General features: G+C 62.2%; 100 protein-coding genes, 4 pseudogenes and 1 riboswitch. Of the genes and pseudogenes, 59 read left to right on the forward strand and 45 right to left on the reverse strand.

The window, feature by feature from the left end; all coding sequences use genetic code 11:
• On the forward strand, nucleotides 1–237 hold a 237-nt coding region (locus tag NKI24_RS20300), incomplete at its 5' end, for a hypothetical protein (protein ID WP_352747814.1).
• Nucleotides 238–525: 288 nt separating this feature from the next.
• Here the strand turns inward: NKI24_RS20300 and NKI24_RS20305 are convergent.
• Nucleotides 526–1,032 (reverse strand): alpha/beta fold hydrolase, encoded by a 507-nt coding sequence (locus NKI24_RS20305; RefSeq protein WP_502901477.1) that lies wholly within the window; start codon nucleotides 1,030–1,032, stop codon nucleotides 526–528.
• 862 nt (nucleotides 1,033–1,894) lie between these two features.
• Between NKI24_RS20305 and NKI24_RS20310 the strand changes: the two genes are divergently transcribed.
• Nucleotides 1,895–2,824 carry a hypothetical protein gene (locus NKI24_RS20310; protein WP_352747817.1) on the forward strand — a complete coding sequence of 310 codons (930 nt, stop codon included), beginning with the start codon at nucleotides 1,895–1,897 and terminating at the stop codon, nucleotides 2,822–2,824.
• An 847-nt stretch (nucleotides 2,825–3,671) separates the two neighbouring features.
• On the opposite strand, the gene NKI24_RS20315 is transcribed toward NKI24_RS20310, so the two are convergent.
• Complete coding sequence (locus NKI24_RS20315) at nucleotides 3,672–4,199, reverse strand: DUF5996 family protein (protein WP_352747820.1); 528 nt, start codon at nucleotides 4,197–4,199, stop codon at nucleotides 3,672–3,674.
• A gap of 27 nt (nucleotides 4,200–4,226) precedes the next feature.
• Between NKI24_RS20315 and NKI24_RS20320 the strand changes: the two genes are divergently transcribed.
• Entirely contained in the window at nucleotides 4,227–5,102 is an 876-nt protein-coding gene (locus tag NKI24_RS20320; protein ID WP_352449995.1) for a MurR/RpiR family transcriptional regulator, read from the forward strand.
• Between the two features lie 73 nt (nucleotides 5,103–5,175).
• Here the strand turns inward: NKI24_RS20320 and NKI24_RS20325 are convergent, their stop codons facing one another.
• The 3 genes from NKI24_RS20325 to iolD all read right to left on the reverse strand — a co-directional run bounded on the left by NKI24_RS20325 (nucleotide 5,176) and on the right by iolD (nucleotide 8,867).
• Nucleotides 5,176–5,991, reverse strand: a complete 816-nt coding sequence (locus NKI24_RS20325) for an SDR family oxidoreductase (RefSeq protein ID WP_352449994.1) — start codon at nucleotides 5,989–5,991, stop codon at nucleotides 5,176–5,178.
• Nucleotides 5,992–5,995: 4 nt separating this feature from the next.
• Nucleotides 5,996–6,895 (reverse strand): myo-inosose-2 dehydratase, encoded by a 900-nt coding sequence (iolE, locus tag NKI24_RS20330; protein ID WP_352708317.1) that lies wholly within the window; start codon nucleotides 6,893–6,895, stop codon nucleotides 5,996–5,998.
• Between the two features lie 124 nt (nucleotides 6,896–7,019).
• Nucleotides 7,020–8,867 carry a 3D-(3,5/4)-trihydroxycyclohexane-1,2-dione acylhydrolase (decyclizing) gene (iolD, locus tag NKI24_RS20335; protein WP_352449992.1) on the reverse strand — a complete coding sequence of 616 codons (1,848 nt, stop codon included), beginning with the start codon at nucleotides 8,865–8,867 and terminating at the stop codon, nucleotides 7,020–7,022.
• A 107-nt stretch (nucleotides 8,868–8,974) separates the two neighbouring features.
• On the opposite strand from iolD, the gene iolG reads away from it, so the two are divergent.
• The 11 genes and pseudogenes from iolG to NKI24_RS20400 all read left to right on the forward strand — a co-directional run bounded on the left by iolG (nucleotide 8,975) and on the right by NKI24_RS20400 (nucleotide 20,409).
• Nucleotides 8,975–9,982: an inositol 2-dehydrogenase gene (gene iolG / locus NKI24_RS20340; RefSeq protein WP_352449991.1), complete on the forward strand. Its 1,008-nt coding sequence runs from the start codon at nucleotides 8,975–8,977 to the stop codon at nucleotides 9,980–9,982.
• Between the two features lie 3 nt (nucleotides 9,983–9,985).
• A complete protein-coding gene (locus tag NKI24_RS20345; RefSeq protein WP_352449990.1) occupies nucleotides 9,986–11,422 on the forward strand; it encodes an NAD-dependent succinate-semialdehyde dehydrogenase in 1,437 nt (478 codons plus the stop codon).
• A 10-nt stretch (nucleotides 11,423–11,432) separates the two neighbouring features.
• A complete protein-coding gene (locus NKI24_RS20350) occupies nucleotides 11,433–12,248 on the forward strand; it encodes an HpcH/HpaI aldolase family protein (RefSeq protein WP_352449989.1) in 816 nt (271 codons plus the stop codon).
• The gene (locus tag NKI24_RS20355) at nucleotides 12,248–13,213 is read left to right on the forward strand and encodes a hydroxyacid dehydrogenase (protein WP_352449988.1); all 966 of its coding nucleotides are present in this window, start codon (nucleotides 12,248–12,250) and stop codon (nucleotides 13,211–13,213) included. The genes NKI24_RS20350 and NKI24_RS20355 overlap by 1 nt, the downstream gene beginning before the upstream one ends.
• Nucleotides 13,203–14,327 carry a Gfo/Idh/MocA family protein gene (locus tag NKI24_RS20360; protein ID WP_352449987.1) on the forward strand — a complete coding sequence of 375 codons (1,125 nt, stop codon included), beginning with the start codon at nucleotides 13,203–13,205 and terminating at the stop codon, nucleotides 14,325–14,327. The genes NKI24_RS20355 and NKI24_RS20360 overlap by 11 nt, the downstream gene beginning before the upstream one ends.
• A gap of 137 nt (nucleotides 14,328–14,464) precedes the next feature.
• Nucleotides 14,465–15,205 (forward strand): ATP-binding cassette domain-containing protein, encoded by a 741-nt coding sequence (locus NKI24_RS20365; protein WP_352449986.1) that lies wholly within the window; start codon nucleotides 14,465–14,467, stop codon nucleotides 15,203–15,205.
• Nucleotides 15,198–16,298, forward strand: a complete 1,101-nt coding sequence (locus NKI24_RS20370; RefSeq protein WP_156937342.1) for an ABC transporter permease — start codon at nucleotides 15,198–15,200, stop codon at nucleotides 16,296–16,298. Before NKI24_RS20365 ends, NKI24_RS20370 begins: the two co-directional genes overlap by 8 nt.
• Nucleotides 16,299–16,356: 58 nt before the next feature.
• Nucleotides 16,357–17,361: a substrate-binding domain-containing protein gene (locus NKI24_RS20375; RefSeq protein ID WP_023676588.1), complete on the forward strand. Its 1,005-nt coding sequence runs from the start codon at nucleotides 16,357–16,359 to the stop codon at nucleotides 17,359–17,361.
• A 208-nt stretch (nucleotides 17,362–17,569) separates the two neighbouring features.
• A complete protein-coding gene (locus NKI24_RS20380; RefSeq protein ID WP_352449985.1) occupies nucleotides 17,570–18,619 on the forward strand; it encodes a Gfo/Idh/MocA family protein in 1,050 nt (349 codons plus the stop codon).
• 306 nt (nucleotides 18,620–18,925) lie between these two features.
• Nucleotides 18,926–19,418 (forward strand): annotated as a pseudogene (locus tag NKI24_RS35975) (IS66 family transposase); the annotation flags it as partial.
• Nucleotides 19,419–20,181: 763 nt separating this feature from the next.
• Nucleotides 20,182–20,409, forward strand: coding sequence for a transposase domain-containing protein (locus tag NKI24_RS20400; RefSeq protein WP_502901478.1), 228 nt, complete (start codon nucleotides 20,182–20,184; stop codon nucleotides 20,407–20,409).
• 684 nt (nucleotides 20,410–21,093) lie between these two features.
• On the opposite strand, the gene NKI24_RS20405 is transcribed toward NKI24_RS20400, so the two are convergent.
• The 6 genes and pseudogenes from NKI24_RS20405 to NKI24_RS20430 all read right to left on the reverse strand — a co-directional run bounded on the left by NKI24_RS20405 (nucleotide 21,094) and on the right by NKI24_RS20430 (nucleotide 27,472).
• Nucleotides 21,094–21,354 carry a pyocin activator PrtN family protein gene (locus NKI24_RS20405; protein ID WP_352449984.1) on the reverse strand — a complete coding sequence of 87 codons (261 nt, stop codon included), beginning with the start codon at nucleotides 21,352–21,354 and terminating at the stop codon, nucleotides 21,094–21,096.
• Between the two features lie 1,025 nt (nucleotides 21,355–22,379).
• Nucleotides 22,380–23,435, reverse strand: a complete 1,056-nt coding sequence (locus NKI24_RS20410; RefSeq protein WP_352568983.1) for a lipocalin-like domain-containing protein — start codon at nucleotides 23,433–23,435, stop codon at nucleotides 22,380–22,382.
• Nucleotides 23,425–25,834 (reverse strand): annotated as a pseudogene (locus tag NKI24_RS20415) (ABC transporter permease). Before NKI24_RS20415 ends, NKI24_RS20410 begins: the two are co-directional and overlap by 11 nt.
• On the reverse strand, nucleotides 25,834–26,490 hold the full coding sequence (locus tag NKI24_RS20420; RefSeq protein ID WP_031211739.1) for an ABC transporter ATP-binding protein: 657 nt from the start codon (nucleotides 26,488–26,490) through the stop codon (nucleotides 25,834–25,836). Before NKI24_RS20420 ends, NKI24_RS20415 begins: the two are co-directional and overlap by 1 nt.
• 371 nt (nucleotides 26,491–26,861) lie before the next feature.
• Nucleotides 26,862–27,047, reverse strand: a complete 186-nt coding sequence (locus NKI24_RS20425; RefSeq protein WP_023676578.1) for a DUF3606 domain-containing protein — start codon at nucleotides 27,045–27,047, stop codon at nucleotides 26,862–26,864.
• Nucleotides 27,048–27,097: 50 nt separating this feature from the next.
• Complete coding sequence (locus NKI24_RS20430) at nucleotides 27,098–27,472, reverse strand: DUF1488 family protein (RefSeq protein WP_023676577.1); 375 nt, start codon at nucleotides 27,470–27,472, stop codon at nucleotides 27,098–27,100.
• Between the two features lie 411 nt (nucleotides 27,473–27,883).
• On the opposite strand from NKI24_RS20430, the gene NKI24_RS20435 reads away from it, so the two are divergent.
• The 10 genes and pseudogenes from NKI24_RS20435 to NKI24_RS20480 all read left to right on the forward strand — a co-directional run bounded on the left by NKI24_RS20435 (nucleotide 27,884) and on the right by NKI24_RS20480 (nucleotide 35,734).
• A complete protein-coding gene (locus NKI24_RS20435; protein WP_352449982.1) occupies nucleotides 27,884–28,321 on the forward strand; it encodes a hypothetical protein in 438 nt (145 codons plus the stop codon).
• A 629-nt stretch (nucleotides 28,322–28,950) separates the two neighbouring features.
• Nucleotides 28,951–29,265 carry a co-chaperone GroES gene (locus NKI24_RS20440; RefSeq protein WP_352747833.1) on the forward strand — a complete coding sequence of 105 codons (315 nt, stop codon included), beginning with the start codon at nucleotides 28,951–28,953 and terminating at the stop codon, nucleotides 29,263–29,265.
• 50 nt (nucleotides 29,266–29,315) lie between these two features.
• Complete coding sequence (gene groL / locus NKI24_RS20445; RefSeq protein WP_352708304.1) at nucleotides 29,316–30,959, forward strand: chaperonin GroEL; 1,644 nt, start codon at nucleotides 29,316–29,318, stop codon at nucleotides 30,957–30,959.
• Between the two features lie 42 nt (nucleotides 30,960–31,001).
• A pseudogene (locus NKI24_RS20450) lies at nucleotides 31,002–31,076 on the forward strand (NADH-quinone oxidoreductase subunit D-related protein); the annotation flags it as partial.
• Between the two features lie 49 nt (nucleotides 31,077–31,125).
• Nucleotides 31,126–31,518: a 4a-hydroxytetrahydrobiopterin dehydratase gene (locus NKI24_RS20455; protein ID WP_352747835.1), complete on the forward strand. Its 393-nt coding sequence runs from the start codon at nucleotides 31,126–31,128 to the stop codon at nucleotides 31,516–31,518.
• 8 nt (nucleotides 31,519–31,526) lie between these two features.
• Complete coding sequence (locus NKI24_RS20460) at nucleotides 31,527–31,853, forward strand: antibiotic biosynthesis monooxygenase family protein (RefSeq protein ID WP_352747838.1); 327 nt, start codon at nucleotides 31,527–31,529, stop codon at nucleotides 31,851–31,853.
• Nucleotides 31,854–32,211: 358 nt separating this feature from the next.
• Nucleotides 32,212–32,340, forward strand: a pseudogene (locus NKI24_RS20465) (DUF736 family protein); the annotation flags it as partial.
• A 368-nt stretch (nucleotides 32,341–32,708) separates the two neighbouring features.
• On the forward strand, nucleotides 32,709–32,843 hold the full coding sequence (locus tag NKI24_RS20470) for a hypothetical protein (RefSeq protein ID WP_352747914.1): 135 nt from the start codon (nucleotides 32,709–32,711) through the stop codon (nucleotides 32,841–32,843).
• A 1,132-nt stretch (nucleotides 32,844–33,975) separates the two neighbouring features.
• A complete protein-coding gene (locus NKI24_RS20475; RefSeq protein ID WP_352747840.1) occupies nucleotides 33,976–34,554 on the forward strand; it encodes a hypothetical protein in 579 nt (192 codons plus the stop codon).
• A 112-nt stretch (nucleotides 34,555–34,666) separates the two neighbouring features.
• Nucleotides 34,667–35,734: a cyclic nucleotide-gated potassium channel gene (locus NKI24_RS20480; RefSeq protein ID WP_352747841.1), complete on the forward strand. Its 1,068-nt coding sequence runs from the start codon at nucleotides 34,667–34,669 to the stop codon at nucleotides 35,732–35,734.
• 347 nt (nucleotides 35,735–36,081) lie between these two features.
• Here NKI24_RS20480 and NKI24_RS20485 read toward each other — a convergent pair whose 3' ends face one another.
• Complete coding sequence (locus NKI24_RS20485; protein ID WP_352747917.1) at nucleotides 36,082–36,993, reverse strand: phosphatase PAP2 family protein; 912 nt, start codon at nucleotides 36,991–36,993, stop codon at nucleotides 36,082–36,084.
• Nucleotides 36,994–37,332: 339 nt separating this feature from the next.
• Between NKI24_RS20485 and NKI24_RS20490 the strand changes: the two genes are divergently transcribed.
• The 4 genes from NKI24_RS20490 (at nucleotide 37,333) to NKI24_RS20505 (ending at nucleotide 40,395) form a co-directional block, all read left to right on the forward strand.
• Nucleotides 37,333–37,650 (forward strand): ArsR/SmtB family transcription factor, encoded by a 318-nt coding sequence (locus NKI24_RS20490; RefSeq protein ID WP_352747844.1) that lies wholly within the window; start codon nucleotides 37,333–37,335, stop codon nucleotides 37,648–37,650.
• The gene (locus NKI24_RS20495; RefSeq protein ID WP_352747847.1) at nucleotides 37,647–38,129 is read left to right on the forward strand and encodes an SRPBCC family protein; all 483 of its coding nucleotides are present in this window, start codon (nucleotides 37,647–37,649) and stop codon (nucleotides 38,127–38,129) included. The genes NKI24_RS20490 and NKI24_RS20495 overlap by 4 nt, the downstream gene beginning before the upstream one ends.
• A 351-nt stretch (nucleotides 38,130–38,480) precedes the next feature.
• Nucleotides 38,481–39,878: a magnesium transporter gene (gene mgtE, locus NKI24_RS20500; protein ID WP_502894205.1), complete on the forward strand. Its 1,398-nt coding sequence runs from the start codon at nucleotides 38,481–38,483 to the stop codon at nucleotides 39,876–39,878.
• A gap of 130 nt (nucleotides 39,879–40,008) precedes the next feature.
• Nucleotides 40,009–40,395, forward strand: a complete 387-nt coding sequence (locus tag NKI24_RS20505; RefSeq protein ID WP_023676566.1) for a MerR family transcriptional regulator — start codon at nucleotides 40,009–40,011, stop codon at nucleotides 40,393–40,395.
• A gap of 19 nt (nucleotides 40,396–40,414) precedes the next feature.
• Here NKI24_RS20505 and NKI24_RS20510 read toward each other — a convergent pair whose 3' ends face one another.
• From NKI24_RS20510 to NKI24_RS20520, 3 genes are all read right to left on the reverse strand, one after another.
• Nucleotides 40,415–40,921 (reverse strand): methyltransferase family protein, encoded by a 507-nt coding sequence (locus tag NKI24_RS20510; RefSeq protein WP_352617525.1) that lies wholly within the window; start codon nucleotides 40,919–40,921, stop codon nucleotides 40,415–40,417.
• 16 nt (nucleotides 40,922–40,937) lie between these two features.
• The gene (locus NKI24_RS20515) at nucleotides 40,938–41,936 is read right to left on the reverse strand and encodes a heparan-alpha-glucosaminide N-acetyltransferase (RefSeq protein ID WP_352747851.1); all 999 of its coding nucleotides are present in this window, start codon (nucleotides 41,934–41,936) and stop codon (nucleotides 40,938–40,940) included.
• A 218-nt stretch (nucleotides 41,937–42,154) separates the two neighbouring features.
• Complete coding sequence (locus NKI24_RS20520; protein ID WP_352569001.1) at nucleotides 42,155–42,322, reverse strand: SRPBCC family protein; 168 nt, start codon at nucleotides 42,320–42,322, stop codon at nucleotides 42,155–42,157.
• Between the two features lie 349 nt (nucleotides 42,323–42,671).
• Nucleotides 42,672–42,868: riboswitch (cobalamin riboswitch) on the forward strand.
• Nucleotides 42,869–42,904: 36 nt separating this feature from the next.
• On the opposite strand from NKI24_RS20520, the gene NKI24_RS20525 reads away from it, so the two are divergent.
• From NKI24_RS20525 to cobO, 4 genes are read left to right on the forward strand one after another with little or no spacing between them, the layout of a single operon-like run.
• Entirely contained in the window at nucleotides 42,905–43,084 is a 180-nt protein-coding gene (locus NKI24_RS20525; protein ID WP_023676561.1) for a CbtB domain-containing protein, read from the forward strand.
• 15 nt (nucleotides 43,085–43,099) lie between these two features.
• Nucleotides 43,100–43,882: a CbtA family protein gene (locus tag NKI24_RS20530; protein WP_352747854.1), complete on the forward strand. Its 783-nt coding sequence runs from the start codon at nucleotides 43,100–43,102 to the stop codon at nucleotides 43,880–43,882.
• The gene (cobU, locus tag NKI24_RS20535; RefSeq protein ID WP_352747857.1) at nucleotides 43,875–44,396 is read left to right on the forward strand and encodes a bifunctional adenosylcobinamide kinase/adenosylcobinamide-phosphate guanylyltransferase; all 522 of its coding nucleotides are present in this window, start codon (nucleotides 43,875–43,877) and stop codon (nucleotides 44,394–44,396) included. The genes NKI24_RS20530 and cobU overlap by 8 nt, the downstream gene beginning before the upstream one ends.
• A gap of 1 nt (nucleotide 44,397) precedes the next feature.
• The gene (gene cobO, locus NKI24_RS20540; protein ID WP_352747859.1) at nucleotides 44,398–45,015 is read left to right on the forward strand and encodes a cob(I)yrinic acid a,c-diamide adenosyltransferase; all 618 of its coding nucleotides are present in this window, start codon (nucleotides 44,398–44,400) and stop codon (nucleotides 45,013–45,015) included.
• A 345-nt stretch (nucleotides 45,016–45,360) separates the two neighbouring features.
• On the opposite strand, the gene cbiB is transcribed toward cobO, so the two are convergent.
• On the reverse strand, nucleotides 45,361–46,332 hold the full coding sequence (cbiB, locus tag NKI24_RS20545; protein ID WP_352747862.1) for an adenosylcobinamide-phosphate synthase CbiB: 972 nt from the start codon (nucleotides 46,330–46,332) through the stop codon (nucleotides 45,361–45,363).
• Here cbiB and cobD point away from each other — a divergent pair.
• From cobD to NKI24_RS20560, 3 genes are all read left to right on the forward strand, one after another.
• Nucleotides 46,331–47,389, forward strand: a complete 1,059-nt coding sequence (gene cobD, locus NKI24_RS20550) for a threonine-phosphate decarboxylase CobD (protein WP_352747865.1) — start codon at nucleotides 46,331–46,333, stop codon at nucleotides 47,387–47,389. The two genes, cbiB and cobD, sit on opposite strands and share 2 nt — an antisense overlap.
• Nucleotides 47,386–47,889 (forward strand): tyrosine phosphatase family protein, encoded by a 504-nt coding sequence (locus NKI24_RS20555; RefSeq protein ID WP_352742316.1) that lies wholly within the window; start codon nucleotides 47,386–47,388, stop codon nucleotides 47,887–47,889. Before cobD ends, NKI24_RS20555 begins: the two co-directional genes overlap by 4 nt.
• A gap of 131 nt (nucleotides 47,890–48,020) precedes the next feature.
• A complete protein-coding gene (locus NKI24_RS20560; protein WP_051406128.1) occupies nucleotides 48,021–49,163 on the forward strand; it encodes a serine hydrolase domain-containing protein in 1,143 nt (380 codons plus the stop codon).
• 64 nt (nucleotides 49,164–49,227) lie between these two features.
• Here NKI24_RS20560 and NKI24_RS20565 read toward each other — a convergent pair whose 3' ends face one another.
• Both NKI24_RS20565 and NKI24_RS20570 read right to left on the reverse strand, forming a co-directional pair.
• Nucleotides 49,228–50,031 (reverse strand): creatininase family protein, encoded by an 804-nt coding sequence (locus tag NKI24_RS20565; RefSeq protein WP_352747869.1) that lies wholly within the window; start codon nucleotides 50,029–50,031, stop codon nucleotides 49,228–49,230.
• 56 nt (nucleotides 50,032–50,087) lie between these two features.
• Nucleotides 50,088–50,471, reverse strand: coding sequence for a RidA family protein (locus NKI24_RS20570; protein ID WP_352617542.1), 384 nt, complete (start codon nucleotides 50,469–50,471; stop codon nucleotides 50,088–50,090).
• A 379-nt stretch (nucleotides 50,472–50,850) separates the two neighbouring features.
• Here NKI24_RS20570 and NKI24_RS20575 point away from each other — a divergent pair, with 379 nt between their 5' ends.
• The 6 genes from NKI24_RS20575 to NKI24_RS20600 all read left to right on the forward strand — a co-directional run bounded on the left by NKI24_RS20575 (nucleotide 50,851) and on the right by NKI24_RS20600 (nucleotide 57,268).
• Nucleotides 50,851–51,855 (forward strand): ABC transporter substrate-binding protein, encoded by a 1,005-nt coding sequence (locus tag NKI24_RS20575; protein ID WP_352747872.1) that lies wholly within the window; start codon nucleotides 50,851–50,853, stop codon nucleotides 51,853–51,855.
• A 3-nt stretch (nucleotides 51,856–51,858) separates the two neighbouring features.
• Nucleotides 51,859–52,683 carry an ABC transporter ATP-binding protein gene (locus tag NKI24_RS20580; protein WP_352452129.1) on the forward strand — a complete coding sequence of 275 codons (825 nt, stop codon included), beginning with the start codon at nucleotides 51,859–51,861 and terminating at the stop codon, nucleotides 52,681–52,683.
• The gene (locus NKI24_RS20585; protein WP_352452128.1) at nucleotides 52,670–53,521 is read left to right on the forward strand and encodes an ABC transporter permease; all 852 of its coding nucleotides are present in this window, start codon (nucleotides 52,670–52,672) and stop codon (nucleotides 53,519–53,521) included. Before NKI24_RS20580 ends, NKI24_RS20585 begins: the two co-directional genes overlap by 14 nt.
• A gap of 241 nt (nucleotides 53,522–53,762) precedes the next feature.
• The gene (locus NKI24_RS20590; protein ID WP_352452140.1) at nucleotides 53,763–55,064 is read left to right on the forward strand and encodes a cytosine deaminase; all 1,302 of its coding nucleotides are present in this window, start codon (nucleotides 53,763–53,765) and stop codon (nucleotides 55,062–55,064) included.
• A complete protein-coding gene (locus tag NKI24_RS20595; protein WP_502901479.1) occupies nucleotides 55,061–56,461 on the forward strand; it encodes an FAD-binding oxidoreductase in 1,401 nt (466 codons plus the stop codon). Before NKI24_RS20590 ends, NKI24_RS20595 begins: the two co-directional genes overlap by 4 nt.
• Nucleotides 56,462–56,686: 225 nt before the next feature.
• Complete coding sequence (locus tag NKI24_RS20600; RefSeq protein ID WP_352452127.1) at nucleotides 56,687–57,268, forward strand: NAD(P)H-dependent oxidoreductase; 582 nt, start codon at nucleotides 56,687–56,689, stop codon at nucleotides 57,266–57,268.
• Between the two features lie 47 nt (nucleotides 57,269–57,315).
• Here NKI24_RS20600 and NKI24_RS20605 read toward each other — a convergent pair whose 3' ends face one another.
• From NKI24_RS20605 to NKI24_RS20625, 5 genes are all read right to left on the reverse strand, one after another.
• Nucleotides 57,316–59,790, reverse strand: a complete 2,475-nt coding sequence (locus NKI24_RS20605; RefSeq protein WP_352747876.1) for a GcvT family protein — start codon at nucleotides 59,788–59,790, stop codon at nucleotides 57,316–57,318.
• Nucleotides 59,787–60,968, reverse strand: coding sequence for a pyridoxal phosphate-dependent aminotransferase (locus NKI24_RS20610; protein WP_352747878.1), 1,182 nt, complete (start codon nucleotides 60,966–60,968; stop codon nucleotides 59,787–59,789). The genes NKI24_RS20605 and NKI24_RS20610 overlap by 4 nt, the downstream gene beginning before the upstream one ends.
• A complete protein-coding gene (locus NKI24_RS20615; protein ID WP_352452124.1) occupies nucleotides 60,968–61,867 on the reverse strand; it encodes a homocysteine S-methyltransferase family protein in 900 nt (299 codons plus the stop codon). The genes NKI24_RS20610 and NKI24_RS20615 overlap by 1 nt, the downstream gene beginning before the upstream one ends.
• A complete protein-coding gene (locus NKI24_RS20620; RefSeq protein ID WP_352747881.1) occupies nucleotides 61,864–64,317 on the reverse strand; it encodes a GcvT family protein in 2,454 nt (817 codons plus the stop codon). The genes NKI24_RS20615 and NKI24_RS20620 overlap by 4 nt, the downstream gene beginning before the upstream one ends.
• Nucleotides 64,318–64,394: 77 nt before the next feature.
• Complete coding sequence (locus NKI24_RS20625; RefSeq protein ID WP_352452122.1) at nucleotides 64,395–64,988, reverse strand: helix-turn-helix domain-containing protein; 594 nt, start codon at nucleotides 64,986–64,988, stop codon at nucleotides 64,395–64,397.
• A gap of 270 nt (nucleotides 64,989–65,258) precedes the next feature.
• On the opposite strand from NKI24_RS20625, the gene NKI24_RS20630 reads away from it, so the two are divergent.
• Nucleotides 65,259–65,957, forward strand: a complete 699-nt coding sequence (locus NKI24_RS20630; RefSeq protein ID WP_352452121.1) for a nitroreductase — start codon at nucleotides 65,259–65,261, stop codon at nucleotides 65,955–65,957.
• 19 nt (nucleotides 65,958–65,976) lie between these two features.
• Here NKI24_RS20630 and NKI24_RS20635 read toward each other — a convergent pair whose 3' ends face one another.
• The 4 genes from NKI24_RS20635 to NKI24_RS20650 are packed head-to-tail and all read right to left on the reverse strand — an operon-like array spanning nucleotide 65,977 to nucleotide 71,117.
• Nucleotides 65,977–66,564, reverse strand: a complete 588-nt coding sequence (locus NKI24_RS20635) for a sarcosine oxidase subunit gamma (RefSeq protein ID WP_352452120.1) — start codon at nucleotides 66,562–66,564, stop codon at nucleotides 65,977–65,979.
• A complete protein-coding gene (locus tag NKI24_RS20640) occupies nucleotides 66,557–69,553 on the reverse strand; it encodes a sarcosine oxidase subunit alpha (RefSeq protein WP_352747885.1) in 2,997 nt (998 codons plus the stop codon). Before NKI24_RS20640 ends, NKI24_RS20635 begins: the two co-directional genes overlap by 8 nt.
• Nucleotides 69,550–69,846: a sarcosine oxidase subunit delta gene (locus NKI24_RS20645; RefSeq protein WP_023676536.1), complete on the reverse strand. Its 297-nt coding sequence runs from the start codon at nucleotides 69,844–69,846 to the stop codon at nucleotides 69,550–69,552. The genes NKI24_RS20640 and NKI24_RS20645 overlap by 4 nt, the downstream gene beginning before the upstream one ends.
• A gap of 11 nt (nucleotides 69,847–69,857) precedes the next feature.
• Entirely contained in the window at nucleotides 69,858–71,117 is a 1,260-nt protein-coding gene (locus NKI24_RS20650) for a sarcosine oxidase subunit beta (protein WP_352742513.1), read from the reverse strand.
• Nucleotides 71,118–71,405: 288 nt separating this feature from the next.
• On the opposite strand from NKI24_RS20650, the gene NKI24_RS20655 reads away from it, so the two are divergent.
• The 7 genes from NKI24_RS20655 to NKI24_RS20685 all read left to right on the forward strand — a co-directional run bounded on the left by NKI24_RS20655 (nucleotide 71,406) and on the right by NKI24_RS20685 (nucleotide 80,759).
• Nucleotides 71,406–73,895 carry a mechanosensitive ion channel family protein gene (locus NKI24_RS20655; RefSeq protein ID WP_352747887.1) on the forward strand — a complete coding sequence of 830 codons (2,490 nt, stop codon included), beginning with the start codon at nucleotides 71,406–71,408 and terminating at the stop codon, nucleotides 73,893–73,895.
• 156 nt (nucleotides 73,896–74,051) lie between these two features.
• Nucleotides 74,052–74,315, forward strand: a complete 264-nt coding sequence (locus tag NKI24_RS20660; protein ID WP_023676533.1) for a hypothetical protein — start codon at nucleotides 74,052–74,054, stop codon at nucleotides 74,313–74,315.
• A 245-nt stretch (nucleotides 74,316–74,560) separates the two neighbouring features.
• Nucleotides 74,561–77,122 (forward strand): GcvT family protein, encoded by a 2,562-nt coding sequence (locus tag NKI24_RS20665; RefSeq protein ID WP_352747890.1) that lies wholly within the window; start codon nucleotides 74,561–74,563, stop codon nucleotides 77,120–77,122.
• Nucleotides 77,123–77,218: 96 nt separating this feature from the next.
• Nucleotides 77,219–78,067, forward strand: coding sequence for a DUF1194 domain-containing protein (locus NKI24_RS20670; protein WP_352452115.1), 849 nt, complete (start codon nucleotides 77,219–77,221; stop codon nucleotides 78,065–78,067).
• A gap of 114 nt (nucleotides 78,068–78,181) precedes the next feature.
• Entirely contained in the window at nucleotides 78,182–79,132 is a 951-nt protein-coding gene (locus NKI24_RS20675; RefSeq protein ID WP_352452114.1) for an ABC transporter substrate-binding protein, read from the forward strand.
• A 71-nt stretch (nucleotides 79,133–79,203) separates the two neighbouring features.
• Nucleotides 79,204–79,980 (forward strand): ABC transporter permease, encoded by a 777-nt coding sequence (locus tag NKI24_RS20680; protein ID WP_023676527.1) that lies wholly within the window; start codon nucleotides 79,204–79,206, stop codon nucleotides 79,978–79,980.
• Nucleotides 79,977–80,759, forward strand: coding sequence for an ABC transporter ATP-binding protein (locus tag NKI24_RS20685; protein WP_352452112.1), 783 nt, complete (start codon nucleotides 79,977–79,979; stop codon nucleotides 80,757–80,759). The genes NKI24_RS20680 and NKI24_RS20685 overlap by 4 nt, the downstream gene beginning before the upstream one ends.
• 26 nt (nucleotides 80,760–80,785) lie before the next feature.
• Here NKI24_RS20685 and NKI24_RS20690 read toward each other — a convergent pair whose 3' ends face one another.
• From NKI24_RS20690 to NKI24_RS20710, 5 genes are all read right to left on the reverse strand, one after another.
• Nucleotides 80,786–81,025: a GNAT family N-acetyltransferase gene (locus NKI24_RS20690; protein ID WP_352452111.1), complete on the reverse strand. Its 240-nt coding sequence runs from the start codon at nucleotides 81,023–81,025 to the stop codon at nucleotides 80,786–80,788.
• Nucleotides 81,026–81,274: 249 nt separating this feature from the next.
• Nucleotides 81,275–81,433: a type II toxin -antitoxin system TacA 1-like antitoxin gene (locus NKI24_RS20695; protein WP_352452110.1), complete on the reverse strand. Its 159-nt coding sequence runs from the start codon at nucleotides 81,431–81,433 to the stop codon at nucleotides 81,275–81,277.
• 34 nt (nucleotides 81,434–81,467) lie between these two features.
• On the reverse strand, nucleotides 81,468–82,406 hold the full coding sequence (locus NKI24_RS20700; protein WP_348625928.1) for a GlxA family transcriptional regulator: 939 nt from the start codon (nucleotides 82,404–82,406) through the stop codon (nucleotides 81,468–81,470).
• 350 nt (nucleotides 82,407–82,756) lie between these two features.
• Nucleotides 82,757–82,891 (reverse strand): hypothetical protein, encoded by a 135-nt coding sequence (locus tag NKI24_RS20705; protein ID WP_013894968.1) that lies wholly within the window; start codon nucleotides 82,889–82,891, stop codon nucleotides 82,757–82,759.
• A gap of 335 nt (nucleotides 82,892–83,226) precedes the next feature.
• Nucleotides 83,227–83,412 (reverse strand): hypothetical protein, encoded by a 186-nt coding sequence (locus tag NKI24_RS20710; protein ID WP_352452109.1) that lies wholly within the window; start codon nucleotides 83,410–83,412, stop codon nucleotides 83,227–83,229.
• A gap of 229 nt (nucleotides 83,413–83,641) precedes the next feature.
• Between NKI24_RS20710 and NKI24_RS20715 the strand changes: the two genes are divergently transcribed.
• Nucleotides 83,642–84,541 carry a LysR substrate-binding domain-containing protein gene (locus NKI24_RS20715; protein ID WP_023676521.1) on the forward strand — a complete coding sequence of 300 codons (900 nt, stop codon included), beginning with the start codon at nucleotides 83,642–83,644 and terminating at the stop codon, nucleotides 84,539–84,541.
• 6 nt (nucleotides 84,542–84,547) lie between these two features.
• On the opposite strand, the gene NKI24_RS20720 is transcribed toward NKI24_RS20715, so the two are convergent.
• The 11 genes from NKI24_RS20720 to NKI24_RS20770 all read right to left on the reverse strand — a co-directional run bounded on the left by NKI24_RS20720 (nucleotide 84,548) and on the right by NKI24_RS20770 (nucleotide 94,314).
• A complete protein-coding gene (locus NKI24_RS20720) occupies nucleotides 84,548–85,531 on the reverse strand; it encodes an alpha/beta hydrolase (protein ID WP_352452108.1) in 984 nt (327 codons plus the stop codon).
• A 268-nt stretch (nucleotides 85,532–85,799) separates the two neighbouring features.
• Nucleotides 85,800–85,982, reverse strand: a complete 183-nt coding sequence (locus NKI24_RS20725; protein WP_023676518.1) for a hypothetical protein — start codon at nucleotides 85,980–85,982, stop codon at nucleotides 85,800–85,802.
• 186 nt (nucleotides 85,983–86,168) lie between these two features.
• On the reverse strand, nucleotides 86,169–88,238 hold the full coding sequence (locus NKI24_RS20730) for an ASKHA domain-containing protein (RefSeq protein ID WP_352452107.1): 2,070 nt from the start codon (nucleotides 88,236–88,238) through the stop codon (nucleotides 86,169–86,171).
• 113 nt (nucleotides 88,239–88,351) lie between these two features.
• Nucleotides 88,352–89,326, reverse strand: a complete 975-nt coding sequence (locus tag NKI24_RS20735; RefSeq protein WP_023676516.1) for a methyltetrahydrofolate cobalamin methyltransferase — start codon at nucleotides 89,324–89,326, stop codon at nucleotides 88,352–88,354.
• A gap of 80 nt (nucleotides 89,327–89,406) precedes the next feature.
• On the reverse strand, nucleotides 89,407–90,498 hold the full coding sequence (locus NKI24_RS20740) for a methylenetetrahydrofolate reductase (RefSeq protein ID WP_023676515.1): 1,092 nt from the start codon (nucleotides 90,496–90,498) through the stop codon (nucleotides 89,407–89,409).
• Nucleotides 90,495–91,118, reverse strand: a complete 624-nt coding sequence (locus tag NKI24_RS20745; protein ID WP_352452106.1) for a methylenetetrahydrofolate reductase C-terminal domain-containing protein — start codon at nucleotides 91,116–91,118, stop codon at nucleotides 90,495–90,497. Before NKI24_RS20745 ends, NKI24_RS20740 begins: the two co-directional genes overlap by 4 nt.
• Nucleotides 91,111–91,413 carry a virulence factor gene (locus tag NKI24_RS20750; RefSeq protein ID WP_352452105.1) on the reverse strand — a complete coding sequence of 101 codons (303 nt, stop codon included), beginning with the start codon at nucleotides 91,411–91,413 and terminating at the stop codon, nucleotides 91,111–91,113. Before NKI24_RS20750 ends, NKI24_RS20745 begins: the two co-directional genes overlap by 8 nt.
• Nucleotides 91,414–91,648: 235 nt before the next feature.
• Nucleotides 91,649–92,560 (reverse strand): fatty acid desaturase, encoded by a 912-nt coding sequence (locus NKI24_RS20755; RefSeq protein WP_352747900.1) that lies wholly within the window; start codon nucleotides 92,558–92,560, stop codon nucleotides 91,649–91,651.
• 43 nt (nucleotides 92,561–92,603) lie between these two features.
• Nucleotides 92,604–93,386, reverse strand: coding sequence for a formyl transferase (locus NKI24_RS20760; RefSeq protein WP_352452103.1), 783 nt, complete (start codon nucleotides 93,384–93,386; stop codon nucleotides 92,604–92,606).
• 79 nt (nucleotides 93,387–93,465) lie between these two features.
• Nucleotides 93,466–94,041, reverse strand: a complete 576-nt coding sequence (locus NKI24_RS20765; protein WP_352470292.1) for a DUF4893 domain-containing protein — start codon at nucleotides 94,039–94,041, stop codon at nucleotides 93,466–93,468.
• A gap of 78 nt (nucleotides 94,042–94,119) precedes the next feature.
• The gene (locus NKI24_RS20770) at nucleotides 94,120–94,314 is read right to left on the reverse strand and encodes a hypothetical protein (RefSeq protein ID WP_352747926.1); all 195 of its coding nucleotides are present in this window, start codon (nucleotides 94,312–94,314) and stop codon (nucleotides 94,120–94,122) included.
• Here NKI24_RS20770 and NKI24_RS20775 point away from each other — a divergent pair.
• From NKI24_RS20775 to NKI24_RS20785, 3 genes are read left to right on the forward strand one after another with little or no spacing between them, the layout of a single operon-like run.
• Nucleotides 94,220–94,498, forward strand: coding sequence for a hypothetical protein (locus NKI24_RS20775; RefSeq protein ID WP_352747922.1), 279 nt, complete (start codon nucleotides 94,220–94,222; stop codon nucleotides 94,496–94,498). The two genes, NKI24_RS20770 and NKI24_RS20775, sit on opposite strands and share 95 nt — an antisense overlap.
• Entirely contained in the window at nucleotides 94,417–95,073 is a 657-nt protein-coding gene (locus NKI24_RS20780; protein ID WP_352747904.1) for an NAD-dependent epimerase/dehydratase family protein, read from the forward strand. Before NKI24_RS20775 ends, NKI24_RS20780 begins: the two co-directional genes overlap by 82 nt.
• Nucleotides 95,074–95,117: 44 nt before the next feature.
• Nucleotides 95,118–95,633 carry a hypothetical protein gene (locus tag NKI24_RS20785; protein WP_352679966.1) on the forward strand — a complete coding sequence of 172 codons (516 nt, stop codon included), beginning with the start codon at nucleotides 95,118–95,120 and terminating at the stop codon, nucleotides 95,631–95,633.
• A gap of 58 nt (nucleotides 95,634–95,691) precedes the next feature.
• On the opposite strand, the gene NKI24_RS20790 is transcribed toward NKI24_RS20785, so the two are convergent.
• On the reverse strand, nucleotides 95,692–96,321 hold the full coding sequence (locus NKI24_RS20790) for a DUF1638 domain-containing protein (RefSeq protein WP_352747907.1): 630 nt from the start codon (nucleotides 96,319–96,321) through the stop codon (nucleotides 95,692–95,694).
• 64 nt (nucleotides 96,322–96,385) lie between these two features.
• On the opposite strand from NKI24_RS20790, the gene NKI24_RS20795 reads away from it, so the two are divergent.
• On the forward strand, nucleotides 96,386–96,526 hold the full coding sequence (locus NKI24_RS20795; protein ID WP_023676507.1) for an entericidin A/B family lipoprotein: 141 nt from the start codon (nucleotides 96,386–96,388) through the stop codon (nucleotides 96,524–96,526).
• Nucleotides 96,527–96,607: 81 nt separating this feature from the next.
• Here the strand turns inward: NKI24_RS20795 and NKI24_RS20800 are convergent, their stop codons facing one another.
• Nucleotides 96,608–97,306, reverse strand: a complete 699-nt coding sequence (locus NKI24_RS20800) for a cobalamin B12-binding domain-containing protein (protein WP_023676506.1) — start codon at nucleotides 97,304–97,306, stop codon at nucleotides 96,608–96,610.
• Between the two features lie 308 nt (nucleotides 97,307–97,614).
• Here NKI24_RS20800 and NKI24_RS20805 point away from each other — a divergent pair, with 308 nt between their 5' ends.
• The 5 genes from NKI24_RS20805 to NKI24_RS20825 all read left to right on the forward strand — a co-directional run bounded on the left by NKI24_RS20805 (nucleotide 97,615) and on the right by NKI24_RS20825 (nucleotide 103,576).
• Complete coding sequence (locus tag NKI24_RS20805; protein WP_352452099.1) at nucleotides 97,615–99,189, forward strand: trimethylamine methyltransferase family protein; 1,575 nt, start codon at nucleotides 97,615–97,617, stop codon at nucleotides 99,187–99,189.
• 106 nt (nucleotides 99,190–99,295) lie between these two features.
• Nucleotides 99,296–99,967: a hypothetical protein gene (locus NKI24_RS20810; protein WP_352747910.1), complete on the forward strand. Its 672-nt coding sequence runs from the start codon at nucleotides 99,296–99,298 to the stop codon at nucleotides 99,965–99,967.
• A gap of 104 nt (nucleotides 99,968–100,071) precedes the next feature.
• Nucleotides 100,072–100,827, forward strand: coding sequence for a dienelactone hydrolase family protein (locus NKI24_RS20815; protein WP_352452096.1), 756 nt, complete (start codon nucleotides 100,072–100,074; stop codon nucleotides 100,825–100,827).
• 68 nt (nucleotides 100,828–100,895) lie between these two features.
• The gene (locus tag NKI24_RS20820) at nucleotides 100,896–101,456 is read left to right on the forward strand and encodes an RNA polymerase sigma factor (protein WP_352452095.1); all 561 of its coding nucleotides are present in this window, start codon (nucleotides 100,896–100,898) and stop codon (nucleotides 101,454–101,456) included.
• A 2-nt stretch (nucleotides 101,457–101,458) separates the two neighbouring features.
• Nucleotides 101,459–103,576 (forward strand): vWA domain-containing protein, encoded by a 2,118-nt coding sequence (locus NKI24_RS20825; RefSeq protein WP_352568942.1) that lies wholly within the window; start codon nucleotides 101,459–101,461, stop codon nucleotides 103,574–103,576.
• Nucleotides 103,577–103,793: the final 217 nt, after the last annotated feature.

Genomic DNA, 103,793 nt, shown 5'->3' on the forward strand with positions numbered 1-103,793 from the left:
CTCGCCAAGGCCTCCGCAGCCTTCACCGCGTATCGATACCGCGCGCATGAATTCGGCGATTCCATGCTGCTCAATCGCCAACCGCCGCTTCTATCGCGCGAACAAAATCGGGGCGAGGGGCTCGAGACGAAGGCTTTACTCGAGGTGTGCCATGATGTCGGCAGGATCGGTGGTATTTCGTGCTCGGCGCGCAAGGAAGTCGGAGCTATGTTACAGCGGACCAAATTCGGCATTTGACCCAAAGTCGAAGTTCCGAAGCCCTCACATTGGGTCCGCATTGCGGGCGAAGCGGACAACATGGCTTGCCGGGCGTCAATGCTTCGATACGTGCCACGGCAGGCAGAGCCTAGCAGGGTCCCAAGAATCGCAGGATTTCGGCCGCGAGCGCATCCGGTGCTTCCTCAGCCATGTGGTGACCACAGTCCAGGCCCTTCCCCTGCAGTCTCGCCGCCGTCCACGGTCGCCAAACTTCGAGAACATCGCCGTAAAGCTGCTCAAGGTCATCACGCAGCGACCACAGAACCATCATTCAATACGGCGGCCCGCCTCTCGGTCTTCCGCGTCGTGCAGACGGTCTATCGTGATACCTGCCCTATAATCTTCTATCATTCCGTGAATGACCCGCGGATCGTGAACGGCCGCGCTGTAATCGGCATAGGCCTCTGGGCCCATCTGTTCGGCGGAGCCACCATGCCAAGCATCGGGATCGGCATTGATAGCGCGCTCCGGCTTCTCTTGCTGGGCGAAGAAGAACCAATGCCACCACGCGGTTGCAAAGCGTGTATCACATCGTTCAAGCGCTTCGAGGATAGGAACGGCATCGAGCACGATGAGATGTGTCACCGCGGAGGGATGATCCATAGCAGTCCGAAAGGCGGTGTGGCTTCCCCGATCGTGCCCGGCGATTGCGAAGCGATCAAATCCAAGGTGCTGCATCAGGGCGATGTCAACGTTAGCATTGCTAATTGCCGTAGGTTCGGCGCATTTATCAAATGCACTGTCAATCGCCAATTGGCCTAATTGGTCAATCAAGTGTCTGCGCTAACCATATGACAGTTCGCGGTGCTTAGCGTCGTTCGACGCATTGAGTTCGTCATTGCGGACAATGCAGTGTTCGTTCGCTAGTGCGGCTAGCGCCATCGGCTAGTGTTTGTTCGTACGCGTCGTATTGGCCTGTCTAGCGTCAATGAAATTGGCGCGTAGTGTTTCTCGTATTCGCCGTTCAGTTGCCGCACGTACTGCGCGCCTGTGTTTGCGCTTGCCGTCGAATGACAGGAGCGTGTCACCATAAAACGCAACACGGTTTGCGGAGCGCTATAGAGTAAGCAGCAACAAAGGATGCCGCTTATGACACTTCTCCAGATCGCTTATCTCTGCCTCGCCGCGGGCGCGTTCATTGCCTTCGTTGGCTACCTCATCGCGTTCTTCGGTATGGGAGGGCACTGAACCGCAGCGCGATCTTTCCGGATTTCGGAAAAAGATTTGTCGTGCGTGACAAAGGATTTGTCACCCATGACAAAAAATCTTCGATAAATGGCTAGGTCATCGTCCAACGGAGCGACCTCGATGACCCTGCTTCAAATCGCTTACGCAATGCTCGCCGTCTTGTATATTGTGCCGTGGTGGCGTTGGCGGTAGGACATTCAGATGTCGCAAGATAACGAAGACGAAGCAATTCCCAAGTCTTCGTCGGCTACTGCCGCGATCGTGCAGTTCATTGAACGGGTAGGAAGGCCCTTCGTACCCGACGTCGTGAAGAGCTGGGCGTCGCGCCCGACTATCACCGAACGACCGAAAGAGAACAGGTGGCATCTGGCGAGACAGTCGGATCCTTCAACTGCAAAACGATTGGTGGCTGACTAACAACAGCGACCGTCCTCTGCGTATGGTGGGGGTGGAAATCGACCGACCACGTGTCAAGGGCGATCTCATTGTGGATGGGCCGAGGGCGCACGATGGCGAACCTGTCATCCCGCCAAAGGCGACGGTCCCGATTTCCACGCACTTCATGGTCCCCACTAGGAAGCATCACCTGAAGGCCACGAAACGCTACGATTTCACATTCGTCGATCACAACGGGCATCGGACGCGAAAACGGGGCATCGAATACAAGCCCGAGCGCCAACGCGTCAAGACGACGAAACTCAACTCCGAGGCGATTGCAGAGATCGCTGACCAAGACGAGAAGGCTCTGGCGTCGCTCCTGAAAGAGGAGATTGGGCGCTATGCGCGGCACGGTCGCCAGCATGGCGGGCTGGGGACCATTTCGGCAGTAAAGGGGAACGCGAAGATAAAGTCGATCTACCAGGATTGGTGGGCGTCCGACCGCGCTTCCGAGCGGCAGGACATCGTGGTCGAGAGCGGGCCGAAGATCGTCTCTGAGATTGGCGATGCGATCGTTGAGTACGCCTCAAAGCTTCCCGAAGATCGCTTGGCGAAGTTCCCGTCACTTTTGCTGGACCGCCTCGATAGGGATCGCGAGTATTACGGCGTGTCTTACCTCATCGTATACGCGTTGTGGCGGCTCAACCGGCTCGAAGACGCGCTCCAAACGGTATACGAACGCTATGAATTCAAGCCTGCTCTCGTCGACAACATATTTCGGCGCTCGTACGTGAACCGGGTGCTCGAAAGGAACCAGCAGTACGGCTACAGCGACGTACTCGGGCTGCTGAATGGCATGCTGAGATACGAGCATCTGCATCTAGTAGAACGCGAGCTGGAGAAGATCGAATGGCTTGCTATGAATACGAGCGAGCACCCATTCCAGATCGCGCAAAAAATCACCTCGATTCGGGCGCTGCGAATAGCAAACCGTGAATGAAGGCTATGCGCGGTGAGCTCATTACGGTGGCGCTGTGGGGGCATTGAGCGATGACTGACGAGAGAGTTTTGCTGACCAAATGGTTCGGCTCTTTGAAGAGCCTGTTGCGGCGATTGGGATGCTGCTCTACGGCGCCTATCTTTACATGAGCAGGAGCAGTTTCCGCCAAGAGATGAACGCGGGCGTATCGAAACCGGACTAGGCTGCTACAACCATTCAAGTGGAAGCGAAGCGGATCGAGGGACAGAGAGAAATCGCACGCTGGCGTGCAAAATCGCGCCTTAGCGTAGAAAAGGCTTTGGCCCCGGGCTGAGCGAAACTGCGAAGCATGAGCTGCCGATCCCTTTCCAATCTACAAATCTACGCCACAGCCTACCATCAAGATCCGCAAGCGTGACCGCGAGCGCGCGGAGCGCGTCCTCTTGGCCGGTGGCCGAAACCGTCACTCAAGAAAAACGGGCGATCGCACTCGCATGGGCGCATGGGAGCGACAAGTGTGCGAACACGCGATCACACGGACATCGGAATTCCGGCTGCTATCTGGCCCGGATGTGTGACGAGGGCCTGCTCATCAAGATCGGCTATGGCATCTATCGCGCCACAAATCGGAAGGCGGCATAATCGGATCTTGGCTAATCTCCGGAGAATGGCAACGTTTGCAGCGGTTCGATCGCTCGAATGGAAGCTATGGCGAGAAATCGGCGACGCGGCCAGGACATCCATGTCGATTTCAATGATGGACTGGACGGACTGTCCGGAAAAGCTAATAAAAATCAAAGCTTAAGGGGGTTTAAGTTGGCGATGCAGTACCAAATGCAGTACCGCTGAAGCGCAGCCGATGATGTTTTCAGGGTCGTAGGACGGACTTGCCGTTGCGAACGTCGGCGCGACAGAGCACTTGCGGAGCCCGTGGTCGCAGAGGTTGCCCGAATGCACATTCGAGACCGGCTGAATCCCAGTCCGCGAGGTCTGCGGCGGCGCGATATGTGCTCTCCAAGAAGACCATGAGGCTTGCTTCCGGATCGGTAACTCTGCGGATCGCATAAGGCAGCAGGTATTCTCCAAGTCGTAGTGGGCGGCGTCGGCAAAGATCTTCGCCGCCGCGAAGCCTTTTGGTCGGGCGGTGGAGCGGTCGACTTTCCGGCCTTCTATTCCTAAGCCTGTCCGAAACCGCTGCTCCTCTGACGCGTCTCCTTCGCACGGACCCGTCGCAGCCCTCTTGGTGCGCGGACGCGCGATGCGCACTCTTCGGCGCTCCGATCCGTTTTTCTAGCGCGAAGCTGACCTGCGCAGTACGACCGGAAGTCACAACTTGTGGCCCGATGACAGAGTTGACAACTCTCTGCTGGTCAAAAACCTTCAAAGACGCCATCATGCAACAAAAATTGCAAGGATGTGCATCGTGGACGAGAAGGTCGAGGCTCCCAAGGACTATGAGGATCTCATCCGCGTGATACACGACCGGTATGATGGGATGAGCAAGTCGTACCAGAAGATTGCGTTGTATCTCACCCAAAATCCGAATGACGTCGCGGTGCGATCGGTGAACTCGATCGGGGAAGGCAGCGGCGTTCACGCGTCCAGCTTCGTCCGATTTGCCCAAGCATTGGGGTATGAGGGGTTCAAGGACCTGCAGAGCCTCTTCCAGAAACGATTGTCCACCGCGGCTCCCGGCTTCGAAGCCCGCGTCAAGGCGTTGGAGAAGGAACTGGGGGAGCGGACGGATCGCAGCGAGATGGGATTCATGCACGATCTGGTCGTCCGTGACATCGCGTCCCTGAAAGAGATGCTCACCGGTATTCAGCCCGAGGATCTGGCGGAAGCCGTTAGCCTGCTCGAGAAGGCCGACGTCGTCTATCTGATGGGACAACTTCGCTCGGCACCGGTCGTCGAACTCCTTCGCTATATACTGACCATGCTGGGTAAGCGCTGCGTGCTCCTGGATCCGGGCGGCGGACTGGCCACGCATATGGCCCGCGCGATGCGGAAGACGGACCTGCTGTTTGCGGTGTCGTTCCGCTTCTATGCGAACGAGGTCGTCAATGTTGTGGAAGAAGCCGCGGGGAGAGGTATACCCATCGTGGCGATCTCGGACAGCACGCTGTCTCCATTGGCCAAGAGCGCGCGCGTTCTCTTCGCCGTTCCGGAGCACGAATACACTTTCTCGCGCTCGCTGGCGGCTCCTATGTGTCTTGCCCAGGCTTTGACCGTGGCCTTGGCGGCCAGGCTTCAGAACAACGCAGTCAATCCCCGCATTCCAACGGTTACCGAGCGGTAGGGACTCCAAACCGCGAAACCTGTCGCAGCACCGGCGATCCTCCGGCCGTCGATTCTCAATCGGTGTCGGAAGGTTAAAACGCCATCGCCTTTTCAGGCACGGCCATGGGGCCGGATGCGGCACCAAGGACTGTCTGGTCGTAATCCACCACCGAACCTGTCATGAGCCCGGCATCGTCCGAAACAAGGAAGTTTACCGCCCGCGCGACCTCGCGGGGGTCGATCAGGCGCCCGAAGGGCAGGTGTGCAACGGCTTTCGCTTCCCAGTCGGGATCGCCCTTCTCGCTCGCCTGCAATTCCCGCTCGTGGTCGGACGCCATCCAGCCGATATCCAGCTGGTTGACGCGGATGCGGTTCTTCATGACGGAAAATGCCGTATTGCGGGTCAAGGTTGCCAGCGCCGCCTTGGTAGCACAGTAGACGTTGATGAAGGGCTGGCCGGCATGTTCCGAGATCGAGCCGATGTTGCAGATCGCACCCTCAATGCCATTGCGGATCATGTGCCTGATGGCCTCCTGCATGAGGAAATAAGGTCCGCGCACATTGACGGCGAACAGGGCGTCGAAGAGTTCGGGCGACGTATCGAGGATGGTGCCACGGTCCGTGCGGGCACCAGCGTTCACCAGCACATGTATCTTGCCGTAGACGCGCTCGGCCTCCGCGATCACGCGTCGGCAATCCTCGACTTTGCCGAGATCGGCATTGACGAAGTGGACCGGCACGCCGGTTTCGCGCGTGATCGCGTCGGCCACGGCACGGCCTTTGGTCTCGTTGCGGCCGAGCGTCACGACGCCTGCAGCGCCCGCTTCGGCAAGCCGATGCGCGATGGCCGCTCCCAACCCCTGCGTCGAGCCGGTGACGACACAGACCTTTCCATCTATCCGGTTCATGCGTTCAGCCCTCCACCCTGTAGCCAGCCGCGGCCATCACACGCAGCAATTCCTTGTGGCCGATCTTCGCCATTTCGAGCGGCGGACTTTTGACGGGATCCTGCTCGGCTTCAACGACGAACCAGCCTTCGTAGCCGTGGCTCGCCAAGCGCTTGACGATCGCCTCGAAATCGAGCGAGCCATCACCGGGCACGGTGAAGGCTCCCTTGACCACCGCGTCGAGAAAACTTTCCCGGCTGCGGTCGAGCCCGTCCACGACCGCTTGGCGGATGTCCTTGGTGTGTACATGCGAAATGCGGGCGTGGTGCTTGTCCACCACCCGCAGCACGTCGCCTCCGGCAAAGGCCATATGGCCGGCATCGTAGAGCAGGGGCAGACCCTCGCCGGAATGCTTCATCAGCAGATCGACCTCCTGTTCGCTTTCGATCGGCGCGGCCATGTGGTGGTGGTAGCAAATCGGCATGCCCTGACCCGCGCACCATTCGCCGAAAGTGGTGAGCTTACGGCCGTAGGCCTTGATCTGATCGTCGTCGAGACGCGGGCGCATAGCCAGCGGCGTTCCGCGGTCGCCCTGAATGGTGCGACCCGTCTCGCCATAGACGATGCAGGGCGCGTTGGTCGCCTTGAACAACTCCATCTGCGCGGCGATGCGGTCCTTCTCTTCATCGATATTGCCGACCAGCAAGCGGCCGGAGAACCAGCCGCCACAGACGCTCATGGCATGCTGCCTCAGGATGGGCTCAAGCACCGCCGCGTCCATCGGGAAGCGGCGGCCAGTCTCCATGCCGGTGAAGCCGGCCTCACGGGCCTGCCGCAGGCACTCCTCCAGCGAGACGTCGTCGCTCAGTTCGGGAAGGTCGTCGTTCCACCAGGCGATCGGCGCGATTCCAAGCTTGGCTCTCATCGTCATCTCCAATCATGATTTTCGAATGCTGCTGGCTGCCTGCGCAGCGACAAAACTGCCGGGAACAATGCTCAGGGAGTTTTGCATCGTTCCGGCAGGGGACGCCCCCGCGCGCCCGAACGGTTCAGACACCCACGCGCTGCTTCTTGCGACCTTCGGTTTGCACGGCATGCGCGTCGCGGACCTGCTGGCGCCCGCTGATCTCGGGCACGCCGACGTCCCACCAGGCATCGCCCGGGGTCCAGGTGAAGGCGTCGGAGACGATGGTGATGACGGTGGTGCGGTCGGTGGTCTTCGCCCATTCGATCGCCTGACCGAGATCGGCGAGGCTTTCGACACGGCGCGTCAGGGCGCCCATGGCTTCCGCGTGCTTGGCGAAGTCGACCGAGAACGGCTCCTTCACCCGGCAGTCCTTAATCAGATTATTGAAAGAGGCGCCGCCCTTGGCGTTCTGCAGCCGATTGATCACCGCATAGCCGCCATTGTCGCATACCACGAGAATCATCTTGTGGCCGGCGAGCACCGACGAATAGATGTCGGAGTTCATCATCATGTAGGTGCCGTCGCCGATCATGACGATCGGCGTCCGGGTAGGGTCGGCCATGGCCGCGCCCCAGCCGGCAGAGATTTCATAACCCATGCAGGAGAAGCCGAACTCGCAGTCGAAAGTGTTGGGGTCCTTCACCCGCCAGTTCTTCATCACCTCGCCGGGCAGTCCACCGGCCGCGGTGATCAGCAGGTCACGCTCGCCCGCCTTGGCGTTCACCACGCCTACGACCTGCGCATAGGTCGGGACCGGCTCGTTGGTCGGCTTCTGGAAGCCGTCAAGCATCGTGTTCCACTTGGCGAACTCGATGCGACCCTTGTCTGTCCAGGCCCTCTCCGCTTTCCAGTCGCCGAGGGCACCTTCGAGTTCGCTCATCGTCTCCAGCGCGTCGCCGACGACGGCGAGCGCCCGGTGCTTGGTGGCATCCCAGCGTGCGGCATTGATCGAGACGAACTTTGCGTCGGCCGAGAAGGCGCTCCAGGATCCGGTGGTGAAGTCCATGAGCCGTGTGCCGACGGCGATGATCACGTCGGCTTCCGCCGCCAGCGCGTTGGCCGAGGTTGAGCCGACGATGCCGATCGGTCCGACATGCGCGGGGTGGTCGTGCGTAACCGTGCCCTTGCCGGCAATCGTCTCCGCGAGCGGGATCCCATGCCTTTTGGCGAAATCGCCAAGGACCTTCTCTGCACCCGAATAACGCACGCCACCACCCGAGATGATCAGCGGCCGCTTTGCGCTTTTGAGGAGGCGCGTCGCTTCGGCGAGCCGGCTGCGATCGGGCCGGGGGCGCGGCACCTCATTCACCGTCTGTTCGAAGAAGGCTTCGGGATAATCCCAGGCGATCTCCTGCACATCCTGCGGCAAAGCGATGAAGGCAGGCCCGCAATCGGCCGGATCAAGCAGCACCGCAACCGCCTGCGGCAACGACGAGATGATCTGCTCGGGATGGACGATGCGGTCCCAGTAGCGCGTGACTGCCTTAAAGGCGTCATTGACGTTGATGGTCGGGTCGCCGAAGTGCTCGACCTGCTGCATGACCGGATCGGGCCGGCGACTGACGAAGGTGTCGCCTGAGAGCATCAGCACCGGCAGCCGGTTCGAATGGGCGACACCTGCCGCCGTCACCATGTTCAGCGCACCCGGACCGATCGAGGTCGCCGCAACCATGATCTGGCGCCGGCGCTTCGCCTTTGCAAAGCCGATCGCTGCAAGCGCCATCGACTGCTCATTCTGGCCGCGCCAGGTCGGCAGCACGTCCTTCACCGCCTCGAGTGCTTCAGAAAGGCACGTCACGTTGCCGTGCCCGAAGATGGCGAAGACTCCCGGAAAAAGCGGAACTTTCTCGCCGTCGACGACCGTGAACTGGTTGCACAGATAGCGCACGAGCGCCTGTGCCATGGTCAGACGGACGGTGGCCCTGGTCATCTTTGTCTCCTCCCTAACGACGGTCTTTCCAAATCTATACGGAATGCCCATTGACAAATCAATATGTTTGCAACGATCATTGCAAAAATTCAAACCGGGAGGACTTCATGCTCAGGATAGCTGTGCTCGGCTGCGGTCGGATTGGCAGGATGCATGCGGCAAACATCGCCGCACATCCTCGTGCGGAACTAGCCACCGTCTATGACATCGACGAATCGTCCGCGGAGACTGTCGCGGCGCGGCACGGCGTTCGCGCTTCGGGGTCGGCCGACGAGGTATTTGCCTCGGCAGATGTAGATGCGGTCCTTGTCGCGACGGTGACTGACACGCATGCCGACTACATCGAAAAGGCGGTGGCCGCTGGCAAACCCGTGCTCTGCGAGAAGCCGATCGATCTTAGCCTGGAAAGGGTGAACCGTTGCGCCGAAGCAATTTTGTCCAAGGGCGTGCCGGTCCAGATCGGCTTCAACCGACGTTTCGACCCCGGTCATCGTGCGGCGTGGAACGCCGTACGATCCGGCGAGATCGGCGACCTGCACCAGGTTATTATCACCTCGCGTGATCCGGGCATGCCGCCCCGTTCCTACTACGAGGTCGCGGGCGGGCTTTTTCGCGACATGACGATCCACGATTTCGACCTCGCCCGCTTCATGCTGGGAGAGGAGCCGGAGGAGGTGTTCGCCATCGGAGGCCGGCTGATCGACCCGGCGATGATGGAGGAACTGAACGACTACGACAGCGTCATGGTCGTGATGCGAACCAAAAGCGGCAAGCAGTGCCACATCAACAATTCCCGCACCTCAACCTATGGATACGACCAGCGCGTCGAGCTTCTGGGCAGCACCGGCATGGTGATCAGCGGCAACAGGAAGCCTCACGAACTGCGCCGCTACTCGGTCGCGCAAACCGAAGCCGCCGCGCCTTATCTCGACTTCTTCATCGAGCGATACCGCGAAGCGTTCGATGCCGAGATCGACGCCTTCGTCACCTGCGTCGAGAAGGGCGAGCCGCCGCTGGTCGGTTTTGAGGACGGGCGCCGCGCCCTGATCCTGGCTGAGGCGGCGATGAAATCGGCGGTCGAAGGCCGCTTCGTGAAGGTCAGCGAGATCGGATAAGCCATGTACGCGAACTACGGACTGTTTATCGACGGGAAGTGGCGCAAGGCATCCGATGGCGGGACGGCGCCGGTGATGAGCCCGGTGACGGAAAAGCCGCTGGGCGAGGCTCCGGTCGCCACCCGCGCGGACACGGAAGAGGCGCTGGTTAGCGCCGCCCGTGGGTTTTCCGCATGGAAATCCAAGGGTGGTTCTGAGCGCGCGTCCGCCCTGCATGCTATCGCGGACGAGATGATCCGCCGCAAGGACGAAGCCGCGCGGATGATCTCCAGCGAGACCGGCAAACCTATTGCCCAGTCCGAGCGCGAATGGGGGCTGGCGGTCGATCAGTTCCGCTGGTACGCCGAGGAGGCCCGCCGGATCTATGGGCGCGTCATCGAATCGCGCGTGCCCGGCGGTCGTTTCGAAGTTCTGCACGAGCCTGTCGGGATCGCAGCCGCCTTCACCGCCTGGAACTTTCCGGCGGCACTGGTCGCCCGCAAGGTGGCGCCGGCGCTTGGCGCTGGCTGCTCGACCATCGTCCGGCCGTCAAGTCAGACGCCCGGGACGGCGATGCTGATGGTTGACTGCATCCGCGCCTGCAATCTTCCTGCCGGCACGGTCAGCCTGGTCGTTGGGCCCACGAGCACGACCTATGCGCCGATCATGGCTTCGCCGGCGGTGCGCAAGGTGTCCCTCACCGGCTCGACCCGCGTCGGCCAGCAGATGATCCGCGATGCTGCCGACACAGTGAAGAAGGTGTCTATGGAGCTTGGCGGCAACGCGCCCCTGATCGTCTTCGACGACGCCGATCTGGATGCCGCGCTCAACGTCTCCGTGCCGACCAAATACGCCAATTCCGGCCAGGTCTGCGTCACACCGGATCGTTTCTTCGTCCACGAAAGCCTGCACGACGCCTTCGTCGAGGGCTTTGTGCAACGCGCCAAAGCGTTGAAACTGGGCGACGGGCTCGACCCATCCGTGCAGATGGGCCCGCTCATCAATGCCGGCCGGCTTTCCGAGATCGAAGACATCGTGTCCGACGCCATGAAAGCCGGTGCGAAGCTCGTCGCGGGCGGCCATCGGGTTGCGGCGTTCAATGCCGGCCATTTTCATGAGCCCACGGTCCTGACCGATGTTGCCGACGACATGCGGGTCTTTGCCGAGGAGAATTTCGGGCCAATCGCGGCGATCAGCCGGTTTTCCTCGGATGAGGAGGCGCTCGAGCGGGCGAATGCTTCGCCAATGGGATTGTCGGCCTATGCCTTCACGTCGAGCCCGAAGCGTGCGCGCCGGACGGTGGCCGAGCTGAAGGCAGGCATGGTGGGCATCAACAGCTTCGCTCTTGCCGCGTCCGAGGCTCCGTTCGGCGGCACGAAATATTCCGGAATGGGTCGCGAAGGCGGCAGCGAAGGTATCGGTGACTACCTCGACACCAAGCTTGCGCAGATCGTGTTCTGAGGAGGCCGCCTTGATCAAGAACGAGCTCAAGCAGATCTGGGCCGAAGGGCGGCCCACGATCAATGGCTGGCTTTCGATCGGCAATCCATTCACCGCCGAGATCATGGCCGCGCAGGGCTATGACAGCGTGAGCATCGATGTCCAGCACGGCGCGCTCGACTATTCGATGCTGCTTCCGATGTTCCAGGCGATGCGTGCATCCAGGGTGGTGCCCATGGCGCGCGTGCCGTGGCTGGAGCCGGGCATCATCATGAAGGTGCTGGATGCCGGCGCCTATGGCGTGATCTGTCCCATGATCAACACGCCGGAACAGGCGGCTCAGCTCGTCAGCTACCTGCGCTATCCGCCGGCCGGCCAGCGCAGTTTTGGGCCGACGCGTGCCAACTTCTCGGCGGGTGCCAACTACGCGGCCGAGGCCAATGACGAGATCCTGGCTTTCGCCATGGTCGAGACCGCCGAGGCGATGCGCAATCTCGATGCGATCGCCGCAACGCCAGGGCTCGACGGCATCTATGTCGGTCCCGCAGACCTGACCTTCAGCCTGCACCAGGGGCGTCTCGCGCCGTCCTTCGATCGCGAGGAGCCTGACATGATCGCCGCTCTGCGGACGATCGTTGCGGCCTGCAAGAAGAACGGCAAACGCGCCGCGCTCCATTGCGGCACGGCCGACTACGCCGCACGTGCCGTCGAATGGGGTTTCGAGATGACAACCGTCTCGGGTGACTCCCGACTGCTTGCCTCCGCCGCGCAGGCAAGTGTCGCTCGCTTCCGCGAATTGACGGGTGCGAAAGCCGTCCCGGCCGAAGCCGGCAAGGGAGGCTATTGATGCCCCACGTCCTGGTCGCCGGAAAGCTTCATCCGAGCGGCATCGAACTTCTCGATGGGTCGCCCGGCGTCACCTACGACTATGTCGAAGATGTCTCCGAACCAAGCTACGCACCTCTGATCGGCAAGGCCGATGGCCTCGTCATTCGCACCCAGCCCTTGTCGGCTCCGACCGTCGCACGCGCCGAGAGGTTGAAGATCGTCTCGCGCCATGGCGTCGGCTACGACGCTGTCGATCTATCCTCCCTAAATCGGCGCGGGATCGCTCTCGCGATCGTCGGCGATGTGAACTCGGTGTCGGTGGCCGAGCACGCCATGATGCTGTTGCTGGCGGCAACCAAGCGGCTGATCCGAGCGGATCGTTCGGTGCGCGGTAACGAATGGGGTTGGCGCAACCGGCTGGAGCCAAGCGAACTCTCGGGCAAGCGGCTTCTGATCCTCGGGTTCGGCCGGATCGGCCGCCACCTGGCGCGCATGGCGGCGGCATTCGGCATGGACGTGCGTGCCTATGATCCATTCCTTGAGAGGCAAGGCTGGCCGGAGGGGCCGGTCGCGCCGGTGAGCGATTTGCAAACGGGACTCGCCTGGGCCGATGCGATCTCCGTCAACGTACCCAAGGCCGAGCGCCCGGTGATCGGCCCCGTGGAACTCTCGGCGATGAAACCGACTGCTGTTCTCATCAACACAGCGCGGGGCGGCATCGTCGACGAGGCGGCGCTGATCGCGGCGCTGCTAGCGGGGCGCATCGCAGCGGCCGGTATCGACGTCTTCGACGATGAACCACCCGCCGCGGACCATCCGCTCTTCGGCTTCGACCAGGTGATTCTGACGCCGCACATTGCCGGGCTCACCGCCGAGTGCGGCGAGCGCATGGCAATCTCGTCCGTGCAGAACGTGCTCGATTTTTTCGCCGGGCGGATCGACTCAGCGCTGGTGGTAAACGGAGCCGAGTTGAATGGCCGGTGAAAAACCTCAACTCAGAATCGGCCTGATCGGCACCGGCTTCATGGGCAAGACCCATGTGTTCGGCTTTGCTGCCGCACAACGTGTCTTCGATCTTCCCTACGAACTGGTGCTCCACACGGTTGCGGACAGAACCGAGGACCTCGCCGCGCAGGCGGCGCAGGCCTTGGGGTTCGCGCGGGCGAGCGGGGACTGGAGGCGTCTGGTCGAGGACCCGGAGATCGATATGATCGATATCACGGCGCCGAACTGCTTCCACAAGGAGATGGCGCTCGCCGCCATTGCCGCCGGCAAGCACGTCTATTGCGAGAAGCCGCTGGCGCCCCTTGCGGCGGATGCCCGACGGATGGCCGAGGCGGCGGAAGCGGCCGGCGTCAGGACGCAGGTCGGGTTCAATTATCTCTGCAACCCGCTGCTCGCGCTGGCGCGGCAGATGATCCGCGCGGGCGAGTTGGGCGAGATCCGCAGCTATCGCGGCATTCACGCCGAGGACTACATGGCGGATGCGGAAAGCCCATTTACCTTCCGGCACGATCCTGTCGGCGGTGGCGCATTGGCGGATCTGGGCAGCCATGCTCTGGCCACGGCGGAGTTTCTGCTTGGCTCGGTGGAACGGGTCCTCGGCGATTCCGTCACCGTCATAGCGAGCCGTCCGGATGGCCGAGGCGGGCGCCGGACCATCGAGGTCGACGACATCGGTCGCGCATTTCTGCGTTTTGCCAATGGTGCATCCGGCAGCATCGAAGCGAGCTGGGTCGCCACCGGCCGCAAGATGCAGCACGATTTCGAGGTTTATGGCACCAAGGGGGCGCTCGTCTTCAGCCAGGAGCGCTTCAACGAGCTGCATTTCTACAGCACGGCCGATCCCGGCGGCCGGCGTGGCTTTCGGCGCATCGAGGCCGGTCCGGATCACGATCCCTATGGACTCTTCTGCGTCGCACCAGGCCATCAGCTCGGCTTCAACGATCTGAAGGCTATCGAGATTGCGCGGTTCGTCGATGCGATCGCCGGGAAGCGAGACGAGCCTTTCGGCTTCCGGGCCGGCCAACGCATCCAGGAACTCGTGGAGGCAATTCAGGGCTCGGCCCGGGAGAGCAAGTGGCTGCGAACAGACTGATGCGAGGGAGAGTTGGTCGCCGCCCCGCATGCGTCTGAAATAAACGTTGCATGTTTGTACATTTTGCAATATAGATTGCAGCCGGAGAGAGGTACGTCGGCTGAGTGCTCAAGTCGACGTCGCACAGGGAGGAGAATGTGTCTGTGCTGGACGTACGAAGCGTCTCGAAAAGCTTTGGTGCTATCCGCGCCTTGTCAGATGTTAGCTTCGCGGTTGCTGCCGGCGAGGTGGTTGGCCTGATGGGCGACAACGGTGCCGGGAAATCGACCATGGTGAAGCTGATTGCGGGGAACTTCCCACCCTCCGACGGCGAAATCGCGGTGGACGGCAAGGTCTGCCATTTCCACAAGCCGATCGAGGCACGGGGCGAAGGGATCGAGGTCGTCTATCAAGATCTGGCCTTGGCCGACAATCTGACGGCCGCCCAAAATGTCTTTCTCGGCCGCGAGATTAAGAAGGGGTTTTGGCCGCTCCGCGTGCTCGACAAGCAGGCGATGATCAACCGCTCGGCAAAACTGTTCGCGGAGCTGAAGTCGGAGACGCGGCCGCGCGATCTGGTCAAAAAAATGTCAGGCGGCCAGCGGCAGGCGGTCGCCATTGCCCGCACCCGGCTATCCAACTCCAAGCTCGTGCTGATGGATGAGCCGACCGCGGCGATTTCGGTCCGCCAGGTAGCCGAGGTGCTGGAGCTGATCCGGCGGCTCAAATCGCAAAATGTGTCGGTAATGCTGATCAGCCACCGCATGCCCGATGTGTTCGCGGTCTGCGACCGCATCATCGTGCTGAGACGCGGCTCGAAAGTGGCCGACAAGGCGACGGAGAAGACATCGCCGGAGGAGATCACCGGCCTAATTACGGGAGCGATCCGTGATGCATAGCCAGAGCGACATGCTGAAGGAAGGCCATGCGTCCATCGGTGATGTGGTCGGCATAATAGAGCAGAGCGTTTTCCAGAAGATGATCGCCAGCCAGGCCTTCTGGGTCGCGATCGCGCTTTTCGTGTTGGTGGTCTTCATGACGTGGCTGGAGCCCAGCTTCGGCACGGTCGACAACGTTACCAACACCACCCGCAATTTTGCACCTATCGCCATCATGGGGCTGGGCATGACGGTGGTGCTGATCACCGGCGGCATCGATCTGTCGGTCGGCTCGGTGATGGGGCTGGTCGCGATCGTCGCCGGCCTGCTGCTCACTTGGCACCAGCCTTGGTATGTGGCGTTTGGCGCGGGTCTGCTCGCAGGCATCGCCTGCGGAGCCTTTAACGGTTTCTTCGTGGCCTATATCGGCATGCCGTCCTTCGTGGTGACGCTAGGCATGCTGTCGATCGCGCGCTCGCTGGCGGTCGTGCTGTCCGGCAACCAGATGCTTTACCAGTTCGGACCCGATGCGCCGATCGTCAAGGCCATCGGCCAGGCCAAATGGCCGAGGCACACGCCTGACGGCTGGGTGCCTCATTGGATCCCGGAACTGTCCTCGCAGTTCTGGGTGATGGTGATCCTCGCGCTCATCGTCGGCTCCGTCTTCATTTTCACCGCCTGGGCGCGCCACCTCTTCGCGATCGGCGGCAACGAGAACGCCTCGCGGATGACCGGCGTCCCCGTCGACTGGATCAAATTCCAGGCCTATGTCTTCTGCGCATTTACCGCATCGATCGCGTCCCTGCTGCTGCTCGGCTACAGCGGCTCGGCCATCAACGCGATGGGAACCGGCTACGAGTTGAGGGTGATCGCCGGCACCGTCATCGGGGGGGCCAGCCTGATGGGCGGCTACGGAACCGCGTTTGGCGCTGTGATCGGTTCGGCCTTCCTCGAGGTCATCCGCAACGCGCTGCTGATGGCCGGGATCGATTCGAACTGGCAGGGCGCCTTTGTCGGGGCCTTCATCATTCTTGCCGTGCTTCTCGGCATGCAGACCTCGGGCAAGTCGCTGCGGGCGACGCTGGAGGGTATGTTTACCTGGAAGCGCAAATAGAATCCGGCGGCCGCAAGCCGTCGGGGATAGTGGACGTCAAAACAAAGTGGAGGAACAGGTGAAAAAATACATTCTGACGGCGGCCGTGGCGTTTTCCGCGCTGATGGCAGGGCAGGCCTATGCCCAGCAGAAATACGTCTTCGCCCTTGTGCCGAAGAACATGAACAATCCTTTCTTCGACCAGGCTCGTGACGGCTGCAAGAAGGCCGAAGCCGAATCCAGCGGCGCGATCGAATGCATGTATATCGGCCCCGGCGAGCATGGCGGCGGCGAGGAGCAGGTGCAGATCGTGCAGGACCTGGTGGCCAAGAAGGTCGACGGCATCGCCGTCGCCCCGTCGAACGCCGCGGCAATGGCCGTCGCGCTTCAGGCCGCCAAGGAAGCGGGCATTCCCGTGCTTACCTGGGACTCGGATGTGCTACCGGAGAACAAGGACCTGCGTGTCGCCTATATCGGCACGCACAATTACGAAATTGGCGTCAACCTCGCCAAGATCGTGCAGACCATCAAGCCGAAAGGTGGCACCATCTGTATCCAGTCGGGCGGAGCTGCCGCGGCCAACCACAATGAGCGCATGAAGGGTATACGCGATACGCTGGCCGGCAAGGAGTCGGCCGCCTCGCCAGGTGATGCCCTGACCGGCCAGAACGGCTGGACGGAAGCACCGGGCTGCCCTCTCTATACCAACGACGACTTCCCTCTGTCGGTTCAGCAGTTCCAGGACTTCATGGCGAAGACGCCAAACCTCGACGCCTTCGTGCCGACAGGCGGCTTTCCGCAATTCATACCGGATGCGAATCGCGCTGCGGTCGAGCCGTACAAGGATAAGATCGCCAAGAAGGAGCTGGCTCTGGTCGTCGCCGACACGCTGCCGGTGCAGATGGACCAGATGAAGGAAGGCCTGTCGCTCGGCCAGGTCGGACAGCGGCCGTTCGAAATGGGCTACAAGACCATGCTGGCGCTGAAGGACATCAAGGACGGCAAGCCCGCGCCGGCCGACCCGACCTACACCGGTCTCGACGTCTGCACCCCCGAAACCGCCGACACCTGCATCGGAAAGTAGGCGGGGGGCGCAACTCTGCGGCGGGCGAGGGATGACTCTTGCCCGCCTTTGCCCCTGAGAGGCGACAACAGACCCATCGAGCGACTGGCAAATCGACCGCAGCCGTCAGGCCTCAGAGACGCTCCGCTGGCCACGGCGTGACCATTTTTAGACGAGTGCCGGGAGTGATCCCATTCGGGAGGAGCAATTGAGAAAGATACGATATGCCGTGGTGGGCGCGGGCTGGATCACACAGGAAGCCTTTATGCCCGGTGTGTCCCAGACCGGAAACTCGACAATCACGGCGATCGTCAGCGGCTCGGCCAAAAACGCCGCCAAGCTCGCCGAATTCTACGGCGTGGAACACGTCTTCAGCTATGAGCAGTACGACCAGATGCTCGCATCGGACGTCGCCGATGCAGTTTACGTGGCATTGCCGAACTCCATGCATGCCGACTATGCGATCCGAGCCCTGAGAGCCGGCAAGCACGCGCTCGTTGAGAAGCCGCTGGCCACGACCGAGGCGGAATGCGAGGCGATGATCGCCGCCGCCAATGAGAGCGGAGCGTACCTGATGACGGCGTATCGGCTGCACAACGAGCCCGGCACTGTCGAGGTCCTGGAGCGCATCCGCAGCGGTGAGATCGGCGATCCCCGCATCTTTGCCGCGGTCTTCTCCTTCGTAGCGTCGTCCGACAATCACCGCCTCAAGGCCGCCTATTGGGGCGGTCCCTTGCAGGACATCGGCGTCTACTGCCTGAATGCCGCGCGCCATATCTTTGCCACTGAGCCGATCGAGGCAGTCGCGGTAAGGAGTTTCGGCAGCGCCTCAGTCGGGGAGGTAGAGGAAAGCATTGCCGTGACGTTGCGCTTCCCCGAGGGCCGGCTTGCACAGTTCATTGCCAGCTTCGGCGCGGACAATTCGGATTTTTACCACGTGGCCGGAACGAAGGGGAGCGTAACGGCCGACCCTGGCTTCCGTTTCGAGACTGCCGTGCAAATGAAGCTTCGGCATGGCGACATCAGAACCGAAAAGACGTTCCCGCAGACAGACCATTTCGCCGGACAGACCGCGTATTTCTCCGACTGCATCCTGAATGCACAACCGCCTGAAGCCGACGGTGGAGAAGGATTTGCCGACGTGCGCGCCCTGCTTGCCATTGAGCGCGCCGCCAGCACCGGTCAGCCTCAGAAGATAGACACGCCGGCACGGCAGGTTCATCCTACTGCGGATATGATCCGCATCTTGCCTACAACGGACCAGCGGCTGCTTCTCTGACGCGCTTTCGCCCGCGGAGCCGGCCAGGATTCATTGCGAGAAGCGTCTCACGAAACGGCATCGCGTACCGCGTTGTACCGTGCAACCGTTCATGCGGAGGCAGTCACGATCTTGTTTCCGAACGTGCTCGACGGGCTGCGCTGGGTGAAATTCATCCAGGCGGCCGCCGACTCGCACGAGGCCGGAAAAGCCCGGACAACCGGCTGGCTTGACTGAACGCATTGGAATAATACGGAAGTCAACTTGAGTATACGCGTTGGAATTATCGGCGTAGGGGTAATGGGTGCGGATCACGCGCGGATGCTCGCATCACCTCAAGCCCGGCTTGCCGCCGGACGGGAGCATTCCGCGCCCATCATCGCTGCCCTGAAACCATGGTTCGAAAAGCAGCTATCGATGATCTCCTCCGGCTCTGGCCTGGCCGAAGACATCCGGCATGGGCTCGGCCACTGGCAAGGCCTGACCCGCTTCCTGGACGATGGCCGCCTGGAACTCGACACCAACCCGGTCGAAAACGCGATCAGGCCAGTATGCCTGACCAGAAAAAAATGCCCTGTTTGCAGGTCACGAAGTCGGGGCCGAAAATTGGGCGCTGCTCGCCTCCATCGCCACCTGCAGGCTCAACGACGTCAACCCGGTCGCCTACCTCGCCGAAACCCTCGACGCCATCATCAACGGCCATCCGCAGACCCAGATCGAGGAACTCATGCCCTGGCGATTCCGAAAAACGTCAAGCCCAAATCCACAGGCGATCCGCGAGGCGCTCACCCTAAGTTTTATCATTGACGGTCTGACTTGACGTCTGGCCCGAGGGCGGCGTTCGCTACTATTCCGAAACTTAAGGTTTCGCCCTACCGCGTAATTGGGGTCGGCTGTCTTAAGAGGGCCGCTGCCCAGGGTGCCTACTTCTTAACGCATTGGCGGACTGGTGCGGCCGAGCAAACTTCGCCCACGCCGCAGTCCAGGTCGCGTGAACAAGGTTTCGGCATTTGCGGTGGCTCCAGCGTGACGAAGGGCGTCCTCGGCTCTTCCCCCGGTCTCGCCGTTCTCGGGAGGAAGGCGCCGGGATCACCGAGCGACTTCACATATCGATAGAATGACCGAATGTCGCTCTCCGGCATGACGCGAACGTTGTACCAAGGCATCGGCGGCAATGTGCGAAGTGTCTTGATGTAGGTTACATACCCGTCTTCGCTAAGGTCTTGCGCGCTCCATCTCAGATTGCTTGCATAGGTTGTGCCCCACGGCCCCCGCCAACCTATTACTTTCCCTCTCAATGCCTTGGTGGGGTCGAGCGCGCCTTCGGCTTCCCTGTAGCCGTCAGTATGGCAGTCGTGACAGCTGCCGATGATGGAAACCAGCCGTCCTCTCTCGACAGACACCTCCTCTGCCGCAAACGCTGCCCCCGATGCTGTCAATATTGCTGAGCCAACCAGGAGCTTAATGAAGTGCATGGTAGCCTCCAGCGCCCTCACACCGCTCGCTCAAAGCCAATAACAACGTCGAGACTTTACCACAATTTTGAAAGTTGGGGTGGGGAAAGCAACGGATCGTTGGAGGCAATGGTCCCTAAGAGGCTCCTGGGACACTGTCGACAATCGCAGCACAGCACTACGTTCGACAACTGGGCGCTGCTCGCCTCCATCGTGGCCACCTGCAGGCTCAACGACGTCAACCCGGTCGCCTACCTCGCCGAAACCCTCGACGCCATCATCAACGGCCATCCGCAAACCCAGATCGAGGAACTCATGCCCTGGCGATTCCGGAAAACGTCAAGCCCAAATCCATAGGCGATCCGCGAGGCGCTTACGCTTCCACCGCAACGGTCTCGCTGCTTTCGCCCCTGCGCACCGAGATCAATTCGGGTCTGTCGCGAGGAACGGCCTATCCCGCGGACTGGCGTCCTCGCTTCACCGATGCCTATCGCCTGCAGGCCCAGGCCTGGATCCATTCAACACTCAGCGGAATTCCGGCCGGAGCAAGCTGCTGGACGGATACCGGGCTGCAATCGCCGCCGAGGCGGGTCTGCAATCACTATCAGAAGGGCGAAAAGGCAGTTATTGGCGCAATGAGTAAGCCAGAACTGTACAAATAGCTGACGGCATTTGAATTCATAATGACCTCGGCAGCCGACTAATAATCTTCCTTTTTCAGGCCCCTCCCGTCAGCGTGTTCCACGCAGCCGGTGCGCTGCTTCGGCTCGTCGCAGGGACACATGCGTGTTCTGTAGGATCATTTCGCGAAACGCCTCGTTTGATACTGCAAAGTTGTACCATCGTGTCCAACATCAGATGGGACGCAGTCCCAACAAACATGCAGTTCAGACAGTCGATTACGCGTCTTTGTTGAAGTGGTGCTGTACCAAATGCAGTACCGGCCTTGAAACGGTTGATCCAGTTCGTCGCTCATCAGGCCATAAGCCGCGGGCGGCTGTGTACGGGAGGGCTGAACGAAACCTCATTCACGCTCCCTCGCTACTCCGTGAGACCCCTCATTTCCTTTCTCGCAGCCTCAGTCCGGAACTCAAGGTATTTGGCCAAATCGGCGAGATGGACGCCCTTGGCACACTTCTGACTGTCCTCGATCCGCGCGAGCGGAAGGGCAATTTCCCCCATGGAAATCTTTCGGACCAACTTCGGCGGCGTCAGGTGGGAGAAATAGTCTCGGCAGACCTCATCGATCGGGATGATGGCCTTGCCACCATACTGAGCCATCAAAAGCAGTGCTGTGTTCATTCCAGGTTGCTATCCCTGTTAGGAGCTTGGCAGACTAGCAAGCCGCCCAACGGGTTCAACGGCCGGGCAGGGGGCGCGTGCAAAAGGGTGGGCGCGACCTAAGCAACGGCCGGGGCGTTCAAGTCGCTAGAGGGATACCGCCAATACAGTGCTGTGACCGAGTTCGTTTGCTGACGGGCTTCTTAATCGGCGCAAATCGGTCCGACTCCAACCTCCGCAACCAGTTCCAGCATAAATCACTAATAGTCGCGATCTGATCAAAGCCCCGCCGGAAAAAACGGCAAGGCTTTTCCCACGGCAGGTTTGGCGAAGCGCGGAAGGGCACTCTGCCGCCCAGAGTAAGCGGCCTGCACGGTGAAGACGAGAGGGACGCTTTTCCAAGCGCGGAGTTCGAATCCCTCCGAGCCCACCAAGTCGCCTCCCTGCAATGCTGGCCTGGACCTCTCAAATCGTCACGTTAATGATGTCGGTATCGGTGGTTGCGTGTCCCCGCAACCACTTCTGTCATAGTACGATAACCGTCTCGGTCTAACCGAGGCGGTTTTTTCGTGTGGCGAGTTGAAAATGTCTGGATTGCGTGAGGCCGTGAGGCCGGGCATTAAGGCGCATATTTTGCGGGAAGGCCTTCATGAACCTCAATCATCGGCAGAATGCGCCGTGCAGCGTAACCATCCGGTGTGGACCGCGGCAGACGCCGTTTCGCGTGTTAGACTGCTTGGCATGGAGATCGACACCGACAAGATTGACGCGTGCAGCGGTGGTGCTTCGACGTAGAAATCGGAAAACACGCTCGCGGCAACTCTGCACTACGCAGATGCGCGCCCATCTCCGGCCACGCAACATCGATCCGCAATTCGGGGCCATGTAGTGGTAGGTGGCGGCGCAGGACCGCTACATCGCCAGAGCCATTACCTGAGATAGTGGGTTTGAGGTGGTGGTAGAGGGAAGGGCGCTGGAAACTAACCTTCTCCATTTTCGGCAATTCGCCAACCGTCGCGATCTCGCGATTGAGCAGTGTCCTCCAGTCACTCATAGCCTGTCATCTCGAGATAGCCGCGCCCGGCATGGGTGCCCTCAAATCGGATCGGGCCTTCCCAATAGGGAGAGCGTGTGTCCATCCAGGCTTCTGGGTTTAGCGTCCGGATGGTCACATCCACTCCGTTTTCCGGCAATTGCACCCTCCAGCGGATCGGCACGCTACGTCCCGCGACTGCCGCCGTTTCGAGCGGCGTCACCCTTAGCGCGCCGGGGGCCTGCGGCTGCGGCCTGCCGTCGGCCTTGATCCATGTGGCCGATGTAAAGCCCGCGCCTCCGTCGCGCAGGCGAAAGCCCATCATCTTTTCGCCGCTGTCGAAATGCAAGGAGAACCAGTCCCACCCGGTCTGATCCTCAGCCAGCGGCTGCGAGGACCATTCGTGGTCCAACCACGCCTGACCGGACACCGCGATCACGCCCGCCGGAAGGGTCAGTGTACCGGTCACGTGGTAGAATGGTTGCGAGTAGTAATAGCTCGCCTGCCCCTTCTCGGATTTCACCGAGTAGCCCTGCACTCCCTGCGGCACCAGAGGGCCTTTGGCGTCCAGTGCCAGTTCGTAGGAAAACGCCTGTCCCGCCGCGTGCAGATCGAGCGCCGACAGCGCATCTGCCTCTGGCAGGGCCCGACCTGCCATCTGCCAGTTGTCAATCCAGGCCGCAAAGGGTGCAGCCGAAACGCCCGCCTGGCCGATGCCGCCCCGTGCCAGCCGTTCGGCCACGAATTGGTGCGTTCGCGTCGTCAGCCCGGCATGGCCCATCCAAAGCTGCGGACTGGACCAGCCGGACCGCTCCACCGGGGCCAGGGCGGATCGGAAAAGAGTCCATTGCACGCCATAGTCCGCTCCATCCGCAGCTTGCAGGTTGGCCGTCAAATACCACCATTCGATCCGGTAACCGGGGTGCGGGCCGTGGTCTGCCGGAAAGTTGAATGCAGTCCCCGGCTGCGGCACTGAAAACCCGTCAGCCTCTGTGCCAAGCCCAGCAAAACCCTGGCCAAAGGCAGGTGCGGCCAAGCTCATGTAGATCAGCAATGCTCTAACGCTCATGTGCAAATACCTTCAGCAAATCCGATGGCGAAAGACGCGCCAGCCGCCAGGCAGGCACGGCGGCTGCAAGTCCGGCCGCCAGCAACGCGAGCGCCGCCAGCCGCGCCCAGTCACCGGGAAAAAGGTGCATTGGCAGACGCCAGCCAAAAGCCTCCACATTCACCACCGCCATTAGAACAAAGGCGAGCCCGATACCTACAGGCAGAGCGGCCAGCATGGTCAAGGCTGCCAACAACAAGCCGCGCCAAAGCTCCAGCCATACGAGGTGGCGGCGGGGCAGACCCATGGCCCAGACCGGCGCCAGTTGCGGTAGGCGCATCCCCGACAGGGTCATGAGGCTCGCAAACATCGCCAGCCCCGCGACTCCCAGCGTCAGCACATTCAGCGCGGCTGTCACTCTGAATGTGCGCTCAAACACTTTGAGCGAAAAGACCTTGATCCCGGCCTGGTCAATCACGTTCTGCGCGGGCAGCCCGAATTCCGCCCGCAAACCCGCAGCCAGTGCTTCGGCCTTGCCGGGGGCAATCCGAATGGCATAGCGCAGGCGGGAGACGTCAGGATAGTGCTGGAGCAGTGTGTCGATCCCGATGATCACTTGGCCGATCGGGTTGCCATAGTCGGCATAGACGCCGACGATGCTGGCCCGCCAGCCACCGGGCAGCGTGATCTGGTCCCCTAAGCCCAACTTCTGGCGCCGCGCCAGTTGTTCGTTGATCAGGGCGCCGTCGCCTGTGGCGATCCGGTCCCACACCCCCGGCACTGCAGAGAGGATCGGCCAGTTGTCGCGATAGGTGCCATGATCGGCCACGCCGTATATTGCCGCGGGCTGGCCTGCGACCCGGCCCTCAATGCTCCAGATCGGCAGGACCGCGTCGCTGCGCTGGGCCAGCCAGTCGCGTATCGCCGTGGCCTCTGCTTCGGTGCGGGCGGTCACGTAAAGCTCTGAGGCGAGACGCTGATCGAGCCAGCCGGTGAAGGTCAGCCGAAAGCTCGACACCATCGTGCTGACGCCCACATTGACGGCCAGCGCAAGCAGCAGTGCCATTAGCGCCAATGACAGGCCGGGAAGCTGTTGACGCGTGTCGGCCCAAAACCATTCAGCCAATGGTCCACGCGCCAAGCGGCCGCCAAGGTGCAATATCCCCGTCAGCACGAGCGGCAGCGCCAGTGCCGCCCCCATCAGCAGTGCCGCCAGAAGCGCAAAGCCCGCCTCGAGGCCGGATCCGAAGTGTGCAATTCCCGCCGCCGTCAACAGGAGCACCATCGCAGCCACGCCTTGCGCGCGCAGGGCCCGCTCTGAAGCCCGCGCCCAGGCCCGAGGCTGGGCCGGCGCAAGCAGCGGCAGGTGCCATAGCCGCCAGAGGCTTTGTGCGGCCGCTACCAGCGTGCCGATTACCGCGATCGCCAGCCCCGCTGCCCACACTGCGGGGCGGATCGACAGCGTTCCCGGCACATCGACCCCGTAAAGTCCGCGCAGGGTGGCGGCGACGTCGGGCAAAAGGGCCGAGGCGACTACATAGCCAAGTGCCACGCCCACCAATCCCGCGAGGAGGGCGAAGATCAGCAGCTCGGCGATCAGCAAAAGAACCAGCACGCGGGCCGGCAAGCCCAGTGCGCGCAGCGTGCGAAACACCGGGCGGCGCTGTTCAAAAGCCAGACCGATGGCGGAATGGCACGATGAAGAGCCCCACCGCAAAGGCAAGAAAACCCAAAGCCGTCAGGTTCAGGTGAAAACTGTCGGTCAGCCTGGCAAGATCCCCCGTTTCACTCGGCTCGCGCAGGGTCAGGCCGGGGGCTGTCACCTCTAGAGGGGCACGGCCAATCGGTTGGTCCGGCCAGAGCAAAAGACGAGAGATCTTGTCCTTTGCCCCAAGCAAGACCTGCGCCTGCCCGATGTCGGTGAGGACTGTGCCAGGCGGCAAACCCTCGGCCACGCGCACGGGAGGTGTTGCTTGCTCGGTTAGTCGTGCCGCGGTTTCCGGAGTTGCATAGAGCACCCCGGGCGCCGTGATGAACGGCAATAGCTCATCACCCACTGCAACATCCACCTGCTGCGCCTGCGGCGGCAAAGTCAGTGGGTCAATGCCGAGGACGCGCAACCGCACATCCCCAAACCGCATTTCACCTTCAATCACCGGCGAAGCCAGCCAGCCTGCTCGCCGCAGTCTCACAAACACCTGTTGATCCATCCGGGTCCCGTCCTCACGCACCAGTTGCGCGAGCCGGTCCTGCCCAAGGATCGCCGCTGCACGGTCATAGCTCGCCCGCGCCTCACCGTTGATCGCCTGAATCGCTGACCACAACGCCGTTGCCAGCGATAGCCCCAAAAGCAGCATCGCCAGTTGGACAGGCCGCCTGCGCCAATGCGACAAGAGCGCTGACAACCCGGTCCACACCATCAAGCCAGCCGTCCCGCGTGCAGGTGAACGTGGGCGTTCAGCCGGTTTGCCAGACGGTTGGAATGGGTAACCATTAACAGGGCGGCACCCGTTTCAGCCACCAGCGACAGCATAAGATCGAGTACAGCGTCCCCTGTTGCCTCATCGAGATTGCCCGTGGGCTCATCGGCCAAAACCAGCCGGGGCCGAACGGCTAGGGTCCGCCCAATCGCCACCCGCTGTTGTTGCCCACTCGACAGCTGTTCAGGGTAGCGCGTTAGGACCTTGGCCAGGCCCAGCCGTTCAGCAAGGACCTTCAGCCACGCCGGATCAGGACGGCCGGCAAGTCGAGCCTGAAAGGCAAGGTTGGCTGCCACATCAAGCGAAGGGATCAGGTTGAACTGCTGGAACACAAGTCCGACTGTTCCCCGCCGCAGGGCGGCAAGGGCCGTATCGTTCAGCCCCACAATATTGGTACCGCCAAGGTGGATTTCTCCCGCATCAGGGCTGTCGAGCCCTGCAACGAGGTGCAAAAGCGTGCTCTTGCCGCTGCCAGACTCGCCGGTCAGCGCAAGGCTCTTGCCCGCCTCCAGCGAAAGATCGATCCCGTGCAGAACATGCAACGGCCCTTCGCCAGTGGGGTAGAATTTGTCGATCTGGTCCAGCCTCAGCAGCATGTTACTCCCCGGAGGCCCGCGTGCTTCTGACACGGCATGCCAGTGAAATAGCGCCAAACAACGACCCCTTTCATACAGCCTCCAAACCCACTGCCTTAATTGGACAATGGTTTTCTTCAGAGGCTCGCGTTTTGCATCTAACGCGACCTCCACTTGGAATTCGATGTACAATTACGATCTAGAGCGGTTCTCAGCTAGGCGGGATAGGCGTTGACCGTGCCGTCGCAACTCACTCTCCAAACGGAACTGGAGCGCTGCCTTCAATTCCTCAGCAGTGCCGATGCCGTTGCCGAAAAGCGCCATGATTATGCCTGCAGCCTGGTCACACTCAGGCGTGCTCGGCTCTATGCCAGCCTCACGGGAATACGCGATCAAACCTTTCGGGCAAAGAGTTCCTCTTCGATCTTTGCGCGGTTGTTTCCATACTTTTTTACCAGCCTGAGGGCATCAGCCCGTTCGAGATGGTGCTTCTTCATGAGGTACCCGACTTCATAGTCTTCGCCACCGTCGACCCGTGCTCTGTCTTGCGGACCACGCTTTGACTTGTCGTCTGCCATGACAACCTCCATGGGCGATCGCCTCGCCCAAACATGTCAAGGATAATCCTCTAATCGACGGGGACAAGGACGTAGTCGCCAACCATGTCGAAACCGCACAACTCCGCGGTCGCAGGGATAAGCCGATCCCTTACGGGGAACGCTTTGCTCGTCCGCCGTTCGAAGCGTCGAGGTCTTCTGGGCTGGTACACGTTCTTGCGGCCGTGGGAGGAAGCTTTCCGCGCGACATCACGAATGGAGTCCCTTGATGCATCGAAGGTCGCCAAATAACCCGCTTCGGCTGTGGCTGCTTCCGGTTTTGCGTTCGCGAGCGCTTCAATCTCAATCAAGAACGGCATTTCAAACATGCCATCGTAGCCGAGAAAATGGAGGTATTGTCCGGCCTCGTCGTAGCTGCGGCTTCGGTTCGGAAAAGTCAGCGCCAAGGTTGAACATACCTCAAGCCGTCAAGAACCGCGTAGCGAACGTCTGTTGCAGGCTCGCGGCCTTGCGTCTCTTCGCATTGTGCGCGTTCAGAATTACGGCGGTTTCGAAGCTAAACTGCCACTCGCTTGATCCCGCTGCCCGGCCAGCGATGGAGCCGGGCTACTCCAGCACAGACTCTGCCCGTCGATCACCTCGATCGGCACGGACTCCAGACCGACATCGTCGAACAGCCGCGCATTTGACCGCGTTCGCCAAATTAATGGCCGGATCTTTGCGAAGCCTCCGCATTTTCGTGGGGGAAGCCCTCCCAGCATCATCGTGATTGGACTTCACGATCGGTTGGAGTCACGCTGGCCGCAGGCATAAGAAGGATATGGGTGGACCAACTATCGTCCGAATAGGAGGCCAAAATGAAACACCAGACGATCGAGCAACTGCAGATCGTCGCCGAGATCGATCAGGCCTACCCGCGCCAGGCCATGTCGCGCAGCGAGCGTCTTGAACACTGGGCGGAGCTCCTTGAACGGAACCCTGACCGGCGCCTCTCGACGCTGCACCAGACCGAGTATCAGCCGGTTAGAGCACGCGGGGCCATGCGCGGCGACGGCTCGCCGATCTCAGTCGCTTTCGAGGATCCTGTCCTCCGCGCCGCCGGGTTGGAAAACGACAACTACGGCGAAGCGAAGCGGTTCTTCGAACTGACCGACAGGCAATTGCATGAGATCATCTGCTATTGCCATTTCGGCGCGACGGTGACCGCCGCAACGGCCGCCCGTCACATCCGTGCGGCGATTGCCGGGAGACAGCCCGGCATGTTCGCTCGGATGCGTGAGGCGTTCGTCGGATAAAGCCAGCGCCGTTTCGCAGCATCATTTTTGAAGCGGCTCGCATGGAAAGCCGCCGCCGTAGCGCAGGCAACCGCTCCCCACGCGGGGAGGCTGCGTTGCATGAGGGGGTGCGGCTTTCCGCAGGAGCACGCCGACGCCCCTCCTGCATCTTTTCCATCCGAACCGGAAAGATCCCAATGCTGCTAGTACATCCGTGGTCAGCGCCGTGGTTCAAAGGCTCGAACAGAGCGACATGCGCGCCGGATAAGCGCTATACATTCGCCGTCGAAAATTCGGTGCTTCATGGTGGGTCGAAGGTCGCGGACCTATGTCGATCGGGACCGGGAAAGCCAAATCGTGCCAAATTTTCGCGAACTGTATATAAACATTCAATCAAGGCTCAATAGGTTTGGTGCGTAATTGCGGGTTAATATAGTCTGTTTTCGGCAAAAGTAAGAGGGATGAATTACAATAAAATTGCCTATGGCTCCGCCTTTCGGACGGCCAAAAGCGCCGGTAACAACGACTGATTTACATTTCAAATATTTTCGGTTGAGGAATTAAAAATTTGGCACTCCTATCATTCGAGTGCCAAAGGGGCTATGTTAAGTGTTGCAGTCGCTCTATGTGCGGCGGCAGAAAGAACCCCAATGAAATTCCGACCACTCCACGACCGCGTCGTCATTCGGCGCGCGGAAGGCGATACCAAATCCAAGGGCGGGATCATTATTCCCGACACCGCCAAGGAAAAGCCTCAGGAAGGCGAAGTGATCGCCGTCGGCCCGGGCTCGCGTAACGAGAGCGGCAAGCTGATCCCGCTCGACGTCAAGGCCGGCGATCTCATCCTGTTCGGCAAATGGTCCGGCACCGAGGGCAAGATCAATGGCGAGGACCTCCTGATCATGAAGGAGAGCGACATTTTGGGCATCGTCGAGAAGACCAAAGCGGCCAAGAAAGCCGCCTGACCGGGCGATTTCCGATCCCGCAATTTCAAGACTGAACTGGACGTAAAATCATGTCTGCCAAGGAAATCAAATTCGCTACCGATGCCCGCGACCGGATGCTTCGCGGCGTCGAAATTCTGAACAACGCCGTCAAGGTGACGCTCGGCCCCAAAGGCCGCAATGTCGTCATCGACAAGGCCTATGGCGCGCCGCGCATCACCAAGGATGGTGTCGCCGTCGCCAAGGAAATCGAGCTTGCCGACAAGTTCGAGAACATGGGCGCCCAGATGGTGCGCGAAGTGGCCTCGAAGACCAACGACCTTGCCGGCGACGGCACGACGACAGCCACGGTGCTGGCCGCTTCCATCCTGCGCGAAGGTGCCAAATTCGTTGCCGCGGGCATGAACCCGATGGATCTCAAGCGCGGCATCGACCTTGCTGTGGCTGCTGTGGTGAAGGACATTCAAACCAGGGCCAGGAAAGTCAAATCTTCGGACGAGATCGCCCAGGTTGGTACGATCGCCGCCAATGGCGACGCGTCGGTCGGCGCCATGATCGCCAAGGCGATGAACAAGGTCGGCAATGAGGGCGTGATCACCGTCGAAGAAGCCAAGACAGCCGAAACCGAACTCGATGTCGTCGAAGGCATGCAGTTCGACCGCGGCTATCTCTCGCCCTATTTCGTCACCAATGCCGAGAAGATGCGCGCGGAGCTGGAGGACCCTTACGTTCTCATCCATGAGAAGAAGCTCGGCAACTTGCAGGCGTTGCTGCCGATCCTCGAAGCTGTGGTTCAAAGCGGTAAGCCGCTGCTGATCATCTCGGAAGACGTCGAAGGCGAGGCGCTGGCGACGCTGGTCGTCAACAAGCTGCGCGGCGGCCTCAAGGTCGCGGCCGTCAAGGCGCCAGGCTTCGGTGACCGGCGCAAGGCGATGCTGGAAGACATTGCCGTGCTCACCGCCGGCCAGATGATTTCCGAGGATCTCGGCATCAAACTCGAGAACGTCACCATCGACATGCTCGGGCGGGCTAAGCGCGTGCTCATAGAGAAGGATACGACGACGATCATCGACGGCGCCGGCGAGAAAGCCACCATCCAGGCGCGCGTCCAGCAGATCAAGTTGCAGATCGAGGAAACGACCTCGGATTACGACAAGGAGAAACTCCAGGAGCGGCTGGCGAAGCTGGCTGGCGGCGTTGCTGTCATTCGCGTCGGCGGCGCGACCGAGACGGAAGTCAAGGAAAAGAAGGACCGCATCGATGATGCGCTGAACGCCACTCGTGCAGCCGTGGAAGAAGGCATCGTTGCCGGCGGCGGTGTTGCGCTTTTGCGCGCCAAGGCAGCTTTGACTGAGCTTACTGGCGCGAATGCTGACATGACGGCAGGTATTTCGATTGTGCTGAGAGCACTTGAAGCGCCGATCCGCCAGATTGCCGAGAATTCCGGCGTCGAGGGCTCGATCGTCGTCGGCAAGCTCGCCGACAGCAAGGATCACAATCAGGGTTTTGATGCCCAGAACGAGATCTACGTCGACATGATCAAGGCCGGTATCGTCGACCCCGCCAAGGTCGTTCGGACGGCCCTGCAGGATGCCGGCTCGATTGCCGCGCTCCTGATCACCGCTGAAGCAATGATCGCGGACATTCCGCAGAAGGATGCGTCCGCTATGGGTGGCGCAGGAGGTATGGGCGGAATGGGCGGAATGGACTACTGAGCGGCGCCTGAAACTATAGCCAGGACGACGGAAGGCCCAGCACGCGGGCACATGCGAGCCGATATCTTGGCGATCATCGGCTCGCTCGACATCGTGTTCGGGGAGATCGATCGATAGGCGCTCGTCGCTGTCGTTTTTGCTGCTAAAAATGGTCTTGGAGAAGAACATGACCGACACTCTTGCCGAGAAAACATGTACGCCTCGTCGCGGCGGCGTCCCGCCGCTCACGCGTGATGAAGCCCAACGCTTCCAGGCACAGGCTCCTGATTGGGAGCTGGGTGACGATGCCCACCGCATCCAGCGGAGCGTTCGATGCCGCAATTTCCGGGACGCGCTCACCCTTGTTCAGGAGATCGGTGAGCTCGCCGAAAGCGAGGGCCATCACCCCGACATCAGCTTCGGCTGGGGTTATGTGACGGTGTCCCTGAGCACCAAGAAGATCAAAGGACTGCACGAGAACGATTTCATCATGGCGAGCAAGATCGATCGGATGCTCGATCGCTCGGGGGGCCCCTCGACCGCCAACGGTGACACGGCAAATCCATTGCCAATCAAGTGAGGTCGTTTATGCCACACATCCGAACCGACGATCAGCCCGTCACCCAAATCACCATCGTCGATTCTGAACCGGACAAGCAGGCCGAGGCATTGTCCGTCGTGACCGAGCGAGCGCGCTTTATGGCGCGCCAGCCTGGCTTCATCTCAATCAGCCTGCATCGCAGCCTCGACGGGCGGCGCATCGTCAACTACGTCCAATGGCAGAATCGCGATCTCTTGCGATCGGCTCATCAATCGCCGGAATTCCGCAAGGAGTGGGGTCACTTCGATCAGTTGACGGACGAGATCGATCCCAATCTGTACGAGGTAGCCCAGGTGATAGATAGTGGTCAGTAGGCGTGCTGTTCAGGTGACCTGAACCGCCGGGTCGAGACAGCCGACATGAGCTGGTGAATTTACATGCACCAACGGCCCCTCCATGCACCAGTGCTCTCCGGCGGGCCTGGGGGGCCGATCCGCAATGCACTACGTCGATGTTCCACATTTGACGGCAATCAAGAAAGACAGCGCCATTCGGGTCCACGGTTCCATTGTCCCGGACAAATTTCGATTTCACCGGGCGAGGAGAAGCAAGTGCCAGACAAGGATCAAGTTATTGGATCGGCCAAAAGGGCCAAAGGCACCTCACTCCGCATCGAACTTACGTGGCGCACTGCATAACACCGAGTTCGGGGCAGCATAGAAGAAGACCTCGAGCGAGGGACGCGACTACCCCGTCAAGCTCGACGATCCAAGCTTCTCCGCTCCGATATCTGCGAGCCCGGTCGAGACCGACACCGAGGGCGCGTTCTCGCTCATCGGGTCTCGCCGCGCCGCAGAGTGATCCGACCTAACACGAAGCCCAGCAGCAAGGCAGAGCTTCGCCATATTCAGGTTCGCCACTGCTTGGCACCTCTGTCAGATGCGGCACGTTACACTTTGGCAGGTGCCTTGCGCGCCTTCCTCACCGGCGACTTAACTGCCATTGGGGTTGTTCACAACGCTCTCCGGCGAGCCGTGACGGCTCGCAGTAAACTTCGTCAACGCTTATGAAAGGTGCAACGGAATGGCCCAGATCGGAACCTTCACCTGCAACGACGACGGCTTCTTCGGCAACATCTCAACCCTGGCGCTCGACGGGAAGCTTGCCATCCTGCCCGCCGACAAATCGAATGCCAAAATATGCCAGACCACCGCGTTCTCTACAAAGACATGGAGATCGGTGCGGCGTGGGATCGCACCGGCGAGAAGGCTGTCGCCCTCTCTCCGTATGCATCGACGATTCATCCTTCGTGCAACCCGATCCGCGCAACTCTGTTCCAATCCGATGCCGAGAAAAGTGCTTAGGGCCTGCACTGGAGCCGGCTCTCGGAGCGCGACGAGCGAGGCTGATCGGATGCTCCTATTGCGCCTCAGCGAGCCTTTCGCGTCAACTCGGGCGCTGGTTAAACACTCCGACCCGATCTCCCGTCAGGCGGCTGGCGTGCGTAGCGAAGGTCAAGGGCGGCGGGACGCTTGCCAATGGCTGCGGACGCTCATCGCGACGCAATTTGCGGCAAGCAGGTCGGCCGACGAAGCCTTGCCCTTGAAGCGAGCACGGCGGCAGACTGCCTGTGCGTTAGGATAGGGGTGCATGCACTGTCGTCCGCAGCACCATGACAATGATGTCTGCATGCTTGGCTCACCCATTCGGCGTCGGCTATTTGCGCGGAACCTCCCACGCATGGTGAATGGCGGGCGCGCTCCAGCAGCACGATCTTATCCGCTGATCCATGGTTTCCGGGAAGCTGCGCGCATCGCTGATCAATGGTGCGGTTTCCATTCCGACGCGCTCTCGGCAGGGAGCGGGCGAGGCGAGCGCCCTCCATTCGCCGGTTTTCGCGCACGGGCGATATCCGGAATGACGTTGCAATGCGTAGCGACCGTTGACGCGAATGTTGCGGCAGAGGCAGTGTTCGCGGCGATTCATTCGCCCAACAGTCGGTCGCCAACGAACGTTGCCGTAGTTGACTTAACTGCGGTCGAGCCTCGGCCGGATAGCTTGTGTGTCCGGCTGCGAGACCCGCCGCAGATAGCCTGTTTGTCCAGCGCCCTTCTACAGCGTCACGTTGACAGTGGCATTCCTGGTCGAATGCATTTCGGCTTGTTGCGTTGCGGGAATTGCGGTGGGAGGGTTGTTTCAGGAGGGGGCGGGACGGGAGGGACGGCAAGATAAAGCGAGCTGGCGCTCGCCCTCGCTTCGCTCGTAAGCGTCTGTCTGCACATTGTTTTTTCCGGCGCGTGCGGACACCGAGCGGCACGGCGCGAGGTGCGAAGGGTGCTGGTTGGTCCGTTATCCCACTGATCTGAACAGGAAAGTTTAGGTGCCGCAGCGATGTGCGATCCGCCATCCTACGCCACAGCAAGTCATTGCAGTCCATAGCATGCTCAGCGCTCCGGCCGTCTTGAAGCGCGAAATCCGACTCCCGATGCTGTCGTCATGGCAGATGGTGACAGCCACAGATTCCAAGTTCGCATCGGCCGGACGCGGAATGGGCGCGCGCCGGTCAATCTGCGGACGCTGCCTTTCGTGCGCCAGGTCGAGATCGCCGTCCGCAAGCAGGGCGGTAATCCCTATCGCATCGGCGCAAGCAGCGGAGCCGGGAATGGGAATGGCCGCTTCAATGCCCGCGGCCGCGGCGGCAAGGTGGTCTCAGCGTTGCCAAAGGACGGCGGCGGGTGGCGCCAGGATCCCAATGGCGTCCGCTTTCGTTCCCGCCGCGTCGTGGTGAAGGCGCGCGTCGTCAAGCTGCCGGGACGAGGGAAGGGGACCACCGGGCGCGGCCAAAAGTTTGTGACGACCAGCAAGGCTGTCGATGCGCATCTGCGCTATCTCCAGCGCGACGGCGTGACCAGGGACGGCGAGAAGGGAAGGGTGTACTCGGCTTTCGACGACGAGGCCGACGGCAAGGCCTCCGTCGAGCGCGGACGCGGTGACCGGCATCAGTTCCGCTTCATCGTCGCGCCGGAGGAGCCGGCGCTGGGTGTGGTTCGAGGGGCAGCTCGATCTCGACCCTGATCGGATGGTTCATGGCCTATGGTCCAGCGACGATCGCAGCGAAAATAAGCACCTTTGCGCTTGCCTTGAAGGCATCCTATTCTGGCGGGTAGTATCCGCTCGTGGGCATAGAATGTCGGTACTGCCTTTCTTAAGAATTTACGCGCCGCTCAACGCGGTGCTGGCTGCGACTGGGCTTGTGGCGGTGGCTACGCTCACGACACCGGACCTGTCCGGACGAAGCAGACTGGCTTTGGCTGCCGTGCTCGCGGTCATTTGGGGCGTCTATCTCCTGGAATTGGCCGAGAAACTGCTCAAGCGCCGGGCGGGAGACGTTCGGGACAGGACGCCGGCAATCGCCATTGATGTGCTCGCGGTTTTGGTTCCACTCGCCGCATTTCTGCTCGTCGGCACGCCCGACCGGAGCCTCTACTGTGCTGTCTGGCTGCTGAAACCGCTGCGCGACTCAACTTTCTTCCCGCTGCTGGGCAGAATCCTGACCAACGAAGCGCGCAACCTGATCGGCGTCGCCACGGTCTTCGGCATCGTTCTTTTCGGTTTTGCGCTCGCAGCCTATGTCATCGAGCGCGACGTCCAACCGCAACAGTTCGGCAGCATCCCCCAGGCAATGTGGTGGGCGGTGGTCACGCTGTCCACCACCGGCTATGGCGACGCTATTCCGGAAAGCTTCGCCGGCCGCGTCCTTGCCGGGGCGGTCATGATGAGTGGCATCGGCATCTTCGCGCTCTGGGCTGGCATTCTTGCCACCGGCTTTTATCAAGAAGTCCGTCGCGAGGATTTCGTCCGCAATTGGCAATTGGTCGCCGCCGTGCCGTTGTTTCAGAAGCTCGGCCCGGCCACACTAGTCGAGATCGTGCGCGCATTACGACCTCGCATCGTGCCGGCGGGCGCTGTGATCTGCCGCAATGGCGAGACCGGTGATCAGATGTTCTTCGTCGTGGAGGGGCGCGTCAGCGTCGCGACGCCGAACCCGGTGGATCTGGGCCCTGGCGCCTTCTTCGGCGAGATGGCGCTGATCACCGGCGAACCGCGCTCGGCGACCGTCAGCGCCACAACGGTGGTCTCACTCCTGTCGCTACACTCGGCGGATTTCCAGATGCTGTGCAGCAGCAGCCCGGAGATCGCAGAAACCATCCGCAAGACCGCGCTCGAGCGGCGCGGCGCGGCGCCTAACGGTTGACCGTATTAGACTAGGTGTTCCTCAGGAGGAGGATGCGATGCCAAGGCGGCCAATTGCCTGCCGATGGTGGCTGGCTGGAACTACATGCTGTGCCGCTGCCGAACCACCCTCAATACAAATCGCCACGGAATCGTGGAAAAATGCTTTAAAATCAACGCGGGAGGCGTTGCGACGCTGCATCTCGACCGCACCATTAAATTCGAAAGCGGAATCTCTTGCCCGTTGAATTCGAGCACGGCAGGGGGCGTCCTTGTCGGGGCACGTGCTTTTGCCTGATTGCGGTCGCGAGTTTGGCTTATGCGAAGTGGCCATCGGCGGGCATGGCCTCTATCGACAAGCGCACATAACTATTCGCGCACCAGGCGTCCGGTCGCCCACCAGATCACCGATACAACAACGATCGATGCGTAGCCGTCCACGGCATAGTGCCAGCCAGTGAACACCGATCCGTACAGGATCAGGGCTGCAAAGGTCCAACCCGGAACGCCAAGCCAGCGATTGATCGATGACAGCAAATAGGCATTCAATGTGGCAAAGGCGACATGCATGCTTGGCATGGCCGAGATGCCGCCGCCAAGACTTGGCCGGCCGCTTTGGTAAGCCATCAGGAGATATGCCGCGGGTTCCCGCACCATGTAACTATGGTCCAGCCTGTCCAGGGCCGCATTCAATCCGTGGAAGCGATCCACGCCGACAAAGTGGTGGTAGTAAACCGGTCCGACCGATGCCAGCGCCAGGGCCAAGACCGTTCCGAGGACGGACAACGTCAGCGCTGCTGCGCAGAGATAGCGGATGGGGGCGATCTCGTCCGACCAGAGCGACACGAAAAGGATAGTGCCGAACCACTGGTAAAACCAAATGACTTCATAGCTGTTGAAGACGACGAACGACCAATTGTTGCTGTCGAGCTTATGGACGATCTCCCATGGCGGCATCTCGTGCAGCCATTCATCAGCGTCGGCCAACCAGTTGTCGGCATAGTATGGGACGACGGACGGGATGGCGATCTTGTAGGTAGAGAACGCGGTCAAGCTGGCAAAGAAGAACAGCAGCACCAGCAGACAACCGCGCCAGCGCCCTTGAACCAAATCCAGTGCGTAGCGAACCGGTTGCCGCCGGCCATGGATTAGCGCGGCACAGCAGACGCCACCGATAAACAACACCGGAATGCCAACAAGAAACTTGTGAGAATAGATTAAGGCTGACGTATAGAATACTTCTGGATATAGTGCAGCTGCGCTTAAAACGTATGTCGCCATGAACAAGGAGAGGCGCAATTGCCATAGGGCGGAGGGCCTGTAGCGAGAGGCTTCCGTGGTTAGGGCCAAACCAATTTACCCGTTCTTAACGTTTCGCCGGAGAGACACATACACCGATAAGGTAAAAACCTTGCCGCCAGGTTTACTTTTCCCCGGTGGTCGACATTTGCCGGCTGGCCGCATGCGGTGGATTGATTCCCTGAGCAATCTTGCATCCGCATTGCTGTCCATGCCCCCGCGTCAAGGAATTGCCCCAGAGCCTCGAACCGGCCGGGTGTTTAAACACCGGTCCACCGCTCCCTCAGTTGACATATCATAAGTTTTAGCTTATCATAAGTCATGATTTATGATTATGCAGGAATGGTGGCCTTGGCCGATCCGACGCGCCGCAAGGTGTTCGAGCTCATCGCCGATCGGCCACGCGCGGTCATCGATCTGACGCGAGTGCTTCCGGTTTCGCAGCCGGCGGTATCGCAGCACCTCAAGGTTTTGAAGCAAGCCCGGCTGGTCCGCGCAGAGCCGAAAGGTGCCAGCAACATCTATCATCTCGACCCGCATGGGCTCGGCGAGATGCGCGCCTGGCTCGACCGCATGTGGGGCGATGCGCTCGACGCCTTCAAACGGGAAGTCGACAACAGCAAGGAGAAGAGGAAATGACGACCATGATCAAGCCCGCGCCGGTCAGGAAGTCGGTGACGGTGGAGGTGCCGCTCGACAGGGCATTCGATGTGTTCACCACAGGATTCGGGCGCTGGTGGCCGGCTTCGCACTCGATCGGCAAATCCGCCCTGACGACCGCGGTGATCGAACCGAAAGCCGGCGGCCGCTGGTACGAGATCGGCGAGGATGGGTCACAATGCGATTGGGGCGAGGTTCTCGCCTGGGATCCGCCGTCAAGGCTGACGCTCGCCTGGCGCATTGGAGCCGGCTGGCGCTACGATCCGGCATTGCTGACCGAAGTCGAGATCCGCTTTGTCGCGCTCGGCGAGAACGCGACGCGTGTGGAACTCGAGCACAGGCTTCTGGAGAACATGGGCGAAACCGCAGAGGCGATGCGCGAGGCCTTCGAGTCCGAGGGTGGCTGGAGCGGTCTCCTGGACCGCTATGCGGCTGAGGCCAAGCGCCACGCCGCCTGATCGGGAAGCCGTTAAGTCCAATATCCAGCGAGGCCGTCGCACCGTCGGCCTCGCCGTTTTTGAATCAGTGTCGATCTGCCCATCTGGTTGACCGGGGCGGGGAGATACGCTGCCCTTTACCTGCCGCCGCGAAGGTTTGCAGCGTCGCAGGTTTGTAGAACGTCCTCTCCTCCTACCATCCGGTATGCGCCGCGTCGTTTGGACGCGCGAACGGCGCTGTAGCAATTTGTCGTTGTGCATGGTCCTTTCGCAAAATCGATTCCGATTGTCAGGATCATGGTCTAGACCTGACAGGCACCTTATCCGGAAATCCGATGGCGGGAGGCGCTGGTGGAAGGCCAGGACGAACAGATGACCGGCGCCAGGGCGGCCGAGGAGCGCCGCGCCGACATCTATGACGAGGACGGCGTCATCCTGTCGTCGTTCCTCGCCCAGATCGGTGCCGCGATCGCCGATCGCGATACGCTGACGTTGAAGCGCGAAGTCGACGATCTGCACCAGTCGGAACTCGGCCACCTGCTCGAGGCGCTGCACCCGGAACAGCGACGCGCGCTGGTCGAATTGCTGGGCAAGGATTTCGATTTTTCCGCGCTGACCGAGGTTGACGAGGCGATCCGCCGCGACATCGTCGACAGTCTGCCCAATGCGCAGATCGCCCAGGCGGTGCAGGATCTCGATTCCGACGACGCGGTCTACATTCTCGAAGACCTCGACCAGGAGGACCAGGACGAGATCCTGTCGCAGCTGCCGTTCACCGAGCGGATCAGGCTGCGGCGTTCGCTTGACTATCCCGAAGAGACCGCCGGCCGCCGCATGCAGACGGAGTTCGTCGCGGTGCCGCCCTTCTGGACGATCGGCCAGACCATCGACTATATGCGCGAGGACAACAATCTTCCCGACCGTTTCAGCCAGATCTTCGTCATCGATCCGAGCTTCAAGCTGCTCGGCGCCATCGACCTCGACCAGATCCTGCGTACCAAGCGCTCGGTCAAGGTCGAAGAGGTCATGCATGAGACCAGGCATGCCATCCCGGCCACCATGGACCAGGAGGAGGCGGCACGCGAATTCGAACAATACGATCTTCTGTCCGCCGCCGTCGTCGACGAGAACGAGCGGCTGGTCGGCGTGCTGACCATCGACGACGTCGTCGACGTCATCCAGCAGGAGGCCGAGGAAGATCTGCTGCGCATGGGCGGCGTCGGCGACGAAGAACTCTCGGACAGCATCTTTTCGACCTCGCGCTCGCGCGTGCCCTGGCTGCTGGTCAATCTTTTGACGGCTTTCCTGGCGGCCTCGGTGATCGGCCTGTTCGACCGCACCATCGAGCATATCGTGGCGCTGGCGGTGCTGATGCCGATCGTCGCCGGCATGGGCGGCAATGCCGGCTCGCAGACCATGACGGTCACGGTGCGGGCGCTGGCGACCAGGGACCTCGACATCTACAATGCCGGCCGCATCATCCGCCGCGAAATCGGCGTGGGCTTCATCAACGGCATCATCTTTGCCATCCTGATCGGCCTCGTCGCTGCTGCCTGGTTCCACGATCGCAATCTCGGCGGCATCATTGCGGCTGCGATGATCATCAATATGTTCGTGGCGGCTCTGGCGGGCATCCTTATCCCGCTGCTGCTCGACCGCTTCAAGATCGATCCGGCTGTGGCTTCGGCGGTTTTCGTCACCACGGTCACCGATGTCGTCGGTTTCTTTGCCTTTCTCGGGCTCGCCACATGGTGGTTCGGCGTGCGCTGAACGTCACCTCAATTGACTTTTACGTAAATGCCATGCGAGGCTTTGAAAGGTGCCTTGCCCGCCGATTCTGGTACGCGCCTCGGCGACGGCCAGTTGGAACTCGCGGCGTGGCCGGGGCATTGGAGTGACGATGCGGGAATATTATTCGATCACGGAGCTGACCCGCGAATTCGACGTGTCGACGCGGACGTTGCGCTTCTATGAGGACGAAGGGCTGGTGCAGCCAGTAAGACGCGGCCGCACTAGGCTGTTCCGTCCGTCGGACCGGCATCTCATCCGCCAGATCATGCGCGGCAAGAGGCTCGGCTTCTCGATCAACGAGATCCGCGAAATCATCCAGATGTACAGGGAGCCGCCCGGCGAGGTCGGCCAGCTCAAGCTGATGATCAAGCGCATCGAGGAAAAGCGCGAGGATTTGCGCCAGAAACGCCGCGACCTCGAAGAGACCTTGGCCGAGCTCGACCAGGCCGAGGAATCCTGCGTCGAGCGGCTGGTGGAGCTCGGCGTCACCACATGAGCGCGGCGTCAGCGCCGGCTCAGATCCAGCGCCGTACCCTTTTGGCGTAGTCCCGGTATTTCTTGCCGAATTTGGCCGTCAGCACCTTCTCCTCGCTCTCGATCGTCAGCTTCTGCGTCAGGAACGCCGCGATGACCGCCAGCGGCAGGAACCAGGCGATCCCAGTGACAAAGGCGAGGCTGACCAGCAGCAGCGTGTTGGCGAGGTAGATCGGGTTGCGGCTGACGGCGAAGGCTCCGGTAGTCACCAGATGGTCAGGCACACCGTTCGGGTTGAGCGTCGTCTTGGCGCGGATCATGGTGCGGATTGCCGTGAACCAGAGCGCGGCAACCGCCACCAACCCCACAAGGCCGGCGGCGAACAGGATGTCGCCGAGAAGATCGCCGATCCACGGCAGCGGGTAGAACAGCCCTAGCGCGACGCTGACGATGATGGCAGCGATATAGATCAGCGGCGGCCATGGGATGTGCCCCAGCTTCGGCTGCCCAGGATTTTGCTGCACGGGTTTCGGGTGACTGTCGCTCATTATTGTCCTCCCTCGATTAGCGCGTTCCCGGTTCCGCCGCCTCGGTTTGGGCGGTGCAGGTGCCGGCGAGCTCGCCAATATGCGCCTTCCACTCCGGGGACTGGTCGTTGCTGTAGAGCCGGTCAAGCGAGGCTTCGCCCTGGAGAGTGTCCAGCATGCAGGCACAATAGCTGGAGCAGAACTCGGTGTCGCGTGCCTGCTCGCAGGATATCTGGCAGGATTTCAGAAAACGCACCTCCCTGGTTTCGGCCTGCGCCGGCATGAATTGCGAAAACAGCCAGACCGAGCCGATCAGCACCGGCTGATGGATCAAATAGAAGGCAAGGCTGTGCCGGCCGATGAAGACCAGCGGATTTGCCCAGCGGCCAGGCGCCAAGGCCGACAGCCGCGTCAGCGCGCCGGAGGTGGCGGCGAGCTTGGTAACCGCGATGCCGGCAAGTACGGCGCCGAACCAGGGCAGCAGTGGAACGTAGTCGTTGGAGCGCGGGTTGGTCGCCGACAGGCCGACCCACCACAAAGCCGGATGATCGAAAAGCTCAGATCGCAGGTAGAAAGGCGCGGCAATAGCGAGGGCCGCCACGGCAAGCGTCAGTAGCGCCGGGAGGCGCAGGAACGCCAGGCCGAGCAGGCTGGCGAGCGCGATCTCGTGCAATATGCCGAAGAAGATGAAGCCGTCGGGCGTGGCGATGCGGGTGACCAGCGATATTGCGAGCGCTGCCCCGGCAACCATGGCGAAGCGCTTCCAGAAGCCGGTCCAGCGGATTTTCTTGCCATGGGCGAGATAGAGGCTGATGCCGACCAGGAACAGGAAGCTCGAGGCGATGCAGCGCGCGTAGATTTTCCACCAGCCGAAGGCGGTGAGGCCGGGATCGGTGTAGCCGAAGAATTCGAGGTCCCAGGTGAAATGATAGCTCGCCATGGCAAGCAAAGCGATGCCGCGTGCAATGTCGATAGCGGCGATGCGCTTCGACTTCGGTTGATCCTGAACGGCTGCGCTCGGCGTGTCGATGCTCATGGTCTCGCTGTCTTGGTTCAGCCCCGGCAAGACGACTATCACGGTTGCCACCGTCAAAAGAAGCAGGGCCTTGCGTCGTGTTGGCGCCGGTCGGCATCAGAGCTGCTTTAGGCCAGAGCCGGAAAGCCTTTGGCCGGCGTGCTGGCGTTCTTCGGCCTGGGCGCGGTTTTCGCGACACTCGGCCTGCTGGCGGCGGCCTGCGGCTTCGTCACCTGGCGCTATCTGCCCAAATCGCTTTGATGTGCGAGCGCCGCATGGCGCTCGCGCACCCAGTTGTGGAAGCGGTGCAAGTCGTATTCCTCGGGCATCAGTACGCCGGCCTTGTGGCGCATCGAGCGCAGGCCCATCTGGTTGACCTCGCAGATATCAGCATCCTCCTCCAGCACCTGGGTACCGAAGGCGACGATGTTGTCGATATCCGCGGCCGGATCGGCGAGCGCTTCGCCTCGCGGCGGACGAGCAGCCAGTTGCGATACCAGATGGCCTCGAGATCGCGCTGATAGGCCGCGATGTCCCAATAGGCTGATGACGGCAGCGTCGGCTCGGCCCGCGTCAGGCCCTTGTAGGGACCGCGCTCATTCGGGCTGGGTTGCATGCCGGCTTCCTCCCCATCCGCCAGCCGACACCCGGCTGCGAAAATTGTCAATCGCGGCGCCGGCCGACCGGCTTGGCGAGGCGGCGCATTCGCCACACGATCCGGCGGAATTTGGTTTGCCGGGCGCGGCGATTCTGCCTATAGTCGCTGATGTCGTCGGTTCCGTTTGGAACCAAGAGGGAATGCGGTGAGGGCAAGTTGTTTGCCCAATGCCGTGGCTGCCCCCGCAACTGTGTGCGGTAGTCCTCTCCATATGCCACTGAAGGTTCGCCTTCGGGAAGGTGGGGAAGGGCGCTGATCCGCGAGCCAGGAGACCTGCCGGCGACAGGAAACTGACTTCTATGCCCTCGGGTGGAGGGCGAAAGGACAAGACATGAATACCGCTTCCGTTTCGCTCGGCGCTTCCGCCTCCTCGCAGTCGCGTCTCATGCAGCTGGCGCTTGCTGCATTCCTCGGCATTTTCGTCATGGGCTTTGTCGGCTTCTCGCATATCGATGCGGTCCACAATGCCGCGCACGACTATCGCCATTCGATGGGCTTTCCCTGCCACTGACAAGGGGCTGACATCATGACACTGTTTCGCAACGTCGTGTTCATCGCGGCGATCGCAGGGCTTGTGGCCGGCGTGGCTCTCGCCTGCATGCAAGCCTATGCCACGGTGCCGCTCATCCTGAAGGCGGAAATCTACGAACAGGCCGGCGGCGGCCATGACCATGCCGCGGCACCTGCGGCACCGGCCGAAAACGCCGCGGGCACGACGGCTATGAGCAGCGCCGCGCCGGCACCGGCTGAAGCAATGGCTCCGGCGGAAGGCGAAGGCTGGGCGCCGGCCGACGCTTTCGAACGCTTCGCCTTCAGCGTCGTTGCCAATATCGTCACCGGCATCGGCTTCGCGCTGGTCCTGGTCGCGGTTTCGGAATTCGCCGGCGGCATCGGCAACTGGCGCCAGGGCGTGTTCTGGGGGCTTGCCGGCTTTGCCGTGTTCACGCTGGCGCCGGGCCTCGGCCTGCCGCCGGAACTGCCGGCGATGCCGGCGGCCGACCTTGTCCAACGCCAGATATGGTGGTGGGCAACAGTGGTGGCGACAGCGGCCGGTCTCGGCCTTATCGTCTTCCGCAGATCGCTGCCGCTGGTGGCTCTTGCCGTGGCGTTGATCGTTGCGCCGCATATTGTCGGCGCGCCGCAGCCCAATAGCTTCGAGACGGCGATCCCGGAAGGCCTGCACCACCAGTTCGTGGTGGCGGTGACGCTGACCAATCTGGTGTTCTGGCTGGTGCTCGGCGCGGTCGTCGGCGTGGTGCGCGGACGCTTCACGGGCACGGCGACCAGCCTGCGCGACAGCTTTGCCTGACCGCGCTGCCGGGGCACTGACCCTGGTCATCGGCGGCGCGCGCTCCGGCAAGAGCGCGCATGCCGAGAGCCTGGTGACGGTCGGCCCGCCGCCTTGGAGCTATATCGCCACGGCGCAAGCCTATGACGAGGAGATGCGCCAGCGCGTCGCGCTGCACCGCTCGCGCCGCGGCGCCGGCTGGACGACCATCGATGCGCCGTTCGACCTTGCCGGCGTGATCGAGGCGCTGCCTGATGGCCAGCCGGCGCTGATCGATTGCCTGACGCTGTGGCTGACCAATCACATGCTGGCCGACCATGATGTCGAGGCCGAATGCCGGAGGCTGGCCGATGTGCTGTCGCGGCCGCGTGGGCCGTGGTTCGTGGTGTCCAACGAGGTCGGCCAGGGCATCGTGCCGGACAATGCGCTGGCAAGACGGTTTCGCGACGCCGCCGGTCGGTTGAATCAGGATGTCGCGGCTGTTGCCAGCACCGTGCTTTTGATGGTGGCGGGGCTGCCGCTCAAGGTGAAATGACATGGCTGATACTGTCGATCCCAAGGACGAGGAACGCCACCGCGCCAAGATGGCCAAGCGCAAGGCGGTGCAGGACGCCGAGGTCGCGGCCAAGACGGTCGAGAAGGGGCTGCTGATCGTCAACACCGGACCGGGCAAGGGCAAGACCACGGCCGCCTTCGGGCTGGCGCTCAGGATGCTCGGCTATGGCAAGCGCGTCGGCGTCGTCCAGTTCATCAAGGGCAAGTGGCACACCGGCGAGAAGGACGCGTTTGCTAGTTTTGGCGATCGCGTCGTCTGGCACGCCATGGGCGAGGGCTTTACCTGGGAAACGCAGGACCTGAAACGCGATATCGCGGCGGCCGAGGCCGCCTGGGCGAAGGCGCTCGAGCTGATGGCCGAGCCGTCGATCAGCCTCGTGGTGCTCGACGAGCTGAACATCGCGCTGCGCTACGACTACCTCGATCTCGAAAAGGTGGTCGCGGCGTTGAAGGCGCGTCGCGAAGGCCTGCATGTCGTCGTCACCGGCCGCAACGCCAAACCGGTATTGGTCGAGGCGGCCGATCTGGTCACCGAGATGGGCGTGACCAAGCACCACTTCTCCGCCGGCGTGAAGGCGCAGCAGGGGATCGAGTTCTGAGGGGTGTTGCTGGGGAGGCAGAGGCGCGGTGTCTCGACCTCTCAAGATTTGGGTTCCTCGCCCGCCGCGAAGCGGGGGAGAGGTGGCCGCGCCGCGCCCGGAGAGGGGGCTTTCGTAGAGCGCGGTTCCCCTCTCCGTCTCGGCTTCGCCGAGCCACCTCTCCCCACTTTCGTGGGGCGAGGAACCCAAGCTGGAACTAAGCTGCGAACCTTCAAGGCTGAAGGCGCCCTATTTTGTTCTTGCTTTGTGCCGGCAGCTATGCTACTAATTTCGGTATGGTGCTAATTGGCTCCAACGACCCGTCGCTTGGCGGGTTTTTTGTTTCCGCTCGATCTCGAGCGCAGATCACGCCAAGATAACAACCACCGCGACCACGCCGAACAGCGCGATCAGCAGAAAATCGGCAGTCCGGTAGAGTTTCAGCGCCCGTCGGATGTCGGTGCTCTCGACATCATCGCGCCGGCCGCCTTCGCCCATCAATGCGTCTTCGACCATGACGCCGTCATAGGAACGGGGGCCGGCGAGCGCCAGGCCGAGCGCGCCGGCCATCGCTGCTTCCGGCCAGCCGGCATTGGGCGAGCGGTGTTTTTTCGCATCGCGCCGCACGGCGTGCCAGGCGCCGTTGGCGTCGGCGCCCTTGACCAGAAAAGCGGCGAGTACGATCAGCAGCGCCGTCAGCCGCGACGCCGGCAGATTGATCCAATCGTCGAAGCGCGCAGCCGCCCAGCCGAAGGCTTCGTGGCGCGGGGTGCGATGGCCGATCATCGAATCGGCGGTGTTGGCGGCCTTGTAGGCGACGCCGCCGGCGAGCCCGCCGATACCGAACCAGAAGGCCGGAGCGACGACGCCGTCGGAGAAATTCTCGGCCAGGCTTTCGATCGCGGCGCGGCAGACAGCGGCCCTGTCGAGCTTTTCCGGGTCGCGACCGACGATCCGCGAGACGGCAATGCGGCCCATGTCCAGTCCGCCGCTGTCGAGGGCGTCGGCGACGGCTTCGACATGCTCGGCCAGGCTCTTCTGCGACAGCAGCGACGTCGCCAGGATTGCGGTAACCAACAAGCCGAGGGGAATGCTCCAAAGCAAGGTTTCGAGCCAGAGGGCGAGGGCGGCCGGCACCAGCACGATCACCAGCAGCGTGACGACGCCCCAGCCGCGACGGTGGGCGTCGGAATCAGTGGCGCGGTTGAGCCTGCGGTCGAGAAAGGATATCAGCCTGCCGAACCAGGTGACGGGATGGCCAATGGCATCGAAGAGCCGGGCCGGGTAGCCGAGTACAAGTTCGATGGCCAGCGACAGGAAAGTGATCAGGATCGGCATGAAGGCTCTTGATGGAGTGACGGCGGCAGTGGACCACGGCGGAAGCCTTGGCCGGGCGAGGGCGCTTTTCCCTCACGCGCCGCTGCCTTTCGTCGACCTCTCGACCGGGATTAATCCGCACTCCTACCCGCTTTTCGATTTGCCCGCCACCGCCCTGTCGCGATTGCCGGAAACAGCGCGCGGCCGCGACTTGGCTGAACGCGCGGCAAGCGCCTATGGCGCCCCGTCGGCGGCGAATGTCGCAGCGGCGCCCGGCACGCAGATCTTGTTGCCGCGCGTCGCTTCCCTGGTCAGCCCGGGCACGGCGCTGGTGCTCGGGCCGACTTATGCCGAGCATCGGCGGGCAGCGGCGATCGCCGGCCATGCGGCGGCTGAAGTCGATGATTTCGAAGCCCTGGCGGCGGCCGACCTTGCCGTCGTCGTCAATCCCAACAACCCGGACGGGCGTGTCGTCGAGCGCGAAAGATTGCTTCGACTTGCCGGGACATTACGAGCCAGAGGTGGGCTGCTGGTGGTCGACGAGGCTTTCATGGATGTCGGCCCGCGCAGCGAAAGCCTGGCCGGCGACGTCGACCAGGGCGGCATCGTCGTGCTGCGTTCGTTCGGCAAGTTCTTCGGCCTGGCCGGCCTGCGGCTTGGCTTTGCACTGGCCGATGCGCTGACGGTCGAGCGGCTGGAGGCGCAATTCGGGCCATGGGCGGTTGCCGGGCCGGCGCTCGAATATGGCATAAGGGCGCTTGCCGATACCGGCTGGCAGGCCGGGATGCGGCGCCGTCTGGCCGAGGATGCCGCACGGCTCGATACGCTGTTCGGCCGCTTCGGCGTGCCTGTCGCCGGTGGCACCACGCTGTTCCGCTATCTCAGGCTGGCGAACGCCGCCGGCCTGTTTTCGGTGCTCGGCCAGCGCGGCATCCTGCTTCGGCATTTCGCCGATCGTCCGAATGTGCTGCGCGCCGGCCTGCCGGGAGCCGATGAAGAATGGCGGCGGCTCGAATCGGCACTTGCCGGCTGGGCCTCGCGGCGCGACGATAATGCCAAAGGAGAAACGACCCAATGATCCATGTCTGCTCGCTGTCCAAAGTCGAGGAAACGGTAACGAAGACCGGGGCCGGCCGTCTGCTTTCGCTGCTTGCCGCCGGAACGGAGGTGATGCGACCGGCCTCGATCACCAGGGAAAACCATCTGCATCTGGTCATGCATGACATTGCGGTGGCGCAAGAGGGCATGACGATGCCGGGCGAGGAGCATGTTCTGAACCTGCTCGATTTCGCACGGCAATGGAATCGGTCGCGGCCGCTGGTGGTGCATTGCTATGCCGGCATCAGCCGCTCGACCGCCTCGGCCTACATCATCGCGGCAGCGCTGGCGCCGAAGCGCGACGAGGCCGAGTTGGCCGAGACGCTGCGCGCGCTGTCGCCCACGGCGACACCCAATCCTCGGCTGATCGCAATTGCCGACGCACTGCTCGATCGCAGAGGCCGGATGATCGAAGCGATCCAGGCGATCGGGCGCGGCGCGGATGCTTTCGAAGGCACGCCGTTCGAATTGAAAATCTGAGCCTAAAAACAAATTCCAGGAAAAGTGCGCAGGAGTTCTAGCACACGGCCAAGGGGCGAATGATGATCGGGAGAATTTTGGCCATGGTTGTTGGCGTGGTCTGCGCGACAGGCAGCGCCATGGCCGCGTCCATGCCGGCTCTCAAGTCGATCGACCTGGCAGCGCTCCAAGCCACTGTCGAGGGTTTGGCCAAGGAACTTATGCTGCCCGGTGCCATGGTTTTGCTCAAGACTCCGCGGGGCAACCTCGTCTTCGGCTACGGTACGACTGAACTGGGTGCCACGAACCCGCCGCGCGCCGATACCCACTTCCGTGCGGCCTCGAACACCAAGACGATGACCGCCGCTGTCATCGTGCAACTGGTGCAGGAAGGGAAACTGAGCTTCGCCGATCTGATCTCGAAATACGTCCAGCGCGTTCCCAACGGCGACGAGATAACCATTCGGCAGCTCATAACAATGCGGAGCGGCCTCCCTAACTTCACCAATGCGCCGGAACTTGCCGAAAGCCTGGACAAGTATCCTTACAGGGTATGGACCGCTGATGAAGTACTCGGCATGGCGTTCAAACGGCCGCCGGACTTCGCGCCGGGTGCCGAATTCGAGTACAACAACACCAACTACTATCTGCTCGGCCTTGTTGCCGAGAAGATCGACGGCAAGCCGCTCTCGACCATCTTCCGGGACCGCCTGTTCGGGCCGCTCGGCATGAAGAACACCGCTTTGCCGCCGAGCACGTCGAACGCCATCCCCGAGCCATACTCAAACGGCTATCTCTACGGCAGTACTTCGTACGCCCTGGCTGATGCGCCCTATCCGGACGACCTCCAGGCTGCGGCCAGGGCGGGAACGCTCAAGCCCAACGACGACACATGGCAGAACCCGTCCGCCTACTTTGCGGCTGGCGGAGTCATCTCCACCGCGGATGACCTCGCGACCTGGATGCGCGCGCTGGTCGGGGGCAAGCTCTTCAATGCCGACTTCCAGCGGCAGTGGCTTGCAAGCCCTGAGGCGCCGGAGCCGGGCGAACCCGCCATGCAAAAATACGGCTATGGCATCCTAACGCTGACCTTCGGGCCTAACGAAATCTACTATCACGAAGGCGAGATGCCCGGTTACCAGTCCTTCATGGGCTACGATCCGGCCAATGATGTCACCCTGGTCATATGGACCAACCTGACTCTCGCGCTCGACGGCCAGGCGACCGCCAACACCTTGATGGTGAAGATACTGGACGAAATCTACACGGTGTCGCCGCTTCAAGAGGTGAAGTGAGGATCCTCGCGCGCGAATGGAATCGCCCCTCGTGAGCGAGGCCTGAGCTGGTGGGATCAAACACCTACGCCAACCAATCCGCCAGCTTTGCCTTGCCCACGTCCCTCAGCAGGCCGATGAAACCGTCGGCCTGATGCTCGGCGGTGAGCCGGCCTTTTTCGGCGGTTGCAATGCTGGCGTCGCCGACCACGCCATTCGGGTTGAGGTCGCTGGCGATCCAGGCGAAGGCGTGTGTTCCAGTGTGGCGCAGCAGCGCAAATTCCTTTTCGGCGCGGGCGACCTTGGACACGAAATTGTCGGCCTTCCCCATGTCGACGAGGTCGGGCCGGAAGTGCAGCATCAGCGAGGTCTCGACGTCGCCGCCATGAATGCCGTGGCGGTCCTCGAGCTCGGTGTACATGCCGGCCGGCCGGCCAAAACGCTGCCAGCTGGTCTTTACCGCCAGCATCTTTGCCCGCACGCGCAATTCGCGGGTGACGATGCCCATGATCTCCTCATTGCCGCCATGCGAGTTCACGACAATCAGTTTTCGGACGCCGGAACGCGCGACCGACAGGCCAAGTTCGGTCCACGCCTCGACCAAGGTCGTCGCCGGCAGGGTGAGGGTGCCCGGCGCATGCAAATGCTCGTTCGACTTGCCTACCGCCTGGACCGGCAGGATGCGGATGTCGAGATCGCCGGGCAGGCGCGCGATCACCGTTTCCAGCATGCCGTTCATGATCGAGGTGTCGGTCGAAACCGGCAGATGCGGCCCGTGTTGTTCGATCGCTGCCAGCGGCAGAACGGCAATGGTCGTCTCAGGATCGACGGTCGCGTATTCGGTGGTCCGGTAGTCACCCCACCATACGCGTTTTTTTGCAGTGGTCATGTCATGCCTCTTGAACCGACAAGCCCAGACCTAACGCGGGAACGATCGGCTGTCGATCATCCCGCCGCAATCACCTCGATCTCGACCTTGAATTCCGGCCGGGCAAAACCGGACACGATCATCAGCGTCGAGGCCGGCGCCGGGCTGGCGAACAGCCGGTCGCGAACCTCCATATAGGGCCGCAGGAAGGCGCGGTCGGTGACGTAGGTGTTGATGCGGACGATGTCGGACAGGCCGAGCCCGGCCTCGCCGAGAATCGCCGATATGTTCCGGAAACAGAGCTCGGCCTGTGCGCCGGCCTCCTCGGGGATCTGGTCGTCCGGGGTGATTGCGACCTGGCCCGAACACAGCACCAGCCGCTTGCCGGGCGGCAGTTCGACACCATGGCTGTAGCGGGCGAAGGGCGGCTTGATCGACTTCGGCGTGAGAAATTTGAACATGGCAATCTCCGTTCACGGCAGCCTATCGCATCGGCCCGAAAATCGGGATCGATTTTCGGAAAGCACGATGCGAAGATTCAAAGTTTTAGAGCGTACTTTGTGCGTCCAAGTGGACGCACGTCGCTCTAAGGCCGGATCGATGCGGGCATCAAGATGGCGGTGCATGTCACGAGGGCGATTGTGGACAGGCGATCAAAAAATAGGCACGATGCCTTTCGTACAGCATGACCCGTCCGGCCTTCGCGCCGCCATTGCTCAGGCGGGCATTGCACAAGCGGGCGGTCCCGGCGCAACGCGCCGGTGGCATGTGTCTTGCTTCTTGAAACAATGGTGTCGAGCCCGGCGCGTGACGCGCCGGAGCGAACAAAGGGTGGTGTGGATGTACGGAAAACTCAAGATTTCGGCGGGCGTGATCGTGCTGCTTGGCGCAGGCACGCTTGCCGCGGCAGCGAACGAAAAAGTCACCTTCGGCACCAACTGGCTGGCTGAGCCGGAGCATGGGGGTTATTATCAGGCCGTGGTGGACGGCACCTATGCCGCCTGCGGCATCGACGTGACGATCATGCAGGGCGGCCCACAGGTCAGCGGCCGGCCGCTGCTGCTGGCCGGCAAGATCGATTTTTACATGGGCGGCAATCTGCTGTCGGCCTTCGATGCCGTGCAGCAAGGCATACCGATGCGCGTCGTGGCGGCCGACTTCCAGAAGGACCCGCAGGTCATCATGTCCCATCCCGGCCAGGGGCTGGACAAATGGGAAGACCTGAAGAACGCCGACCAGTACATCCTTGGCGACGAAGGTGCGCAGACCTTCTTCCAGTGGATGGTCACCGATCTCGGCTTCGACGCCGCCAAGCGCGCGCCCTACACCTTCAATCCGGCGCCGTTCATCGCCAACAAGAAGTCGATCCAGCAGGGTTACGTCACCTCGGAGCCATTCGCCGTCGAGAAGCAAGGCGGTTTCACGCCGAACCAGTTCCTGCTGGCCGACTATGGCTGGGACACATATGCAACGACGGTCGAGACCATGCAGGAGACGGTCGACAAGCGGCCCGAGGTGGTCCAGTGCTTCGTCGATGGCTCGGCCAAAGGCTGGTACAATTATCTCTACGGCGACAACAAGGCCGCCAACGAGATGATCAAGAAGGAAAATCCGGACATGACGGATGAGCAGATCGCTTTCTCGATCGAGCAGCTGAAGAAGTTCGGCGTGGTCGATTCCGGCGACAGCGAAAAGCTCGGCATCGGCGCCATGAGCGACGCGCGCATCCAGAGTTTTTACGACAAGATGGTGAAGGCCAAGGTCGCGCCGGCGGGTATCGACATCAAGAAGGCCTACACGCTGGCCTTCGTCAACAAGAGCGTCGGGCTCGACCTGAAGAAGTAGGCCGTGAAGCTGGAGAAAGTGGCGCAACAGCCAGGAAGTGTATCGGAGCCGACGCTGTTGGCGCTGCGTGGCGTCGGCAAGGTTTTTTCCAACGGCGTCACCGCGCTCAGCAATGTCGAGCTGACGATCCGGGAGGGCGATTTCCTCAGCCTGCTCGGGCCGTCGGGCTGCGGCAAATCGACGGCGCTGCGGCTGATTGCCGGCCTGTCGACGCCGACCTCGGGCGTGCTCGACTGGCGCGGCAGCGGCGCCCTCGAGCGTTCGAATATCGGCTTCGTCTTCCAGGAGCCGACGCTGCTGCCCTGGGCCGACGTCTTCGACAATGTCTGGCTGCCGTTGCGTCTGAAGGGTGTGTCGCGGGCCAAGGCGGCGCCGGCGGTGATGGAGATGCTGGCGCGGGTTCACCTGACCGGCTTCGAGAAGGCCGTGCCGCGCGAACTGTCAGGCGGCATGAAAATGCGCGTCTCGATCGCCCGCGCCATGGTGACCAAGCCGCGCATTCTGTTGATGGACGAGCCGTTCGCCGCACTCGACGAGATCACCCGCTTCAAGCTCAACAACGATCTTCTGGAGCTATGGCAGGATGAGCGTTTTACCGTCGTTTTCGTCACCCACAGCGTCTTCGAAAGCGTATTCCTCTCCAACCGCGTCGTCGTCATGGCGGCGCGGCCGGGCCGGGTGTTTGCCGAGCTTGCCGTCGACGCGCCCTATCCGCGCGACGAGGCGTTTCGCACCTCGCCCGACTATGCCGCGCTCTGCCGCCAGGCATCCGACGTGCTGATCGGCGCCATCAACTCAACTGCCGGACCGCATCATGACGGCCATTGAAGAATCAGTCTTGGCGCTCGACCCGGAGGAGGCGCGCCGCGTCCGCCAGGAGCGCTTCGAGCGCATCGGCAGATGGCTGCTGCCGCTGGCGATCATGATCCTGGCCATCTGGCTGTGGGACCGCATCTGTGTCTGGAACGACATTCCGAAATACATACTGCCGCGCCCCGGCGTGGTGCTGCAAACGCTGCACGACGATGCCGGGCTGCTGTTCTCGTCGCTGCTGGTGACGCTCCGGATCACCTTCTTGAGCCTGCTTCTCGCCGTGGTCGGCGGTGTCGGGCTGGCAGTGCTGTTCGCTCAATCGAAATGGGTGGAGATGTCGTTCTTTCCCTTCGCCATCGTGCTGCAGGTGACGCCGATCGTCGCGATCTTTCCGCTGATCAATATCTATGTCGACAACCAGACGACGAAGCTTTTGCTTTGCGCCTGGATCGTCGCCTTCTTCCCGATCCTCTCCAACACCACGCTCGGCCTCAATTCCGTCGACCGCAATCTGCGCGACATGTTCAAGCTCAACGGTGCGACCCGCTGGCAGCAATTGCGCTATCTGCGGCTGCCGGCGGCGATGCCTTATTTCCTCGGCGGGCTGAAGATCGCCGGCGGCCTGTCGCTGATCGGCGCGGTGGTGGCAGAGTTCGTCGCCGGCGCCACCGGCCAGTCGTCCGGCCTCGCCTCGCGCATCATCGAGGCCGGCTACCGGCTCAACGCACCAAGACTGTTCGCGGCGCTGATCCTGATCTCGCTCACCGGCATCCTGATCTTCCTGGTGCTGTCGCTGATTTCGCATCTCATTTTGCGGCGCTGGCACGAGAGCGCGCTGAGGCAGGAGCGGTGATGGTACCGTGTTTTGTAGGCAAAAGCTGCCTGTCGCCCATCCCGGCGTCAGCGCTGCCCCTCATCGCCCTGCCGGGCACTTCTCCCCCTATAGTGACGGGGAGAAGGACGCCTTCCTCGACGATCTCGCCCATCACCAGCGTTGCTGAAAGTGCGCCGCGGTCGCGGTCAGCCCCTTCTCCCCGTCTCTATACGGGGAGAAGGTGGCGGCAGCCGGATGAGGGGCAGCGATGACCTCTGCGATGATCCCCAAATCCGGCCAATTCGTCCTCTCCAAGGTCCGGCTTCACGCCTCCCTGACGCTCGGCCTTGCCGCTCCTTCCGACGCCGACGGTTTTGCACTCGCAGATGTCGCGGTCGCCGACGGCAGGATTTTCAGCATTGCGGCGCATCGGCGATCGGCAGCACCGGCGGACGCCACCGATCTCGGCGGCCGCATCGTGCTGCCGTGCTTTGTCGACTGCCACACCCATATCGACAAGGGCCACATCTGGCCCCGAAAGCCCAACCCGGACGGCACCTTCATGGCCGCTTTGAACGCCACCGGCGCCGACCGCGCGGCGCGCTGGAGCGCCGACGACGTCGGCCGCCGCATGGATTTTTCGCTGCGCTGCGCCTACGCGCATGGCACCAAAGCGCTGCGCACGCATCTCGACAGCGTTGCGCCGCAGGAAGAGATCTCCTGGCCGGTGTTCGAGACAATGCGGGAGAAATGGCGCGGCCGCATCGAGCTGCAGGCGGCCTGCCTGCTCGGCATCGAGGGCGTGCGCGACAGGAAATGGTTCGAGAGGCTGGCCAAACGGGTGGCTGCCGCCAAGGGTGTCCTCGGCGTCGTCACCTACATGGTGCCGGATCTCGAAGAATTGCTCGACCAGGTGTTCGCGCAGGCGATCAAGCATGGCCTCGACCTCGATTTCCACGCCGACGAGACCGACGATGTCTCGGCGATCTCGCTGAAGAAAATCGCCGAAGCAGCCCTTTGGAACGGTTTTGACGGGAACATCCTGGTCGGCCATTGCTGCTCGCTGGCGCGCCAGCCCGACCTCGACGTGCTCGACACGCTGGATAAGGTCGCCAAGGCCGGCCTGGCGGTGGTGTCGCTGCCGATGTGCAATCTCTATCTGCAGGACCGGCGAGGCGACAGGACAACGCCGCGCTGGCGCGGGGTGACGCTGCTGCACGAGATGAAGGCGCGCGGCATTGCCGTCGCCGTCGCCTCCGACAATACGCGCGACCCGTTCTACGCCTATGGCGATCTCGACATGCTGGAGGTCTATCGCATGGCGACGCGCATCCTGCATCTCGACCATCCCGTCGCCGACTGGCCGCAAGCGGTGACCGCGACGCCGGCCAAGGTGATGCGGCTCGACGGTTTCGGCACGCTTGCCGCCGGAGCGCCGGCCGATTTCGTCGTCTTCAGGGGGCGAAGCTGGACGGAATTGCTGTCGCGGCCCGAATCGAATCGCATCGTCGTGCGCGACGGCCATGCGATCGAGCGCCAGCTGCCCGATTATGCCGAACTCGATGATCTGATGGTGGAATGATGGATATTGCGGCGCTCAAGCGCGACCTGGACGGTTTGAAGATCGACGACCATCCGGCGATCGTCCAGCAGAAGAGCCGCGACTTCTACTGGTACAGCCCGGTGCTGAAGCAGCAGCTCGAGCACGTCACCGGTGACCTGATCGTGACGCCGAAAACCGAAGACGAGGTCGTCCGCATTCTCGCCGCCTGCCACCGGCACGGCGTCCCGGTGACGCCGCGCGGCAGTGGCACCGGCAATTACGGGCAGGCGATGCCGCTGTCCGGCGGCGTGGTGCTCAATCTCGCCGAAATGAACGCGGTCAAGACGATCGCCCCCGGCCGTGTCGTCACCGGCCCCGGCGCCGTGCTCGCCGACATCGACAGAGCGACGCGGGCGCATTCCGGCCAGGAGCTCCGCATGTCGCCATCGACCTACAACACCGCATCGATCGGCGGCTTCGTCGCCGGCGGCTCCGGCGGCATCGGCTCGATCCGCTGGGGCGGACTGCGCGACCTCGGCAACGTCATCCGGCTGAGGACCGTGACGATGGAGGCTGAGCCGCGGGTCATGGAGCTCACCGGCGAGGACGTGCTGAAGGTGATGCACGCCTACGGCACCAACGGCATCATCACCGAAGTCGAGATGCCTCTGACCGCCAGCTATGACTGGATCGACGTCATCGTCGGCTTCGACGATTTCATGGATGCGGCTGGCTTCGGCAACGATCTCGCCATTCAGGACGGCATATTGGCGAAACTGATCACGCCGATCGCAGCACCCATCCCCTACGATTACTTCAAGCGCCACCAGCGGTTTTTCCGGCGCAGCCAAAGCATCGTCGTCTTGATGATCGCGCCGCATGCGATGGATGCCTTCCTCGCCTTCACGGCGCGCAGTAAGGGCGAGATCGTCTTTCGCGCCGACAAGGAGGCCGATCTCAAGGGGCTGCCGCCGGCCTATGAGCTGACCTGGAATCACACGACGCTGCGTGCCATCCGGGTCGACCCGACGATCACCTATCTGCAGACCCGCTATCCGTCGCCGGACCACCTCGGCCACGTCAAGGCGATGGTCGACCGCTTCGGCGACGAGGTGCCGGCGCATCTCGAATTCATCCGCTTCGACGGCGCCATCGGCATCGCAGGGCTGCCGCTGGTCCGCTTCACCACGGCGGAGCGGCTCGACGAGATCATCCGCATCCACGAGGACAATGGCTGCTGGATCTTCAACCCGCACCGCTACACGCTGGAAGAAGGCGGCATGAAGCGCACCGACGAGGTGCAGCTCGCCTTCAAACGCGAGACCGACCCGCAAGGCCTGCTCAATCCCGGCAAGATGATCGCCTGGGAGAACCCGGACTATGACTATCGCTCGGGCAAGTCGTTCCTGTTCAAGGGACTGGAGAAGGCGGTTTGAGACGATGACGGGCGTGTGGCGCTGTACCCCCCTCTGGCCTGCCCTCTTTGCCACCACTTGGCATCTCCCCCTCAAGGGGGGAGATTGGCAGTTCCATCGTCTCGACCATCTTCCAACGTCGTCAACTGGCGAAAGCGATACTGACAGCCGATCTCCCCACTTGAGGGGGAGATGCCCGGCAGGGCAGAGGGGGGTGCTTGGTGCCGACTTGCGAGATGTTCTCCTGTGAACGTCCTCGTCCTCTATGCTCATCCTGTGGAGACCAGCTTCAACGCCGATCTGCACCGGACGATCATCGAGCGGCTGAAGGCCGCCGGCCATGTCGTCGACGACTGCGATCTCTATGCCGAGGGTTTCGATCCCAGGCTGACGCGGGCCGAACGGCTGTCCTATCACGACGAACGCAGCGACGGCGATCCGGCGTCAGCCTATATCGAGCGCCTTCTGCGGGCCGAGGCGCTGGTGCTGTCGTTTCCGGTGTGGAACTTCGGCTATCCGGCCATTCTGAAAGGCTTTTTCGATCGCGTCTTCCTGCCCGGCGTGTCGTTCAAGCTGGTCGACGGCAAGGTGCAGCCGTCACTGCACAATATTCGCAAGGTGGTCGCGGTCACGACCTATGGCGGCAGCCGGTTCCGCGCCATGCTGATGGGTGACCCGCCGCGCAAGCTGGTCAAGCGGGTGCTGCGTGCGACGATCAAGCCCGGCGGGTCGGTTTCCTACCTCGCGCAATACTCGATGAACCTGTCGACCGACGAGAAGCGGACGAGGTTCATCGCGAAGGTCGCGGCCAGGATGGACGCGTTCTGACACGGGAGGGGACTTTTCCTTCTCCCACAAGGGGAGAAGGAAAAGAGTTACATCCGCACCCGTTCCGATTTCGGATCGTACATCGGCTTAAGCGACGCTTCCGCCGCAAAGCGCTCGCCGGCGATCTCGATTTCGTAGGACGACGCCAGCACGTCCGCCTCGCTCTCGCCCTGGCACGGCACGTAGCCAAGCCCGATCGCACCGCCGAGATGATGGCCGTAATTGCCCGAGGTGATCGGGCCGACGATCGTGCCGTCGCGCAGGATCGCCTCATTGTGGAAGAGCAGGGGCTCGGGGTCGTTCAGGCGGAACTGCACCAGCCGCCGGTTCAATCCGCTTTCTTTCTTCCTCAGCACGGCATCGCGGCCAAGAAAATCGCCCTTGGCCGTCTTCACTGCGAAGCCAAGGCCGGCCTCCAGCACATTGTCCTCGTCGTTGATGTCGTGGCCGAAATGCCGGAACGCCTTCTCGATGCGGCAGGAATCCAGCGTGTGCAGGCCGCATAGTTTTAGCCCGACATCGGTGCCTGCCTCCGCGATCGCCTCGAAGACATGGGCAGCCTGGTCGGTCGAGACATAAAGCTCCCAGCCGAGTTCGCCGACATAGGTGACGCGGTGAGCGCGGGCCAGGCCCATGCCGATCTCGATCTCCTGAAACGTGCCGAACGGATTGTTGTTATTAGAGAAATCATTCGGGCTGACCTTTTGGATCAGCTTCCTCGAATCCGGGCCCATCAGGCAAAGCACCGCTTCGGCAGCGGTCACATCGGTGATGACGACGAACTCGTCGGCAAGATGTTTTCTCAGCCAGGCCAGGTCGCGTTGCAGCGTGGCGCCGGGCACGACGAGGAAGAAGGCGGTTTCGGACAGTCGCGAGACGGTGAGGTCGCTCTCGATGCCGCCGCGCTGGTTGAGCATCTGGGTGTAGACGATCTTGCCCGGCGCCACGTCCACGTCGTTGGCGCAGAGCCTTTGCAGGAAGGCGCAGGCATCGCGGCCTTCGACACGGATCTTGCCGAACGAAGTCATGTCGAACAGGCCGACGCCGTTCCTGATCGCAAGATGTTCCTCGCGCTGGTTGTCGAACCAGTTCTGCCGCTTCCAGGAATAGCGGTATTCGCGCTCCTGGCCGGGCCTAGCGAACCAGTTCGCGCGCTCCCAACCGGCGACCTCGCCGAACACCGCGCCGCTTGCCTTCAGATGTTCGTGCAGCGGCGAGCGCCTTATGTTCCGCGAGGTCGCCATCTGCCGGTAGGGGAAATGATCGGCGTAGAGCAGGCCGAGCGTTTCGGAGACGCGCTCCTTGAGATAGCGGCGGTTCTTCTGGAACGGCTGGGCGCGGCGGATGTCGACCTCCCAGAGGTCGAAGGGCGCCTCGCCGTCATTGATCCATTGCGCCAGCGCCATGCCGGCGCCGCCGGAGGAGACGATGCCGATCGAATTGTAGCCGGTCGCCATCCAATAGCCGGAAAGCTCCGGCGCCTCGCCGAGATAATAGCGGTCGTCGGGGGTAAAACTCTCGGGGCCGTTGAAGAAGGTGTGGATGCCGGCGGTGGCCAGCATCGGCATGCGGTTGACGCCCATTTCCAGGATCGGCTCGAAATGGTCCATGTCCTGCGGCAACTGGTCGAAGCAGAAATCCTCGCTTATGCCGTTCATGCCCCAGGGCTTGGCCACCGGCTCGAAAGCGCCGAGCATCATCTTGCCGGCATCTTCCTTGTAGTAGGCGCACTCGTCCGGCACGCGCAGCACCGGCAAGCGGGAAAGCCCGGGGATCGGTTCCGTGACGAGATAGAAATGTTCGCAGGCGTGCAACGGGATGGTGACGCCGTTCCGGGCGCCAAGTTCGCGTGCCCACATGCCGGCGCAGTTGACGACGATATCGGCCTCGATCAGGCCTTGCTCGTCGCCCTGCGCCCAGGAAACGCCGGTGACGCGGCCGGCCCTGGTATGCACCTTGGTCACCTTGACGTTCTCGACGATCGTCGCACCGCGCTGGCGCGCGCCCTTGGCCAACGCCATGGCGATATTGGCCGGGTCGCACTGACCGTCGAGCGGCAGATGCACGGCGCCGACCACATCGGAAACATTGAGATGCGGGTACATCTGCTTGACTTCGTTGGGCGAAATCTCGCGCACGTCGATATCGAAGGCGCGGGCGAGAGATGCCTGCCGATAGATCTCGTGCTTGCGCTCCTCGGTCAGCGCCACCGTGATCGATCCGACCTGGCGCATGCCGGTGCCGACATCGGTCTCGGCCTCCAGCTTGACGTAGAGGTCGGCCGAGTATTTCGCCAGCCGCGTCATGTTCTGTGAGCCGCGCAGCTGGCCGATCAGGCCGGCGGCGTGCCATGTCGTGCCCGACGTCAGCTGCTTGCGCTCGAGCAGGACGATGTCGGTCCAGCCGAGCTTGGCCAGATGATAGGCGACCGAGCAACCGGAGACGCCGCCACCGATGATGACCGCCCTCGCTTTGGGAGGAATGGCCTTGGTCGGAATGGTTTTGGTGGGCGAGGCGCTCATGCGGCCTCACGGCGATAGAAGGAGGCGAAGCGGCGCAGGCGTGTGGCGGCCTCCATCAGCACCGGCTCAGGCTGGCAGAGGCTGAAGCGGATGTGGCCGGCTGCAGCCTCGCCGAAGCTCGAGCCGGGCATAACGCCGACCTTTTCCTGGTCGAGGAAGGCCCAGGCGAATTTTTCGTCGTCCGGCTCGATCGCCGATATGTCGAGCATGACGTACATGCCGCCTTCGGAGCCGCGCACGGTGATGTTGTTCATACCGCGCATGGCATCGAGGACGACGGTGCGCCTCGCGGCGTAGCGCTCGGCGATCTCCTTGACGCCGTAGCCATTTTCGAGCGCCTCGGCGCAGGCGAGGCTGATGAAGGCCGGCAGGCCGTAGGTCATCACCAGATTGAGGTCGGTCAACAGCGAGACCATTGATTCCGGCCCGGTCAGCCAGCCCATGCGCCAGCCGGTCATGCCGTGGCTCTTCGACATCGAATTGATGACCAGCGTGCGTTCCGCCATGCCGGGCAGCGAGCGTGGTGAGACGTGCTCGCCGCCGCCCAGCGTCCAGTAGACCTCGTCCGACAGCAGCCACAGGTCATGCTCGCGGCAGATCTGCGCCAGCTCTTCCAGGCGCTCTCGCGAATAGACGGCACCTGTCGGGTTGTTCGGCGTGTTGATCAGGATGGCGCGGGTGTTCGGCCGAAGGGCGGCGCGAATGTCGGCGGCGCGCGGCTGAAAGCCATCCTCGGCGGGGGTCTCGACGACGCTGAACTCGGCGCCCGCCGCACTGAAGGTGTTGGGATAGGTGGCGTAATAGGGCGCGACGACGATGGCATGGTCGCCCTGGTCGAGAACCGCTTGAATGGCCGCGTAAAGCGCGGCCTGCCCGCCCGGCGTGGCGATGACCTGGTCGGGATTTGTCGCAACGCCGGTGCATAGCGTCGAAGCCACCGCCATCGCCTTGCGCAGGCGCGGAACGCCGGCAAGCGGCGTGTAGTGGTGATTGCTGGCGCGAACCGCCGTGACGCAGGCTTCGATCGTCTCGCTCGGCGTGTCGAAATCATGGTCGCCGACCGACAGCATGATGATGTCCTCGCCGGCCTGCTTGCGCGCCCAGGCAGCGGAATGAACCTCCCAGCCATCCTTGCCCGAAGGCACGATGCCGGAAATGCGCGATGATGGCCTGGGCATTATGCTGCTCCCGAAATTTCATAACCGGCCTGTTCGAGCCGGTCGCGCAGCGCGGCGATGTGGGCCGGTCCGACTTCGCAGCAGCCGCCGACGATGCCGGCGCCGGCCTCGACCCAACCGACCGCCTGGCCGGCATAGGCATCCGGATCAAGGTCGTGGCGGGCGTGCAGCACTTCCACGGTACCGCCATGCTTGAGCGCCTCAATCGAGGTGAAGCCGTTGGCATAAGCGCCGACCGGACCGCCGAGAGCGATCAGTTCGGGCAGCGCTGCAGCGATCGCTTCGGGCCGGCAGCAATTGATCAGCCGAGCCGCGACGGGCAGGCCGGCAAGAGCGCCCGACGCCGCCGCAATGGCTTCGCCGCTGCGCAGGCGCGGCGTGCCGTGGTCGGCAAGCGTCCACGACACCCATACGGGCTTGCCGCTTTCCGACGCCGCGGTGACGGCGGCGCGCGCCTCTTCGGCCGACGCCATGGTTTCGCACAGAAACAGATCGACGCCGTCCGCCTGCTCGGCAACGATACGGCGATAGATGTCGAGCGTATCCTGGAAGGATATCGTCAGCGCCGGCGCATAGCTGCCGAACAGCGGCGACAGGCAGCCGGCGATCGCCGCGTCGCCGGCCTGGTCGCGGGCTTGCCTTGCCAGTTCGATGCCGCGCTTCTGCAGCGGCTTGAACAGCTCTTCCGCGCCTTCGCGTGCCAACCGCTCCGGCGTGGCTGAATAGGTGTTGATGGTGATGACGCGGGCGCCGGCGCGGATGAATTCCGCATGCAGGTCGCGCACCAGATCCGGTTCGTCGATCAGCACCCTGGCCGACCACAGCGGCGTCGGCTCGGAACTGCTACGGCGGACCAGCTCCTGGCCCATGCCGCCATCGGTAAGGATGACAGTCTTCATGCTCTGAGCCTCTCGTTCTTTGGATCCCATAACGGCTCATCCTTCTGCACGACCGCCCGAAAACGTTCGCCGAAGATCTCGATCTCGACCGCGGTTCCCGGCTCGGTGAGGTCGGCGCGCAGCATGCCGAGCGCGATCGACCTTTCGATGCGATGACCCCAGCCGCCGGATGTCGTCTCGCCGACAATGCGGCCGTCATGCCACAGCGTCGACATGTAGGGCGCATCGCAGTCGCCGGGGTTTTCGACGACCAGCGTGACGAAGCGTTTCTTTACGCCCTGCTGCCTTTCGTTCTGCAGCGCCGCCTTGCCACGGAAGTCGGGCTTGTCCCATCTGACGAAGCGCTCCAGCCCGCCCTCCAGGATCGAATAGTCGGTCGACAGGTCGCCCTTCCAGGTGCGGTAACCTTTTTCGAGCCGGAGCGAATCCAGCGCGTACATGCCGAACGGTTTTAGTCTATGCCTCTTCCCCGCCGCCCAGACGGCGTCGAAGATGGCTGCGGTATCGTCGACCCTGCTGTGGATTTCCCAGCCGAGCTCGCCCGCGAAGGACACGCGCACCAGCTTTGCCCAACGTCCGGCGATACTGGTTTCCTGATGCGTCAGCCAGGGCAGGGTGAGGTCGGCCGCGCAGAGTTCGGCGAGGATTTTTCGCGAGTTGGGGCCGGCGAGGATCTGGGTGGAGTATTCCTCCGTCCGGTCGACCAGCTTGAATGTGGCGTCCTTCGGGATGCGCGATTTCAGCCATTCGAAATCATGCCACTGAGCCACAGCGGCGGTGATCAGCGTCATCAGGTTCTCGTCGTGGCGGACCACCGACATTTCGGTGACGATGCGGCCCTTGTCGTCGGCAAAATAGACGAGGCCGATGCGGCCGGGTTTCGGAACCAGGCCTGTCACCTGGAGGCTCAGCCATTCGGCGGCACCCGGACCGTCGAGATTGAAACGGGAAAACCCCGGCAGGTCCAGAATGCCGGCGGCATCGCGGACGGCGAGGCATTCCTCGCGCACACGATGCTGCCACGGCCCGTCGCGGCGGAAAGTCAGCGTGGATTCTTCGGAGATGTCGTCGCCTGGCTTCGCATACCAGGTGGCGCGTTCCCAGCCATTATAGGCGTCGAACCGGGCGCCGAGTGCCTTGATGCGGTCGTGGAGCGGCGACAGCTTGCGGTCGCGCCCGGCCGGCCAGGCATGGCGCGGGAACTGGATGGCATATTCGTTGCCGTAGATCTCCATGCCCTTGGCGACGCAATAATCCGGGGCCGAGGCAAAGGCGGTGAAACGGCGCGGATCGCACGACCACATGTCCCATTCGGTCTGGCCCTCGGTCACCCATTCGGCCAGCACCTTGCCGGCGCCGCCGCCCTGGGCGATGCCGAAGGTAAAGACGCAGGCCTCGAAGGCGTTGGGCACGCCGGGCATCGGGCCGATCAGCGGGTTGCCGTCCGGCGCATAGGGGATCGGCCCGTTGATGACCTTGGAAAGGCCGGCGGTGCCGAGGATCGGCACGCGGGCGACAGCATCGGCCAGGTAATGTTCCAGCCGGTCGAGATCGTCGGGAAACAGCTGGAACGAAAAGTCGTCGGGCATCGGGTCGTTGTGGCCGACCCAGTGGGCGCGGCAATTGCGCTCATAGGGGCCGAGATTCATGCCGTTCTTTTCCTGGCGCAGATAATAGGACGTATCGACGTCGCGCAGCAGCGGCAGCTTCTTGCCCTGTTCCTTCGACCACGCCGCCAGTTCGGGGATTTCCTCGAACAGGATATATTGATGGCTCATCACCATCATTGGCACCTCGCGGCCGAACATCCTGCCGACTTCGGCGGCGCGGTAGCCGGCGGCGTTGACGACGATCTCGCAGCGGATCTCGCCTTGCGCCGTCTCGACCACCCACTCGTGATTGTCTCGGCTCACGCCGGTTACCGGACAGAAGCGGATGATCTTCGCGCCCATGTCGCGCGCGCCCTTGGCCAGTGCCTGGGTCAGCTGCGCGGGATCGATATCGCCATCATTCGGATCGTAGAGCGCGCCTTTCAGCTCATGCGTCTCGATGAAGGGGTAACGGCGCTTGATCTCGTCGAGCCCGACCACGTCGATATCCATGCCCTGGTAGCGGCCCATGCCCTTGGCGCGCTGAAATTCCTGCATGCGCTCCGCGCTATGGGCCAGCCTGAGCGAGCCGGTGACGTGGTAGTTCATGGGATAGCCGACCTCGTCGGCCAGCCGGCGATAGAGTTCGGTCGAATATCGCTGCATGTTCATCAGCGACCATGACGAGGAGAAAGTCGGCACGTTGCCGGCGGCATGCCAGGTCGAGCCGGAAGTCAGCTCGTTCTTCTCCAGAAGCACGCAGTCGGTCCAGCCCGCGTTGGCGAGATGATAGAGCGAGGAGGCGCCGACGGCACCGCCTCCGATGATCACCACGTGTGCCGTGGTCGGCAAACCGGCCATGTTCTTCTCCGACTATTTGTTTTGATGCATGTCGTTGTCCCAAAACCGCCACGCACTTTTGGGCGACATGCATTCGTTCAATAGACAGGCGGCGAAACCACCCAGATCACCACAGCCGGTTCCGCTCCAGGATTGCGCCAGCGGAACGGCTTGCCGTCGAAGCGGAAGGAATCGCCTTCGCCAAGCCGGTGCCAGACGCCGGCAATTTCGATATCGAAACTGCCGGAAGCGACGTAGCCGGCTTCCTCGGTCGGCCGGCGCGACTCGGTCTGCAGCTCGGCACCCGGGGCGAAGACCGAACGCAGCATCTCGAAGCTACCGCCGAGATCGGGCGACAGAAGCTCCTCCACCAGGCCGGAATCGCTTGTGCCAAGCGTGCGCCGGCTGCCGGCGCGCACGACCACGCCGCGCTCGGTCTCGACAGGTACGTCATGGCTGAAGAACAGGCTGACCGGCACGCCGAACAATTCGGCGAAGGCCCTGAGATCGCCGAGCGACGGGACCGACAGACCGCGCTCGACCTGGCTGACCCAGCCGACGGAACGGCCGAGCTTCAGTGCGATGTCAGCAAGCGTCAGGCCGCGCGCCTTGCGCAACGCGCGGATGTCGCCGGCCAGCAGCCGTTCGCCGCTGTCCTGTTCCGATCTGGCGGCGGTTGAGGGCAAAGCCATCCCTGTCTCGGTGAAAAATTCCCAGCAAATTTCACTTGATGGCGGGTTCATGAAAAAATCAAGAGGATTTTCACGAAACCACAAGATTTACTTGCGCCATTTTGACGGTTCGGGCAAAGGCTCGGCGCACGAGCGGCGAGTGGGGCGTCCGGTCGAGGCGGGTAAGCTATCGGGCGTTCAAAAAGACGCGCAAGGATGCTCCATCACTTCTAGTCGGCGCATGATCCTTCCGGAAAATCGGGTTCGGGATCATACGCAAAAGGACGGCCCATGCTGGAAAACAACTCCCGGATTGCGGCGGCGATCGTCGATGACGCGATCACCTCGCGGCGGTCGGTACGCGCCTTCTTGCCCGATATGGTCGACGACGAGACCATCCGCGATATTCTCGCCGTTGCCGCGCGCGCGCCCTCAGGCACCAACATGCAGCCCTGGAAAGTCTATGTGACCAAGGGCGAGGTCAAACAGCGCATCACCGATGCCATCCTCAGCTCGGGCATCCGCGCCGAAAAGGCCGAGTGGGACGAGTACCGCTACTATCCCGACCAGTTCTTCGAACCCTATCTGACGCGACGGCGGGCCAACGGCTTCGGCCTCTACGGCGTGCTCGGCATCGGCCGGCGCGAGGTCGACAGGATGCGTGCGCAGCACGACCGCAACTTCGTCTTCTTCGACGCGCCGGTCGGCATGATCTTCACCGTCGACCGGCGGCTGAACAAGGGGTCGTGGATCGACTACGGCATGTTCCTGCAAAATATCATGGTCGCCGCGCGGGGCAGGGGCCTGCACACTTGTCCGCAAGCCGCCTTCGCGCCCTATCACCGGCAGATCAGGCCGGTGCTCAACATTCCCGACGAGGAGATCGTCGTCTGCGGCATGGCGCTCGGCCATGAGGATACGTCCAAGCCCGAAAATGCCTTCCGCACCGACCGCGCGCCGCTGGAAGAGTGGGTGACGTTCGCGGAGTGACGTGAAGCGCCGTCCGGCTCTACTGCACTTCGTAGCCGACTTCCTCGCTCGCATGGCAGAGCGCTTTCCAGAACGAGCGGGCAAACGAGCGGAACACATAGATGTCGAACTGATCGGCGCCGGTGCGCTGGATCTGCGCGAAGATGTCGTGATGCATGGTCGAGCGGCCGGCGCCGATCGGGAAGGCCGGCAGCGCGAAGTCGATGGCGAAGAATTTCGCCAGCACCCACTCGGCCTTCGGCCCGGCGATACGGATCGCGGTGCGGCCGTGCGAAAGGTCGGTCACCGTACCGATGGCCGAAGTGACGACATCGGCAAAGGCCGGCGCCAATCCCTCGGCTTCATCGACAACCGTAAATTTTCCCGGCGCAAAGCCGAACACCGACCTGGCGCCGTTCGTCACACCGCCGCCGGCGCCGTCGGGCAAAGCCAGGCCGGTGACCGCATGGATGCCGGCCATCAACGTCTTCTCCTCGCCGGGCCAGGCGGCGAGCTGCAGGATCGAACCCGGCCTGGTTTCGGAGAGGATGATTTCGACACCATGCTCGAAATTGCCATGCGAGCCCGGATGCAGCACCGGCTCAAGCGGTGATTGGCGTTCAACCATGCATGCGGCTCCCGTCCGGATCGAAGAAATGGTTGGAGACGATCTCGACCGGCCCGAACCGGTTGCGCAGCGGGTCGGAGACATAAGCGCGCGTGCCGCGCCGCGCCTTGCCGCCCTTGACCAGGGCAAGCGCGATATATTTACCGAGCGCCGGCGAATAGCAGCAAGCGGTGATGTGGCCAAGCGAGCCGTGCGGATTGGCTTCGTCAAGCTCCTCGACGATGTGCCCGCCGCCGTTGAGCGGCTGGTTGTCGAGCGAAACAATACCGACGAGTTCCAGGCGGTCCGGCGCGATCAGCCCCTCGCGGTCCATCATCGCCGAGCCGATGAACGGCTTCTTCTTCGACAGCATCCAGTCGAGATGCAGGTCGCGTGCCGTGGTGCGGCCGTCGATCTCGGCACCGGTGACGTGGCCTTTCTCGATGCGCATGGTGCCCAGCGCCTCCAGCCCGTAGGTCACCAGCCCGAACGGCTTGCCGGCTTCGATCAGCGCCTCCCAGACATGGGTGCCGTAGCCGGCGCCGGAATAGACCTCGAAGGCCATTTCGCCGGAGAAGGACAGCCGGCAGATCATCACCGGCACGCCGGCGATTTCGCCGTGGACGATGCCCATGAAGGGCAGGGCGGTATTGTCGACGGCGGTGCCGCTAACGCAAGCAGCCAGTATCTGCCTTGCCTTCGGCCCACCGATGGCGGCACCGGCCCATTGGTCGGTGACCGAGGCGACGTGGACCTTCAGCTCCGGCCAGATCACGTCGAGGAAATACTCCAGATGCTGCATCACCTTGCCGGCATTGGCGGTGGTGGTGGTCATCAGGAAATCCTGCGCGCCGAGCCGCCATGTGGTGCCGTCGTCAAAGGCGAGACCGTCCTCGCGCAGCATCAGCCCATAACGCGCCTTGCCGACGGCCAGCGTCGAAAACACGTTGGTGTAGACGCGGTCGAGGAATTCCGCCGCGTCGGGGCCTTGCACCGCGATCTTGCCCAGTGTCGAGACATCGACGATGCCGGCGCTCTCGCGCGTGGCTCTCGCTTCGCGCACATAGGCCTGCTCGATCGTCTCGCCGGGATGGCCGTAGATCATCGGCCGATACCACAGGCCGGCCGAATACATGGTGGCGCCGTTGGCGACGTGCCAGTCATGCATCGGCGTCAGCCGCTCGGGCTTCAGATCGCCGAAGCGTTCGGCGGCTAGCGAGCCGATCGACACCGCCGAAAAGGGCGGGCGAAAGCGCGTCGTGCCGACCTCTGGGATCGGCTTGCCGAGCGCCTCGGCCATGATGGCGAGGCCGGGTATGTTGGAGCTCTTGCCCTGGTCGGTTGCCATGCCGAGCGTGGTGTAGCGCTTCAGATGCTCGACCGAGACGAAGCCTTCGCGATGCGCCAGCCGCACGTCATCCGCCGTCACGTCATGCTGGAAGTCGACGAAACTCTTTCCCTTGGCCTTGATCTCGAGCACCGGCGCCGGATCGGGATCGCCAGGTGCTGCCTCGACGGCAGGCAAGGCCGCCGGCGTGGCGGTTGCGCCCGCTGCGGAAAGGCCGGCGGCGCGGCCTTCGGCGATCGCCTCGGCGGTGGAGAAACTGCCGGTGAAGGCGCCGGCGCCGATCCATTGCCGCGTCGTCGGCTTGGGCGGCAGGAACGCTTGCAATGCTTCGTTCCATTCCGCTCTCGCGCCGGCCTGGCTGGCCAGATGAATGGTCGGCGACCATCCGCCCGACATCAGCAGGCAATCGGCGTGGATGCTGCGCGCTTCGCCGGAAAGCGCGCCGTTGACCATGTCGAAGCGCTGCACCTTGAAGCCGGAAAGCGCCTTGCCGCCCTCGGTGGCGATTACCGCGTGGCCAGAAAGGATCTCGGCCTCCGCTTCGCCGGCCAGCTTGCGCATTTCGCTCGAAAGTTCTGGGCGCACGTCGACGATGGCGACGACGACGGCGCCGGCCTTCTTCAGCGCAAGCGCGGAGCGATAGGCGCTGTCATTGTTGGTGAACAGCGCGACCCTGTCGCCGGGCAGCACGCCATATTCAATGGCATAACGCTCGGCAGCATGCGCCAGCATTACGCCTGGCCGATCATTGCCTGGAAAGACCAGCGGACGCTCCAGGGATCCGGTGGTCAGCACCACCGACTTGGCGCGGATCGTCCAGTAGCGATGGCGCGATTCGCCCTTGCCGGGCGTTTCCTTGTGGTCGGTGACACGTTCGAGCGCGGCAAGCGTGTTGCCGTCATAATAGCCCCAGACGGTGGTGCGCGGCAGCAGGCGGACATTGTCACGGCCTTCGAGCTGGCCAGCGGCGCGCGCTGCCCAGTCGGCGGCCGGCATGCCATCGATCGTCTCGCCCGACCAATTGGCCGAGCCGCCGAAATGCGGCTCGAGCTCGGCCAGGATGACGCGTGCACCCTGATCGGCAGCCGCCCTGGCGGCCATCAGCCCCGCCGGGCCGGAGCCGACTACCAGCACATCGCAAAACGCGTTCATGCGTTCGTAGCGCGCCGTATCGGGAGCCGTGCCTGCCTTGCCCAGGCCGGCGGCACGGCGGATGAAATGCTCACAGAACATCCAGAAGCGAGTGCCCTTCAGCGGACCGATCACCGGTCCCATGAAGGTCTTGTAGTAGAAGCCGGCCGACAAAAGCTTGCCGCCGAGCTGGTTCACGGCACTGACGTCCCAGGCAAGCGAAGGGAAGCGGTTCTGGCTGATTGCGGCCAGCCCGTCATAAATCTCGACCATTGTGGCGGGGATGTTCGGCTCGCGAACCTCGCCCCTCAACACTGTGACCAGCGCGTTCGGTTCCTCGACGCTGGCGGTCAGCACGCCGCGCGGGCGGTGATATTTGAACGAACGCCCAAACAGGGTGACGCCGTTGGCCAGCAGCGCCGAAGCCAGCGTGTCGCCGGCATGGCCGGTATAAGGCGCGCCGTCGAAGGTGAAACGGATGGTCCGCAGCCGGTCGATGCGGCCCCCGGCCTCTGTACGGCGCGGGCTCATGGCTTGTCCTCGGCCCGGTGCCGCGCAACCGAGTTGTGGTCGCCGCGCGCGAACGCGGTGCTGGAGATCTCGTGCGTCAGCGTGTTGCGCACGACCCTGAGATGGGCGCGGCAGCCGCCGGAATGCTGCCAGATCTCGTTGTGGTCGCCGGCTGGATTAAGCCGGTCGTAGACATAGGCGTTCCAGGCGTCGAGGTTCTGCGAGGCGGGCTGTGGGCGCTGGCGATTGCCGTCGCCCTGATAGGTGAATTCGATCACGTCGCGCGGGCCGCAATAGGGGCAGGTGATGAGCATGGATCTCTAACCTAATGCAGCCGGGGCGTGGCGCCCTGGCCCTTGTCGTCGATCACCAGGCCACGGTAGAAGCGGTCGAGCGTGAAGGCCGCGTTGAGACCGTGCGGCTCGTCCTTGACAATGGTCCAGGCAAAGCACCAGCCGGAAGCCGGCGTCGCCTTGAAGCCGCCATAGCACCAGCCGCAGTTGAGATACATGCCCGGCAGCGGACCGGTGGTGATGATTGGCGAGCCGTCCATCGACATGTCGCAGACGCCGCCCCATGAGCGCAGCATGCGGACACGGGCCAGCCCAGGGAACAGCGCCAGCATCTCGCTCATCACCTCATCGACGATCGGCAGGCTGCCGCGTTGGGCGTAGCTGTTGTAGCCGTCGAGATCGCCGCCATAGACAAGGCCGCCCTTGTCCGATTGCGACATATAGAAATGGCCCATGCCGAAGGTCAGGACCGTATCGATGAACGGTTTTAGCGATTCCGTGACGAAGGCCTGCAGCACATGGCTCTCGATCGGCATCGTCTCGATGCCGGCAAGCCGCATGACCCGCCCGGTGCTGCCGGCAACCGCGACCGCTACCTTTTTTGCGCGGATTTCGCCGCGCGTTGTCGTGACGCCGGTGATGCGGTCGCCGTCGCGCAGGAACCCGGTGACCTCGCAATTTTCGATGATGTCGACGCCGCGGCGATCTGCGCCGCGCGCATAGCCCCAGGCGACGGCGTCGTGGCGGGCGGTGCCGGCGCGCCGCTGCATCAGGCCACCGACGATCGGGAAACGCGCGGTGGCTGAGACGTCGAGCGCCGGCACCAGGCGCGCGATTTCGGCCGTGGTCATCAGTTCGGCGTCAACGCCGAGATGGCGCATGGCGTTTCCGCGCCGGGCATAGTCGTCGAGCTGAGCAGGTGTGTGGGCGAGGTTCAGGCAGCCGCGCTGCGAGAACATGACGTTGTAGTTGAGGTCATGGGCCAGGTTCTCCCACAGCTTCATCGAATGCTCGTAAAAGCGCGTGTTGGCCGGCAGGAGATAGTTGGAACGGACCGCCGTGGTGTTGCGGCCGACATTGCCGGAACCGAGCCAGCCCTTCTCCAGCACCGCGACATTGGTGATGCCGTGCTCCTTGGCGAGATAGTAAGCGGTCGACAGGCCATGGCCGCCGCCGCCGATGACGATCACGTCGTAGGACGCCTTCGGGTCGGGCTTGCGCCAGGCCGGCTTCCAGTCCTTGTTTCCGGTCAGCGCGTTCTTGAGAAGCGAAAAGGCCGAATATTCCGCCATTCTTATTGTCATCCATTTCAGGCTTTGCGGCAGACTATAGAGCAGGCCGCCAACGCAAAGCCAAGATTGCGCCATCGCTTTTCGACTCCCCGACTTCGACTGGATTGGCCGACTTCGACTGGATTGGCCGACTTCGACTAGATTGGCCGACTTCGACTGGATTGGCCGACTTCGATTGGCGGACTTCGAAAACGAGCCGCCTGGCATGACTTGCCCCGTGATATGAGCGTCTTTATCAAGGACGTGCTTCAAAACTGCCTCTGCCGCCCGCGAGTCGCCAGAAAAATCATGTTCTTTCGTTTACTCCGCCTGGTCCTGATCGCTGCACTTGTTGTCTCGGCGCCGCCGTCGTTCGACGCGATGGCGCAGGCGCTCGGGCAGGGTGCCGCCGGGCTGGTCACAGACCAGCAGAAGGTCATCCAGAGCCTGACGGCCAAAACCGACGATCTCGAGAAGAAGATACAGCAGGACGGCCAAGACGATGCCACCCTGGTGGAAATCCGCCTGCAATTGGAGGATCTGTCGCGGGCGGCGCTCACCAGCGCGCTGGCGTTCCGCTCGCGTCTCGGCGATATCAACGATCGGATCGAGACGCTGGGACCTCCGCCGGCCGCGGGCCAGCCGGCCGAGCCCGACATCGTGACCGGTGAACGCCAGGCGCTGGCTTCCGAAAAAGCCGAGATTAACGCCGTCATTGCCAGCGCGCAGAACCTGTCGATCCGCATCAGCGGGCTGATCGAGAAGATCGGCAACATGCGCAGCGAGCTGTTCCGCAATCAGCTCACCAAGCGCTACGTGCTGTCCGATGCATTGAGCCCGGAGGTCATTTCCGACGCCAATGACGAATTTGCCAGTTTCTACAAGGCGGTGTCGTCCTGGCTGAGCTTCGCCTTCAAGTTCAAGTTCCAGGCAATTCTTGCCGCGACGTTGATGGCGCTTGCGCTGGCCGCTGTGCTTTTTGTCGGCGGGCGGCGCCTGTTCGGCCGCGTCTTCGAAGCCGATTCCTCCGTCGAAGATCCATCCTATCTCAGCCGCCTGTCGGTGGCGTTCTGGTCGACATTGCTGCCGTCGCTGGCGGTTGGCGCCTTCCTTATCTCGACGGTCTTCTTCTTCAATTATTACAATGTCTTGCGCGGCGACATCGGCATCTTCCTGAATTCGCTGGTTGCCGTTATCGCGGTGGTGTTCTGCGTCAACCGGCTGACCAATGCGGCGCTGGAACCGCGATTGCCGAACTGGCGTCTGATCCCTGTCGAAACCGGCCCGGCGCGCTGGCTGGTGCGGCTGACGACTGCCATGGCCGTCGCCATCGGCATCAATTATTTCCTGTCGGTCGTCAACGACAAGATGGGCTCGCCGCTATCGCTGACCATCGCCAGAAGCTTTGTCGCCACCATCAGCGTCGGCGTCATCCTGATCCTGATGGGCCTGCTGAAACCCTTCAAGGCTGCCGACGGGAGCTGGCGCCCGTGGCCGGCATGGCTGCGCTACACCGCCGTCGCGCTAGGGCTATTCACCATAGCGTCGGCGCTGCTCGGCTTTATCGGCCTTGCTATTTTCGTCTCGGTGCAGGTCGTGGTTACCGGCACTATCCTGGTCACCGCCTATATCGGCTTCCTGTCGGCGCGGGCGATCGGCGAGGAAGGTGGTTTCGCCAACACTTCGATCGGGCGCTGGCTAGCGGCCAATTCAAGCTACGAAGAGACCGCGCTCGACCAGCTCGGGCTTGTCGTCAGCGCCGCCATCAACATCATGATCGTGCTGGTGTTCCTGCCGCTGATCCTGTTGATGTGGGGCTTCCAGCCCGGCGACATCCAGGCCTGGGCCTACAAGTTGGCGACGGGCCTCACCATAGGCTCGGTGACGATCTCGGTCACCGGCATCCTCACTGGCGTCGTCGTCTTCATCATCGGCTATTTCCTGACGCGCTGGTTCCAGGGCTGGCTCGACGGTTCGGTGATGGCGCGCGGCCGGGTCGACACCGGTGTGCGCAATTCGATCCGGCTGGCGGTCGGCTATGCCGGCGTCGCGGTCGCGGCACTGGTCGGCATCTCGGCGGCCGGTATCGACCTCTCCAATCTCGCGTTGGTCGCAGGCGCCCTGTCTCTCGGCATCGGCTTTGGCCTGCAGAATGTCGTCTCCAACTTCGTCTCGGGCCTGATCCTTTTGGCCGAGCGGCCGTTCAAGGTCGGCGACTGGATCGTCGCCGGTGACATCAGCGGCACGGTCAAGAAGATCAGCGTGCGGGCCACCGAGATCGAAACGTTCCAGCGGCAGTCGGTGATCCTGCCCAATTCAAACCTGATCAACAATGCGGTCGGCAACTGGACGCACCGCAACAAGCTCGGCCGCATCGATATCAAGGTCGGCGTTGCCTATGGCAGCGACATCAAGCACGTGCATGGCGTCCTGTTGGAGATCGCGCGCAGTCATCCGCTGGTGCTGAAAAACCCCGAACCCTTCGTGCTGTTTTCCAATTTCGGCCCCGCCGCGCTCGAATTCGAGATTCGCGTGTTCCTGGCAGACGTTCTTAGCGGCAATATCGTCCAGAACGACATCCGCTTTGCAATCTTCGATGTGTTCGCCGACCAGCATATCGAAATTCCGTCGACGCCGCGCGCCGTCGTCGAGACCAAGAAGCACGAAGCGTGGCCGATCGACGACGACAAGATCGAAGTCGAATTCGCCGAGCGGGAACAAGCAAAAGCCCTAGCGGCGGTCGAGGCGAAACGTCTCGCCAAGTCGGGACGCAAGGTACGGAAGCCCGATCCTGACTAGCTGATTGGAGCTTGCCTTCAAGCCTTCGGAAACCAATTGCGGCATGAATGCGGCATTCAGTTGCCGTTCAGCTTGCATTGCATATAAGCTCACCTGCAAACGGCGAGAATGCCTTGCGAAATGCAACAGAGGCGGTGGCAACACCGATACTGCAAAATGTGGAAGTCTCTCGTCGCCGCCATCGCTTTTCTGGCCGTGGGCGGTTCGGCCCATGCCGCCAGCGCGGTCAACAAGGACGCCGAGACCCGCACGCTGATCGTGACGGAAGGCGGCGGCAAGACCGAGTTGGCGCTGGCGGCTGGCGAAACCGTGGAATTTTGCCCGAGCGGCTGTTTTGTTACCTTGCCGAATGGCGACCTCGAGGCGCTGACCGGTTCGGAGACGATTGAGATCTCGGGCGGCGTCGCGCGCATCAAGTAAAGTCGACGCCATGATTTTTGAAGGCCGGGCAAACGCCCGGCCTTTTATTTGCTTCCGGTAATCGGCGATGAAGGTATGCACTTTTCTTCGAAGCTGCGCAGGACGGGCTCTAGCAGCGCCTTCGGTCTAACTGCATTCGACGGGCTGGTGGCGCGGGCTTTTTTGGCGATGTCGCAAACAGGCTGCAAGCGCGGCGCCGCGCCGCCCTATAGTCTGCTCGCAATAGCATCTTGGAGTCGCGGGCAATGGCAGGGTTTCCGGAAAAGGCGAAGGTCGTCATCGTCGGGCTGGGCGGCATCGTCGGCGCATCGGTCGCCCATCACCTGATCGAGCGCGGATGGGACGATATTGTCGGCATCGACAAATCGGGCATCCCGACGGATATCGGCTCGACGGCGCATGCCTCCGACTTCTGCTACACGACCAGCCATGATTTCCTGTCGTGCTGGACGACGCTCTATTCCATCGATTTCTACGAAAAGATGGGTCACTACGCGCGCATCGGCGGCCTCGAGGTCGCCCGCGTCGGCGACGACGCCCGCATGGCGGAGATCAAGCGCAAGATCGCCTCGGCGAAGGCCTTCGGCACACGCGCCCGCCTGATCGATCCCGCCGAGATCAAGGAAAAATTCCCGCTGATCGAAGAACAGATGGTACAGGGCGGCCTGTGGGATCCCGACGCCGGCCTCGTCATCCCGCGCTCGCAGACCGTCGCCGGCAAGCTTGTCGACCAGGCGGAAGCTTCCGGCAAACTCAGGGCGTTTGCCAATACGTCGGCCAGGTCGCTCGTCATCGAGAACGGCCGCATCAAGGGCGTGGTGACCGACCGCGGCACCATCGAGGCCGACTATGTCGTGGTCTGCACCGGCATCTGGGGACGGCTGATCGCGGAAATGGCGGGCGAGGACCTGCCGGTCATGCCGATTGACCATCCGCTTACCTTCTTCGGGCCGTACACTGAGTTCGCCGGCACCGGCAAGGAGATCGGCTGGCCGCTGCTGCGCGACCAGGGCAACTCGGCTTACATGCGCGATACCGGCGACCCCAAGACCGCCGAAGGCGGGCAGATCGAATGGGGTTATTACGAAGAGACCAATCCGCGCCTTTGCCATCCGCGCGATATTCTCGAGAAAAACGAGGCGCGGCTTTCGCCGTCGCAACGCGATCTCGACATGGAACAAATCCTGGCGCCGCTCGAGCGCGCCATGGAACTGACGCCGATCCTGGGCGAGCTGGGCTACAATGAGAGCCATTCCTTCAACGGCCTGTTGCAGGTGACGGCGGACGGCGGCCCCTCGATGGGCGAAAGCCAGAAGGTGAGGGGCCTCTGGTATGCCGTGGCGATCTGGGTCAAGGACGGCCCCGGCATGGGCAAGCTCATCGCCGACTGGATGACGGATGGCCGCACGGCGATCGACCACCACGCCATCGACTATTCGCGTTTCTATCCGCACCAGACGAAAGAACAGTTCATCTGGGATCGCTGCACCGAAACCGCGATGAAGGTCTACAACCCGGCGGTCCATCCGCGCGAGCCGTTCTCCAAGGCTCGCAATGTCCGCCGCTCGCCCTTCTGGGAGCGCGAGAAGGAACTCGGCGGCTATTTCATGGAGCTCGGCGGCTGGGAGCGCGCCCATGGCTACGCCGCCAACGAGCATCTGCTCGAGAAATACGGCAACCGGGTGCCGGTGCGCCAAAACGAATGGGATAACCGCCACTTCTGGCGCGTCTCGAACGCCGAGCATCTCGCGATGAGCGAGGATTGCGGCATCGTCAACCTGTCGCATTTCGCCATGTACGACGTCGAAGGCCCGGATCATGTCGCGCTGATGGAATGGCTGTGCGCGGCAAAGATCGGCGGTGACGGCAATATCGGCAAGGGCATCTATACCCATTTCCTCGACGAGGAAGGCATGGTGCGCGCCGACCTGACCGTCATCCGCATGGCCGACCGCTGCCGCGTCATCGACGGCGCTGATGCCGGGCCGCGCGACTTCCAGTACATGCGCCGGACGGCAGAGGACAAAGGCTTCGACGTTACCGTCACCGATGTGACCGAGAGATATGTGACCGTCGGCATCTGGGGTCCGAACGCGCGGGCAACATTAGGCAAGGTCGTGGAAAACCCCGACGGACTGACGCCTGAGAATTTTCCCTTTGCCACGATCAAGCCCGTCAGGATCGCCGGCAAGGACGTGACCGCCTTCCGCATCTCCTATGTCGGCGAGCAAGGCTGGGAACTGCATATGCGCTACGAGGACGGCCTGGCTGTCTGGGACGCGCTGCGGTCGACCGGCGTGATGGCCTTTGGCGTCGAGACCTATGCCAACAGCCGCCGCATGGAGAAGAGCCTGCGCCTGCAGAATGCGGACCTCTTGACCGAATACAATCTGCTGGAAGCCGACCTTGCCCGTCCGAAAGTCAAGGAGGCCGATTTCTGCGGCAAGGCAAAGCATCTGGAATATCGCGCCCGGGTGCATCAGCCGGCCATGCTTTGCACGCTTATCATGACGGACAATACAGATTCGAATGGTGTTCCCCGCTATCCGGTTGGCACGATGCCGGTGATGGACCCGCAAACCGGTGAGACGCTCGTCGACGAGCTCGGCCGCCGCTCCTTCACGACCTCGGTGGCTTATGGTCCGACCCTCGGCAAGAACATCGCGCTCGCCTACCTGCCCTGGGCGTGTTGCCAGGAGGGCCGCAAGCTGAGCGTCGAATATTTCGGCGAGAAGTACCCGGTCGAAGTGGCCGCCGTCGGCTACAGGCCGCTCTACGACCCGGAGAACCTCAATCCGCGCAGCTGAATTTCGAGATGCGCTCGTAAAACGTGACTGGAGCAGCCGGGTTCCCGTCCGGGCTTTTCTCTTTGTCGATCAGCGATTCTCGACTACCGTGGCGGCATGTCTGCTTTTGCCCGTGCAAGACATCTCGTCTCGGGTGCCGCCGCGCTGGCGTCGGTGCTATGGCTGACTGCAAACTCCCGCGCCGCCGAGCCGGTCGACATCGAACTGGTGCTGGCAGTCGACGTTTCGCTGTCCATGTCGCCGGACGAGCTCGAAATCCAGCGTCATGGCTATGCGGCGGCGCTGACGCATGACGATGTCTTGCAGGCAATCGGCGAAGGCGCTCATGGCAAGATTGCCGTCACCTATGTCGAATGGGCTGGCGCGACCTGGCAGCAGGTCGTCGTGCCGTGGACGGTGATCGCCAATCGTGCCGACGCCGAGCGGCTGGCAGCGCAGCTTTCCGCTCATCCGCCGGCCAGTGCCAGGCGCACCTCGATCTCCGGCGCGCTGGAATTCGCCAGCGATCTCTTTGCTGAAAGCGGCTTCCAGGGCGTCAAGCGGGTGATCGACATTTCGGGTGACGGCCCCAACAACCAGGGCGCACCTGTCGATATCACCCGCGACGCCGTGATCAAGCAAGGCATCACCGTCAACGGCCTGCCGCTGATGACCAGGGGCGGGTTCAGCAGCGCTTACGATGTCAACAATCTCGACCGCTACTACAGCGACTGCGTCATCGGCGGGCCGGGCTCCTTCATGATCCCGGTCAATGACTGGACGCAGTTTCCGGAGGCCATCCGCCGCAAGCTGGTGCTGGAGCTTGCCGGTCCGGCCTCGCCGCAGCGAGCGGCGGAAGGGGCGGCGCATCCGCCATTGGTGCTGGCACAGGACATCCCCGTCACCGACTGCCTGGTCGGCGAAAAAATGTGGCGCGACCGCAGCTGGATGTACAACAGCCGCTGATGGCGGAGTTTGCTGTCGATGGTGACATACCGCAGTGCAGCATCTGCTTCATTGACAAGCCTGCGGGCGTCTGTGACACAATTCCGCATCCGAACACATAAAAGGGGAACCGACATGAACAGGATCGGAATTCTTGCCGCAAGCTTGACGCTTGCCGTCGGATTGTCCGCGCCGGCGATGGCCGCCACATCGGTCAGCATTGGCATCAGTGGATGGACCGGCTTTGCGCCGCTGACGCTCGCCAAGCAGGCCGGCATCTTCGAAAAGCACGGCCTCGACGTCACCTTGAAGAAGGTGCCGCAAGCCAGCCGGCCGCTCGCCATCGCCAGCGGCGACCTGCAATGCGCCGCCACCACGGTCGAGACCTGGCTGGTCTGGAACGCCAATGGCGTGACGACCAAGCAGATATTCCAGCTCGACAAATCCTACGGCGCCGACGGCATCGTCGCCCGCAACGACATCAAGACCGTCGCCGATCTCAAAGGTAAGTCGGTCGCGTCTTCGGCGCCGGGCACCTCGCCCTATTTCATGCTGGCCTGGGTGCTCAACAAGAACGGCATGTCGACCAAGGACGTGACGGTCGTCAACCTGGAGCCGGATGCGGCGGCGCAGGCGTTTCTCGCCGGCCAGAACGATGCGGCGGTCACCTATGAGCCGTTCATCTCGGCGGTGCGCGAAAAGTCCGACCAGGGCCATATCCTTGTGACCACTCTCGACTATCCGATGGTGCTCGATACGGTCGGCTGCACGCCGGAGTTCCTCAAGGCCAATCCGGATGCGGGCAAGGCGCTTGCCGACAGCTATTTCGAGGCACTCGACCTGATCAAGAGCGATCCGGCGAAATCCTATGAGACGATGGGTGCCGACGTGAAGCAGTCGGCCAAGGAATTCGAAGAGTCGGCCAAATACCTGAAATGGGCCGACAAGGCTGAAAACAAGCAGTTCTTCACCAAGGAATTCCAGGACTTTTCCAAGACCGCCGGCGAGCTTCTGCTGCAGATGGGTTTGATCAAGGAAGCGCCTGACGTCTCGACATTGGCCGACACCAGCGCCGTCGCCGACTAACCGGCAGGATTGTCGCCCGGCGGCGGCGCGTGCGCCGCCGCTTTTTCATTCAGATCAGAGGACGGTCGAAGATGCCGCGCCCCTTGCATCCGGTCTCGCCGGGCATTCGAACCGTGCTCGGCATTTCGTTCTTCGTGCTGTTCGTGGCGTTCTGGGCGTGGATCACGCTTGGCGGCCACGTCAATCGCATTTTCCTTGCCGATCCGCTGTCGATGGTGAGAGACGGTTGGCGGCTGCTGGTCGAGGACCGCTTCTGGCTTGACATCCTTATCACCATCTGGCGCGTCTTCGGCGGGTTCCTGATGGCGGCCATCGTTGCCGTGCCGCTCGGCATCGTGATGGGTGCCTGGAAGCCAGTGGAGGCGTTCCTGGAGCCGTTCGTCTCCTTCGCCCGCTATCTGCCGGCATCGGCCTTCATCCCGCTGCTCATCCTGTGGGCGGGCGTTGGCGAGCTCGAAAAACTGCTGGTGATCTTCGTCGGCTCGGTGTTCCAGATCATCCTGATCATCGCGGTCAAGGTCGGCGGCACACGGCGCGACCTGGTCGAGGCGGCCTACACGCTTGGCTCGTCCGACAACGGCATCGTGCGGCGCGTGATCATGCCGGCCAATGCGCCGGAGATTGCCGAGACCCTGCGGCTGGTGCTCGGCTGGGCCTGGACCTATGTCATCGTCGCCGAGCTGATCGGCTCGTCGTCGGGCATCGGCTACATGATCATCAACAGCCAGTCGCGGCTGGCGACAGGGCAGATCATCTTCGGCATCATCGTCATCGGCCTGATCGGGCTGTTGTCCGATTTCGCCTTCAAGGCGCTCAACCGTTGGCTGTTTCCATGGAGCCTGGCGTGAGCAAGCTGCTCATCGAAGGCGTCTCGCGCACCTTCGCCGGTGTCGGCGGTGGGCAGCCGGTCAAGGCGCTGATGCCGATCGATCTGGCGGTCGCCGCCAACGACTTCATAACCATCCTGGGGCCATCCGGCTGTGGAAAGTCGACGCTGCTCAGGATCGTCGCCGGCCTCGAAGCGCCGAGTGGGGGACGTGTTCTGCTCGACGGCAGGGTGGTGGACCGGCCCGGTCCAGACCGCGGCATGGTTTTCCAGTCCTATACGCTGTTTCCGTGGCTGACGGTCGCCGAGAACATCGCCTTCGGCCTGCGCGAACGTGGAATGGCCGAGCACGAGCGCAGCGAAATCGTCGCTTCTTACGTCGATCTCGTCGGGCTGAGAGGTTTTGAAAACCATTGGCCGAAGCAGCTTTCCGGCGGCATGCAGCAGCGCACCGCGATTGCCCGGGCACTGGCCAACGATCCGGAGATCCTGCTGCTCGACGAGCCGTTCGGCGCACTCGACAACCAGACCCGCGGGCTGATGCAGGAACTGCTTCTCGGCATCTGGGAGCGCCGGCAAAAAACGGTGCTGTTCGTCACCCACGACATAGAGGAGGCGATCTTCATGGCGTCGCGCGTGGTCGTGATGACGGCACGGCCGGGCCGCATCAAATCGGACGTTGCCGTCGACCTGCCGCATCCGCGCCACTACACGCTGAAGACCAGCCCGGAGTTTTCGGCACTGAAGGCGCGGCTGACGGAAGATATCCGCGTCGAGGCGATGCGCACGGCGCAGATATAGTCGGGTCAGCAAGGCGCCTGAACGGCTCAGAGACTTCGTAAGTCCTTGATAAGCACGTAAAGATGCAGCGGGTCCGTCGGCGATTGCGCGAATCCGTAGCGTTCGTAAAACGTGCGGGCGCCGTCGTTCTTGGCGTGGACGACGACCGCGCGGATACCTGCAATATCGGCCGCCTGCAACCTGCGCAGGACGGCATCGCGCAACAGTCCGCCGCCGACGCCTTTGCCTTGCCAGTCCAGACCGACCGCAAGACGCGCCAGCAGCATTACAGGCACCGGATGGCGGGCGAGACCTTTCGTCGATCGCTCGGGCGCCACCCTCATATTTAACTTCACCAACGACCAGGGTGTAAAGGCCGATCACATCTTCGCCAGAGAGACCAATGTAGGTCTGCGATGCATTGGCTTGCTCGTTTTGGAATGCATAGCGTACGAGAAAGCGATTGAGCGGTTCTTCACCGCAGTCGAACATGTCCACCAAATGCTTGCGGGCCAGTTTCTCGATCTGGAACTCGCTCACGCTGGATCGCGACCGGAAAAAATGCTTGGTTCGTTCAATAAGCGCTTGAGGCGGGGGAGATCACGCGTTGGCGCGTCGAGCCCTGCCATGAACGCGATCCATTTTTCGGCGTCGAGATGAAAGCTGCGCCGGTCACATTCGCCAGACAATGTCATGACAATTTCGGCCGCGCGCGCGAAACGTGCTGGATCAAGCCGCCAGAAGCTGCTTGCGGTCGACGCGTTCCTGTTGCGGCGAGCGGGCGTACAACTCGCGATAGCATTTGGAGAAATGCGAGGCGGAAACAAAGCCGCAGGCGACCGCCACTTCGACCACCGGCAACGACGACTGGATCAGCAGGTGCCGGGCGCGGTCGAGGCGGATCTCCAGATAGTAACGGGCAGGGGAGCGCCCCATCTCGGTGCGGAACAGGCGCTCAATCTGCCGGCGCGACAGGTCGACATGGTCAGCGACCTCGATCAGCGAGAGCGGCTCGGAGAGATTGGCTTCCATCAGCTCGATAATGGTCAGAACCTTGGAATTCTGCACGCCAAGGCGGGCGCGCAGCGGCAGGCGCTGGCGGTCGGTCGGGCTGCGCACGCGATCAGTCAGCACCTGCTCGCAGACGCGGTTGACGAGGCTTTCGTCGAAATCGTCGCCGATCAGCTTCAGCATCATGTCGAGCGCGGCGGTGCCGCCGGCGCAGGTGTAGATGTTCTGGTCGATCTCGAAGAGGTCGGCGAAGACATTGGCCTTGGGGAACGCCTCGGAAAAGCCCGGCAGGTTCTCCCAATGGATGGCGCAGCGCTTGTTGGACAGCAGGCCTGCGGCGGCCAGGATATGCGCGCCGGTGCACAGGCCGCCGACGGCAACGCCGCGATTGTACTCCTCGCGCAACCAGGCAAAGGCCGATTTGTTCTGGTAGCGCTCGACATTGATGCCGCTGCAGACGATGGCCATGTTCGGCCGGTCCGGTCCGGACATTTTCTTGCGCTCTTCCTCCAGCGAGGTGTTGACGGCGCATTCGACGCCGTTCGAGGCGCGCACCGGCTTGCCGTCGATGCTGGCGAGCCGCCAGCGATAGGCTTCATAGCCGAGCATGCGGTTGGCCGAACGCAACGGATCGAGCGCCGTCGCGAAGGCGATCATGGTGAAATCGGGGACCAGGAAGAATACGAACGATCGCCGGATCGGGTGCTTTACGACGTTCACGGGTAGATCCTCACGCTGCAATGGCGCGAACAGGATGTCGCGATTAGCATAGCGACATCAGGAAAGACGTTTCCTGTCAATTGGCTAGATGGCAACGGAGCGACTTTATTTGCGACACGGGTCGCAAATGGGCAATCGCTATGCAGCGAAGGACGCGATATGCCGCCGGATCGAGCAAACGAGCCTACGCAGTCTGCGCACACGAAAACGCCGCCTCGGCAAAACCGAAGCGGCGCTGGATCGACTTCGAAGCAGCGCTAGGCTGCTTCCGCCGGGATTGCCGCGTCTCAGGCGACGAAGCCGAGGCGCGCGGCAGCCATGGCACCGGTCTGGCCAGGCATGGTGTTGGCTAGGCGCTGGCGCTCGAGCGCGGTCGTCAGGTTCATTTCGCGACGGGCAAAGAGGCGGGCAAAAAGCTTCATGATCATCTCCATTCGGTTGCTCAGACGGGTCGCCTTCGCTTGATGGAGTGGGGCAGCTCGTTTGTTGATGATGATATAGGCTTACGTGAGGGGAAACTAAATCGCAAAAGCGAAGCACTTGATATGAAAAGCGACACGGAATGCGACAAATTTGGGCATTCTGCCCCGGATTTTCGATTATTTACAATGTGTTGATTGCCAGTGCGGGCTGCTATGCGACTTGCTCATATGCGGCATGCGACGGCGACATGGCTCGGGAAAATCATTGGAGTACAAACAAAAAGGCCTGCCGGGCTGATCTGCGCGGCAGGCCTTCAGCTGTTGATACACACGGTTTACTTTGCTCCAGCCCAGGATCCCACACCATGGCGAGTGCCGGCCTTGGCATCGGCAGCTTCAGGCCAGCCGATATCCTTCTGCAGTTCAATCGGCAGCGCGCGGATGGCGCGTTCCGTCTGGTAGCGGGCACGGGCCTCGCTGAACTCGGTCGCGATCCGACCGATGGATGACAGGATAGACATCTCATTCTCCTTCGCGTTGGGCCGGGTTGTCCCGGCGCTTGCAGCGTCAGGCGGTACACCGGGTTTGTTTCAGCTTCATTTCGTGTCGATTGCAGGTCCGTGTCATGGTTGTTTCGGGACCACTTCGATGCGTCCCGCCTTCGATGGAGTTGACTATCCTCCCAAACTGATGTTCAATCAAACGAAATGGAATGATGGTTTGCATCAGAAAAATTGAGGGTCGCTTGCCATGAACGCCCCACTCAATCATCCGCTGCCGCTGCTCGATCTCGATGTTCTGCGCACTTTCGTCGCAATCGCCGAGACCGGCAGCTTCACCACTGCGGCCAATGCGGTCTTCCGCACGCCGTCGGCCGTCTCGATGCAGATCAAGAAGCTGGAGGACATTCTCGGCCGCTCGGTGTTCGCGCGCGACGCCCGTTCGGTGACGCTGACCACCGATGGCGAGATGCTGCTCGGCTATGCGCGCCGGCTGCTGTCGATCAATCGCGAGGTGGTGTCGAAGTTCATCATTCCAGACATTGTCGGGGTGGTGCGGCTCGGCTCGCCGGACGATTACGGCGAACGTGTGCTGCCGCATGTGCTGAAGCGGTTCGCACAGTCGCATCCATCGATCGCGGTCGACGTCACCATCGACCAGAGCGTCAATCTGCGCCGGCGCATGGACGACCGGGCGCTCGACATCACGTTGCTCACCAACTCCTACAAGACCAGCGCGATTGGCGCCGAAGTGCTGCTCACCGAGCCGATCGTCTGGGCCGGTGCCAAGGGCGGTTGCGCGCATCTGCGTGAGCCGCTGCCGGTCTCATTGTGGGAAGAGGGGTGTGCCTGGCGGGCAGGGGCATTGGAGGCGCTTGGCCGCGAGGGCCGCAACTACCGTATCGCCTATATGAGCGCACACACGGCCGGCCAGCGCGCCGCGATCATGGCGGATCTTGCAGTCGCGCCGTTGCCGAAATCATTCCTCGGCAGCGACATGGTCGAGCTGTGCCCGAAGGACGGCATGCCTGACATCGGCACCTACAATCTGGCCATGGTGGTGACGCCGGACGCCAGCGCGCCGGTGAAGGCAGTCGCCGATCATATCCGCGCGACGTTTGAGATGTTCAGGGAAACTGGGAAGTTCTGAGCCAAACTACGACCTGAGCGGCGCAACCAGATCGCGAGGGGTTCCGTCGCGGTCTGCCCATTGCAGCGACAACTCTCCTGCCTTGGCATGATAACTGTCAGTTTCGTTGGTCAAGAAGGCCACTATGCTGTCCCGCGCGCGTCGCGCCTCCGGCATGTCGATCAACGGCCAGACATGGAACATGCCTTGCTCGTGGACGACCTCAATTTCGACGCCGGCCGCGCGTGCCTTTTCCGCAAAGATCAGATTGTCGGGGGTGAGCAGATCGCGTGAACCGGTCAGCAGCAGCGTTTTGGGCAGCACCGACAGGTCGCCGTAAACCGGGCTGATGCGCCAGTCGGTGGGATCTATGCCGGCGCTGTAAAGCCGGATCGCCTCGCGGCCGCCGGCAATGCCCAGCCACGGATCGTTGCGTTCGGCCTCATACATTTCTGGGTTGGCGAGCGACACGTCGAGACCGGGCGAAATCAGCACGTGGCGTGATGGCAAGGGCAGGCCATTTTGCGCAGCCATCATCGTCAGCACGACGGCCATGTTTCCGCCGGCGGAATCGCCCATGAAGATGATGTCAGTCGCGCTGGTTTCGCCGAACATCAGGCGGTAGACAGCGCCGACCATACCAAACATGGCGTGGAAATCGTGTTCGGGAGCAATGGGATAGATCGGCACAGTGATACCGAACCCGAGACGGTCGGCCATGTCGGCGATCAGCCGCCAATGATAGGGGGTGATTTCGAAGACGTAAGCGCCGCCGTGCAGGTAGAGAATCCGCTTCCGCTCGCCAGCCTTGGGCGCGATCTCGTAGACGGGAAAGCCGTTGATCGTGCGGGTTGTGATCTCCAGGCGTGACCGTAGCGACGCAGGCGGCTGATGGTTTTCCGTCTTGCGCGCATAGGCGATCCAGCGCTGCAGGTTCTCGGGGCTAGAAAACGCCTTCTTGCGGCTGTACCTGAGGACGAACGACACGACGTGGCTTTTGAGACTGGGCATGCAGATACACGGACTTCGGCTGAGCCGACTAAGAGAACCCCCGACTATTTCGAAGATTGTGTCGCCACCAAAAAAGTCAAGATTGATGCAATCTCAACACGGTCGTTTGATCCCAGCTGTCGACAAAGCGTCCGGCCATGAAGTCTCTGGCCTACCGGCGCAGCTCAACGCCGCGGCAGCAACGCGGCGCGCAGCCAATTGCTGGGTGCAGCCGGAGCCGCATTGCGGCTCCGGCGAATACCGAGCAGCTTGCATTTGTCGATGAATTTCATCCGCGCTGCATGCCCCATCCGACCGAAAGCTGCCTTTCGCTCGAACGCGGCGACACCGGCCAGCCAATGTCCTTTTGGATCTCAGGCGGCAAGCTGTTGAGGATGCGCAGCGACTTGCGCGCTTCGCGTGTTTTCTTGAAGGCCGCACCATAGCGGCCGAGGCTTTCGAACATCGACATCCTGATCTCCTTGGAGCGTTGCGGTGGCCGAAAACTGTTTCCGCCTGCCGTTCGATGCCGGTTAAATGCTCCGCCTATGTATCTGGCGGATTTCACGAAAACGCGATTTCGTTTCCAGATCGGCGCGATCTGGAAACATTTGCATACAAATGAAAATGGAAGGTCTGACAGCCTGGCGGAGGCGAGTCATCCCCGCCCGCGCCGCGCGGCGTGGCCTTCGCGCGAACGCCGCCGCGGGGCAGCGTCGCCGGCAATGCCGTCTTCGCTCACCGTCTTGCGCGGCGGCAGTTTCACCGCCGCCGACAGCTTGGGAAACGGGTCGATCTTGTTCGGGAGCGCCATGGCATAAACGAAATGTTCCTGGAATTTCGGCTCCAGCGCCGTCTCGATCTTCTCGATCTTGCTAACGGTTTCCTCGATCTCGCGGCGATAGCCACGGTTCAACAGCGCCATGCGGGCGCCGGCGCCGGCCGCATTGCCAACGGCCGAGACCTTGTCGAGATCGCAATCCGGAATCAGGCCCAGCACCATTGCGTATTTCGGGTCGATGAACGAGCCGAATGCGCCGGCGAAGTGGATGCGGTCGACATGATCGGTGTGCTGCTTTTCCATCAAAAGCTTGGTGCCGGCATAAAGGGCGGCCTTGGCAAGCTGGATAGCGCGCACATCAGTCTGGGTGATGGTGATCTTGGGCTCGCCTTCCTTCAGCACATAGGAGAAGGTGCGGCCATTGGCGACGACGCGAGGCGAGTGGCCGCTCAGCGATCCATCGACGACGCCGTCCTCGGAGATGATGCCGGCGAGATACATCTCGGCGACCACCTCGATGATGCCGGAGCCGCAAATACCGGTGACGCCGGTCGCCTGCACACTGTCGAGGAAGCCCGGCTCGTCGGACCAGAGTTCCGAGCCGATGACGCGGTATTTCGGTTCCAGCGTTTCAGGATCGATGCGGACGCGCTCGATGGCACCCGGTGCGGCGCGCTGGCCACCGGAGATTTCCGCACCTTCGAAGGCCGGGCCAGTTGGCGATGAGGCCGCCACGACCCGGTGGCGATTGCCGAGCACGATCTCGGCATTGGTGCCGACATCGACGATCAGCATCATCTCGTCCTGGCGGTGCGGCCCTTCCGACAGCGTCACTGCGGCAGCGTCCGCGCCGACATGGCCGGCAATGCAAGGAAGCATATAGAGCCTGGCGCCCTGGTTGAGCTTCAAACCGATATCCGATGCCTTGATGTGCACGGCGCCGGAGACGGCTAGCGCGAAGGGGGCGCCGCCGAGCTCGGTCGGATCGATGCCGAGGAACAGATGGTGCATGATCGGATTGCCGACGAACACGGAATCCAGGATGTCGTTGCGTTGGACGTTGCCTTCGGTGCAGACCTTGTCCACAAGCCCCGAAATGGCCTCGCGCACGGCGACCGTCATGCCTTCGCGGCCGTCCGGGTTCATCATCACGTACGAGACACGGCTCATCAGATCCTCGCCGAAGCGGATCTGCGGATTGGATGTGCCCGACGAGGCGGCGACGCGGCCCGACAGCAACGACACCAGATGCATGGCGATCGTGGTCGAGCCGATATCGCAGGCAAGTCCGTACGCCTCGTTCTTGAGGCCGGGCCACAAAGCGATGACCCGTGCGGTCTCGCTGTCGGTGTCCTTGTGGATGGCGGCGGTCGCGGTCCAGTTGCCTTTGCGCAAAATGCCTTGCACCTGCGGCAACAGATGGAAATCGAAATCGAGGCTCTTGAGGCCCCAGTCCTTCATCAGCGCGATCTTCAGCCGGTCGAGGTCGCCGAGCGGCTTGTGCATGTCGGGTTCTTCGATCTCGACATAGCACATGCGGATTGCCGCATCGCGGGCGATGACCCTGGTGTCGGCGTCCTTGCGGATGGTCTGCGCGTTGATGACGGTGTCCTGCGGCACGTCGACGACGAGATCGCCGAGAATCTGCGCCGAGCAGGACAGCCGGCGGCGCTCGGGCAGGCCGCGTACGCGCTCGTAGCGCTCTTCCTTGGCGCCCTTGGGCGAGAGGTGATCGTTGGAGGAAACAATCTTGTGCTTGGCGAAATTGCCTTCCTGCACCTCGATCTGGCAACGCCCGCAAGTGGCACGCCCGCCGCACACGCTCTCGACATAGACACCGAGCTGGCGCGCGGCATCCAGAACCGGCGTGCCGACCGGAAACCGCCCGCGCTTGCCCGACGGCATGAACAGCACGAGCGGATCGGTGATGTTGACGGGAGAGTTCATACGTTCCAGACTTTACTTTCTACGCAGCTCGGGTCTTGGCCACGGCAGCGATGCCGCTGTGTCTCGGTTCCTCCCAAGTCCTGGGCCCCATATCGTGTCGGCCAAGACCTGGCTCAACCCCGGGCCATACGCGCTTCGCGGCCGCCGCGCCTGCGTCCGCCATTGCCATTGCCATCGCCCGGCGCGTTGACCTGCGTCCGGGCGGCAACGGCCTGGCCGCCTTCAGCAGGCTTGTAGTCCTTGTAGGTCCTGATCCAGTTGGTGCAGTTCTCGTCGGTGCCGTTCAGCACGTTGGCGCCGCGCACCGCTTCCATTTCCTGCGGCCGCACCGGGTTCATGATCGCCGAGGTCATGCCGGCGCCGATCACCATCGGGATGAAGGCGGCGTTGATGCCATGACGGTGCGGCAGGCCGAACGAGATGTTGGAGAGGCCGCAGGTGGTGTTGACCTTGAGCTCCTCGCGCAGCCGGCGTAGCAGGGCAAATACCTGGCGGCCGGCATCGCCCAGCGCGCCGATCGGCATGACCAGCGGGTCGACGACCACATCATGCGCCGGAATGCCGAAGTCGGCACAGCGCTGAACGATCTTCTTGGCGACGGCGAAGCGCACATCGGGGTCCATCGAAATACCGGTCTCGTCGTTGGAAATGGCGACGACGGGAACGTTGTATTTCTTGATCAACGGCAGGATGGCTTCGAGCTTTTCCTCCTCGCCGGTGACGGAATTGACCAGCGGCCGGCCCTTGGCGACCTTCAGCGCCGCTTCGATTGCCGCAGTCACGGAGGAGTCGATCGACAACGGCAGGTCGACCAGGCCTTGCACGATCTCCAGCGTCTGCACCAGCAGCGCCGGCTCGGTGGCGTTGGGATCGACTGCAGTGACGCCGGCATTGACGTCGAGCATGGTCGCCCCACAGGCGGCCTGCTCCAGCGCATCCTTGATGACGGTCTCAAAATTGCCGGCGATCATTTCGGCGGCCAGTTTCTTACGGCCGGTCGGGTTGATGCGCTCGCCGATCACGCAGAAGGGCTGATCGAAGCCGATGATGATTTCTCGTGTCGCCGAGGCGACGATGGTGCGGGTCATGAAATCTCTCCATCGTGATATAAAGAGTTCTTTATATCGTTATCTGTTTCTGATCAAGCGAATGCTGACGATTCGCGCTGTCAATGCGCGGTCTTGACCATGTCGACCTGGGTTTCGGTGAGGTCGTCATGCAGTATGTGGTCGAGCCGGTCGGCAACGAGCTGGTCGTCGCGACGGATTTCGCGTTTCCACGGCCGGCGACCCTTCAGCACGCCGGATTCGTCGACGATCTCGGCGACGTATTCTTCCTGGCGGTAGGCCATCACATGGACGCCGGATACACCGGGAATTTCCTTCACCTCATTGATGATGTCGATGCAGAGCTGCTTGCCTTCCTTCTTCTGATCCTGGGCGCCTTCCAGGCGCTTGACGATCTGATCGGGAATGTGAATGCCCGGTACGTTGGAGCGGATCCATTTGGCCGTCTTGGCCGAGGCCAGCGGCCCGACGCCGCACAGGATGAAACATTTCTCGGTATAGCCGAGATCGCGGACCTTCTGCATGTAGGTGCGGAACATCGGTACGTCGAAGCAGTACTGGCTCTGCACGAATTGTGCCCCGGCGGCGATCTTCTTGCCCAGCCGATAGGGCCGGAAATCGATCGGCGGCGCGAACGGGTTGATGGCCGCGCCAAGGAAAAGCTGCGGCGGCGTCGTGAGTTTTCGGCCGGACAGGAATTTGCCGTTATCGCGCATAACGCGGCAGGTTTCGAGCAGCGACATGCAGTCGAGATCGAACACCGGCTTGGCGCCGGGCTGGTCGCCGGCCTGCACGCCATCGCCGGTCAGGCAGAGCATGTTGGCGACGCCCATCGCAGCACCCCCAAGCACGTCGCCCTGGATGGCGATGCGGTTCCGGTCGCGGCAGGCGATCTGCATGATCGGGGCATAGCCCATGCGGGTCAGCAGCGCGCAGATGCCGACCGACGACATGTGGCAGTTGGCGCCGGAAGCGTCGACGGCATTGATGGCGTCGACCCAACCGTCGAAAATCCTGGCGCGGTTGTAGACGTCTTCCGGATCGGCGCTGTCAGGCGGATTGAGCTCGGTCGTCACTGCGAACTCGCCGCGCCTTAGGACGCGTTCCAGCCGGCCGCGCGAGGTGTGGCCGGGCAGGGGATCGAGCGGCAAATGGATGCCGGCCGGATTCTCGTCTGGCTGACGGCCGATCATGCCGACGCTCCGGTCTTCGTAGTATTCCGGGCCGCATTGCGGGCGGCCGCGGCCTGCGCGGTGACCCGCAGCCAGGCGGAGGTTTCGCGCAAGGACTGATCCACCGGCTTCTGCACGTCAAAAATCTTGTCGCCATGCGCCATGTTCCGCGAGCCTTCCCAAGCTTTGACCCAGACGCAAGGCATATCAGGCTCGACCTCGCAATTGCCGTTGGCGCGGACACCGCCGCAAGGGCCGTTGCGCAATTGCTTGGGGCAGTTCATCGGGCACGACATGCCGGTCGAGGAAAGAATGCACTGGCCGCACATGCGGCAGTCGAACATGAAGCCCTTGACGCGCTTTTCGACGAATTTCACGGGCCCTTCGACACGGCTGTAGCCGATGCCCTTCCACAGCGGATGGAGGAGCAGGAACATGTCGGCGAATTTGCCGTAGAACCATTCGAGCAGCCGCGAATGCCGCACAGACCAAAGGCGCACCGCGAAAGAGCGCTGCACACGCCGCTGTGGCGACACGTCGGCCGGCTTGTAGTCGGATTTCGGCGCCGCCTTCTTGACGATGGTCGCCTGGGTTACGCCGGCTCGAGCCGTCGTCGCCGGCATTGATTGGGGATCAGACATTTTCTTTGCCCCCCGCCTTGACCAGAGCGACCAGCCGCTCACGGTCGTATTTCGCATCAAGTTCCTGAAGAGCCTTCTCGGCCTCGGCTTCAAGATCGTCACTGACCGGGAGGGGTTCTGCCTTGCGCCATTCGGCAAGATAGTCGTCGGTGCCGCCAGCGCCGGTGCGCATGGCGCACATGTCGATCGCCTCGGTGAAGCGCAGCGGCAGTTCGCGCTTGGCGTTCTGCCGGCCCTTCTTGACGATGACCTGGGCGGGGATGTCGCGCCAGTAGACGACGATCAGATCGGCCATAATTTCCTGCTCCTGCAGAGCGCCGTGCGTCCAATCGGACGCACAAACGATGCTCTACCATTTAACTCCGCTGCATCGTGCTCTCCGAAGATCGATTCCGATCTTTTGGCCAATGCAGTGGTTTCGAGCATTGCCGGAAGCGCTGTTGGGCTGCTTGTTATGGGACGACGCGGGGGCCTTCAAAAGCGACGCAATCGACGGCCGCGGTTGAAAGCGGAGTTTCTTCCAGCACTGGTCAGCCGGCGCGGCCATCGTAGCTGCCGACCAGCTTCCTGTGGAAGCGCACGTAACCTCGTTCGGTCGTGCGCAAATGCTCCCCGACGATGTCATGGAAGCGCGGCAGGCGGTGGAAGGGAACGGCCGGATAGGAATGGTGCTCGGAATGGTACGGCATGTTCCAAGCCACGAAGCGCACCAGCCTTGTGGTGAAGGTGGTGCGGGTGTTCTCGAGCATGTTGGCGACATGCGGGCACAACGCGTGCTCGGCCAGCAGGTAGGCACGCAAAAACGGCTGTCCGACCAGCACCGGCACGATCCAGACCCACAACAGCAGCGCCGACTGCGCGGCGAGCGATGCGGCCAGCAATGCCGCATAGCCGATCAGGAACAGCCGTGCTTCGGCAACCACCTTGCCGCGGCCCTTTTCCGGCACGAAGCCGTCGCGATTGCGGCCAGCCGCATTGGTTACGATCACGCGGCCCATGGCGATCCAATAGGGGCTGCCGGACAGATAGCGCAGATATTGGCTGACGGTCTCCGGCTTCGGCGCCATCAGTTCGGGGTCGTTTCTCCGGTCGTGCGTGTGGCGGTGATGGGCGAAATGGAAATAGCGGAACCATGCCGGCGGCAGCAGGATCAGGAAGCCGGCCACGGCAGCAACAGCGCGATTGAGCCACGCCGTCCTGAACGCGGTTTCATGGATGGTCTCGTGCAACGGCGTGAAGAAGAAGACGATCAGGACTCCCTGCGGCAAGACGAGCAGCGGCCAGAACGGGATGCGGGCGGCGATCAGCGCGCCCAGCAGGATAACCAGCCCGGCATGGACCGCCAGCCGGACAATGCCTGGCCGGTCAAGCCTGGCGGTGAGGTCGCGACGGTCCTCGACCGAAAGGCCGGCAATGATGGTGCGGTGGTCGATGTCGCTCATGATGCAATGTTAGTGGCGGGTGGCTGTCCGGTAAATCGGCGCGTCACCAGACGCCGTTCCTTATCCCCGTCCAGAGATAAAACCATACCGTCGGATGATACCATTGTTTCGAAGGCAGGCCGGGATCCACCGTGCCGACCTTGCCAGCCAGCGCATCCCTGACCGCTTCGACGCAGATGTCGCGCGAGAAGGCCGCCTGCCGCAACGCGTAGCTTGAAATTGTGTCGCCCGGCTGCGGTTTGCCACGCGTCTGCCGCAGCACGCCGCCAGTATCGACGCCGGCGTCGACCAGATGCACGGTGGTGCCGAAGTTCTCCGCATCGCCTGAAGCCAGCGCCCAGTAGCCGCCGTTCATGCCACGATATTTCGGGGCGATGCCGGCATGGTAGTTGAGGACCGGGCAAGGGATTTTCGCCAGCGTCTGCAGCGACAGCAAGCGGCAGCCGGCGAGCAGCACCACACCCGGCTGGATTTCCGCAATCGCCTGCAGGCACTCCGGCGCGTTGGCCGACGAGACATAAATGATCTTTTGCCCAGGCTTCGGTTCGGTTTGCAGCTTCTGCCCGGCGGCAAGCCGTGCTGCGTGGCCGGCGAAGAAGCGCTTGCCGAGGCGCGTCAGCACCATCGTGCCGAGTTGACCGATGGCCGAGGTCCAGCCTTGCCGCCGCGCCCGCGCGAGAAGCAATTGCTTTTTGGATTCAGGAGCTTCGAGGATGACGCTGACCGGGCCGAGTTGATCGGCGAGGGCGTTGACGATCGCCCAGATATGCGGGCCGCCTTCGGTGACGACGACGATCGGCCGTTGGTTTGTTTTCGACAGTGCCATGCTCTGCGACCCCCCGCAAAGAACCTGTTCTTTGCGCGCGAATGCTAGGCTGACCGGGTTAACCCCTGGTGATCGGGGCTCAGCGCTTGAATTCGAGGATATCGAGCTTCGATTCGTAATAGGGCGCCGGGAACTCGATGCGCCATTCACTGGCGCTGTTGCGGAAGGCATAGCCGACCTGATCGCTTTCCGGCCCGCTGCCGTAGGGCTTTGCCGGATCGTCGTTGACGTGGAAGGAACCGAGATAGATCGCGCGTTTCTCGCCATCGTCGAAGAAGCGGCCCTTGGTGCGTTGCGAGCCGGTGATCTTTTCCAGTCTCCAGCCAGAACCGTCGTCGCTCACCTCGCATTTGAACCAGCCATAGATGACGAGCGGGCTCAATCCGCCGGCCTTGATGGTGCGGCATTGCCATTTGCCGGTCAGGTCCCTGTCAGAGAAGGGAACCAGCGGCTTTGCCAGCAAAGCGTCGAGCTGCTTGACCTCGGCGGGATCGCCGGCCTTCGCCTCGTCAAGCGCTGCCTTGCGCGTCTCGCCATATTTGTTGAGCCGCGCCTTGTCGGCAGCCGTTATCAGCGTCTGCACCTCGCCATCGGCGAACGCGGGCATGGTCAAGCAGAGGACAGTTGCTGCGGCAAACATGAGGCGAGCGATCATCGGTGGCGTTTCCTTTTTGATGGCTGGAGCAGGCTGTTTTCTTGTCTGGCGCATACCTTAATGTTTCGCCGCGTTCTGTCATCCGTGCCTGAGCATCGACAGCAGAAACGAGGTGGAAAGAATGCGGATCTTGCTGACGGGATCGTCCGGTTGGCTGGGCAGCGCCTTGGCGCCGCGCCTGCGGGCTCTTGGCCATGACGTCACCGGCCTCGATCCCGTTCCGTCTTCGGAAACGCCAATCGTCGGCTCAGTGGCCGATCGCGACCTGGTCATGAGGGCGGTCGAGGGGAACCGCGTCGAGGCCATCATCCAAGCGGCGCGCTGCACAAGCCTGACATCGAACGTTATCGCAACGAGGATTTCGTCGAGACGAATGTGCGCGGCACGCTCAACCTGCTCGACGCGGCGGCAGCATTCGGCGTTCAGCGTTTCGTGTTCACGTCGACGACGTCGCTGATGATTTCCCAAACCATTCGCGCCGGCTTCACCGGCGGGACGCGCAAGGCGGCATGGCTGACGGAAGACATGTCGCCTGAACCGCGCAACATCTACGGCGTCACCAAGCTTTCAGCCGAACAGCTCTGCCGGCTCTATCATTTGCAGTTCGGCCTGCCGGTGATCGTGTTGCGCACCGCCCGGTTTTTTCCCGAGGCGGACGACATGGCGCACGTGATCGAACAGTCGGATGCCAACACCAAGGCCAATGAGCTGTTGTTCCACCGGCTGACGGTGGAGGACGCAGCCGACGCCCACATCGCTGCCCTGGAGAAAGCGCCGCAATTGGGCTTCGACACTTTCATCATCTCGGCACCGACGCCTTTCCAGCCCGAAGATTGCGCGGCCTTGATCGCCGACGCGCCGTCGGTCGTGGCGCGCTATTTTCCGGATTATCCGGCGCTCTACGCGAAGAAAGGCTGGACGATGTTTTCGTCGATCGACCGGGTCTATGATGCGTCGCGGGCGAGGAAGCGGCTGGGTTTCATCTGCAAGACGAGCTTTGCCGATGTGCTCGCCCGGCTTGTGGCGGAATAAGAGCGCGGGTATTCGTCAGGAATGCGCGTCACTGGGAGAGGTAGTTGGGAGTAACAATCTACTTTGAAGGACAGTTACGGGGTCACGAGCAATATGCTGCTTTGCTGCACGAAGCCAAGGCGTTCGCCATTGCGCGAGACTGGCCGGTGCGCGAGATCGATGAGCGCGAGAAGACGCTCAATCGAGTCATTGATGAACGAAACGTGGACTATATTGGCCCTGTGTTTGGAATAGAGCTTCAACCGCATCCCAATTCGGAACCGCTGCGGCTTGAGTTCGACAAGCACCTCTTCGTTCAACAACACTGTAAAACTCAGTTTTCAGGTGCAGGCGCTCATATCGAGATCATCAGCTTTCTTCGCGAAATTACTCGCTTGTTCTCCAGTCTCAATGTCGTCGATGAAGGGGAGTATTGGGAGCTAAGTGATCCGTCAATTCTGCAAAGTAATTTTGACAATGTCGATGCAATGCTTGCCGAAATATTGCTTAAAGATCCAACCGCGCGGGGACCGATCCGCCTTGAAACCGGACGCATTATCGATGTCATATCGGATCGGTGAATCGGTGGGCGAAAATGAACGGCAGCCTCCGGCAAACGCTTAGAGGACGCTATTTCTTTTACGAATGTGCTGAGGCGCTGGCCAGTTCCTTCGTCAGGTCACCATAGCCGGTCGAGCGGCGCTCATAGGCGAGGCCGAGCATTTTCGCCGCCTTTTCGGCGACCTTGTCGAGTTCCGGGTCGTTGGTCTGAGCGATATAGATCAGCTTCTCGTAGTTGCCGAAATAGTCCTTGATCAGCTCCGGGTGCTTGTCGAGGCCGAGCGGCTTCATGAAGAAGGCATCGAATTGCCGGCAGAGGAAGTCGGTCATGTAGAACGACATCATGTCGTCATCGGCGACCTTCGCATAGGCATCCATGCCCTGGTAGAAAGCAAAGCAATGCGGCCCGGCCATGCGCTCGACGCCATGCTTCTCGCAGATCCGATCGAGCAGGCCACCCGTGCCGCAATCGGCATAGCCGACGAAGATGTGTCTGTAGCCGTCGGTCTTGGCCTTCTCGATAGCCCTGTCCATGGCCGGCGCGATGCGGTCCGGACAGAAATGGAACTCCGCCGGCAGGCAGGTCAGGTCGAGATGGTCGAGCCCGAGCTGCTCCTTGACCGCCAAAACTTCGCGCGCGATCATCCCGCAGGCGATGACGAGCAGCCTGTCGCCTTGATCGGATTGTTGTTTTCGCGCGGTAGTCATGGAACCAGTCTAATCGATCTTCGTTGCTGTCCAGCGAATTTATATGCTGAGGGAGACACCAATCATGAAATTGTTCCGCGTCGCGCCAATCGCTATTCTCGCCTGCGCCTTGGCTGTTTCGGCCTGCGCCAACACGGTGCGCGGCGTCGGTAAGGATATCAAATCCACTGCGAAGGCAGTTGACGATACCGTCAAGAAACCCTGATCCGCACGGCTCTCAACATCTGGGAATAAAAAAGCCGCACTGCAAGGCGCGGCTTTTCTCGTTCGTGCCGGACTTATTGGCTCAGGCGGAAGCGCGGACGTTGTGCTTGCGCTTCATGAAGTCCTTGGCGGTCTCGACCGCCACCGCGGCGTCGCGGCAATAGGCGTCGGCGCCGACGGCTTTGCCGAATTCCTCGTTGAGCGGTGCGCCGCCGACCAATACGACATAGTCGTCGCGAATGCCTTTTTCCTTCATCGTATCGATGACGACCTTCATGTAAGGCATGGTCGTCGTCAGCAGGGCCGACATGCCGATGATGTCGGGCTGGTGCTTTTCGATGGCATCGAGATATTTTTCGACCGCATTGTTGATGCCGAGGTCGATGACATCGAAGCCGGCGCCTTCCATCATCATGCCGACCAGGTTCTTGCCGATGTCGTGGATGTCGCCCTTGACGGTGCCGATCACCATCTTGCCCTGCTTCGGCGCGCCGGTGGCGACAAGCAGCGGACGCAGGATGAACATGCCGGCCTTCATCGCGTTGGCCGACAGCAGCACTTCGGGAACGAACAGGATGCCGTCGCGGAAATCCTCGCCGACGATACGCATGCCCTCGACCAGAGCCTCGGTCAACACCTTGTAAGGCGCCCAGCCGCGCTCGAGAAGGATATTGGTGCCTTCCTCGATTTCTTCCTTCAACCCGTCATAAAGATCGTCGTGCATCTGCTGCACCAACTCGTCGTCGGAGAGTTCCGAAAGGATGATCTCGTCGTCGGCCATTTTTTCTCAGGCTCCTTGCCGGCTACAACTATCGCGGCAGCTTAAAAATATCGCGTCAATACCTAACCCGCACGGGCCGGTTGTCCATAGCTGATTTGCGACTTCCCGCAAAACGAAAGCGACCGTAAATCTCTTGGAATTCTTGTCGATTTTGCGACAGGCGTTGGCGCTGGCGGGCCGTTTCGAATAGGGTGCATGGCTACGATCCGGCCAGAGACCGCAATATGCGACCGCAAACGGATTTCAGGCCGGTACAACAGCCCGGCCGGAGTAAATCAGGCCAGAACGAAAGCCAGGGAAGAACGATTATGAGTGAGAACGCGCCGGTCGATCAGGAAGCGTCAAACGCACGGCGCGGGCGCGCTGCCAGCGGTGGCGCCGCAGCCCGACGGGCCGCGCGTTCGGGCGGCGGCCCCGGCACACAGCTCACCTATATCAAGCGCAAGATCAACGTCTATGAAGTGCTGGACGAGGAAGGGCTGGCGCTGATCGAAAAGAACACCGACACGGTGCTGGAGGAGATCGGCATCATCTTCCGCGACGACGCCGAGGCGCTGCAGCTTTGGAAAGAGGCGGGCGCCGATGTCAAGGGCGAGCGGGTGCATTTCCCCAAGGGCCTCTGCCGCTCGCTGTTGAAGACCGCTCCGTCCGTCTACACCCAGCACGCCCGCAACGGCGAGCGCTCGGTGCAGATCGGCGGCAACGCGACAGTGTTCGCGCCGGTCTATGGTCCGCCCTTCGTGCGCGATCTCGACGGCGTCAGGCGCTATGCGACGATCGAGGATTTCCGGAATTTCGTGAAACTCGCCTATATGGCGCCGTCGATCCACCATTCGGGCGGCACGGTTTGCGAGCCGGTCGACGTGCCGGTCAACAAACGGCATCTCGACATGGTCTACAGCCATATCAAATATTCGGACAAGCCGTTCATGGGCTCGGTGACCGCGCCCGAGCGCGCGGAAGATACGGTGGCGATGGCCAAGATCGTGTTCGGTGACGATTTCGTCGAGAACAACACGGTGCTGACCAGCCTGATCAACGCCAACTCGCCGATGGTCTTCGACGAGACCATGCTGGGAGCGCTGAAGGTCTATTCGCGCCACAATCAGGCCTGTATCGTCACGCCGTTCATCCTTGCCGGTGCGATGAGCCCGGTGACGGTCGCCGGCACGCTGACCCAGGTTTTAGCCGAGGTTCTGGCGGGAGCGTCGTTCACCCAGCTGATCCGGCCGGGTGCGCCGGTGCTGTTCGGCACCTTCGCCTCGTCGATCTCGATGCAGTCGGGCGCGCCGACCTTCGGCACGCCGGAGCCGTCGCTGGTCTCGTATGGCGCCGCACAGCTTGCCCGTCGGCTCGGCCTGCCGTTTCGCACCGGCGGTTCGCTCTGTGCTTCAAAAATCCCCGATGCGCAGGCCGCCTACGAGAGCGCCAACACGCTGAACTCGACGATCCTCGCCGGCACCAACTTCGTGCTGCATTCGGCCGGCTGGCTCGAGGGCGGTCTCGCCTCCTGCTACGAAAAGTTCATGATGGATATCGACCAGCTCGGCATGACGCAGAAGTTCTCTGAGGGTGTCGACCTGTCGGAAAACGGCCAGGCGATGGACGCCATCCGCCAGGTCGGCCCGGGCAGCCACTATCTCGGCTGCGACCACACCCAGGCCAATTTCCAGACCGCGTTCTACCGTTCCAACATTGCCGACAACAATTCTTACGAGCAATGGCTGGCGGAAGGCGAAAAAACCGCGCCGCAGCGCGCCAACGAGCTCGCCCGCCGCTGGCTGGAAAGCTACGAGGCGCCGCATCTCGATCAGGGTATCGACGACGGGCTGAAGGACTTCATTGCCAGGAAGAAGGCGTCGATGGCCGACGCCTTCACCTGAAAGGAGCCCGAATCAGGCGGGGCTAAAGTCGCCAACATCATCCACAAGGAAGTCTGGCGGAGTGCCTTCTCCGACCCGGACAAGAAGGGATGATCCCGAGCGCGGCATGACTGAAACAATCGCGGCAGCGCTTTCCGCCTCCGGCCTCATGCTTCGCGGCGGCTTCGATTTTGCGGGCGGTGAGGAAACACCTTTCGGTCTCTCCGGCGCTGCCGCCAGATCCGTTCTGCTGGTGGGGCAGGCGGGCGCCGCACCTTGGCCGCACTTCCTGCGCTGGCTGGAGAGACAGTCACAGCCGATCGACGATCCGCTCGACAGATGGTCTCGCGAAGTGATCGGCGCGGTGGCCGAAAGATTCGGGGCACGCGCGGTGTCGCCGTCCGACAGGCCTTATCTGCCATTCCAGCAATGGGCGATGCGTGCGGAGGGGCTGAAGCCGTCGCCGCTCGGCATTCTCATGCATCCGCAATATGGGCTCTGGCATGCCTATCGCGGCGCGCTGCTGTTCGAAGACGAAATTGCGCTCCAAGAACCCCGCGACGTGATTCACCTTTGCGATACATGTCTGGAAAAACCTTGCCTGAAATCCTGTCCGGTAGAGGCTTATTCTGCGGACGGTTTTGCACATGAAACCTGTCTGGCGCATGTGCGCGGGCAAAACGGCGCGCCCTGCCGGACCGGCGGCTGCCTCGAACGCGACGCCTGTCCTTACGGTACCGATTATCGCTATCCGGCCGAGGTTCAGGCCTTTCACATGGCAGCATTCGCGCGTCTGTAGCGTCGCCGAATGCCGCACGAAATCTTGAAGCAGATCGCCTCATTACAGCTTGCCGCGACGGCCACCGCGGGTATCTATCGCACGTCAGATCAACGGAGCGGATGATGGCCACGCAAGCGATGCAGATCAAGACAAGCGACGGCATTGCCAAGGCCCGGCTGTTCCGTTCGGCGGCCCCAGCCAAGGCAGCGATCATCCTCTACATGGACGTTTTCGGTCCGCGACCGGCGCTTGATCAGATGGCGGAGCGGCTTACGAGCGAGGGCTATGCGGTGCTTGTGCCGGACCTTTTTTACCGCAATGCGCCCTACGGTCCGTTCGATCCCAAGACTGCGTTCGGCGACGAGAGGAGCAAGGCCGCCATCACAGATCTCCTGGACGGCACGACCCAGGAGATGACGATCCGCGACAGCGGCGCTTTCCTCGATGCACTTGTTGCGCAAGGCCTGGCCGGGCCGGTTGGCATTGTCGGCTACTGCATGGGCGGAGCGCGGGCGCTGAACGCGGCGGCCAGCTATCCCGACCGCATCGCCGCCGCGTTCAGTTTTCACGGCGGCAATCTGGCTGGTGACGCAGCCGACAGTCCGCACCGGAAGGCAGCGTCAATCAAGGCAAGGGTCTATATCGGCACTGCCGGTGTCGACCGCAGCTTTCCGCCGGAGCAATCGGCGCGGCTGGCCGAAACACTGCGCGCCGCCGAGGTCGATCATGTCATAGAGAACTATGCCGGCATGGCGCATGGCTGGTGCATGCCGGACCATAGTGCCTTCGATGCAGCCGGCGCCGAACGCCACTGGAAGCGGCTGACGATGCTGTTTGCGGAGACGCTCGGCCAAGGCACGCCAACCATTACGACGTGACCGCCCGCCAAAAAATTCTTTCCATCGCCCCAAGGAACCGCCATTAGCCTTCGTCCAACAGGCAAATGATGGCGATGATGCTGGACGAAAGCGAAGCCTCCGACGCCGAACTGATCGGACGGGCGAAGGGCGGAGACCGGGGTGCTTTCGGCAAGTTGCTCGAAAGGCACTATGGTTTCGTCTATCGCGCCGCCTATCGTTGGTGCGGCAAAAAGGCCGACGCCGAGGACATCGCCCAGGAAGTCTGCGTCCGGCTCGGGCGGGCGATCCGCGACTATCACGGCAGCGGTGCCTTCACGACGTGGCTCTACACCATGACGCTGAATGCGGCGCGCGACATGATGCGCAAGACCGCCCGCGAGACGGTCAAGACCGAGGCCTATGGCGCCTATGCGCTGATTTCGGGGGAAATCTCGGCCGAGCCGGAAGACCCGGCCGAGGCGCTCTGGGCAGCGGTGCGCAAGCTGCCGGACAAGCAGCGCGATGCGGTGCTGCTGGTTTATGGCGAAGGGCTGAGCCACGCCGCCGCCGCCGAGGCGATGGCGATCTCGGAGACAACGGTTTCCTGGCACATCCATGAGGCGAAGAAACGGCTGAAGACGCTGATGCGTTCAGCCGGGGAAGTGTGACCATGGTCGACGACAACGAACTGAACAGACTGCGCGACATCGCAGCACCGGCGCCCGACGCGGACGCAAAGGCGCGTGCCCTCCAGGCCGCGCTGCGCGCCTATGACATGGAAGAAAAAACTTTGCCGGGCGCCCAAGGATCGGTGAGCGGGCTTCGTCTCACAGAGCGAGCACAAAGGCTCTGGAGCGAAATCATGCAAAAGAAACTCTTCGCCACGCCGGCCATTGCCGGGCTCGTTGCCCTGCCGATCGCCGGATACGCTACCATTTATATGCTGGGGGAATCCAAATTCGGCGGGCCCGAATTCGGCGGGGATAAGATCACCGAAACGCTGGCTGACAAACCGGCGACCGTCAAACCGCCGGTCGTTGCCGAAGCGGACAAGCAGAAGAAGGCGGACGCCGACAGTGAAAGCCGCGACACCGGCGAGGCGCTTGTGGCGCCGACATCGCCGCCGAAGGCGGAATCGACCGCAGTCGGCGGGCTGACGCAGCAGGATGTGCTCAGCCGCAATGCACCTGAACCGGCGCAGAGCGGCGAGTTCGCGCTGGATGGGGGTGCAAGCTCCGCGGCTCCGGCAGTCGATGGCGGCGCGCGGGTCGGACGCATGCCTGGCACGGTTGCCGAGCCCAAGCTGATGGCACAGCAGCCCGCCGCTGCGCCGGCCGACCAGATGCTGCCGCAAGAGGAAAACCGCGACCGCGTGGAGAATTTCAAGACCAACCCGGTGCATGCCGCACTTGAAGACCCGGTCTCGACCTTCTCGATCGATGTCGACACCGCTTCCTATTCCTTCGTCCGGCGCTCGCTGAAGGAAGGCTTTATCCCGCAGGCCGACACGGTTCGCGTCGAGGAGATGGTCAACTACTTCCCCTATGACTGGAAAGGCCCGGACTCCGCCTCGACGCCGTTCAACTCGACCGTCAGCGTCATGCCGACGCCGTGGAACGAGCACACCAGGCTGATGCATGTCGCCATCAAGGGTTTCGACGTGAAGCCGGCCGAGCAGCCCAGGGCCAATCTGGTCTTCCTGATCGATGTGTCGGGCTCGATGAACGAGCAGGACAAGCTGCCGCTCCTGCAGTCGGCCTTCCGGCTGCTGGTCAACAAGCTGAGACCTGACGACACCGTCTCGATCGTCACCTATGCGGGCGATGCCGGTACGGTGCTGGAGCCCACCAAGGCTTCGGAAAAGGACAAGATCCTCGCTGCCATCGACAATCTGACATCCGGCGGCTCGACGGCAGGCGAGGCCGGCATCAAGGAAGCCTACAGGCTGGCGCAGAAATCCTTCGTCAAGGACGGCATCAATCGGGTGATGCTCGCCACCGATGGCGACTTCAATGTCGGCCAGACCGACGACGACGACCTGAAGCGGCTGATCGAAAAGGAGCGCAAGACAGGCGTATTCCTGTCGGTGTTCGGCTTCGGCCGCGACAATCTGAACGACCAGATGATGCAGACCATCGCCCAGAACGGCAATGGCACTGCTGCCTACATCGATACGTTGGCGGAGGCCGAGAAGGTGCTGGTCGAGGATGCCTCCTCGACACTGTTCACCATCGCCAAGGACGTGAAGATCCAGGTCGAGTTCAACCCGAACAAGGTCTCGGAGTACCGGCTGATTGGCTACGAAACCCGCGCCTTGAACCGAGAGGATTTCAACAATGACCGGGTCGATGCCGGCGAGATCGGCTCAGGTCATTCAGTCACCGCGATCTACGAGATCACGCCTAAGGGCAGCGGCGGCGAACAGATCGACCAGTTGCGCTACGGCCAGGCCTCGGTGAACAATGGCGGCGTTGCCAATGCCGACGAATATGCTTTCGTCAAGATCCGCTACAAGCTGCCGAACGAGGACACCTCGAAGCTGATCACCACGCCGGTAACGTCAGCCAACGAGGTGGCGTCGTTCGACCAGGCCAGCACCGACCAGCGTTTCTCCGTTGCCGTTGCTGCCTTCGGCCAGAAGCTGCGCGACGAGGATGCGACCGCGAAGTTCGGCTACGACAAGATCATGGAGATTGCCACCGCCGCCAGAGGAGCCGACCCGTTTGGATACCGGTCCGAGTTCCTCTCGCTTGTGCGCCTTGCCTCGGCGCTCGGCGGTAACCGGTAGTGGCAATGACGGCCGGTTTCTTTCAGATGGGATCGTTCTGATAGGGGGAGCCGGCCTACGGGCGGGTGAGGCAGGCGGCAAGGGAAACCTTGCCGGCCTTTTTTTGTTGCAGCGCGCGTCCATTTTGGAGATGTGACCTGCCACTGAATTTTCATCCGGCTGCAGTTAGAGCCTCGGCGGGTTTTACGCCGTATGGCGCGGGTTGAGCAACGGGTGA

The sequence above is a fragment of the Mesorhizobium sp. M0701 genome, assembly GCF_040320365.1.
Lineage (GTDB): Bacteria > Pseudomonadota > Alphaproteobacteria > Rhizobiales > Rhizobiaceae > Mesorhizobium.

Excerpts from the sequence above, each read along its gene's own strand:
- NKI24_RS20315 (WP_352747820.1), bottom strand. The coding sequence starts at position 4,199 with ATGATGGCGTCTTTGAAGGTTTTTGACCAGCAGAGAGTTGTCAACTCT.
- NKI24_RS20325 (WP_352449994.1), bottom strand. The coding sequence starts at position 5,991 with ATGAACCGGATAGATGGAAAGGTCTGTGTCGTCACCGGCTCGACGCAG.
- iolE (WP_352708317.1), bottom strand. The coding sequence starts at position 6,895 with ATGAGAGCCAAGCTTGGAATCGCGCCGATCGCCTGGTGGAACGACGAC.
- iolD (WP_352449992.1), bottom strand. The coding sequence starts at position 8,867 with ATGACCAGGGCCACCGTCCGTCTGACCATGGCACAGGCGCTCGTGCGC.
- iolG (WP_352449991.1), top strand. The coding sequence starts at position 8,975 with ATGCTCAGGATAGCTGTGCTCGGCTGCGGTCGGATTGGCAGGATGCAT.
- NKI24_RS20345 (WP_352449990.1), top strand. The coding sequence starts at position 9,986 with ATGTACGCGAACTACGGACTGTTTATCGACGGGAAGTGGCGCAAGGCA.
- NKI24_RS20355 (WP_352449988.1), top strand. The coding sequence starts at position 12,248 with ATGCCCCACGTCCTGGTCGCCGGAAAGCTTCATCCGAGCGGCATCGAA.
- NKI24_RS20360 (WP_352449987.1), top strand. The coding sequence starts at position 13,203 with ATGGCCGGTGAAAAACCTCAACTCAGAATCGGCCTGATCGGCACCGGC.
- NKI24_RS20370 (WP_156937342.1), top strand. The coding sequence starts at position 15,198 with ATGCATAGCCAGAGCGACATGCTGAAGGAAGGCCATGCGTCCATCGGT.
- NKI24_RS20400 (WP_502901478.1), top strand. The coding sequence starts at position 20,182 with ATGGTCCCTAAGAGGCTCCTGGGACACTGTCGACAATCGCAGCACAGC.
- NKI24_RS20405 (WP_352449984.1), bottom strand. The coding sequence starts at position 21,354 with ATGAACACAGCACTGCTTTTGATGGCTCAGTATGGTGGCAAGGCCATC.
- NKI24_RS20410 (WP_352568983.1), bottom strand. The coding sequence starts at position 23,435 with ATGAGCGTTAGAGCATTGCTGATCTACATGAGCTTGGCCGCACCTGCC.
- NKI24_RS20420 (WP_031211739.1), bottom strand. The coding sequence starts at position 26,490 with ATGCTGCTGAGGCTGGACCAGATCGACAAATTCTACCCCACTGGCGAA.
- NKI24_RS20425 (WP_023676578.1), bottom strand. The coding sequence starts at position 27,047 with ATGGCAGACGACAAGTCAAAGCGTGGTCCGCAAGACAGAGCACGGGTC.
- NKI24_RS20435 (WP_352449982.1), top strand. The coding sequence starts at position 27,884 with ATGAAACACCAGACGATCGAGCAACTGCAGATCGTCGCCGAGATCGAT.
- NKI24_RS20440 (WP_352747833.1), top strand. The coding sequence starts at position 28,951 with ATGAAATTCCGACCACTCCACGACCGCGTCGTCATTCGGCGCGCGGAA.
- groL (WP_352708304.1), top strand. The coding sequence starts at position 29,316 with ATGTCTGCCAAGGAAATCAAATTCGCTACCGATGCCCGCGACCGGATG.
- NKI24_RS20455 (WP_352747835.1), top strand. The coding sequence starts at position 31,126 with ATGACCGACACTCTTGCCGAGAAAACATGTACGCCTCGTCGCGGCGGC.
- NKI24_RS20460 (WP_352747838.1), top strand. The coding sequence starts at position 31,527 with ATGCCACACATCCGAACCGACGATCAGCCCGTCACCCAAATCACCATC.
- NKI24_RS20470 (WP_352747914.1), top strand. The coding sequence starts at position 32,709 with ATGGAGATCGGTGCGGCGTGGGATCGCACCGGCGAGAAGGCTGTCGCC.
- NKI24_RS20475 (WP_352747840.1), top strand. The coding sequence starts at position 33,976 with ATGGCAGATGGTGACAGCCACAGATTCCAAGTTCGCATCGGCCGGACG.
- NKI24_RS20480 (WP_352747841.1), top strand. The coding sequence starts at position 34,667 with ATGTCGGTACTGCCTTTCTTAAGAATTTACGCGCCGCTCAACGCGGTG.
- NKI24_RS20485 (WP_352747917.1), bottom strand. The coding sequence starts at position 36,993 with ATGGCGACATACGTTTTAAGCGCAGCTGCACTATATCCAGAAGTATTC.
- NKI24_RS20490 (WP_352747844.1), top strand. The coding sequence starts at position 37,333 with ATGATTTATGATTATGCAGGAATGGTGGCCTTGGCCGATCCGACGCGC.
- NKI24_RS20495 (WP_352747847.1), top strand. The coding sequence starts at position 37,647 with ATGACGACCATGATCAAGCCCGCGCCGGTCAGGAAGTCGGTGACGGTG.
- mgtE (WP_502894205.1), top strand. The coding sequence starts at position 38,481 with ATGACCGGCGCCAGGGCGGCCGAGGAGCGCCGCGCCGACATCTATGAC.
- NKI24_RS20505 (WP_023676566.1), top strand. The coding sequence starts at position 40,009 with ATGCGGGAATATTATTCGATCACGGAGCTGACCCGCGAATTCGACGTG.
- NKI24_RS20510 (WP_352617525.1), bottom strand. The coding sequence starts at position 40,921 with ATGAGCGACAGTCACCCGAAACCCGTGCAGCAAAATCCTGGGCAGCCG.
- NKI24_RS20515 (WP_352747851.1), bottom strand. The coding sequence starts at position 41,936 with ATGAGCATCGACACGCCGAGCGCAGCCGTTCAGGATCAACCGAAGTCG.
- NKI24_RS20525 (WP_023676561.1), top strand. The coding sequence starts at position 42,905 with ATGAATACCGCTTCCGTTTCGCTCGGCGCTTCCGCCTCCTCGCAGTCG.
- NKI24_RS20530 (WP_352747854.1), top strand. The coding sequence starts at position 43,100 with ATGACACTGTTTCGCAACGTCGTGTTCATCGCGGCGATCGCAGGGCTT.
- cobO (WP_352747859.1), top strand. The coding sequence starts at position 44,398 with ATGGCTGATACTGTCGATCCCAAGGACGAGGAACGCCACCGCGCCAAG.
- cobD (WP_352747865.1), top strand. The coding sequence starts at position 46,331 with ATGAAGGCTCTTGATGGAGTGACGGCGGCAGTGGACCACGGCGGAAGC.
- cbiB (WP_352747862.1), bottom strand. The coding sequence starts at position 46,332 with ATGCCGATCCTGATCACTTTCCTGTCGCTGGCCATCGAACTTGTACTC.
- NKI24_RS20555 (WP_352742316.1), top strand. The coding sequence starts at position 47,386 with ATGATCCATGTCTGCTCGCTGTCCAAAGTCGAGGAAACGGTAACGAAG.
- NKI24_RS20560 (WP_051406128.1), top strand. The coding sequence starts at position 48,021 with ATGCCGGCTCTCAAGTCGATCGACCTGGCAGCGCTCCAAGCCACTGTC.
- NKI24_RS20565 (WP_352747869.1), bottom strand. The coding sequence starts at position 50,031 with ATGACCACTGCAAAAAAACGCGTATGGTGGGGTGACTACCGGACCACC.
- NKI24_RS20570 (WP_352617542.1), bottom strand. The coding sequence starts at position 50,471 with ATGTTCAAATTTCTCACGCCGAAGTCGATCAAGCCGCCCTTCGCCCGC.
- NKI24_RS20575 (WP_352747872.1), top strand. The coding sequence starts at position 50,851 with ATGTACGGAAAACTCAAGATTTCGGCGGGCGTGATCGTGCTGCTTGGC.
- NKI24_RS20585 (WP_352452128.1), top strand. The coding sequence starts at position 52,670 with ATGACGGCCATTGAAGAATCAGTCTTGGCGCTCGACCCGGAGGAGGCG.
- NKI24_RS20590 (WP_352452140.1), top strand. The coding sequence starts at position 53,763 with ATGATCCCCAAATCCGGCCAATTCGTCCTCTCCAAGGTCCGGCTTCAC.
- NKI24_RS20595 (WP_502901479.1), top strand. The coding sequence starts at position 55,061 with ATGATGGATATTGCGGCGCTCAAGCGCGACCTGGACGGTTTGAAGATC.
- NKI24_RS20605 (WP_352747876.1), bottom strand. The coding sequence starts at position 59,790 with ATGAGCGCCTCGCCCACCAAAACCATTCCGACCAAGGCCATTCCTCCC.
- NKI24_RS20610 (WP_352747878.1), bottom strand. The coding sequence starts at position 60,968 with ATGCCCAGGCCATCATCGCGCATTTCCGGCATCGTGCCTTCGGGCAAG.
- NKI24_RS20615 (WP_352452124.1), bottom strand. The coding sequence starts at position 61,867 with ATGAAGACTGTCATCCTTACCGATGGCGGCATGGGCCAGGAGCTGGTC.
- NKI24_RS20620 (WP_352747881.1), bottom strand. The coding sequence starts at position 64,317 with ATGGCCGGTTTGCCGACCACGGCACACGTGGTGATCATCGGAGGCGGT.
- NKI24_RS20625 (WP_352452122.1), bottom strand. The coding sequence starts at position 64,988 with ATGGCTTTGCCCTCAACCGCCGCCAGATCGGAACAGGACAGCGGCGAA.
- NKI24_RS20630 (WP_352452121.1), top strand. The coding sequence starts at position 65,259 with ATGCTGGAAAACAACTCCCGGATTGCGGCGGCGATCGTCGATGACGCG.
- NKI24_RS20635 (WP_352452120.1), bottom strand. The coding sequence starts at position 66,564 with ATGGTTGAACGCCAATCACCGCTTGAGCCGGTGCTGCATCCGGGCTCG.
- NKI24_RS20640 (WP_352747885.1), bottom strand. The coding sequence starts at position 69,553 with ATGAGCCCGCGCCGTACAGAGGCCGGGGGCCGCATCGACCGGCTGCGG.
- NKI24_RS20645 (WP_023676536.1), bottom strand. The coding sequence starts at position 69,846 with ATGCTCATCACCTGCCCCTATTGCGGCCCGCGCGACGTGATCGAATTC.
- NKI24_RS20650 (WP_352742513.1), bottom strand. The coding sequence starts at position 71,117 with ATGGCGGAATATTCGGCCTTTTCGCTTCTCAAGAACGCGCTGACCGGA.
- NKI24_RS20655 (WP_352747887.1), top strand. The coding sequence starts at position 71,406 with ATGTTCTTTCGTTTACTCCGCCTGGTCCTGATCGCTGCACTTGTTGTC.
- NKI24_RS20660 (WP_023676533.1), top strand. The coding sequence starts at position 74,052 with ATGTGGAAGTCTCTCGTCGCCGCCATCGCTTTTCTGGCCGTGGGCGGT.
- NKI24_RS20665 (WP_352747890.1), top strand. The coding sequence starts at position 74,561 with ATGGCAGGGTTTCCGGAAAAGGCGAAGGTCGTCATCGTCGGGCTGGGC.
- NKI24_RS20670 (WP_352452115.1), top strand. The coding sequence starts at position 77,219 with ATGTCTGCTTTTGCCCGTGCAAGACATCTCGTCTCGGGTGCCGCCGCG.
- NKI24_RS20675 (WP_352452114.1), top strand. The coding sequence starts at position 78,182 with ATGAACAGGATCGGAATTCTTGCCGCAAGCTTGACGCTTGCCGTCGGA.
- NKI24_RS20680 (WP_023676527.1), top strand. The coding sequence starts at position 79,204 with ATGCCGCGCCCCTTGCATCCGGTCTCGCCGGGCATTCGAACCGTGCTC.
- NKI24_RS20690 (WP_352452111.1), bottom strand. The coding sequence starts at position 81,025 with ATGCTGCTGGCGCGTCTTGCGGTCGGTCTGGACTGGCAAGGCAAAGGC.
- NKI24_RS20695 (WP_352452110.1), bottom strand. The coding sequence starts at position 81,433 with ATGACATTGTCTGGCGAATGTGACCGGCGCAGCTTTCATCTCGACGCC.
- NKI24_RS20700 (WP_348625928.1), bottom strand. The coding sequence starts at position 82,406 with ATGATCGCCTTCGCGACGGCGCTCGATCCGTTGCGTTCGGCCAACCGC.
- NKI24_RS20705 (WP_013894968.1), bottom strand. The coding sequence starts at position 82,891 with ATGAAGCTTTTTGCCCGCCTCTTTGCCCGTCGCGAAATGAACCTGACG.
- NKI24_RS20710 (WP_352452109.1), bottom strand. The coding sequence starts at position 83,412 with ATGTCTATCCTGTCATCCATCGGTCGGATCGCGACCGAGTTCAGCGAG.
- NKI24_RS20715 (WP_023676521.1), top strand. The coding sequence starts at position 83,642 with ATGAACGCCCCACTCAATCATCCGCTGCCGCTGCTCGATCTCGATGTT.
- NKI24_RS20720 (WP_352452108.1), bottom strand. The coding sequence starts at position 85,531 with ATGCCCAGTCTCAAAAGCCACGTCGTGTCGTTCGTCCTCAGGTACAGC.
- NKI24_RS20725 (WP_023676518.1), bottom strand. The coding sequence starts at position 85,982 with ATGTCGATGTTCGAAAGCCTCGGCCGCTATGGTGCGGCCTTCAAGAAA.
- NKI24_RS20730 (WP_352452107.1), bottom strand. The coding sequence starts at position 88,238 with ATGAACTCTCCCGTCAACATCACCGATCCGCTCGTGCTGTTCATGCCG.
- NKI24_RS20735 (WP_023676516.1), bottom strand. The coding sequence starts at position 89,326 with ATGACCCGCACCATCGTCGCCTCGGCGACACGAGAAATCATCATCGGC.
- NKI24_RS20740 (WP_023676515.1), bottom strand. The coding sequence starts at position 90,498 with ATGATCGGCCGTCAGCCAGACGAGAATCCGGCCGGCATCCATTTGCCG.
- NKI24_RS20745 (WP_352452106.1), bottom strand. The coding sequence starts at position 91,118 with ATGTCTGATCCCCAATCAATGCCGGCGACGACGGCTCGAGCCGGCGTA.
- NKI24_RS20750 (WP_352452105.1), bottom strand. The coding sequence starts at position 91,413 with ATGGCCGATCTGATCGTCGTCTACTGGCGCGACATCCCCGCCCAGGTC.
- NKI24_RS20755 (WP_352747900.1), bottom strand. The coding sequence starts at position 92,560 with ATGAGCGACATCGACCACCGCACCATCATTGCCGGCCTTTCGGTCGAG.
- NKI24_RS20760 (WP_352452103.1), bottom strand. The coding sequence starts at position 93,386 with ATGGCACTGTCGAAAACAAACCAACGGCCGATCGTCGTCGTCACCGAA.
- NKI24_RS20765 (WP_352470292.1), bottom strand. The coding sequence starts at position 94,041 with ATGATCGCTCGCCTCATGTTTGCCGCAGCAACTGTCCTCTGCTTGACC.
- NKI24_RS20770 (WP_352747926.1), bottom strand. The coding sequence starts at position 94,314 with ATGACCAGGTCGCGATCGGCCACTGAGCCGACGATTGGCGTTTCCGAA.
- NKI24_RS20790 (WP_352747907.1), bottom strand. The coding sequence starts at position 96,321 with ATGACTACCGCGCGAAAACAACAATCCGATCAAGGCGACAGGCTGCTC.
- NKI24_RS20795 (WP_023676507.1), top strand. The coding sequence starts at position 96,386 with ATGAAATTGTTCCGCGTCGCGCCAATCGCTATTCTCGCCTGCGCCTTG.
- NKI24_RS20800 (WP_023676506.1), bottom strand. The coding sequence starts at position 97,306 with ATGGCCGACGACGAGATCATCCTTTCGGAACTCTCCGACGACGAGTTG.
- NKI24_RS20805 (WP_352452099.1), top strand. The coding sequence starts at position 97,615 with ATGAGTGAGAACGCGCCGGTCGATCAGGAAGCGTCAAACGCACGGCGC.
- NKI24_RS20810 (WP_352747910.1), top strand. The coding sequence starts at position 99,296 with ATGACTGAAACAATCGCGGCAGCGCTTTCCGCCTCCGGCCTCATGCTT.
- NKI24_RS20815 (WP_352452096.1), top strand. The coding sequence starts at position 100,072 with ATGGCCACGCAAGCGATGCAGATCAAGACAAGCGACGGCATTGCCAAG.
- NKI24_RS20820 (WP_352452095.1), top strand. The coding sequence starts at position 100,896 with ATGGCGATGATGCTGGACGAAAGCGAAGCCTCCGACGCCGAACTGATC.
- NKI24_RS20825 (WP_352568942.1), top strand. The coding sequence starts at position 101,459 with ATGGTCGACGACAACGAACTGAACAGACTGCGCGACATCGCAGCACCG.